The following is a 115,343-nucleotide window of genomic DNA, read 5'->3' on the forward strand; positions in this document are numbered from 1 at the left end:
CAACCTGGAAACCCAGACCAACCTGGAAACCCAGACCAACCTGGAAACCCAGACCAACCTGGAAACCCAAACCAACCTGGAAACCCAGACCAACCTGGAAACCCAAACCAACCTGGAACCCCAGACCAACCTGGGAACTCGAATCAACCGGGCACTCCTGATGCAAACAACAACACCACGAACCCCAACACTTCAGAAGAGCTGAATGAAACAGAAAATACGACCAAACCAAACGATTCGGGAGCTGCCAATAACTCCAACGTCTTGGAAACCAGCAACGAATCTCCATCAACAGGCAAAGTATTGCCGCAGACTGGAGAACAGGCTAACCCACTCCCTATCGTTGCGGGTATCGTTTCGATCTTGATCGGTATTTCGATCATGTATCGCAGAAGCAAAAAAGCGTAGCTCATCTAAAGGACCAAGCCCAGAGATCTCCCTGGCTTGGTCCTCTTTTTTCTCCCTACTCTAGCAATTGGCGGAGAAGCGGTTCACTTTTATATAAAATCTCCAGATGTGTCGCCTCTACGTAATAACGCTCACCTTCCAGCGCGAATACGCTCCTTGCCATGACATTCCCATCCCCAGCGTCACTATTGATCGAGCCCACTACTCTTCCATCGACCCATTTATCGGGAGACAGCGAAGGGACCGTTCGCAGGTAATGAATCGTTTCATGTCCGATGCCAGCTACCAGCGTGACGCGAATATTGCGGGCTGCGATAATCCCCATCGTTGCGTTCAAGTAGTCCATGTATTGATTTTTCACGACCATTTGCCCATAAGGTACGAAGGCTTCTACCCCCTGGTTTTTCTCCAGCAAATAATCACCGTATGCTGCTGACGGGGTAAGGTCAAGGAGACTGGGGAAGTGTCTGTGAATAGCTTGTATACGATGAAAAGGGATGCTTTGCTCCATATAGGCCAGATATACATTCATGTATAGTTCCACGACATTTCTTTTGGCAGAAACAGAGCGGGGCAGCTTCCCTCCTGCCCAATAGCTGTAGGCGACAGGCGATCCTGCGTTGGGAGTCGCAAAAATGAGCAACTGATCCACATCGTTTTGATAAAATTCGCTCTGGACATACGCTCTAGCAACAAGGCCCCCCATGCTATGGCAAATGAGATTAACACAAGGGGAGCCTGTCGTTTGCTTCGCTCGCTCGATAACAGGCAGCAAAAAGCGCTCGGCGGAAATATCGATCTGCCTTCGCCAATCATAAAAGGCTACAAACAATTGTTCATTGAGGGGGTAACCCATTTTTCCAAGCAAACGGATAAATGGCTCATAAGCCGTTCGGGCAAACCCGAAGCCCCAGTCACCAGTACCCGGAATAATTCGCTCACTCATCGACCCAAACAGCCCCGGAACAAAAACAATCGGTGCCTTCTGCGCAAGAAATGAACTCATGCTTGCACTCCTCTCCCTCACTTTTGTCCCATGACTCGAAGGAAAACAACATATGCTTTTGCCTATGTCAGATAAGCTTGGGAGGTTCCCTTTCTTCATCAGTTCCGTCATTTTTTGCCACAATGGGGCGAATCGTTACAATAATCTTCCCACTTGAGCGTAACAAAGCGATATAATAAAGCGTCTAACGAATTGGCTAATGTATTAAGCAAATCTATACTTGTCGGAGGATTGGCAAAAATGAAGGTACGCAAGTGGTTTATGCTTTTGCTAATGTTCGTACTATGTATTCCAACGATGGGGATATCCGTGCAGGCCGCGCAGACACCCTCTGGCATCAGCATCTATTTGGACGGGCAACAAATCAAAAGTGACGTCGCTCCGTACATTGTTCCAAAAGCAGACGTAACGATGGTCCCAATGCGGGTGATCGGTGAAAATCTGGGAGCCGAAGTAAATTGGGAGCCAAAGTCTCAAACCGCAACGATCAGTAAGCAAGATACCTTGTTGTCGCTGACGGTTAATCAAAAGAACGCTCTCGTGAACAACAATAGCGTCCCACTCGATGCTTCTGTTCAGAACAAACAAGGAAGAATTATGGTTCCGCTGCGTTTTGTCTCTGAGCAGTTGGGCCTTACGGTAAAATGGGAAGACAAAACAAGAACCATTCGCCTGCAAAGCGGAAACGTCGCTACCATGACGCCGCCGCCACAGGATGTATTGAGTGAGACTGGCGGTATGGAACCAGGCACACCTGTGGTGACAAACGGAGATTTGCGCGGGGTATGGATATCTACGGTCTACAACTTGGACTGGCCTTCTTCTGGTTCTTACGGAAACCCAGCAAAGCAACAACAAGAATACATACAGCTGCTCGATGAGCTACAAGCGATGGGAATGAACGCTGCTTTCGTGCAAGTTCGCCCATCTGGAGATGCTTTGTATCCTTCTACGCTCACACCATGGTCGAGATTCTTGACGGGAACTCCAGGGAAAGATCCTGGATACGACCCCCTTGCTTTTATGGTAGAAGAAACGCATAGACGCGGGATGCAATTCCATGCTTGGTTCAACCCGTTCCGTGCCACTACAGATGCAAAAACAGACCAATTGCCAGCGAATCACGTGATCAAGCAGCACCCTGACTGGATTGTGAATGCCAACAAAAAGCTGTACATCAATCCGGGTGTTCCGGCGGCACGTCAGCAAATTATCAATGAAGTAATGGAAGTCGTGCAGCGCTACGACATCGATGGTGTCCATCTGGATGATTATTTCTATCCTTCCAATGTCGCCTTTGCAGACGATGCAGCATTCAAGGCTTTTAACAGCAAAAAAATCGTGTCCAAAGCAGACTGGCGCCGCGATAATATCAATCAGTTTGTTCAACAATTGAATCAGTCCATCAAGAGCGTCAAGCCTCACGTTCAGTTCGGGATCAGTCCATTCGGTGTATGGCGCAACAGCAACGTCGATCCGACTGGCTCGGATACAAAAGCTGGCGTTACTGCTTATGACCACATGTTTGCCGATGTGCGTACGTGGATTCAACAAGGATGGATTGATTATGTGACTCCGCAAATTTATTGGAGCTTTTCCTTCGCCCCTGCCCAATACGACAAGCTCGTCACTTGGTGGGCAAACGAAGTACAAGGCACGAACGTCAAGCTCTACATCGGTCACTCCCCTTACAAGCTGGGAACGGCTGAGGCTGGCTGGCAAAGTGCCCAAGAGATTATCAACCAGTTGAATTACAACGCGATGGTTCCTCAGGTTCAAGGCAGCATTTTCTTTAGTGCCAAGGACTTGCGAAAAAATCCATTAGGTCTGCTCCCAGCTCTTAGCAGTTATTACAACCGCTAAATAAATAGCAAAACCCCCGAATACTCGTAGCAGAGCATAGTTGCTACATGTGTTTCGGGGGTTTTTGCTTCTACGTTAGTTTTTCTACTATGAACTCGAGTTGCGCTTCCAGGGAGATCGGGTCATTAAAATAGGAGCCTTTCTGATCAATCTGAAAAACCTTGTTATTTTTTACTGCCGACAAGCCCTTCCAAACGTTTGTACTATAGACATCCTCCGGATTGGCGTCATCTCTGGACCATGCACTGGTAAAAATGTAGTCTCCTGCAAAGTCCGGCAGTGTTTCAAGCGAGACCCCCGCCCAGCCAGTATTGCTATCAATGGCTTCTTTTTGTATAGCATTTGGAGCCTTCAACTGGAACTCCCCGTAAATGATGTCTCCACCCCTTCCGAAGTTGTGCCCAAACGCATAAATCCCCTTGGCGTATGGCTGCAGAATCGAAACGGTTTTATCTCCTACCGCTGCTTGCACCTTAGGTTTTGCCTCACCTATTTTCTTGTCCCATTTAGCAATCCACTCATTTGCCTTGTCTTCTCTTCCTGTCATTTTGCCAAACTCCCGCAGTTCTTCGCGGATTGGCTTCTTACCGTATTGAATCACTACCGTTGGAGCTATTTTGGTGAACTGCTCGATATTTTTATCCCCTTCAAACACAATTAGTAAATCAGGATTTATCGTCAGTACTTTTTCTACCGATGTTCCGTCGCCCACGCTTTCGATACCGCCCAGCTTCCCTTTAAAATACCGGTTTCCCATAGCATGGTCCGTGATACCGATAGGCTTGATCCCCAGCGTCAGAAAATGTCCAACATAGCTGTCCGCAAGTATCACAGCCCGTTTTGGGTCCTTAGGAATTCTCACTGTGCCATTAAACGCCTCGTAGGTGATATATTCATTGTTATTCTCGTTACCTGACTTTTCTTGCGCAGGTTGAGCAGTTGGATTGGCTGGTGTCTGTCCGCAGGCCGATAACATGCTGATCATGACCATAATAAGGGCATAAAGAGCTTGCTAATGCCCATCTTTTTCGTTCTTCGAGATACCCTTTTTACAATCCATCAAAAAAATGCCGCGAAGCAGTTCGCGACATTGGTAGCTATGTTTATTTTTTGGGGGAGAGGGCCCTTATATTTACATAAGGGGAGTTGAGACTTTGAATGGTGAGTTGTGCCGCAGTTACCTTACCGACTTATTTGGTTACTTTGTGGAGACCGAACAGCATGAGGACATCATTATCGCTAGTCTCATACTCTTTCACTTCACCTTTAAAGGAAGTTTCTTTGACAATAATCTTGCTGCCTGTCGCATTTGGTTTCATTTCAATGATATGTGAAGATAGATTAAGATCGTCTGCCTTGATACCTAACTTCTCGGAGAGATCCTTAACCGTAGCCTTGAAATCACCTAATTTACTGTCTTTAATGGTTACTCCCTGGCCATCCTCAGAAAAAACGAATGAAATTCTGAGGTCTAGGTTACTTTTTTCCTCTACGTTTGCTTTTGCATCTGCCGTTGTGGTTGCATACGGTATAACAGTCCCAATCACCCCAGTAAGTAACAAAGCTGATGCAGTCGTCATCCATTTCTTTTTCATTGGTCTCGCTCCTTTTTATTTCCTTTTTTGTTTGCAAGTAAATCTCTTACTCTCTTACTTGCTAAATCTAGGGTAAGAGGAAATGTTAAAAAAAATTGTGGGGTAAAGCTAAAATTTTCCTTAATTCATCGTGCATCACTCGTTCTCCGAGATACCATTTACAACCCGTCACAAAAAAATGCCGCGAAGCATGTTCGCGACATTGATAGCTTTATTTTTTCGGCATCATGGCATTTACAAACTCGCTGATGTTTCCTTTGGTCAATACATCCCCAGTAGCGACTACTTCGTACTGCATCTTCTTGCCAGCGTACTCCATCACCCAAACGATGTTCTTTTCAACCCCGTCTTTACTAGCTTCTTCTGTATACAGCACTTCGATTTGTCCTACTTTAACTACCTCTTTTTGCTGTTCATCCTGATTTATCACATAAGTGGTACTGTCTTCTACATCTTCATAATTGGAGATGTTCAAATTTAAATAGCTTTTCCCAGACCTATATGTCGCATATAGCGTATCTAGCTCATTTGTCCATTCCAATGGCTGAATAACATATTCTTTCTTCTCTTGCTCTGCCTTTTTGTACAAAGCTTCCTTGTCATACTCTCTCTTGATGTCAAATGTGAGGTTGGCATCTTCAAAGGAATAACCCCCTGGCAATGTCTCAGGCACAAATATATGATCTCCCACTTTCTTGCGTAGATCGGCCAAATTGGCAAATTCAAATGCTTTATAGAGTGTTGCAACCGCTTTTTTGGGATTGTGGTCGGCGATATAAACGGCTGCAGCAGTTCCAGGCTCCATGCTTCTAGTAATTTCTGAACGTTTATCTTGATATTTCTTTGTTTCAGGGTCTAATTCTTTTACAATTTTCGGTTCCCCCGGGATTTGGGAGATATCTTTCTGCTGATAAATAACTTCGCCTTTTTCATCCTTCAACTGATAGAACTGGACAGCAGCATAACCCGATGAAATACTTGCGATCAAACCAATGGCAACTAATATGCTCACCTTGTACTTCACAAAAAATCTCTCCTTCTCTCGTTTGATTTTTGCCATTACTTGATGGCTAATATCAATCTCCCGCGGGATACGCGGGTCGTTGAACAGGTCCTTAATACTCTCGTGCGATTTGTTTCGACTCATCGTGAGCTGACCCTCCCTTCCCTAAAGGAGAATAAGCGGATCGGAACTTCGATGCCGTACGCTCGAATTTTTTGCGCAGACTCGCAGCGTTTTTGTTCATGATCAAGGAAATTTCCTCGTACGTCTTTTCTTCCACGCCTCGCAGCAAGAGAAGCGTTCTTTCCTCTACCGAGAGTGTCTGCATGGCAAGAAATACATCCTCACTAAAATAAACATTTTCAATATGCAGCTCGATGTCTGATTGAGACTCTTTGTCCTGCATCAAAAATGGCAACAACTTTGTCCATTTCCTTTTTCTGATGAGATCGATGCAGTGGTGATAGGCAATTTTATAAAGCCAAGCTGCGAACGGCATAATTGGACTGTATTTTTTCAAATTGCGATAAGCCTTGAAGAAGACCTCCTGTGCGGCATCTTCCGCTTCGCATCGATTCCCCAAGATGTGATAGCAGTAGTGAAATATCGGGGTTTGGTAGCTTTTCATAATGATAGCGTAGCGGTCATCCGCTCCCTGAATGATCTCATCCACGAGTTCTTCTATCTGTTTCGTGTCCACTCTCTCCCTCCTTTCAACTGGTATAACGCACCATAACACCCTGTATGTGACATCGCACGCAAAAAAATGCCGCGAAGCATGTTCGCGACATTGGAAGACCTTATTTTTTGCCGAGCTCCGGCTTGTCTTGGTAAAAGAAATTCGGCGTATGGACTGTGTTGTCGTACAGACTGTGAAAAATGTGTGTAGCTGTTCCGGAGATCGGTGGAACCAGCCATGTCCAGTCACCAGTAACGGCTCGACCACATTTCTCTTCTCTTTCCTCAAATCGCTTGAATTGCTGGCTCGCTGTATGGTGATCGACAATCGATACTCCTTTTTCCTTGAAGGAATGCAGGACGGCTACGTTCAGCTCGATAAGCGCTTTGTCTCTCCACAGCGTCACTTCCCTACTCGTATCAAGCCCCATGACCTCTGCGACCTTTGGCAGCATGTTATATCGCTCTTGATCGGCAAAATTGCGCGCACCGATCTCCGTACCCATGTACCAGCCGTTAAAAGGCGCGGCCAAATAGTCGATACCGCCAATCTCCATGCGCATATTCGAAACAATAGGAACCCCGTACCATTGCAATTCCAAGTCAGCAAAGCCCGGCAAATCGGGATGCACGATCGGCACCTCCAAGACCAGCTCCTGAGGAATCTCAAAAAACTGCGGCGTCCGATCTCCAATTTGCACGACAAGCGGCAAAACGTCGTAGTTTGTGCCTTTCCCTTGCCATCCCAAGCTCTCACATAGCTTCGTCAGCGAAAGCGAAACTGGATCACCCAATACGCCGTACTCTGTCTCGTATCCCGCGTAGCGAATCAGTTGGTCATTCCAGATGCGCATGGGGAGTCTGCCTGCTACAGCAGGTGCAAATACCGTAATGGTCGGGCGAATTTTCCCTCCATTGGTGGCAAAGTCGATGTGGCGGAGCATGGCCTGCGCCATCTCTTCTTCTGTTTCGACATGCCGCTCATCTATCACCACTAACGATTCCCAAAAGAATCGCCCAATACATCGATTGCTATTGCGCCAGGCCATTTTTGCTCCATGACGAAGCTCCTCGGCCGTATGCTCATAGTATCCCTGCTGATGAATCAGCTGTCGTACTTCTTGCAGTCGTTGCTCGGTTTCGTCCGTTGTCTTGTCCAGTTCACGATAGCATGTCCGGATAAATTGCTCTGCCGCTTCCATCAATTGAATTGGTTCCATATTACCCTCTTTTCACGCTGAAGGGTGTCACTTCGCTGTTATTTTCTTCATCGTAGAATTTTGTTACCTACATTATAAAATTACTCATGCTTGATTACCAATCATGTAGGCATATGGACACATATCTGTAAGAAACACTTACGGAAAAGCTCTCCTAGTTCAAAAGTTGTAACGTCACGGTCTTTTCGCCGATGAATAAATAAAGATTACCCAAAGTAGGTAAAGAAAGGCAGGAAGGGATATGAAACGCCTCATCCTCTTATTAGCACTTATTATTGGACTAACGACCTTTCAGCAACCTGCAGCACTGGCTGCACCAGCATTTAAAGATGTCGATCCCAAGCAATATGGCTGGGCAATGGACGCTATCTCCTTCATGGTAGACAAGGGGGTCGTCAGCGGCTATCCCGATGGAAGCTTTCAGCCGGGAAGATGGGTGGACAAAGCTGAAATGACGGTGATGATCTATCGCCTGTTTGATCGCTACAGACCTTTCGATCCGAATGGTTACTTTTACGTTTCGGATTATTATCATATTACGCACTTTGCTGATGTACCAAAAAACCACTGGGCCTATCAGGAGATTAGTTCAATTGTGACGAGGAATTGGCGGAATGTAGTTTTTCCTTCACCGGAAGGTTACACCTTCTATCCAGACTCCAAATTGAATCGCATCGGTACAGTTAACGTCCTCCCTGTTTTATGGCTTGAAGCGCTTGACGAAACAGACGACACCTCTATCTTTGGGATCACTTCTACCTTGCGAGATATTCCAGTCATCATTACCTCCGATACGGATTTATCATCCATAGATGATTTTCTCTCAGATGGTCGCTCCTATGAAGATGGGAAAAACCAGACTAACACACTCTTTCCCCTTCTTGTCTTGAAAAAAGGAGACGAACACCGCTTCTATGACATCTACAGTGGAGAAACAGCTTACAAAATCGCCCTCTTGCAACAAAAAGGGGTCATGACTGCATGGAATGGAGAGTTTGAGCCTAACGAAATGCTAACCCGCGCAGAAGCAGTAACGATTTTGTACAGAATGTATATGAGCATGAAGGAATCAGGCTATGTAGACCTATACTCGAGCAAATAGAAGAACAAACTTGTTACTCCCATAAAAACACCTACTCAGCCCCCTCCAGTACATCAACTGGCATGGAGGTGTTTTTATGCAGATGAAAAAAAGACAGGTGCTTCCACACCTGCCCATTCTCCTAAACCGTCATATGATTCCACATCTCCGACTTACTCAATGAAACAGCATCTGCTCCACCCTTCAACGCTTCATTGACCTGCTCCATATTCCAAATCAGCCCGCCCAAAATAATCGGCTGCGACAAATGCTCCTTGATATACGAAATAATAGACGGCGCTATCCCCGGCATGATTTCAATCGCATCCGGCTGGTTTTCCAAGACGTTTTTGATCGTCGTCGTGAGAGAGGTCGAATCGATCAAAAAGACTCGCTGGATCGTCAGCATCCCTTCCTTTTTGGCCGCGCGAATCATCGGTCCTTTGGTAGTGACAATGCCTGTTGGTTGGATATAGGTGGACAAGAAACGAAAAGCCTCTTTGTCATTGGACAAGCCATTCATGAGGTCTGTGTGCAAAAAAATCGGCTTGCTCGACTGACGGATGGTTTCAGCTTCCTCCATCAGCTTGGTCAGCTTTCCGTACATCAACAGGATCGCACAAGCTCTGGACGCCATCGCCTCTCCCAAGCGATCCTGTTCGGTTGCCGCAATAACCGGATTCGTTTTCAAAATCGTTTGCATGTCCATGTTATTTGCCTCCTACCCTCAGTAGCCGTTCCACACTTGCCTCAGCGCAGGCAAGCTGCTTGGTCTCTACAACCCAATGACCCGCAAATCCGTTGTCTTTTAAAAGTGACAGGATAGGCTCGAACGGGATCGTTCCTTCCCCCACTGCCAAATGATCGTCGAGCTTGCCAAAGTTATCACTCAGGTGCAGAGCGGATAAATAAGGGAGCACCTTTTGCAATGCATCGATCGCATATCCCGGACGAATCAAATGGGCATGGCCTACGTCATACACGATCCGCACACGAGACGAATCGACATGCTGGCATATACGCACGAGATCCTCAACGTTCCACCCCAGCACTTTTGGGTAAGGGGGAACATTCTCGACCGTCAGTATGGTTCTGCTCTCTGCGGACAGCTCAGAGGTCAACACGTGGATTGCCTGACTCACATTTTCCACACCTCTAGCACGCTCTGATTCCGCGAGTCGATCTTCTACTTCCCCCGCATGCATCACGACGTGGGTGCAGTCGAGAAAGCTGGCAATCTCCAGGCAGCGCTTCATCGTGTCCAACGTTTGATCCCGGGTTGGTCCTGAGCCCGCCGCCAGATTGCAGCCGCTAATCGGCGCATGAATCGACCAAGCAATCTCTCTCTCGTTTCCCTGCTGCTTCAACTCTTTCAACTGCTCCCAGGACCAGTCTAAGAGGTCGGCATGATTCTCTTCACACATAATCTCGATGCCCTTCCAGTCTTTTTGCAAAAGCTGAACAATCGCATCACGCAAGGACAGATCAAATAAGGCATAGGTGGATACGGAAAACGAGCCCTTGTCTCTCATGATTCATGACCCTCCCTCTTATTTCACGCCGGAGTGGATGAAGCTGTTGATAAACTGCCGCTGGAACAACAAAAATGCCAGCAACAACGGAAAAATCACCATGACTGTCGCTGCACTTACCTCGGCCCATTGCGCCCCCGTCTCAAACGATTGGGCAAAAATCGCCAGACCGACCGTCAACGGACGATTTTCCACGGAATTCGTAATAATCAGCGGCCACATGAAGTTGTTCCAATGGTAGCTGACCGAGACCAAACCAAACGCAATGTAGGTCGGCTTCGCTAGCGGAACATACACCCGCCACAAAATCTGGAACCAGGAGCAGCCTTCCATCCGTGCCGCCTCCTCCAGCTCGTGCGGGATTGTCTTGAAGGTCTGTCGCAACAGAAAGACCCCGAAGGCCGAAGCGAAATACGGCAGCATAATGCCGATTTTGGTATCCAGCAAAGACAAGTCACGCAGGACGTTGTAGTTGGGGAAAATCAAAATATCCGCCGGGACCATCAGTTGGACCAGGAACAGGACAAACAACACATCCTTTCCCCAAAATTGCAGCTTCGCAAAGGCATAGGCCGCCAGTGTAGCCGTGATCATTTGCGCCACCAAAATACCGGTCACGATCAAAAAGGTATTGATGTAGTACTGGTCAAAGGGTGCTGCGTCCCACACCTTCGCAAAGTTATCGAGTGTAAAATCTGCACTGAGCGACCACGAAGTCGCCAGCTCCCTCGGGCGAAAGGAAGTCCAGACCGCCCAGAGCAAAGGAAACAACCAGAGAACGGCCAAGCCGTACATTCCAACCGTTGTGATTTTGCGAAGCATCTGCCATCCCCCTTAGTTGTAGTGAATCTTTTTATCCATACCAAAAAACTGAAAAGCAGCAACTAACAAGAGCAGCACGACCATGACAATCGTCAATGCCGAGGCCATTCCTTGATCCCAGAAGGAAAACGCCGTCTCGTATATGTAGTAAAGCAAGAGATTGCTGGCATTATCCGGCCCGCCTTTGGTCATGATCACCAAATGGTCTACCAGCTTGAAAGAGTTGGTGAAGGCGATAATACTGACAAACATCGTCGTTGGCATAAGCAACGGAAAGGTGATGCGGCGAAAAACCGTCCACGATGATGCCCCTTCCATGGAGGCGGATTCGTATAGCTCCTGTGAAATGTTTTGCAGCCCTGCCAAATAGAAGATCATGAAATAGCCCGCTTCCTTCCAAATGACCATGAAGATCATCGCCCACATCACATTTTTCTGATCGCCGAGCCAGTTCATGTCGCCTTTTCCGAACCACTCCATCACATGACTAAGCGCACCGTACTCCGGTGTGTAAATAAACAGCCAGATGTTCGCCACGGCAATCATTGGAACAACTGTCGGGTAAAAATAAGCCGTGCGGATAAAGCTCTTCCCTCGTAATGCCTTGTTGGCGAACAGAGCCATACCCAGCGCGAGAGCCACACTCGTCGGCACCGTTCCGATAGCAAACCAGATATTATTGGTCAGCACCTTCCAAAACACTTCATCTTCCACCATTTGTTTATAATTATCTATCCCGTTAAAAAACGGCTCTGGAGAACCCAGATCCGCTTGATGAAAACTGAGTATGAACGTTTGTATAACCGGATAGAAGGTAAACAACAGCAGGAAGATGAGGGAGGGAAGGAGCAAGAGCCAGGCGTACATGTTCACTTTCCATTTTGCGCGTAGTTCCCCCATTGTCGCTCCCCCATTGCCTTGCTTGATTTATTTGTTGAACGGCGCCAGCATCTTGTCCGCTTCTTCCTGCGCTTTTTTCAATGCTTCCGCAGGCTCGGATTGACCCGTGATCACGGATTGCAGCGTGTCGTTCAAGAGCTTTGTCACTTTGCCGTTATTGTGTGTAGACAGCTCAGCATGTCCGTATTCCAGCTGGTCGCGAGCCACTGCTGCTGCAGGGAAGTCTTTGACGTATTGCTTCATCGTCTCTTCCTCGTAAGCAGATTTGCGTGTCGCAACATAACCCGTATCGACACTCCACTGAGCAGCGCGCTTAGGCTCGGTCATAAAGCGAATAAACTTCCATGCTGCTTCCTGTTTCTTTTCATCGGTTCCTTTGAACATGTAGAAGTTACCGCCACCTGTCGGGCTGCCGTAGTTCTTTTTTGCTGGCAAAAACGCTACGCCAAAATCAAACTTCGCGCTTTTCTTCACGTTCGTCAGGTTCCCTGTCGTATGGAACATCATCGCCGTTTTGCCTTCCAGGAAATCAGAAGGCACAGTCGCCCACTCGTTGACGCCTTCAGGCATGACTTGATGCTTTTTGGACAAATCTACCCAAAATTGCAGAGCTTCTACATTTTCTGGCGTATCCAAGAACACTTTTTTCCCATCTTCGGACATCAAGTTCTTGCCGTTTTGCAGGGCCAGCGCTTGGAACATCCAATACGTGAAGCTCGAGGAAGGAATCTCTACGCCGTAGCGTCCGTCCTTTTTCAATTTGGTAGCGTACGAAACCAGCTCATCCCAGGATGTTGGCGGTTTTTCCGGATCGAGGCCGACTTCCTTGAACGCGTCCTTGTTGTAATAGAGCACGATGGTGCTGCGTTGGAATGGAATGCTGTAAGTCTTGCCGTCTACCTGGGAATTCGCCAAGAAGCCCGGGAAGAAATCATTTACGTATTCGCTACCGCCATCCTTGGCAATGAAGTCGTCCAACGGCAGGATTGCGTCCATGTCCATCATCGTATGTAGCTCAGTGGAGAGCATCACCGCTACGTCGGGAGGAGTTTTGCCTTGTACAGCCGCCTGTACTTTTGTCGTTGTATCCTGATAGCTCCCCGTATAGACTGGCTTGACTGTGATATCCGGGTTTTCTTTGTTAAATTCCTCTGCCATGCCGTCCACGATCTTGGTCAAAGGACCGCCAACCGCAACCGGATAATAGAAGGACAGCTCTGTTTTGCCTGACGAATTGGCTCCTTGCGCCGCGTTGTTCGTGGACGAAGAATTGCCACTGGAGCAACCCGTGATCAGACTCATACTCATGACGACCGCAAACAAGCTTTTGACAACTTTACGCATCGCAGTACCTCTCCCTTTTCTTTTCTCAATTGGTCGTAACCGCTAGATTTTTTCCGGTTTCTGCATCAAACACGTTCATCTGGGCTGGATCAAAACGAACATGCATGGTTTCGCCTCTTTTGCAGTGCCATTGCCCGTTCCATTTGGCCTTCCACAGCTTGTCTCCCACGGTGAATTCCACAATGGTCTCAGAACCGAGTATCTCTACTCCCTGTACAGTGACAGGGAACTGGCAGGAAACATCGACAGATTGCCCTTCAAGGGCGGGCTGCAATGACTCTGGACGCAGACCGAGAACGACCGGGGTCTGGTCCTTGATACCGTGAAACATTGGAAGCGGCAAAAAATGCTGACCTTCCAACTCAATCCCTGCCTGATCTCCTGCCCGCCAAATGGTAGGTACCGTATTCATCGGGGGTGCCCCCGTAAACTCCGCCACGAATAAATTCGCTGGATGGTTGTACACGTCGAGCGGTTTTCCAACTTGCTGAACCTCTCCGTCGCGCAGGACCATCATGCGGTCTGCCATCGTCATCGCTTCCACCTGATCGTGTGTAACGTAAATCATCGTGATACCCAGCTCTTGCTGCAAGCGACGGATTTCCGTACGCATGTGCCCGCGCAGCTTGGCATCCAGATTGGATAACGGCTCGTCCATCAGGCAGATAGGGTGCTGACTGACGATAGCCCGTCCGAGTGCAACGCGCTGTCGTTGTCCCCCGGATAATTCCTTCGGCTTGCGTTGCAAAAGATGCGCGATGCCCAGCATCTCTGCTACACGCTCCAACCGCTTGCTCTGCTCCGCTTTGTCTACCTTTCGAACCTGCAAACCAAACAAAATATTATCCTTTACCGTCAAATGCGGATAAAGTGCGTAATTTTGAAACACCATGGAGATGTTTCGCCCGCTCGGAGGGACTTGGTTCATCGGCTTGCCGCCAATCAACAGCTCTCCCGTGCTGATCTCCTCCAGCCCGGCAATCATGCGCAGTGTGGTTGATTTCCCACAACCAGAAGGTCCTACCAGCACGAAAAATTCTCCTGGCAGAATACGAGCGCTCACTTCATTGACTACCTTCTGGCCCCCATACATCTTGGAAATGCGCCGCAATTCCACTTCAGCCACGACTTTCCCCCCTGAATTTCTCGCTGTTTTTTTACGTATCCCTCGACTATACCAATTGCTTACTGAGGTAATATTTGGGTATTGTAAAGTTTTTGTGCGTAGTCGGTAATAATCCCGCCGACTCCCGCCTCGGTTGCCCGCTTCATATCTGCTTCCTCGTTAACGGTATACACGGTCAGAATGATTCCCCGATGCTTGGCGAAACGGATCAGCTCTGGCGTGACAATCTGATGGTTGATAAAGTATTGGGCATTCAGTTGTACCGCGTCTGTTATCTGCTTTTCGGCATACTGTTCCAGCTGTTCCTTTGGCTTGGTCCCGCTCAAGGTAAAGCCCAGTCCCAATTCTGGATTGAGCTTGGCGAAACGCTCCAACACTTCTGAGCTAAAGCTGCTGACAATCACATCTTCCACCATGTCGTGCTCCTTGATGACCTTCGCCATTTCCTTTTCGTACCCGATCCCCTTTGCTTCCAAAATGACCACCGCTTTGCCCTTGGCCGCTTCCAACAATTCATCCATGGTAGGAATGACAGCATCGGTAATCTCAGGCTGATACCAGGAAGGATTTGCCGGGTCGAGCTTGTTCGCGTTCAATTCGCGCAGTTCCTTTAGCGTGAAATCCTTTACCTTCCCTGTCCCGTTAGTGGTACGCTCCAGATCAAAATCGTGGATCAGGACAAGGTGGCCATCCTTTGTTTTGTGGACGTCTGTCTCAATGATTTCTACACCCAGCTCCATTGCTTCTTCAAAGGCGTACATCGTGTTTTCCGGCTTTAAGGAAGGGATACCTCGATGCGCCATGACCATCGGAGGCTGCGTGATACTTTTCTCTGGGTACGCAGCGAGCAGCTCATGTACCTCCTTTGGATCGTGTGAGACAACTCCCGCCACCCCCATCTCGATCATTTCGCTCGCTTGGCTCTTGTTCGCCCGATCAATTCCCCACACGGACAACCCGCGATTGCGGAAGTAGCGAATGACCTCCTCCGTCATCGCAGTTTGCGAGAGAACGATCACATTGGAACGACTGCTTCTGGCCGAGCGTACGAGCTCTTTTTGTTTCTTTTCGTTCAGCTTGCCGTCGACATACACGAGGGCACCACGGTATTCATTGTTTTTTTCTCGCATCTCTTGAACGATTTCCGGTCGGGAAGACACAATGTGCACATCAGTGAGGTTCTCTTCCTGGAGCAGGCGATCGACCTCCGCTACCAGTTTCTTGTCCTCGATATGAATCACCGGAATCGCTTTGCCCTTGATCTCGTTCAGCACCTCGTCCAGAGGAGTGCCGTCTTGTGTGACGACTCCGTTCTTCCCGGATTTTTTCACCGGAATAAAAACGGAAGACACCTCTGCTTCCAGAATCGCATCGATCTCGGACTTCTTGTCGTACATGGCAATCACCGTCGGCGGAAGCACAATTCCCGTCTTAGGCTCAGGGACAATCAGTACGTCGTCTTTCAGATCAGAGACCGGAATCTTGTCTTTTTGTGCATTCGGACCAAACAACAGCTCACCAGGGGTCGGCTTGGGCTGATCGACAAAATCTTTGGATGCATCATTTGTATCCTTTTCCGTCAGGCGTTCCATTGAATGCCCCCCAGCGACTCCCGGATGAGAGGTGACTCCCGGAACCTTCGCATCCATATAAGCCATTGAATCCACCACATTGTACTCAGGGTCCATCAGAATGACGTGGTCGCCGCCATTGGCTAAATAAATGCTGCCTGTCGCCCAATCTGTCGGCAACAGTTCAGGGACGTCCTCCATGGAATCGAACAATTCAAAATCGGGCGTGACGCCATGGCGTTCCACGATCCCGTCGGCATAGCGGGAAATAACAATCGTCTGGTAAGGCTCAATCATGGTGCCTTCCGGAAACGCATGCATCCCTTCATTTCCTCCACGCTTTTCCTCATCGCCGATCATATATCCACTCAAATCAATCGGGTCGTTGGAGATATTGGTGATTTCGATAAATTCGCCTGTGCTTTCATCAAAAAGGGGATCATTGACAACTTCGGTGATGAGCAAGGTTTTGCTCACCGCGCTTTGCGCCATCACAGGCGCAATACTGCCTGTCACCAGACTTGCTGCCATTAGTGACCACAACCACTTTTTGCTGCTCTTTCCCAACTCCATCTCCCATGCCTCCTCGTTTTCCTACTCGACTTGCACCATGGCTTCCATCGTCGGAAGGATGTAATCTGGCTGAATCTCTGTGGCTTCCAGCTCGCGACTGGTCGTCACACCTGTCATGACCAGCGCCGTTTTCATGCCGCTGTTTTTCCCCAATAAAATGTCTGTTTCCAAACGGTCACCCACCATGACGCATTTTTCGGGCTGTACTTGAAGCTGTTGAAAAACCTGCTCGGCGTAGTACCGGGACGGCTTGCCAGTCATCGCCCAGACAGAGGCCCCACCAGCCGTTTCAATCGCTCTCGCCAACGCCCACGTATCAGGAATGGCACCCCCTGGCACCGGACACACCGGATCGGGGTTCGCTACGATCAGGTGCGCTCCCTTTCGCACAGCGTCAGCAGCCTGTTGCAGCTTTTCATACGTAAATCCACGGTCCATTCCAACCAATACATGCGTAGCTTCCTCCGCATCTTGCACCTGCTTTATATGAAAGCTCGCAATCTCTTCCTCCAAGGCGGGCTCCCCAACGATCAGGACACGCGCTTGCTCCGCAAATTCTTGAAGATACAATCCCGCTGCATAGGCAGCCGTCATGATTTCTTCCTGCCGGGCAGTCAATCCGAGATTCTGGAGGCGAGTTTGACAAGCTGTTCTTGTCTGTACCGTCGTATTGGTCAAAAACATGATTTTTTTCTGCTTCTCCCGCAGCTCGGCAAGTGTCTTTTCCACTCCAGGAAGCAGTTCATTCCCGAGAAAAATCGTTCCATCCAAATCAAAAAAATACGCATCGTACCTATCTGTATCTAGCAAATCCCTTACTCGCTCCTTTCATTCGAAAACACAAAAAGCCCTCATACACGGCAATAGCACAAAGAAACAAACCGATCGAACGGTCTTCTTCAAATCTATTGCTGTATGAGGGCTTTCTCCACGTCTCGACCCACTTACAGACGTTATTCATTTGGGTGATAGCTCGATCATAACAGGTCATTGTTAAGGGATTGTTGAGCTACTTTTGGTTTTATGTGAACAACTCCAAAACTAACCAAGTGATTGTTGCCAAAAAAAGATTGCAAACTGTCTAAGAAAGAGTAAAATTCTTTGTGGATGATAATGATATTCATTATCGAAATATAATCATATAATTATACACTCATATCATATGAAGGGATGTCTTTTCATGATTCAAAAATGGAGTTATCCACTCGCCGCAGTTGTTCTCGGCTCATCCTTACTCGCTGCTTGCGGAAACGCACAAACACAAACTGAAGAGAAAAAACCGGAAGCTACGCAGCCTGACAAGCCTGCCGCTGCTGATCAGTCCGCGACAGCGAGCACTGCTCCTGCTACTTCTCCTGAGCTGCAAGCCTCTATTGATCAATACCGAAAATGGGTCGTTGACCAAACTGACCAATTCGTAAAGGCAACAGAAGGCTTCACCACCGCTGTCAAAGCAGGCGATATGGAGAAAGCGAAAAAGGAATATGCTCCAGCCCGTGCTTACTTTGAGAAAATCGAGCCTATCGCTGAATCTCTCGGAGACTTTGATCCGTGGATCGATGCCCGCGAAGGCGATGTGCCTGATAACGAATGGCGCGGCTATCACAAATTGGAGAAAGCACTCTGGGAAACCAAATCGGTTGCTGACCAAGGAAAAGTGGCAGATCAACTGCTGCAAGATGTGAAGCAGCTCCGCGTGAAGGTTGAGAGCGTCGAAATTGATGTACCTATGCTAGTAACGGGTGCGGTTGAACTCTTGAACGAGGTATCGACGAGCAAGGTGACTGGTGAGGAAGAACGCTATTCCCACACGGATTTGTATGACTTTGCTGCAAACGTGGAAGGCGCTCACGAAATTTATAAAGTATTGAAGCCTGCTGTTACGGCAAAAGACTCTGCTCTTGCAAGTGAAATTGAAACTCGCTTTGCTGATTTGGACAAAGCCCTCGCACCGTACCGCAAAGGCGACGGCTATGTGCTGTACACCGAATTGAAAGAAGACCAAGTGAAAAAGCTGAGTCAGTCCCTCGATGCATTGGCTGAGCCATTGTCCAAAATGGGTAAGATCGTAGGAGGCTAACAAGATGAATGACAAGCATCTCGCAAACACCACAGCGAACAAAATCACACGTCGAGAGGCTCTGAAGTTGGCTGGGGTCGGAGGGATTGGACTGCTGTTGGGGGCGACTGGGGTCAATACCCTTTTACCCTCCTCTCCCAAAAATGAACAGACAAGTACCACTCCGACCCGTGCAGATGAGGTCATTCCCTTTTATGGCAAGCATCAGTCCGGGATCATTACACCTATGCAGGATTTTATCTGCATGGGTGCTTTTGATTTGACGACGACCTCGCTAGGGGATGTCCGCAGCTTGTTTCAAAGCTGGACGCAGGCAGCAGCACGCATGACTGCCGGCAAAAACGTCGATGAGGAGAGCGATCACGCCCTTCTTCCTCCTGTCGACACGGGAGAAGCCATGGGCCTGCGCCCAATGAAATTGACGATCACATTTGGGCTTGGCGCTTCTTTCTTCGATGAGCGCTTTGGTCTTGCATCCAAACGCCCAGCTCCATTGGTCGATTTACCTCGCTTCAACAGCGATGAAATGCGAAAGGAATGGTCGGGTGGCGATATTGTCGTGCAGGTCTGTGCCAACGATCCACAGGTCGCCTTCCATGCCCTCCGGAACTTGGCTCGGATCGCTCGAGGAAAAGCTGTCCTCCACTGGCTGCAGGAAGGCTTCCAGCGTACCAGTGCATCCGACCCGACTGGCTCCACGCCACGGAATCTGATGGGCTTCAAGGATGGCACGAACAATCCGCAGGTGAACGATCCCGCTATTGCAAATGAAGTCGTCTGGGCTAACACTGCTGAAAGTCCCGCGTGGATGGCAGGCGGAAGCTACATGGTCATGCGTCGAATCCGCATGCGGATCGAGGTCTGGGATCGCTCCTCCCTCACCGATCAGGAGAATACATTTGGTCGTCACCGTTTAACCGGGGCTCCTCTTGGCAAAGCAAATGAGTTTGACGAGCTGGAGCTGGATCGAAAGGATGCCAAGGGCAAACCCGTTATTCCTGTCGATTCCCATGTCGCCCTGGCCCATATGGACGGCAAGGTGAAAATATTGCGTCGCGGTTACTCTTATTCTAGTGGAATGGATCTCAAGACTGGTCAGCTCGATGCTGGGCTGTTGTTCATTTGCTTCAATCGTGATCCGCGCAAGCAATTCATACCGATGCAACAAAAGCTCGCATCTGTCGACCTGCTCAATGAATATATCACCCATGTTGGCAGTGGTTTGTACGCCTGTCTACCTGGTGCAAGTGAGGGCGGATACATCGGGGACACGCTATTTTAACCAACTACCTGGGATGGAGTGAACACCTTGAAACGCTATCTGTTTATCCTTTGTACATGCATGCTGCTATGGACATCTGCTCTGTCTGCCGCTGTAGCCGCGCCGTTGGTGCCAGAGCAGCTCAAGCAAATGATCGCCCTCTCCAGCGATGCCTTGATTAGCAGTGGAGATAACAACTGGGAAGAAGCAGCTAAAGCACTCAGCAGCATGAAGAGCATCTGGGAGGGCAATTCGGAAGAAACCTCTGCAGATGCCCAAGCGCTGACGCAAGCAATCGCGGAAGCAGAGCAAGCCCTTGCCCAAGCGAAGGCGAATCCTGACACCGCAAAAGCAGCTATCTCCAGTCTGGCAAAAGCGACGGATCGTTACGTCTCGTCCAAAGAAGAAGGCGGTCAGCCAAAAGAACGGGCACACAAGCAAATTGCGGCATTGCTACCGCTCTTGCAAAACAGCATGACAGCCATCACGGAAGGCGATCTGCCGAAAGCCAAGCAGTCGTACAACAGCTTCGTCACCGGCTGGTATAAGGCAGAGGGTCTTGTTCGAGCGGAAAATGCCGCCGTCTACGGGGATATGGAAATCAAAATCAGCGGTGCGCGCATTGCCCTAAACACAGAACCACCCGATCCTAAAAAGAGCGCAGAGAAGGTACAGGCACTCATTACTGCGGTAAACAATTATTTGTCAGGAAAGGCAGTCCAACAGGCCGCTGCGAATCCTTCTTCCGAGCAGCCCACCATCTCGTCTCTACTGGTACTCCTTGCATCGGTAGAAACAGATATCGCCAATCAGGATGCAACTGCTGCTTCGGACAAAATGGAGACCTTTATCATCTCTTGGCCCTCTGTAGAAGGCGTAGTCATGACCAAATCGCCTGCTACCTACAGCAGCATTGAAGCCAAGATGGTCGCCATCCCGACACTCATCCTGTCCAATCCCCCGCAATGGGAAAAGGCGGCGGCTCATCTTGCGGAAATGAAGACAGAGCTTTCGCCATTTGCGACAGCATCCTCGTACACCGCCTGGGATGCGGGACTCATCTTGTTCCGTGAAGGACTGGAGGCTATCTTGATCATCGTCTCCTTGCTTACTGTCCTGAACAAGTCAGGCAATGCCGACAAGCGCAAATGGATCTGGTCTGGGTCATTTGCCGGGATCGTGGTTTCCGCTATTCTTGCCGTCATCCTCAGTGTCGTTTTCTCCAACCTCTCCACAGGCAACTCGCGAGAAACGATTGAGGGAGTAACCGGACTGATTGCCGTCTTCTTTATGGTGACGATCGGTGCGTGGTTGCATAAGAAGTCCAATTTGCAGGCATGGAATCAGTTTGTCGAGAAATCTATCGGCTCTTCTTTGGCAAAAGGAGCTCTGTGGTCACTCTCATTCACCGCCTTTCTCGCTGTCGCCCGCGAAGGGGCAGAAACGATTATCTTTTATATGGGGATGGCCGCTACGATCTCCATGTCAGACCTGGCGATCGGCATTTTGAGCGCGCTTGTCGTCTTGGCCGTAATTGGCTTTGTCATCATCAAGCTCAGTGCACGCATACCCGTGCGTCCGTTCTTTTTTGTAGCCAGTCTATTGCTCTACTACATGGCATTTAAATTCGTCGGCGTCAGCATCCACGCTTTGCAGGTAACGGGAAGCTTATCTGCACACAGCAGCGATTACTTGTTGTACGCACCGACGCTTGGCATTTACGCGAGCTGGGAAACAACGATCCCGCAATTGATCATACTCGTGATCGTACTCTTCAATTTGTTCCTGTATTCTCGAAAAAAAGCTGCCACTCCGATTCCGCGGGTGAACTAAATAAAGAGATACCCTGAAAAACGCAGCTCCATCACGAGGGCTGCGTTTTCTTGTAACCCCCGATATTATTCTTGGCAATCATTCTTTCTCGCAAGTTCACATTTTTTCTGTTATCGTTAAATTTTTATGGGGGAAGTTGTGTTACCATATTACAGGTGTAACCTTCTTTTTACATTTTCCGTCATTAGAAGGTACGATTCGATAATAGGATAGGAGTTAGATATGGGGGCAACATCAAATTCTGTTAAAGTTGACGTCAAAACAACGCCACGCGTTCGACAAAATATGGTCTACCTATTAGTGAAGCAGCTTCGTCCACATCAATGGACGAAAAACTTGCTCGTCTTTGCTGCCTTGCTATTTTCCTTGCACAAAGTAAGTCCGGATGTCATTGGAAAGTCAGTGCTGGCCTTCCTACTGTTTTGTTTTGTATCCGGCTGTGTCTACATCCTCAATGATTTTGTCGATATCAAAAATGACCGAAATCACCCGGAAAAACAGTTCCGGCCCATGGCTTCTGGGGCATTGCCACCAGCACTCGCATTAGCATTTGGTGTGTTTTTGCTTCTGGGTTCCCTGTTTAGTGCTTATTACTTTGACCGATTATTCGCGCTCGTGCTGCTGGTCTACTTTGTACTCAACGTCGCTTACTCGCTGAAGCTGAAGCATGTGGTCATTCTGGACGTCATGATTATCTCAGCCGGCTTTGTTTTGCGTGCCATCGGCGGAAGTCTGATGATCCAAACGCCGTTCACGCCGTGGTTTTTACTCTGTACGATGCTGCTCGCGCTGTTTTTGGCCATCAGCAAACGTCGCCACGAGCTGATTTTGTTACAGCAGGATAAAGGAACGCATCGCAAAGTGCTCGACAGTTATTCGTCCGAGTTATTGAATCAGTTGAATACGATTGTGACGACCATGACAATCATCAGCTATTCCTTGTTCACTTTTACCTCAGGACGCACGATTCACTTGATGTGGACCATTCCGCTCGTGATCTTTGGTATTTTCCGTTACCTGTATTTGATCACCGTCGCAGGCCAGGGCGGCAGTCCGGAAAAAGTTTTGTTGCAGGACAAGCCGATTCTCATTACGGTGTCCCTGTATGTCATCATGGTAGCCGGGATTATTTACATGTTTGAATTTAAATAAGGAAGTTACTTGCACAGATAGGTTGTGGATCAGACTATGCCATCAATTGTTCTCATCATCGTTTCCGTGATCCTCAGTGCGTGTGGACAAGTCGCGATGAAGATGGGCGCATCCTCGCTCACCAGCAACAATGACATGCTGCTACTGAAGTTCCTGCACTATTTCACGAACCTGCCGATTATGGTGGGACTTGCGCTTTACGGACTTTCTGCGTTTATCTGGATTGCTGCGCTGGAAAAGGTGCAGCTTTCCTATGCTTATCCCATGGCAGCACTTGGATACGTGTTGGTAGCTGTGCTATCCTTCTTGATCTTCAACGAACCGTTGTCCCTTACACGCATTGCCGGTCTGGCGATTATCGTCGTGGGCGTCGTCGTCATATCTCAGTCGTAATCATCACGTAGAGGAGTTTTCTCATGTTATATGCAGCAGCGCCGTTTATCGGCTGGCTCGTGTCTGGAATAACCAAATTTTTGATCAATTACCTCCGTTTTGGGTCTCGTGCCAAAGAAATGGTCGGGAACGGCGGGTTTCCCAGCACGCACACAACCGTTATGGTGACCACTGTGTTTCTGATTGGTTTGCAGGAGGGCTTTACTCATCCGGCATTCGGGCTGGGCGTGGCTGTGACGTTTATTGTGATCATCGATGCGACTGGATTGCGCAGAGCGGTAGGAAAACATGCAGAGGCACTCAACAAGCTCGCAAAGGAACATCCGGACGTGTTTCCCACCAAGCCTTTGCGCGAAAGCATGGGACATACCAGATGGGAAATTGCCGGGGGTCTGGTACTCGGGGTACTGCTTGCTACCGTATTGCATCTGCTGGCAGCGAACCTCCCTAACCTCATTGGCTAGTAGATTCGTAGACAGGAGATTATGTTCATGAATAACCGTACAGCTACGTACTCGTTCCTGCTCGGGACGGCTTTGCTATTGTTTATGGCTACGATTGTGCTTAGCACATCGGTTTTATTTTTGTTCGGCGTATCCGTGAGTGCCGCCAGCTTTTGGATTGGCCTCGTTGCCGCTTTGGCTGCATTGGGAGGAATGGTGTCGGTCTTCGTAAGTTCACGTCGCCGGGCCTGGTTTTTCTCCCTGTTGGCTGGACTGGTGATTGTTTCAGGCATCAGCTACTTCATCAGCGCCAATACGTTTGATCTCTCTTTTGACGGACAAACGTATCATCAAGAAGCAATCGTGAAGATAACCAACGGCTGGAACCCAGTTCATGACCAGCCCATCCTCAAGCCTCCTGGTTCAAAAGAAGTGGAGGAGATGGACAATAAAGAGATTCTCTCGGCCTTTCACCTGTGGATCAATCATTACGCCAAAGGTCCTTGGATGCTTGATGCGGTCATGTATAAACTTACTGGTCAGATTGAGGTTAGCAAAATATTTAACCTGTTGTTGATTGCATCGTCCTTTTTCCTGACCCTCGCTGCCATCCGAACCGCTTTCCCAGAGAGAAAAGGGGCGGCGATTGCCTTCGCGCTGCTCGCAGCGTTCAATCCTACTGTGATTACGCAATCGACTTCCTTCTATATTGACGGACAGCTTGGCTCACTCGTGCTTATCATCTGCGCTCTTGGCTATTTGCTGTATAAGCGATACCATGCCTGGACGCTACTGGCACTATGCGCAGCGCTCATGCTGCTGGCCCAGATCAAATTCACGGCATTGGGGTATGCCGGACTGCTCGGCTTGGCTATTCTCGTGCTCTTCTTTTTCTACGATCGCCGTCAGCACTTCAAAAGCATGCTCGTGTGGCTTTCAATTAGTCTGGTTATCACCGTAGGGGTTGTCGGGTACAATCCGTATGTCACCAACACGCTAACGAAGGGACATCCGTTTTATCCGTTGGCGGGCAAAGGCGCCGTTGATATCATGACCTCGAATAGCCCGCATGGCTTCAAAGACAATTCCAGCATAGAAAATCTGGCTATCTCCTTATTTTCCAAATCGGAGAACATCGCAACACCCCATAGCCCTACATGGAAAGTGCCATTTACAGTCACATGGAAAGAGCTCGCCGTGTTCTACTCTCCTGACGTGCGTGTAGCCGGATTCGGAACGCTTTTCGGAGGAGCTGTGATTGTCACATGCCTGATTCTCGTCGCCTTGCTTTTGGGGACTCATCGTAAAAAGGCGGCACCTTTCTTGTGGATCAGTCTGGTGCTCTTCGTGACCGTGCTGATTAATCCGGAAAGCTGGTGGGCGCGCTATGTTCCGCAACTTTGGCTGATTCCACTCTTGATTGCGCTGGCAGTCTGGGATATTCAGAAGGGCTTTTTCCGCTATGCGGGCAGGGTTCTGGTCGTCATTTTACTCGCCAATATGGTAATGGTAAATGCTTCTCATATCATTGGACAGTCTGGCGCCAATGCATTAGTGAAAAAGCAGCTAGAAGAAATCAAAGCAAGCAACAAAACGCTGGTCGTAGACTTCCACCATTTCAATGCGGTGAAAGTACGTCTGCAAGAAGCTGGCATTCCTTTCGTCGAGCAAAAGCTGGATAAAGGCGAAGATGTCAAAGGCTTTATGACTACGCGTGCGGTTTATCTTTTGAAATAAAAGATAGAAGGGGCGTCTCTCAGTCGGGAAATCGACTTTTGGGACAGCCCCTTTTTATTATTAGCTGTGTGCAGTGAACGAGACACCCGTTTGCATAAATGCAGAAATTTTCTCAATGGTTATTGGAAAACTATGGTAGAGTTTACTTGTATTGATTATCCAGAAGGGAGTGTGCATCATGCCTGTTGAAACGTTCAAAGCAACTGCACATCTACAAAAGGGAATGGTTGTGAAGGCCAGTTCGAGAAATTTCGAGATAACCATCGATGAACCGAAAAGCTTGGGAGGTACGGATACCGGCATGAACCCGGTTGAACTGGTACTCTCCGCATTAGGAGCCTGCCAATCTATCGTTGCCAGAGTATATGCCAGGAAGTTTAACGTTCAACTCGACGATTTTTGGGTGGAGGTTGAAGGCGATCTCGATACGGATGGCTTCATGAACAAATCTGATGTCCGACGCGGGTATTCCGAGATTCGATACACCTTTCATATCAAAACCGATGCTCCTAGAGAGCAGGTAGAGTCTTTTGTGGAGTTTTTGGAACAAACATGCCCCGTTGGAGATACGATCGCGAATCCTGTTACGCTTAAGTTAAACGGAATTATTATTGAAAAACCGAGTGAGATAAAGGCGAATGATTAAAATAAGGCTCCCAACTGGGAGCCTTTGTCGTCTTTTTAATTTTTACATAAATACAAAGTAAATGACCGCTGCCAGCACCAGACGGTAAATCGCAAAAGGCGTCAGCTTGATGCGGTTGATCAGCTTCAAGAAGAAACGAATCGACAGGAGCGCAAACACAAACGCGCTAATAAAACCGATGACGAAAAACGGAATGCTGTCCATTGTAATCGCATCCCAACGCTTCAACAGCGACAAAAAGCTCGCGCCCGCCATGATCGGCACCGCCATAATAAACGTGAAGTCTGCCGCCGCCCGATGGCTCATGCCCAACAGTACGCCCCCTGAGATCGTGGAACCTGAACGGGAAAAGCCAGGCCACAGGGAGAAGCATTGAATAAGTCCGACCAGAAATGCCTGCTTGTAGGTAATCTGATCAACTGACTCGATCTTTGGACGTCTTGGTCGGAACCAATCCGCAGCAAGCATGAGAAGAGCGCCTAGCACGAGTCCGATTACCACAGTCTTCGTCGAAAACAAATACTCATCGATGTAGTCGTCAAACAGAACACCCAGAATCCCCGCAGGAATCAAACCGACAATGACCGTAGCCAAATTCAGCCGAGGTCCTGCCTGAACCTCACGCTTACCAGCCAGTCTGTTGAGGCCGAGCAAGCTCATGAACCGATCCCACATCAAAACCACGACAGCCAAAATCGAGCCGAGCTGAATGACAATTTTGAAGGTGTTGGCCACTTCAGGTGAAAACAAATCTTTCGTTTGGAACAAAAAGTCATCCACGATGATCATGTGACCCGTAGAGGAAACCGGAGCAAACTCAGTCAAACCTTCTACTAGCCCCAGCACAATCGCAACAAAAGCTTCCCAGAGACCCAAAAATTCCACGCTCCTATGAATGAAGTCCAAAATCAATATGTAGCAGCCGCCCTGTAAAAGAGCAGACTACCGCTTCTAGCATTATAACGTTCATCTCCGGTACAAAGTTACATCGTGATCGAAAAACATTCTAGTAAATTCCGGATGGATGGGATGTCCCCACAGTGATAGCCATCTTGCTTTTCTTGATTTATATCAACTCTGCAAGATGTGAATCAAGAGCTGCGTAGGCCGAAGCGTAGACTGGAAATTCGCTTCTTCCCTCCACCACAGCCCCTCATCGATTCACATATTGCAACGTCCCTTCCCCCATGTCACCGAGTCGCCAAAGCGCGATTCTCTCAATACCCGCTTTCTTTGCGACCGCAACCCATTGAGACAGTGTCTCTTCATCCGCATACCAAACCGTGTGCTTTTGACCGTCCTCACCCATATAGTCGAAGTACAAACTGCCGCTCGCTTTATCTCGCTTGGGTGGCTCGATACTTGACACAGCAAGGTCATCTGCCTGCTTTTCTGTCACTGCCGTCACTTTTCCATCACTAGCCCAGTCAAACCCGCCTACAGATAGGGCCATGACCTTGTCACCCGTCACTTTTTGCATGCGATGGGCAAGCTCCTCGATAAATGCATGATCAGCTTTGGGCCCTGGCTCTGTATTCGTACCGTACAAATTATAAGCCATCATGACGTAAGTAGGGCCCTTTGGCAATGCCAACTCTTCAATCGGCGCGCGCGGCTCCAATACGATGCGAAGCGACTTTCCCTCCTTCTCCAAATGCTGATACAAGGTATGGATAAAAGTAAGGAAGTTGTCCCAGTCTTTCTCGTCAATTCTCTCATAATCGATTTCTAAACCATGAAAGCCATTCTGGATCACGGCATTCTTGATCTCCATAATATGCTTGGTACGGCTTGCATCTGTCGCCATGAGCCTGCTGACAATCGACGGGTCCTTTTGAACCTGCGTACCATCACTGTTAAGGCGATCATTCACAATGGTCAAATCTAGGTCGACATAGCTACCCTGCTTCGATGCTTCCTTGATCTCAGGCATCGCCTTGATCATGCGGTCAGTAAAATGCAGCTTGTCATTTTCATCAAAATACGCCGCGAAAACCTGCAAACTGGACAAGCCATCCGTCATCCTGCGGAAATCCTCCAAACCGGATTCCCACTGCCAGTCTACCACCCAAGCGGACAATTCCGTCGTGTTGTTAGCTGCATCTACACTCTCCAAGCTTTCGGTATCGTTCCATTTCATCATGTACCATACGAGGATGACACACACTACTATCAGAAGAGCAGTCAAAATGATCGATCGTTTCTTGATGTTTGACACCTTGCACGGAGCCCCCTTGTTTCGGATTTAAAAGGTGTCGATGACCCAGTCCATTGCGACAGAAATAGCTTTCTTGATCGAACTGACGACTCCTGCAAGTCCTGTCTGCACATTGCTGAACAGCATCTGCTGCTCATCATTTGGTTGCTCTAAGGACGCAATCTGTACGTCCGCAAACACCCCGTCATAAATGTCATCCTTTTTGTTCGCTTCACTATAGGCCGCTTCCAATGCAACTCCACCGTTGCTAACGCTTGGGTCGATCTGTTGCTTGTCCAAGAGCGTTGTCTTGTCCACGGAAACACTGAGACGGTCCCCTTGAACAGTCATTTCGAATGAACGCGTATTTTTAATGTTGATCGGGTATTTTTCCAGCTCGGGAGCACCAGACTTACCTTGTTCTCTCGTATAAACAGAGGCACGGTCGAAGGTCAAATCCTCAGGATTCCAAATCACTTGGCTCAATTCCGTCTTGAAAAGCTCCTGTACCTCGCCTTTTTCCTTCTTCTGCTCGACGCGCAGCTCATTATCATGCAGGACGACCCGTACATAGCTGTCTTTTTCCCGATCATAGCGCAAATAAATAGATTGCTTACCGATTACATTCCCTTCCAGCTTGGCAGAAAGCTTGATATCCTTCTGGCTGTCGCTGTTTTTTAAATATAACATGCCAGAGCCAGCAGCTGGAGAGGTCAAGACGATCTGATCCTCCATAAATTGCGCAGCGCCACCGAGACGATCCCACTCTTTCGCTTGCTCTTCATCACCGCGAACGAAGCGAATCTTTTCGTCAGTGTCTTTTTGGATGCGCATCAACAAATGATTCGTGTACCAATAAGGCTCTGGCTGCACGCGAGTCAGGTTGTACAGATTGCTCTTGTTGTCGTTGTAGGCGGTTCCTTCCCGGTTAAAGTGCATCGTAAAATACTTTTTGATATTCGCGTCGTTCGCATCCGCTACCAAGCGATTCATCCCGCCATACAGGGTGTTCGCATGCATGATCATATAGGCACCCGGGACAAAGCCCAATTGATCCATATATGTATCATTCATCAGCTTGTAGTCTTCGTTGATTCTCGCTTCCATCTTGCTTCTGTCTTCCATCGGGATCATATTGCTGTCACGTATAAAGTCCATCAAGTAATGATTATAGTAGCCTACCTTTGTTTTATTCGATAATTCACTCTCATCCTTCACCCCGATGAAATTGCCCTGATCATCAAATACATTGATATACGTCAGTCGATAACCGTTGGAACCGAGCTCCCAGTAGCCGTTTTCCATCATTTTTTTCATGTCTTCCGGCTGCAGGAATTTGTTCTCGCTGTTTCCCATCTTATTGCCGTATGACAATGCCGTTGCTTTGAAGTTGTACTTCTCCAAAAGCGGCTGGGCAAACAAGCTCGAATCGTTGCGGCCATCTTCAAAGGCTAGAAACAGGGCCTTGTCAGGAAGTGGCTTCTTTTTTTTGTAAAAATCCAAGATATCTTGTTGCGAGATCGTTTGATAGCCTTGGTCATACAACGCCTGCAGCTGCTCGTCCAATTGCTTCTTGGCTACTAATTTCGGTGTCCCCGTACGACCTACGCCAAAATAGGAGATGGCGATAAAGCCTTTGTCATTCGTCCAGCTCGCTTTATTCGGCTCCTCGTACTTCTTCCAATCAAAGGCGGCATTATATAACATGACACCCAGGACGACCAAGATAGCGACCTGGATCAGCGTTTTGATGAATTTATTGCGATCTTTTTTCCGATAGTCCAAGACATCGCTCGTCGTTTTTCCCATAAATCCTGACACCCTCACTCCCTTTGTCTTTCCCTCTTAAAATGGCAGCCCAAAGCCTTTTTTGTTCTTCTTTCGGGCTTCTTTTTTCAATCTCGCTTCGACGTCCTGCGGTGTTTCTCGCGTACCCCAAGTAGATTTCCAGAATGTCACCCAAGCCACAGGCATCTGCCACAACAGCACCAGCTCATAAAACACACAAAAGACAATCCCGAAAACCCATAGCTTGCTTCTACGGAAAAATAGATGGGCCAAACTCATTAAGAGCGCCATCAACAGCAAGCCCATTAAAAACGTGCCCGGGAAAATGTGATGAACGAGCGGGACGTATACGAGGTTGTACAGGACGATGACAGGAGCAGCGATAGGAACAATCAGACCAATGTAAAAGAAGATCGCCATAAAAGGCTCCTTGCGCCAAATAAAGCCGCTGGCACGCAAAGATTCCCTCAACCACGAACGCTTCCAGCGCATCTGCTGCTTCAAAAATACGTTCATATCTGACGGCACAATCGTCGAGCAAATCGCAGAATCCTGATAGCCCGTCCGATGTGTTCGCAAAATAAAGTTGGTCATGCTTCGGTCATCGCCAAAAGTGGCTGGCTGCCCGAGAAACTTCTGATTCAGCCATGCTTCAGAATGCTGCAAAATCAATTCCTTACGATAGCAAGACAACGGCCCAGACAAGCAAGTGACACTGTCAAACCAGGACTCAGCCGCTTTCATGATGCGAAAGGCAATGTAGTAACGAACGGTTTGCAGCTTGGTGATTGAGTTGGTGAACTTGTTTTCCACATCCGTACGCCCTGCGACACCACCCATTTTCGGGTCTTGGAAAGGCTGTACGAGGTTGCGAATCGCAGTCGGTTCCAAAAAGCTGTCTGAATCAACGAAGACAACCAAATCGTGCTTGGCCATTTCCACACCTTTTACCAAAGCGACCCGTTTCCCGCCGTTTTCCGGAAGAATGTGCATCCTCACGCGCTCGCGGGTCATATAGCGCTCGGCCTCGTTATGAATCATATCGATGACCTTTTGAATCTCTTCTGCGGATCGGTCTGTCGAGCGGTCGTCTACCACGATGACCTCCAGCTTATCAATCGGGTAGTTCTGATTGACACAACTCAAAATCGTCCGGTGAATCCACTGCTCTTCATTAAAACACGGGATAATAATGCTCACGCCCGGTGTATAGTCCGGATTGACGGGAACCCCCCGATAAAGAGCACCGAATAAATACCGTGTCAGCAAAAAGGCAGCGGCAATCAAGCTGTACAAATACAAGTACATGTTGTATTTGAAATAAATCACACTCTCCGCGCGCATGAGCACGATAAACGCCGCAGCGAAAAACAAGAAAGTACTTGCAATATAAATGGCGTATCCCCAGCGTTTTTTGCGTAAATAGTCAGTCAGCGGTTTGGAAAACTCGAAGGCGAGCATGAACTTCTGACGCCCGTCCTCCTCCTGGGTAAACGAGCGAACAACCGTTGCATCCAGCTTCACCGTTGACTCATAGCCTTCTGGCATTGTACCTGGCGGGATTGTGCAATGGATCATAAACACTTGTCCCACCTGGATGTCTACCATCTCCGAATCTAGTTCCACTAATAGACCAGTCGAAGAAATATCGACGGCTCTTGCCTTGATTCCATCCTTGATCCGCTGTTTCTTGGTCAATAGCGTCACCGGGAAATCCGCCATATAGCGCAGACTTAGCATCCGAATGCGATTCAGGTATTCCGGGTCTTCCAGATTTCCTGGCTCATTCGTATCTTTAGCACCGCGGCGATCCACTTGGACACGAATTTTCTCCGGGTCTGGCACATTCGATAATACGCGCCTCTCTGTTTTGGAAACCGTCAGTACTTCTTCGATTTTCTCTTTCTTTTTCGGCTTTATTTTCTCTACCAACCGTTTCATCACTGCCGCTCTCTCCCCTCCACTGCCTACAAGCTCCAGTAATGAAATCCACTGTTTACAAAGTCAGCTTTGGAATAAATCTCTTTTATATCGATCATGATTTTTGCTTCATTCTTACCGTACATTGCGGCAAAATCAGCGACTTCCATCTGGGCAAAGGGAGCATGCGGTACCGCTACAACCACTATGTCCAAGTCGTGGAGAGCCCCCATCTCTGACAGCTCGATGCCGTATTCCTCGTATGCCTCCCGAGGATTCACCATCGGGTCTACGACCAACGGATTTATGCCGTATTCTTTCAATTCCTCAATAATATCCGTCACCTTGGTATTTCTGATATCTGCGCAGTCTTCTTTGTATGACAGACCTAATATACCGATCCTTACATTTTGAAGATCGAGCTTTGAGCGAACAGCCATCTTAATGATTTGTTGGGCGACATATTTCCCCATGCCATCATTGATGTGTCTAGCTGCCAAAATAATGCGGGAGCGATAGCCGCTGTCTTCTGCTTTGTACGTTAAATAGTACGGGTCGATACCGATGCAATGCCCGCCAACCAAGCCCGGTGAAAAAGGGAGGAAGTTCCACTTGGTTCCTGCCGCTTTCAATACTGCTTTCGTCGGAATATCCATCTGGTTGAACAGCATCGCCAGCTCATTCATAAACGCAATATTGACATCCCGCTGAGCATTTTCAATGACTTTTGCCGCTTCCGCTACCTTGATGCTTTCTGCTCGATAAACGCCTGCCTTGATCACGAGCTCGTAGACGCTTGCTACGATTCCCAGTGTTTCTTCATCCATCCCCGATACGATCTTGACGATGTTTTCCAGACGATTTACCTTGTCTCCCGGGTTGATGCGTTCAGGTGAATAGCCGATCTTGAAGTCTATACCACAACGCAAGCCCGATTCCGCCTCCAGAATCGGCAAGCAAACATCTTCGGTTGCCCCAGGATAAACAGTCGATTCAAATACGACGATTGCCCCTTTTCTCAACTGTCTGCCCACCATGCGGGACGCGCTTTCTACAAATTTCAGGTCTGGAACATTGCCGCTTTTGACCGGAGTAGGCACGGCCACGATAAAAAATCGCGCTTCCTGCAATCTATTTTCATCTGAAGTGAATTCAATAGCAGAGTCACTCGTCAGCTCCTGTTCCACGTCCACATCATGAAAGTTTCCCTTTTGATAGGCTGCTACTTTCTCTTTGTTTACATCGAATCCAATCACAGAAGAACGTTTTGACAGTGCCATCGCAATCGGCAAGCCTACGTACCCAAGACCGACGACAGCAATTTTTTCCTTCCTCTCCACAATCCCTTCGTACAAATTCATAAGCTGGTCCCTCTCCCTGTTCTGTTTTGGGCTTTATTGGCCAAACATCTCTGTCATGGGTACAAGCGTGTATCCTTTGCTTCTAAGCTGGTCAATTACGATTGGTAGCGCCTCTACTGTGTGAATATCATCGAGCATGTGCAGCAGGATCACGCTTCCGCTCCGCGTCTGCTCCATAATGGTTTTGACGATATCGTCCGCACTCCGTTTCTTGTCGTAATCGGACGGCGTCACATCATAAATCGTAATATCCTCGTAGCCCGTTGCTGCAATCGCCTTGAGTGTCTGATCGTCGAACGCCCCAGTTGGCGGTCTGAAATACATCGTCGGCTTCTGCTGAATTGCTTCGGTAATGATCTGATGGGCTTTGACAATCTCTTTTTGCAATTCTTCCGGCGCAATTTTGGTATTCACCGGGTGAGAATAGGTGTGATTGGCTACGTCGTGTCCCGCTTCCGCAATCGCTCTCGCCAAGTTTGGATTTCGCTCTACACCATCTGCGCGAAGGAAAAACGAAGCCTTTACTCCCTTTTTGTCCAGGATATCGAGAATCTTCGTAACTGTTTGATCCGTACCCCAATCATCGAAAGACAAGGCGACCATCTTCTTGTCCGTTTCTTTTCGATAGATGAGATTTGGTTTGGCCTCGTAATACGCCGCATTCATTTTTGCTGCATCAAAACCCGGAATATCTTGCAGCGGCTTTCGCTCCCCTCCTTGTGCAATCAACTCGTGCAAGGGGACGAATCTGTAACCGACATGAGTAGCTGCCTCTGCCAGTAGCCGGATGTTTTCTACGACAGACTTGTTCTCCTCTGTATCCATCGCGATGATGCCGCCGCGATTCATATATTTTCTTAGGTAATGAATTTTTTGCTCCTCCGTCTCTTTTTGCCAATTGTGCAGAAACAGACTGGCGGACACGACGGCTTCTTGTCCATTGTGAGCAGCTACCAATCGGAGATCGTCATTGTATTCACCCGACTTTGTTCTGATATACCGCGGTGTTTTGTCCGTTTCTCTATGAATGACCTCATTGGTCAACTCGATGTCTTTGTACATTTTCTCGTAAGGTTGGTTCTGCAAAGCAGAATTGTTCAACGTATTGTTTTCGATCTCGTGACCTCTGGCGACAATTTCTCGCGCAATGTCAGGCTCTTCAGCTACTCTCATTCCTGGCATGAAAAAAGCTGCCTTGATGTGGTACTTGTCCAACTCATCCAGCAATCTTTTCATCTTGTCTTTATCTGCCATCCCATTAAAAGTAAGAGCAAGCTGTCTTTGCGTCGTGTAGACCATCGACACTGCCTTGCTCTTTTCCCCCTTGTAACGCTCGATTTTTTCAGGTTTGACTGACGCAGGTCCGTTATCTGCACCGTTTTCATTCCCCTGAAACGGTGAACAGCCTGCCAATAATGCCACGATCCCTACAAGGGAGATCCATTGAAATACTCGGAACCCACTGGCCCCTTTCCAATGACTAATCATGATTGTCCCCTTTTCATGTAAGAAATGCCCTTTTCGCATAAAAAAACGACTATTTCATCTGCGCAACAAGTCAAGTGTAATCAAACACTCTTCCGCAAAAATGAACATAGTCTGCCTCCACACGCTAGACTAACATAACCATCTAAATCAAACAACTTTATGAAGCGGTTTCATATGTGACAATTTATGGAAATGGGTAAAATCGCCATCAAGACGCTATTATCAAAAAAAGACGAGCCTCATCGGGCCCGTCATTCGCTGTTACAGTTTGATCGCGATTAATTTTAGTTCCGTTAATTCCTCGACCGCATACTTGATACCTTCGCGGCCAAAACCACTGTCTTTCACACCGCCATACGGCATGTTGTCCACGCGGAACGTCGGAATGTCGTTGATCATCACGCCTCCGACCTCCAGCTCTTCCGCTGCGCGCATAGCCGCGTGAATGTCACTCGTATAGATGCCTGCTTGCAAGCCGAATCGGGAGTCATTTACCGCTTCAATCGCTTCGTCCATCGTCTCAAACGGTGTAACGACTACGATTGGACCGAATACCTCCTGGCAGGAGACGGCAACATGAGCGCCGACATTGGTCAGAATCGTAGGGGCAAAGAGGTTGTCACTGACAGGCTTCCCGCCAGTAACTACGTGTGCCCCTGCTTCTACTGCTTCCTGTACCCATGCTCCCATGCGTTCATGATCCTTGGCGGAGATCACGGAGGACATGTCTGTCGCTTCGTTCAGCGGATCACCCAGCACGAGCTTTTCTGTGCCAGCCTTAAACTTTTCCAGGAACTCTTCGTACTTGCTCTGGTGAATATAGACGCGTTGCAGCGAGATGCACACTTGACCGCTAAAGGAGAAGGCACCCGTCACGCAACGATCAATCAATGCTTGCGTAATTTCCACGTTGTGGTCGATGATCACTGCGGAATTGGAGCCAAGCTCCAAGGTCACGCGTTTGAGTCCCGCTTTGTTTTTCATCGCGATTCCAACCGCAGGACTTCCGGTAAACGTGATCGCGGCAATTCGGCTGTCAGTGACCAGCTTTTCGCCTACGACTGCGCCTTTTCCAGGCAAAATATTGAGCGCTCCGGCAGGCAATCCCGCCTCTGCGAAAATATCGGCCAGGATCAGCGAGCTGAGCGGCGTCTGACTCGCTGGCTTCAGCACGACAGTATTTCCTGCGGCAATGGCAGGCCCGACCTTGTGCGCCACGAGATTGAATGGAAAGTTAAAAGGCGTGATCGCGCCAACTACGCCAATCGGCTTGCGTACGGTAAAAGCAAGACGTCCTTCACCGCCCGGTGCTGCATCGAGCGGCACCGTCTCTCCGTGGATACGCTTCGCTTCTTCTGCTGCAAACTTGTAGGTCTGGATCGTCCGAGCAATTTCTACACGACCCGTGCGAAGTGGCTTGGCGGCTTCCTGTGCGAGGATGATCGCCAGTTCTTCCTTGCGTGCCTCCATAATCGCAACGGCCTTCTCTAGTATCAAAGCTCGCTGACTAGCTGGCATTTTCGCCATGACTTTGGCAGCAGCTTTTGCCGCCTTGATTGCCTCGTCGACGTCATGATCGTCTGCCTGAGCGATTTCAGCCAGCAGCTCCCCAGAATACGGGGAGTGGAGCGGCGCGTATTCTTTTGCTTCTTTCCATTGTCCGTTGATGTAGAGATGCTTTTTCATGAGTATGGAGAACCCCCTCGGGCGTTTTTAGTTCGTCACGTATTGGCTTTTCAGAACATCCGTCATAATGTCCAGCGCTTCTTCCAGTTGCTCGTCTGTAATGACCAGCGGAGACAGGAAGCGCAGTACGTTGCTGTGGACGCCAGCAGAAAGCACGATGACACCAGACTCGTAGCAGCCTTTGGTCAAGCCAGCAACGAGCTCCTTCGCTGGTTGTTTGGTTGTTGGATCGATAAATTCTACGGCGCACATCGCACCTAGTCCGCGCACCTCCGCGATCACAGGGAACTCTTTTTGCAACGCGTGGAAATGCGCTTTGATCTTGTCCCCGATCGCCTGCGCGCGGCCAGCCAGGTCTTCGCGCTCCATTTTCTCAATGACTGCCAACGCCGCTACACAACCAAGCGGGCTTCCTCCATAGGTACCGCCGATCTCGCCCGGGTTTGGCGCGTCCATGATTTCTGCGCGTCCCGTAACCGCAGAGATGGGCAAGCCTGCCGCTATGGATTTGGACATGGTGATGATATCTGGCTCGATTCCGAAATGGGTGGAGGCAAACATGGCGCCCGTACGACCGAAGCCTGTTTGAATCTCATCGGAAATAAATAGGATTTGATGCTTTTTACAAATGTTATAGACGCCTTGAACGAAAGACACAGGCGGAACGATAAAGCCGCCTTCTCCTTGAATCGGTTCCATAATCACGGCAGCCACTTCTTCCGGTGCAACCTCAGTCAAAAGGAAGTCCTCGAACTGACGCACGCAGAATTGCGCGTACTCATCATCTGTCATGGATTCCGGCTTGTTCAGTGGATACGGGAACTGCGCTTTATACGTAGCTGGAGCAAATGGACCCATCTGGAATTTGTACGGCTTCACTTTGGAAGTCAGTGACATGCCCAAAAGCGTACGACCGTGGAAGCCGCGGCTAAAGGAAATGATGCCTGGGCGTCCTGTGTATTTGCGGGCGATTTTCACCGCGTTCTCTACCGCTTCTGCCCCGCTGTTTGCGAGCATCGTCTTCTTTTCAAAGCTGCCTGGCGTGATTTGCGTCAGTTTCTCAGCCAAGGCCACATATGGCTCATACATCCCTACATGGAAGCAAGGATGAATGTATTTGTCCAGCTGCGCTTTTAGTGCCTCAACAACTTCCGGCGGGCAGTGTCCGGCATTCAGTGTACCGATTGCTCCGGCAAAATCGATATACGTATTGCCATCTACATCCGTTACCAATGCGCCTGAAGCTGACTCTACAAAAACAGGGGTATTGTTGCCGACACCTTTTGGCACGAACTGCTTTCTTTTTTCAATCAGGGCTACTCCCTTGGGACCTGGCACACCAGCAGCTACGTTTACAAATTGACGTTGTTTGGACATATCGTTTCCTCTCCTCGTTCGAGATGGTATTGGTTGGATTGCTTGCTTGTAAACTCAACTACTATATGTAGCAATACCTATGCCAAACGCCAGAGTTTGATGAAATCGCGTTTTCCGTACTACGTTTACATCAAATTATTCAAAAGTGAATCAAAACACCCGAATGTTCGATTCGTTTTTGAATAAACGATTCATTTTTGAATCACCTGGAACGAATCCGATATTTTTGCAGCTTCCGCACGACAGATGGCTGGCTAATGCCGAGAAACTCCGCGATTTCTCCCGTGGTCCGGCAGTGCTCGGATGCGTAGCGCAGCCATTTTTCCTCTACCTGCTCCAGTGCTTCCCTTAGCGACATCTTGGAAGTTGCCAGACTCGGCTCCATGGCTGTCTGCTCTTCCCCTGCCAATCTGATTTCCACGGGCAGGTGCGAAGAAGTGATCACGTCTTCGTCCGCTGTGACCACCATTCTCTCCAAAACGTTCTCCAGCTCGCGCACATTGCCGGGCCATTCGTACTGCATCAAGGCATGTGTTACGGCAGGGTCCAGTCGCTTGTCCATTCCATATCGTTCATTGAGCGAGCGCACGGCGCGTTTCAGGAGAGCCGCGATATCCTCGGGCCGATTTCGTAACGGCGGGACGTGGATGGGGACAACATTCAGGCGAAAATACAGGTCCTGCCGAAACTTCCCTTCCTTCACCATCTTCTCCAAATCGCGATTGGTGGCGGCAATCAAACGAAAATCCACGTCGCGGTACTGTGTGCTCCCAACGCGTTGCAACCGTTTTTCTTGAATCACCTTCAACAGCTTGGCCTGCAAGGTCAGTGGCAGTTCCCCCAGCTCGTCCAAGAGGAGAGTCCCTTGGTTCGCCATCTCGATAATCCCTTGCTTGCCCTGCTTGGCGGCACCTGTAAACGAACCCGCCTCATAACCAAACAGCTCGGATTCCAGCAAGCCCTCCGGGATCGAGCCACAGTTGATCTCCACGAATTGCCCACCCGCACGGCGGCTATTGCGATGAATTTCTTTTGCGATCACATTTTTCCCGACACCCGATTCTCCGAGGATCAGGACAGTCGAATCGACAGCCGCGACTTTTTTGATGAGACGCTCAATGGCTTGCATCGGCTGGCTCACTGCCACGAAGCCCTCCTGATGCTTTTCTCGCAGCTCCTCAATCTCGGTTTCAAACTGCTTGAGCTGCTCTGTCAGACCTTCGTAGCGCCGTTTCAATTCCATAATTTCAGTCAGGTCATGCGAATAGCTGATAATCGAATGCATGCTGCCATCTTCGTTCCAGACGGGAAACGCCGTCACCATCAGCTTTCGGCCCCCGGGTATTTCCTGCATGATCGTCTGCGGCGTCTTGGCATCCATGACTTTTCGCGTGACAGATGGAGAAAAGACCTTCCTTTTTTCCAGCTCGATGACGTTCTTGCCCAAGAGCTCTTCCTTTCCGATGCCATACACTTCATAGGACGAATCGCCAACCAGCCGGATGTAGCCCTCAGGATCCGTGATTAACAAATGATCGCGCGACGTTTCAACAATGGCCTCCAATACGCGGCTCATCCACTTTTCCGTACTCTCTTCTCTCTTCATCTCTTCGCCGCCTTCCACACGCCGTAATGTCCGATCCGTGTTTATTTTTTCATTATAGAAAACAGCAAGAACAACGACAACACATGAAAAATATGTAAAAATAGCCATAATGACAAGCCTTGCGAGATGGAAAGGATGGTAGGAATGACGCCCACAGTCGGAGACATCTACTGTGTTTTTGTCGAGAAGCTGCAAAAGTACGCAGCTTGCCAGGTCACATCGATCAAAGAGCCTGGCACGAGTAAATCCAACCTCATCAGTATCCTCGAGCTGGACTGGAGCAGCGATACACTGCCTGATGAATCAGAGCTGTACCAGATGAAGCCCTTATATTGTGACTACTTCTTCTGGGACAATGTGCTCGAGCACAGCTATGTCGATAATGTGGTGCCTAAAGGCTACATAAAAGTAGGGAATTTACCCCCTCTCGTGACAGAAGAAACAAGAAGCTACGGCAGTTGGGATGTCGGAGGGAGCCTCTATCGTCAGCATAAATGGAATCAAATTCCCGAAGAGCGTCGCCAGCTATTTAAACAAGCCGCAAAAGATGACACGATGATTTCGTTAGGCGGGGTGGACTTGCGCCGATCAATCAACGTCCTTCATGCCGACATCCTGCAACGCCTGACGGACATCTCTGAATTGGAAAAGCTCCCTTGCCTGACAAGAATCTATGCAGAGGAGCCCACCGATTCCTTGCTTGCCTTTGTCAAAAGCAATCCGTTTTTACTGGAGCTTCACTTGGAAAAAGCCAATGGCTCCTCTCTTGATCTGACAGGAAGCCATCTCAGTAAATTCTCTCTCCAAAACGCGGACGGCCTGGAGTCACTGCATCTGAACGATTGTCTTAGGGAACTCATACTGGACAAGGGCATTTCATCCAACCTTTTCATAGAAGCCGAAGAGGACGGGTATTGGCTGACCGCCTCGTTCTCGGATTCGCTGCCGTTACACCGCGGACTTGACCTTTTAGGAGCACTTCGTCTGCGTAATGTGACGGAGCTGGACTTGCAGCCACTCGTCCAGCGGTATCCCTCTCTCCGGGACATCCGTCTATGGGGCAAGCCTGGTACCCTCAGCAATCTGGGTAGTATCATGCACTTGAAGGAGCTACTGACGTTTACGACCTATGATCTGTTTGGCTTCTCCGGGGACGAGTTCCCTTCGCCAGATCAATGTCCCAAGCTCTCCACGCTCTGGATGACGAGCCTCCCAGCAGAAGCGGCCAAGACCATTAAAGCCGCCTATAAAAAAGAAGTGAAAAATGGGCTGGATTTGTCCATCACCAAGCCGCGCAAACCCGAATGGCTGGCCAATAATTTAACCAATCCATTTCGCGATTGGGATGGCAGGGAGCACATCTCAAAGGCTCACGCCAACAAAGCCGCCAGTCTCTATAAAAAAATGAACACTGCGATTAGTGCGCTCGAAAAGCAAGGCAGCGAAGACGCGACAAATGCGGGAGAAATACGAACTGCTTTGCGTGCCTTGGTCAAAGAGTACACAGAGACTTTCAACAAGATGGATCGACGAACAGGCTTTATCGAAACGGTTGAGCGGGAAGAAATTTTCGTTGTGCTCGATGAGCTGCTTCAGTCGGCAAAACGGAATTTGGCTGCTGCAGGTGTGGAAGTAGATGTAGATGAGCTTTTTGCTACTTTTGATCAGACGCGTGATTTTTGAGTGAGAAAAAGAAGCCGCCTCTCCAACTGGAAAGCGGCTTCTTGTGCTTAATCATTCTTTTTGATTACCCACGTGCTCATGCAACGCTGTCCGGCTACGTTCACTGTTTTGATTGGCTCCAGGAACACACCTTGCAGTTTTTCCGTCATGCCCACCATCGTCCGTTCGTTTACGAGAAAACGGGTGCTTCCGTCCGGCAACAAATAACGTTCGTTCCCTAGTGGCTGTACAGCATCCTCAATCCCGATCGAGGATGCAAGACGCATAAATAGAATGCCTCCTGGCTTCAGTACCCGCCACAGCTCCTCTAGCATCTGGCGAAAATGCTCTTCGTTTTCAGCAAAATGTAGAACGGCATTACTGATGATGAAATCAAAGCTTTCGTTTTCAAAGCCCATGCTCTCAATCGGTTCCACACGAGCGCGCTCCGCTGACCAGTTCGGTGCCAGTTGCGATGCCATTCGCTGTACAGCTTCAATGGCTTTTGCCGATTGGTCAACCGCATACACCGAATAGCCATTTCGCAAAAAGTAGACCAAATTCCGCCCCGAACCGCAACCGGCATCAAGTACTTGCATTTCCTTCGTTACTCGCCCCTTTAACAACTGATCAAACAAATAAATATCCATATCGCCAAACTGCTCGGCCAGATTCATATCTATCACAGCCTTTATCCGATTTTTCTTCAGTGTACCAATTCGCTCGTCATCTTCCAACGACAGTCACATGGAACAGATTGACAAGAATGATAGTTGACACCTGATGACTACAAGTGTAATCTTTAAAACAGAATCAACGACTACAAATGTAGTCGAGGGAGGTTTCGTACTTGGACGAGCAACCGCGAATCTCGGATGCCGAGTGGGAGATTATGAAGGTCATCTGGGCAAAGTCACCCGCAACAGCAGCCGATGTCATCCACGCTCTGCGAGACAACAAGACGTGGAAAGACAACACAATCAAAACCTTGCTCAGCCGCCTGTTGCAAAAGGGCATTCTCACCTACGAGCAGGTCAATCGCGTCTACTATTACTCCCCTGTGCTCACAGAGGAAGATTGCAAGCACCAAGAGCGCCAATCCTTTTTGCAGCGCGTGTACGGCGGGGCCTTAAAGCCCATGCTAGTTCACTTTTTAAAAGAAGAAAAGCTCTCCTCCCAAGAGATTGACGAGCTGAAAAAAATCCTTTCCGAAAAGGAGAAATAAGCTGGTGGATTGGCAATGGCTCACACTCACCCTCAACCAAGCATTTACGTGGACACTGTATAACTCCATCGAGGCCAGTCTTCTTGTGCTCCTGATCCTGCTCTGCCAGCAGCTCGGCAAAAAGCATTTCCCCATCCGCTGGCACCACGCCGTATGGTTCCTGCTTCTCTGGAAGCTCGCGGTTCCCTGGTCGATAGACAGCACGATCAGTTTGTATAACTGGCTGCCTACTTCGTCCTGGACATCCGTGCAGGAAGCGTACCCGCCTACGGAACCGATCGTTCTCGCTACTGAGGCTTTGCAACCGCATGAATCTGCCCTCCAATCAGATGCCTCTCTAGCAAACGAAGCGAGCTTTTCCTGGATCAGCCTGCTTTCCCTCATCTGGTTCGGCGGCATCGCTATTTTCGCTATCACCATGACTCGCAGTACATACCGATTGCTCTCTCAGCTAAAAAAGGAAGTGTTCGTACAGGATGAAGTTGTTTTGCGCGTCTTTTTCCAATGCCAAAAACTGATGGGCATCACCAAATCCATTCCCCTGCGCATGAGTCATCAGATGACAAGTCCTGCCTTGATGGGAATCTGGCGACCGCAAATCTGGCTGCCAGCAAATCTGTTGGACAAACTCAACGAGCACGAGCTGCGCCACATCTTTTTGCATGAGCTGGCGCATTGGAAAAGACGAGATATTCCTGTGAACAGCATCATGAGCGTGCTGCTGATCCTCAACTGGTTCAACCCGCTGTTATGGTACGCCGCTTCCCGCATGCGTCAGGACCAGGAAATGGCTTGTGATGCCTTGGCTTTGACCTATTTGCAGGAGACGGAGGTACCTCGCTACGGATACACCATGATCAAAATGCTCGAGCTGTATGCCCAGCCCAAACAAATCCACTTCACTGCCGGGTTCTCCAGCTCCAAAAAACAGGTGAAAAGGAGAATAGAAATGATTCGTCACTTTCAAAAACGGGCGTATACGTGGACCCTATCTGGTATCGTGGTCGTCTTGGCTTTAGGCGTCTTCACTTTGACCGATGCAACAAAAGCACTTGGGAACGAGCAGGCCTTCGTCGTCCCCGCAGAAGGTACACTCCAAAGTCCTGTTGACCAAACAATGGGCTTGAGAATCGTAAACGACCTGAATACGCCCGTTCAGGCAGCCGCCGCAGGTAAGGTACTCAAAGCTGAGTACGATACAAAAACAGGGAAAGGCAACCAGGTCATTCTGGAGCATGAAGGAGGTTATCAAACCGTTTACTCTCATTTGGAAAAGCTGGAGGTCACCGCTGGCGCTACTGTGACCCAAGGCCAGCTCATTGGGCTGTTAGGAAGTACGGGACGCAGCACAGGACCGCATCTTGCTTTCCAGGTTCTCGAAAATGGTATACCCGTTGATCCGATGAAGCTGCTTGTGAATACGAAAACACAGCAGTAACCCCATTATAAAACCCATCAGGTTAAGAACATCTGATGGGTTTTCATCGTTTTTAATCGCTTCTGCTTTTTTCTTATAACCCAAAATGCTGCTTCGCCAGCTTTTTAGATCGTTCCTCATCAATCGTCTCTTTCGTCATAACACCATCCACCCATTGCGTAAAAGAACTATTCGTCAACGTGACATTGCCTCTCTCTGTAAGCTGCGTAAGCAATGGGCTTTTGTTGAAGGGAGACTGTTCATGTTCAGCGATGATCGTCTGAATCTCGTTTAACTCCGTTTCATCCGTCACCAGCTTCTGCGAATCAAACGTATAGCCGATCCTCCAGTCCGTATCCTTGTGCCGCAGCTTCATTTCGAATACATAATCGCCATATTCCGTCTGCTCTTTCTTGATCCGAAATTCACCATTGCGCGAAGAGATGGTCTCCCCTGTTAACGGAACAGGCTTTAACGGCAGGTTCGAGCCGAAGCCCGTGTCGAGCAAATACGTTTGTCCCTCATATGTAAGCAAAATCGTGGCATGCGTTCGGCCTATCGTGTAATACTCGCCAACGTCATGCCTGTAAACAACTCCACGAATCAGATGAGCGTCAAAGCCATTTTCCAACAAGAAGTAATACAGTATGGGATTGAGCTCGTAGCAAAGACCGCCTTCGTTTTTGACCAAAATCTTCTCCATGATGGACTGTCTGGAGATTACGCTCGTTCGCTCTTCCACAATGCACAGGTTTTCAAAAGGAATCGCCAATGCTGTCAGATCAAGGAGGCGATCCAATGTATCGAAGGTAATCGTTTCATTTTCAGGCATACCGATTCTTTTCCGAAATAAAACATTCAGCTCACTCATGCTTCTTCCTCCCCTATCGTTTCTCCCACAAGTTTACACCAAGCTCCTGCCGAATTCTTAAATACCGAGCAGCTTTAGCTTCCGATACAAGGTGCGGAGCCCGATCCCGAGTTCTTCTGCCACTCGCTGCTTCCCTTTCAAATCACTGCCGTGCTTTTGCAACGAAGCGCGAATGGCGTCCGCTTGTGCATCGGCGACTCTCGCTTTGATAGCTGGACCTGAATGCGAAGGAGCCACTGAAGTACGTGCACGAAGGCGCGGAGGCAAGCTGTCAGCAGTCAAAACCGTGTCTTGCTCCATGTTCATGGCGTACTCGATGGCGTTCTCCAGCTCCCGCACATTGCCCGGCCAGTGATAGTTCTTGAGCAGGTTGATCGCCTCTCGTGCTATTCCGAAGAAGGTGCGTCCAGCTTGCTCTCCGTGCTTTTCCATAAATGAAACGGCCAGGAGCTCGATATCTTCCTTGCGCTCTGCGAGTGACGGGACGTGTATCGGAATGACGTTCAACCGATAGTACAGATCGGCACGAAACACTTTTTTCTCCACGAGCTCCTCCAGGTTCTGGTTCGTCGCCGCGATGATTCGTACATTGATGGGAAATGATCGCGTGCCGCCGATGCGTTCCACGACCTTTTCCTGCAAGACACGCAGTAGCTTTGCCTGTAACGATAGCGGCATATCGCCTATTTCATCGAGAAAAAGCGTACCTCCCTCTGCCATTTCGAACCGTCCTGGCTTTCCTCCCTTTTTAGCTCCAGTAAACGCGCCGTCCTCATAACCGAACAATTCGCTTTCGAACAGATTTTCCGGAATGCTGGCGCAATTGATGGCGACAAACGGGTAGTAAGCGCGCGTGCTTGCCTCGTGAATCGCTTTTGCCAGATGCCCTTTGCCTGTCCCTGTTTCGCCGGTAATCAGTACCGTGGAGCTGCTGTTACCGATTTTCATCGCCATTTCTTTGACCTGCTTGATGGCTGGGCTGTTTCCTACGATTTGAGCAAGGCTATCCGCTTTGCCGGGCTTACCGCTCCCTTGATGATCCATCAGACGCGGAACGGTTAGCGATCCCCTCTGCACGCGAAGCACGCCGCCGATGAGCTGATTGTTAACGATGATCGGCGTGGCCTCGGTCGGAGCATCCAGCTTGTCAACGAGACAATTGGGGATCGGCAAGGAATGTGTGGTCATCCCGGATAATGACGGTAGCAGCATCCGTGAAACCTCCGCTGGCAGCAGCTCATGCTGGGACAGCAGTCTGCGCGCGCTGGCATTCGTGTGAATGACATTGCCACTTCGGTCAAAGGTGAAATACGCATCGGCGACGGTATCCAGTGCCCCCTCCAATAGCCGAATGGTGTCATTAGACGATTCGATCTGTCTCGTCTCATGGGACTGTACTATCGCTGTAATCATCTCGCTGACTTCTGTCAGGATTTGCTGGTATCTCTCGGTATGCCTGGAGAGCCGATTTTGTCCCTCTTTCGTAAAGGATGTGAGAGAAACGACCCCGATTGCATGGTTGGCTACCTTAATGGAAGAGAGCAGCTCGACTTTGGCAGGGCAGCTGTCGAGAAAACGGCACCCTTTGCACATTTCCATGGAGCCGGGTTTGTCTACGACATACTGTCCTTTTGCCAACACGAATTCAATCGAGGGCACATGCACATTTTCGCCTTTTTGTTTCAAGTAGCGCTCCGTACTCACAACCAAGAGACCGCGCTCGTTAATCACCGCAGCATCCACGTTCAATATATCTGAAATGCTTGTAATGACCTTTTCGATGGCTGGTTTGCACAGATCCAACGAAACCATGGATATCCTCCCTGCTTATTGTCCTCGCTCTCCATTTTACGAAATATTTAGATAGTTCACAAACATTTTGCCACTGATGTTTGCCAATCATGACAACTCATTGCCACTTTTGTCACTGTCATAACGATACGAAACACAGTCGGAACCTCGTTTTTTGCGGTCCAGTAAGGAGCATGTTGCCCAGCGGGATTCACTTCTCACTTGGCACAGTGTTTGCATTATAAACTTTTCATCTAGGGGGAGTGATCAACCATGGTAAACACGAACGAGGTATTCAATCTGCAAGGAAAGGTAGCCTTGGTGACAGGTGCTGCTTCCGGTATCGGACTTGCAACAGCGAAACGACTGGCCCAATTCGGAGTAAACGTTATGCTGCTTGATATCAACGAGGAGCTAGGGGAAAAGGCGGCACAAGAAATCGTAGCAGAGGGCGGATCAGCCCGTTATTTTACATGCAATGTAGTTTCCCAACAGGATTGTCGTGAAGTAACGCAAGCGATCGAGGAAGCGTACGGTCGCATCGATATTTTGTTCAACAACGCAGGCGTGATCAGAAGAAAGACGGTCGTCGAGCTGGAAGAAGACGATTGGGATCTGGTCGTCGATGTCTCCTTGAAGGGCGCTTACAACCTATCCAAATTCGTCATTCCGGTCATGGCGAAAACAGGCGGAGGCAGCATCATCAACACAGGCTCTGGCTGGGGAATCAAGGGCGGTGACAAGGCTGCGGCCTACTGCGCGGCAAAAGCAGGCGTCGTCAACCTGACGCGGGCAATGGCGATTGACCACGGTCCGGAAAACATCCGTGTGAATTGCGTGTCACCTGGCGATACCGACACACCTCTGTTGCGTGAAGAAGCGCGCCAGCTGGAAAAGGAAGAAGGAGCATTCCTCGTCTCCTCCGCCCAAGGGCGTCCGCTGGAGCGTCTCGGTTCTCCGCAAGATATTGCCAATGCTGTCCTGTTCTTTGCCAGCGATCTGTCATCCTGGGTGACGGGTTCCGTACTGGTCGTCGATGGCGGCGGTTTGGCTTAATTTTCCATTATTACGACTGAATATTCCAACGAAGAGATGGAGGAACCTGAGATGAGCGTACAGCGTTATGCCCACCCGTATATTCCGAATTCTGCACCTGCAGTCAAAGAGAAAATGCTTGCCGAAATCGGCTTTTCCAGCATCGAGGATATCTATGCGGACATTCCCGAGGAGCTGCGCCTAAAAGAAAAAATGAACATCCCGAAAGCTTTGACCGAATACGAACTGGAACGCCACGTCAACCAGCTCATGAACAAAAACAAAACAACGAAAGAAAATATCAGCTTCCTCGGCGCAGGCTGCTGGCCCCATTTTGTTCCGGCTGTCTGTGATGAAATCAACTCCCGCGCAGAGTTTGTAACGGCGTATGCTGGTGAGCCTTATGAAGACAAAGGGCGCTTTCAGGCGTTGTTCGAGTACCAAAGCCTCGTAGCTGAGCTTGTCGATATGGATGTTGTGAACGTTCCGACCTTTGACTGGGCACAGGCTGCTTCTACTGCTCTGCGCATGGCAGCACGTATCACCAAACGCACAGAGCTACTCGTCTCGAAAAATATCCATCCCGACAAGCTTTTGATCATCAAAAACTATACGTCTCCTGATCTTACCGTCACCTTGATCGACTTTGAGAACGAAACAGGCAGACTCGACCTCAATGATCTAAAAGGAAAGCTCAGTGTAGATACAGCAGCGGTTTATTTCGAAAACCCGACCTTCCTCGGCTCCGTGGAAGTAAACGGACAGATGATTGCGGACTTGGCTCATGCAGCCGGTGCCATTTGCGTAGTCGGCGTCGATCCCATCTCTCTCGGCGTGATGGAAGCTCCGGCGAATTACGGCGCGGACATCGTGTGCGGAGATTTGCAGCCGCTTGGCGTACACATGCATTACGGCGGCGGACAATCCGGCTTTATCGCGACGCATGACGACCCGACCTACGTCATGGAATATCCGTCCCGCCTGTTCGGAATCGCTCCGACAGAGGTCGAAGGCGAATACGGCTTCGGAGATGTCGCGTACGACCGCACCTCTTTTGCCAAACGTGAAAAAGGCAAGGAGTCCGTCGGAACGCAAACCGCGCTATGGGGCATCACCGCAGGCGTGTACTTGGCGACGATGGGACCAGTGGGCATGGAAGAAGTCGGGCAAGGCATCATGCAGCGCTCCCAATACGCCGCCAAGCAGCTCTCTTCCATTCCCGGGGTCGAGGCCAAATTCGCCGCTCCTTTCTTCAAGGAGTTCGTGATCGACTTCTCGCAAACAGGCAAAACCGTCAAAGACATCAACGCTGCGCTTCTCGCCAAAGGCATTTTCGGCGGAGTTGATTTGACTGAACACTACCCGGAATTGGGTCAATGTGCACTCTACTGCGTCACGGAGGTTCATACCCAGGAGGATATTGATACGCTCGTTACTGCCATGAAAAGCATTTTGTAAAAACGAAAAAGGAGGAAACCGCCCATGAAAACATCCGAAGGAACCATCGACAAAATGAAACGGATTCCGAGAGACCATAAGGTACGCCGCTTCCACCAAGCAAAGTGGGATGAGCCTGTCATTTTCGAGCTGAGCCAGCCCGGTGAGCGTGGCGTCGAGGTACCACCCGTCGAGCCACAAATCGTAGAGACAGTAGGCGATGGCATCTCTCAGTTGCCAGACAGCCTGCGCCGGAAAAAACGGCCGAATCTTCCCGAGATCAGTCAGTATCGCGTGATCCGTCACTACTCCCGCATCTCTCAGGAGGTTCTGGGGTCGGATTTCAACGTAGAGATCGGGCAAGGCACCTGCACGATGAAATACTCCCCGAAAATCAATGAACGCTTCGTGCGCTCGCCGAAAATGGCGGAGCTGCATCCGCTGCAAGACGAGTCCACTGTCCAAGGGATGCTGGAGATGACGTACCAGCTCGATTTATATCTTCGCGAGATTTCGGGAATGGACAAATTTTCGTTCCAACCGGGCAGCGGCACACAGGCGTTGTTTACCCAAGCCTCTATCGTGCGCAAATACCACAAATCTCGCGGCGAAGGAGAGCAGCGCAACGAGTTTATTACCACCCATTTTTCCCATCCGTCCCAAGCCGCGACGGCCGCAGTCAAAGGCTTCAAAATCATTTATGTACCTGCCGATGAAAACGGCTACCCTGATCTGGAAGCGCTAAAGGGCCTCGTCTCGGAGCGAACCGCTGCCTTTGCCGTAGCGAATCCAGAGGATACAGGCATTTACAACTCCCGCATCAAGGAGTTCACAGACGTCGTCCACGCCGCAGGGGGACTGTGCTGCTACGATCAGGCAAACGCCAATGGTTTGCTCGGCATTACCCGCGCACTGGAAGCAGGCTTCGACATGTGCTTCTTCAACCTGCACAAAACCTTTTCCGTGCCACACGCTTGCGGCGGACCTGCAACAGGCGCTATCGGGGTCACTGCCGAGCTTGCGCCATTCCTGCCGGGACCGATCGTAGACTTCGACGGAGAGCGTTACTTTTATAAGCGTGACTTGAAAAACAGCATCGGAAAAGTCCGCAGCTTTTATGGGGTACCACCTGCTGTCCTGCGCTCCTACGCTTGGGTCCGTGCACTTGGAGCTGACGGCTTGAGGGAAGTCGCCGAAATTGCTTGCCTCAACAACAACTATCTCTATCACAAAATCCTGCAAATCCGTGGTGCGAGTGCTCCGTATATACAAGGCAGACGTCTGGAGCAGGTTCGCTATAGCTGGCAGCAGCTAAAAGAAGACACAGGCGTCACGACATACGATGTTCAGCGCCGCATGGTCGACTTTGCCCACCATTACTGGACCAGTCACCACCCGTACGTCGTGCCGGAGCCGTTTACACTGGAACCGACGGAGTCCTACTCCATGGCAGAGCTGGACGAATACATCGCGGCACTGACCCATATTTCACAGGAAGCCTATGAGAATCCGGAAATTGTCAAAACAGCGCCGCACAATAGTACAGGTCACCGTGTATTAGAGTCCGTGCTCGATGATCCTGATCAATGGTGCATCACATGGAGAGCTTATTTGAAAAAGACGGCACAAGGATAAAAAGAAAGAAACGCCAGCACGGATTACGATAAGTGCTGGCGTTCATTTCGTTAGAGAAGTTTCTTTTAGAACTGATTCGGGAACTGCTTAATGATGCCTGCTGTCAGTACATCCGCCAATGAAATGATGTGATCCTCACCTTGATCAAAAGCAGCAATATCCGCTTCCCAATCTTTTCTCAATCTCGCCTGGAGATTATCAGTGAGCAGCTTCAGATGCACGTACATCATCTCTTTTAGTTCTTTCTCGTTCCAATTGGGGTTGGCACTACTCAAGAACTTGGCGATCTCATCCGCATTCCGGTGCCAGTCCTTATCCAGTTTTGCCACAGTAGCCTGATCGCCTTTTTTGGCTGCGTCAATGATTTTGCCGCCAATGGTAATATGAGCCGTCAGCAATTCGGTAAGCTTTTTACCTGCTTCTTCTCCGTAATACGGCTTGATTGCGTTCCCGATATCCACCTGGTTTTTCAAGAGTCGTGCCTGTACGGCGTCTTTGTCTTCCAGCCCTGCCAAGGCGCTTACCATATAGGTGTGATCCCACAGCAAATGATCAATCCAGAGCCTGCGCATATCGCCCTGTAGTTTTACTTCTTTCGGCTTTATACATTCTGCCTGCTTTACATTTCCTTGCGATTCCTTGGCTGCTGCCATACCCGGCACACCAAGCAATGCCACGCAAATCATCAACAATGTTACTTTCTTGAGCATTGGAGTCATCTATTCCTTCTCCTTTTTGATAAGTATTAAATCCCGCTGTTATTTTGAGCAAATTTGGCTTTTTCATGCGTCCAACATATCATCCCTGCAAATTGACACTTTTCGGAAGCATCCTTATAGTTGTCTTATCAACAGTTGCCCTGACTGCCTAACCGAGGAGGTTTCGCAATGAAATTGGATGAGTATATTGGCGTCATCGTGAAACGAACGGATTTAAAACTGAACAACTATTATCAAAAAGTATGCAATCCGTATAACATCACCATCGATCAGTGGATGATTTTTGTCGTGTTATGGGAAGAAGAAGGTCTGACCCAGAACGAATTGGCAGATCGTACCTACAAGGACAAAACAAATATCGCACGGATGCTCTTTCTCATGGAAGAAAGAGGATTCATTCATCGCGAAACAGATAAAAAGGATCGTCGCTCCCTACGTGTCTATCTGACGGAAAAAGGGCGACTTTTAAAAGACGAGGTCCTTCCTCCCTCCATTGAAGCGTACGAGAAAACCATTGCAGGATTGACCGAAGAAGAAGTGAACCAATTTCGAAGAACACTCAATATCATTTATGAGAACGTAAAAAACTTGTAAAAACAAAAACCATTGCAGGCTGTCATTTTTTGTATATAATTAGTTGTTGTAGCAACAGTGTTTATAACAACTTTCAAGGCGAAATATATACAAAAAAGGAGTGAAAATGATGAGCACAGAAGGGATCTGGAGCACGCATTACCGGGCGTTGACGATTGGTATTATTATTGTGGTGACTGCTACAGCATTTGAAGGCTTGGCTGTCACGACAATCGCCCCCGGTCTTTCCCGAGAGCTACAGGGTGAGGATCTTTATGGATGGGTATTCAGCGCTTATTTGTTGGCTCAGCTGATTGGAACTGTAGTCACAGGTCAATTCGTCGATAGAAAAGGGCCTGCCCAGCCTTTTATTGTCACGATCGTGCTCTTTGCCCTTGGCATTGTAGTTGCTGCAATTGCGCCTGATATGCTTACTTTACTGCTTGGGCGAGTGATGCAGGGATTCGGAGCCGGTGCCTTGGTCAATTGTGTGTATACCATGATTACTTTGCGCTACCCTGATTCTCTTCGCCCTCAGATTCTTGCTGTCTTCTCCAGCGCTTATATCCTTCCAGGACTGTTCGGACCGTATGTCGCCGGGATTATTGCTGAACAGTTGTCATGGAGATATGTCTTCTGGTTGATCCTTCCCTTTATCTTTCTGTCTGCACTCTTAACCACCCCCTCTTTCCGAGGCTTACAACCGCCTAAAGCAAGCGCTGCAAACAATCGTAGTCTTCTCCTGCCCTTTTTCTTGGCCATTGGGACTGGTGCCTTGCTATTTGGACTCGGCAAAATTCCCTCGATCTACGGTTTCCTGCTATCCATCGCGGGTTTGCTCGCCCTCAGTGTGCCCTTATACAAGCTGATGCCTAAAGGAACGCTCCTCGCACGCTCAGGCTTACCTGCTGTCATCGCGTCTCGGGGTCTATTTGTCGCTGCCTATTACGGCACACAAACGTTTCTCGTCCTTGGACTCACTTCGATTTTAGGATTAACCGCCGACAAAGCTGGTTTAGCTGTTGCCTCCGCAGCAATTAGTTGGTCGCTGGCAGCCAATGTACAGGCAAAGCTGGACAAAAGAGATCAGGGGGCTGGTCGCAAAAAGCGAATTATCATCGGTCTCGTCATTATGCTCATCGGAGTCGCTTGCACCGTACCGCTGACGTTGATTCAACAAGACCTTTTGGGTATCGTGACCGCGATTGTTAGCCAGATCATTATGGGCTTCGGAATCGGTTTGGCTCACCCGACAAGCGGTGCTATTGCGTTTTCTCTGGCAAAATCCGGTGAAGAAGGAAAAGTATCTGCTGAACTATCTATCGCTGATACATTTACGCCTGCGATTGTTATTGGGGTGGGAGGCGCCATCCTATCTGTGATGACTGCCTTTGCGTTTTCACTTTCTGTTGGAATTACGGTTTCCCTGCTCCTTCAGACGTTCATCGTCATACTGGGACTGGTATCTGCTGCCCGACTGGCGACACGATCCGTACCTGTTCAAGAAAAAAGGACACCTTGAAAAAAGGTATCCAATACTTTTTTAGCTATGCCTCCGATGCCTATTTTTCAGGAGGCATAGCTTTCTTTTTTTGTCTAGAAATATACTGCTCGCCGACTTCAATCATCTGCTCCAAGATGGGCGCTACGCTCTTACCAAAGTCTGTAAGTGAGTATTCCACTTTTGGTGGCACAGTCGGGTACACTTGTCGTACTACGATTTCGCTGTTCTCCAGTTCTCGCAGCTGCACAGTTAGCACATGTCGAGATACTTCCGGGATCAGCCGTTGTAATTCTCCAAATCTTCTCGTGTCTTTGAGCAATTCATAAATGATTCGAGGCTTCCATTTTCCACTGATCAGCTGGAGCCCCACCTCGACAGGACATCCAAACTCGCCATCTTGATACGGCATCTCAGCCTCCCAACAGTCAGCTTTTTATGACTTAGTCATTATAATGTGCGTACTTTTCGCTTACATCGTCTCGAGCTATGCTTAACACGCAACTCAACGATACCAAAAAGGAGAGTTCCCATGCCATTCTCTCATCGCAATCAACCTGTCAAAAACCCGGAAGATATGAACCCCGCCTTCGCAGAAGCATTCAACACTGGCGACATCAACAATCTTCTTGCTCTTTATGAACCGCAGGCTATCCTCATAACCCAAGACAACGAGCAGAGCCACGGAGTTGAATCCATCCGCGCAACACTGGAGCAATTACTCCAAGTGCAAGGTACGATGGTTTCCGAGAATGTATTTTGTATTCCGTTTGAAAATATCGCTTTATTGCGGGCTCACTTTATCATTCATACCACAGATGACGCAGGCAACGCCATGAAAATAGAAGGCCATACATCTGAAATCGTGCGGAAGCAGCCAGATGGCAGTTGGCTGTATGTCATAGATCATCCATTTGGCGCGAATCCGCCTGTCATTCATTCTCCTGCTTAGACACGCAGTCCTTGAAAAAAGGGTGCCCCTCCCGTAGTGATACCTACGTGGGGACACCCTGCTCTATTCCATCGTGTAACCCTTACCCAATAATCTTGGTCTTCTTCGCATTCTCCATCGACTTTTCAATGATTCCGCTCAACGGACGCTTCAGCGCGAGTGCCACAAACAGGCTGATACCGATAAAGCCAAATAGTACGAATATATCCCGAATCGCCGTTTCCCAGAGAATGCCACCCACCCCTTCACGCAACAGGCTGATCGCATACGTGAAAGGCATGTATGGGTTCAGCGCTTGGAAAAACGGCGCGGTCATGCTGATCGGGAACGTACCGCCCGAGCTGGAGAATTGGAATACCATGAAAATAATCGCTATGCCTTTGCCCACGTTGCCGAAGACGGACACCAGCGTGTACGTAATCGTGACGAACACCAGGCTGACCAGCATACCAAATAACACAAACGGAGCTTTATCCGCTACATAGGCCCCGAGGATGTAAATATCACCAAGTGTGACGAACAACGCTTGAAATAACCCGATTGTCACAAATGTCCCCAAGCGACCGAGGTACAACTGATACGGCTTGTATACGCCGCCTGGATTTTCCGCATTCGGCTTCAGCAAGGAAATCAACAAGGTCGCGCCTACCCAGAGAGACAGCACACCGTAAAACGGCGACATGGCCGAACCATAATTCGGAATCGGGTATAGGCGGTTTTCCTTGATCTGCACGGGACTTGAGAGGAATTCGCTCTCTTTTTTAATGTCGCCGCGCAATAGCTTGGCAAGATCGGCGAAGTTGTTGTTCGCCTCGACTTCTCTCAGCTTGTCAGCCGCATGCCCAATGGCACTCTCCAGCTTAGGCAGATCGTCTCTAACCAATGCAGCAACTCTATGGACTCCTGTCTCCACTTCCGGGAGCTTGTAGCGCACAAAATCAGCCAGCTTGGTCAAATCTGCCTCCGCTTTGGGCAAATCGTTCTGGACAAATGCTGCCGCCTCGTTGAGCTTTTTCCCGATGGCAGGAAGATTGCTCTTCAGGAATGGCGCTGCTACGCGAATCGCATTTGCAAAAGCATCCGACTTGCTTCTGAGCGTTTGCGCGAGCTCGTGGACGTGCGCCCGTATTTGCGGCATCTCCTGATGGATTCGTTTCAATTCTGCCAATCCCAGCTCCAAGCCCGTCTTTGTCTCTTGGAGAATCGCTTCGATATCCGGAAGTTTTTCTTGGGCCTTATGCAGTAGATCGGCAGATTCTCCTGTGATCACCTTTAGCCTGTCAATGCCCTCGGATATTTTCGGGACGATTTCGCTATCGTAACGGGACAGGATGTCTCCCAATTCCGCGCTAGTGTTTTTCGAGAGCTGATTCAGGCTCTCTACCAAATCTTTCGCAGGCTGTTTGCCGTTTTCCAGCGCGCTTGCAATCATGCCGAGAATCTCGATTTGCCGGTTCATTCTGTTCTCAATCGTACGCAGCCGCTCTGCGAAATGACTCAGTGGCTGTCCTGGAATATAACTGTTTACTTTCTCTACAATCGATGCGGTATGCCCCAAAACATTCGCAGCCCTGGATAACCTGTCTTTCACGGCATTTACCTCACTGGCAGTAGGCAGGCGATCCGGATTGATTTGCAGCAGCCTGTCCGTAAGCTGTGTGAGGGCATCCGCGGCTTGCTGGGCTAAGATGAGATTTTGCTTGATCAGCGGTGCAATCGTTTCAAAGGCACCGTCATGCTTCGCAAAAAAGTCATTGAGCTGATCGGCAACAGACGCGCCCTTATCAGTCAGATCAGCGATACGCGGCAACGCATCTTGAGCAGCCGAAACGATCTCAATGGCCTGACTCGCTTTTTCTGTGGCTGTAGTCACTGCGTTTGCCACTTTATCAAAATTTCGATCCAGCTCTTCAATTCGTCCAACGGCTTGCTCAATCACCGGCAGCTTGTCTTCCATCCCGATAATGACAGACGCGGCCTCATTGATTTTCGGCCAGTTTTGCTGAATTTTGAGGACGGCCTGCCCTGCTTGATTGATCTCGGGGATTCTTTTTTCCACTTCCAGAATGATCTGCGCTTTCTCGTGAATCTTGGGAAGTTTCTTCTCAATCTCCAGTACTTTTTGCCCTGCGGCATGAATCTCAGGCAGGCTTTTTTCCAATTGGAAAACGCCACTCTCGATTTTGCGGATGGTCGGCAATTGCTCTTCAATTTTAATGCCGATCTCTGTAAGCTTCGTGAGCAAGGCTTCACTGACGCTTTCCGTAAAACTCTCGTTGATCTGCTTGGCAATCGCCGAAACACCTGATGAGGTGATTTTGGGTGCGACGGCGTTCACTTTTTCATTGACCGTATAGATCACTTCGGGCTTGGTCAGGTTGCCATGAACAATTCCCGTGATTCTTGTGGAAAAGTCAGCTGGGATCAGGATGCTGGCATAATAATCGCCCCGCTCCACGCCTCGTCTGGCCTCTTCTTTGTCCACGAAGGTCCATCCTAGTTTCTGGTTGTTATGCAAGCTCTTTATGAGCTCGTCTCCGATGTTGACCTTTTTATCGTCAACCATAGCTCCCTGATCCTCGCTCGTCACTGCCACCTTGACCCCTTGCGTATTGGCGTAAGGGTCCCATACTGATTTGATGTTGATCCAATCGTATAAACAAGGAATGAGAATGATGGCGATGATCAGAAAAATCCCGGTCGGGACCTTGAAAATGTTAATCCAGTCCGTTTTGTAAATCTTCCATATAGACCGCATGTATGTACCACCTAGTAGGAAAGAATGAGTGAAGCATGACACTTACATGACAGTTTACCATGAAAGGAAATGGTCGGGAATGAGTCTGCCACTAGTAGCATGAGCCGCTGTACGCTAAATTATGATGAAAAAAGCCCAACCATCACTGGTCAGACTCTTCCTAGTAAATCGGTCTTTCTATTTTCTCACTTTCAATGTGTACTCGCTTGTATGACCATCGTTTTCGGCGACAATCGTCACTTCAGTTTTGTCCGGTGTATCTTCATGGACGGTTACCAAGCCATCCTCGCTGATCTCAGCATATTCGGCTTCCACGACAGTGTAAGTGGTTCCTGTGCTTTCTTTGGTCATGTCTCGTTTGCTGCGGTCCGTCATGGTAGCCGATACGCTCATTTGAACCGTACTACCAGGCTTTACTGTACTCTTTTTGGCGGACAGGCTGATACTCTTGACCTCTGCAATCGTGAACGTCACTTTGGTCGATTTTTCTCCGTTGCTCACCTTGATGGTAACTTTTTTGCCAGTTCGCGCATCCTCGGAAACCTCGATCAAGCCGTTTTCATCAACCGTGACGCCACTGTTGTCAGATTCATAGACGGTACCGCTCTCTCCATCAGTCAAATCCTGCTCGGTGCGGTTCGAAAACCATCCGGTTACCTCGAGCTGGAGACTCTCACCCGGCAACAGGGATGCCCGGCTTGGTGTCACGTTCACTCTTTGCAGACCCGTATTTGCTACCATATAGATACCCGGCTTCTCGATTTCGAAGCTTGCCCGGTCACCCGTTTTGATCACATCTACTGTTTTGCCTTTGGAGGTCTTGAGGACGTTCCATACTCGCTTCGATTCATCATAGTACTGAGGCGTCAAATATTTTTCCTTGTGCTCGTACGGCAGAATCATGCGGACAGTCTCGCTGTCAAAGCGCTTGAATTCCTTGTTGTCTGCTTCCAGACGAACCTCGTACATATCGCTGGCATTGCCTGATTTCGAAGGCTTTTTGATGTTTTCCGGCTTCGAGAGCTCGACGCGGATATCCGCACCGTCATTCTCTTTAAGAAGCTCTGTGGACAGCCACACACCTGCGTCTTCCTTGTTCACTAGGGCCACATTGATTTGCTTTTGTCCCAAAGCATCTACCAGATCACCACTTAGTGTCATGGAGGATTTTTCTTCTTCCTCCGATTTTTTCGCTGCACGAACTTCATGGCGAGCGCGATCCATGCGAATCTCGATTGTCTTCTCCAAGCCAAACAGCGATGCTTGCTTGTCCAATGCTGTCTCGATGTCCTCTACCGCTTGGGCAAAACGTTCGATCTGAGCGACTATCTCCTCTGTGTTTTCGGTATCGTCTGCTTCAATTGTGCTGACCTGTGCCAAAAGTTCAGTGATGGGTTCTTTCAGCTTTTTCACCCATTTTTCAGAGAGATCGTCTTTATCCAGCTTGGCAAGCGTCGTCTCTGCTACATGAGCCATGACTTTGACTGCTTGCTCCCATTGTTCTTGATCGTTTTTCTCGATCTCATCTACAACTGGCAAGAAAGCGTCCTTCAACAGCGAGTAGGTCTGTTCTAACACTTGATCCTCATCGACGATATCCTCTTTCCACTTGGAAACCATCGCTGCCAAGACAGTATCTGTTGAATCGGAAACCAATGCAAGATGCGTAGAATCACTGAGCTGGTCGTCCTTGATCAGCTTGGACAATTGCTTGATCGCATTCTCTGCTTGCTCCTCTACTACATCCTCATCTGTCGCGTTCTTCATCACCTCTGCAGCAGCACGATTCGCTTGGCGCAACTGCTCATCTGGCGTGAGTACAGGCGGATCTACCGGTGGTGTGACTGGTGGTACTTCGGTAAACGCATCCTTCAATGCTGTTTGGGCAAAGTCCGCTGACTCTGTGTCCTTTTGCTTGGAAAAAGCGAGAATTTTCGTCGCGCCATTCGGGATCGCCGTACCATTCGGGATCGCATAGATGACCTTTTCGCCTGTCTTGGCTACAGATGCGATTGCAGATTGCCCGGACAGCTTGCCTTCTTCGTTCCCCCAGTAGAGTACATACTCGTCTATGTTCGCTTCATTTGCCGCAGGAGTGATCGTGACGTCCCCGCCAATCACACCTTTATTCTTGTCCGCATCGGTAAAGGATACTGCCTGTGGTCCTTGCGCCTGCGTCTCATCGACAATCGTAAAGGTAACTCGACCGAGTTCAATATTGTCGTTATCTGAGCGATATTCAGCTTCCCCGACATAAATCGCATCGTATTTGCCCGGAGCGAGCTTCAAATCCTTGAATGAGACCGTTCCATTCGGTTGCTTCACGCCGCTCGTCTTTTGCTGCGCGATTGCTTTTATATTTTTGCCCAACTTCGTGCCTGTAGGGAAAATTCCAATCCAGTCTTCTCTTACCGAGTTCGTGTAACCCACCTCAATCGCTTCTGACGACAGGTACTTCTCTTTCGCCATCTGAACCGTAGGATTACTCAGGGTCAAATCTGGATCGGAAGAAGGGTCTACCACTGGAATTTTCTCGAATAGATCGATTTCATATTGGGCGTTGGCGATCCATGTGTCGTTTTTAAAATCTCTGCCTTTTACCCGGACTTTATCTCCGTAAACTTCCACGAAAAAGCCTTGGCTTCCGTCCTTGCCTGTATTGGCGTCTGTCCACAAATAAGAGGTAGCGCCCGCATTAAACATCGTGGCGTATTTGGCGTTGTACATCGTATCCTTCGCACCCAACTCCCAGTGTGTATGTCCACTGAACAGGAAAGCGCCAGGATGCTTCGCCAGGATCGTTTTCAATTCCGTATCTTGTCTGACACCGTACCAGTAATTGCTTTTGAGATAGCCATCATTGGCACCGGCTACCGTGTTCTTCAACGGCTGGTGATGGAAAATGAACGTGGGCTTGCCTTGGGAATCAGCCAGCTTCTCGTCGAGCCATTTCAACTGCGTTTCCGACAGGTAGGAGAAGTCCTTCAGCCCTTTTTCTGTCCCAAGGAAAATGAATTGGTAGCCGTTAATCCACACATTGTAGTAGCTAGACTTCATGTTGGTGTACTTGTGGAACAGCTCCGAAAATTGTGTCCAGTCCCCCCAGCGAACATCGTGGTTCCCTTGGACAAAATACGTTTCTGGGAGTTGGTCCTTGTACATGTTAAAAATCCGGGCCAGCTCCATATATTGCGCTTCGGTTCCGTTCTCGGTATTGTCCCCGATGGTCATGAGTCCGTCACTTTCCGGATTCAGCGCAATCATATCTTTGAAGGCATCTTCAAGGTTTTTATTATGAACGTGATCCTTGCTGGTTTGCACATGCATGTCTGTGATGACTTCAAAACTGACCAATGGCTTCTCTTTCACCATTCCAGGGATTGTAATCTCAGCGCTCGCAGTCGTTTCACCCGCAGTTGAATCCGAGTAAGCAAGGAGCTTCGTCGCGCCCTTCGGAATGACCGTGTTCGCTGGGATTGTATAGGTCGCATACGTTTCACTTGGCGTAGTTGGAGGCTCCACTTGTGCGATGATTTGCTCTCCTGGCAGCTTTCCTACATCATTTCCCCAGTACAGATTGTAGTGAGTCACATTCGCAGGATCGGCAGGAATTTTGATTTTCACATCGCCCGCGATCTGGTCTGTATCGTCATCTGTATCGACAAAAGTAATGCCCGCAGGAGGATTCAAGGTAATGATCGAAAAAGGCGCACGCTGAAAAATGTTGTAGCCATCATTTTGCATATACAACGCTTCGTACTCACCTGCTGGCAATGACTTCGTAAAGTTCATCGTACCGTTTGGCTGACCGGCTGCACTCGTGTATTGCCAAGTAAGGGAAGGGTTGCTGCCCTGTGGAATGGCACCAGCATTATACAGTCCGATCCAATCCTTTAGAGAAGCTCCTGTATACGACAAGGAAATCGGTTGACCATACAAATAGGCTTGCTTGTCCATCGTGACGGTTTGCGCTCCTGCTGCCTGAACGCCCTGGATCAAAAAAGGTTGAGTCATTCCCATAAAGGCAACCGTAACACCCAGTACCATCGACATCGTTTTGTTTATCACTTTCATAATAAAAGCGCACCTCATTTCGATCAGATTGATAGAGTCCGACTGATGATTTTTACACGACCTTGCTGCTGACTTTCAGACCATTGACACCAATCACAATGAGTGACTTCCCTCATTCATGCCGTGATGCCTCTACCTTCAGCTGCGCGTAGGAGGAAATCACCGCTTCTGCTTCCTCCAGGATTTGTATCCGGTCAGAAGAGTCTTCCTTGCTTACAATGCCAATGGTCACAAAGACCCCTGCACTTTTCCCCATGCGTATGTCGCCGCTCGTATCACCGATGACAGCGACTTCTCTCGGCTTCAAGCCCAGTTGAGTACAGGCTTTTACCACCATGTCCGGATAAGGCTTGCCACGCTCTACCTGATCATTCCCGATAATGACCGGAAAATAAGAGCGAATGCCCATCCATTCCATGTGCTTGATCGCTTCCTCTGTTTCATCTGCGGTTACAATCCCCATAAACATTCCGTGGCTGCGACATTGTTCGAGAAACGGGATCAGCCCCGGAATCGGATAGGCAGGACGAGTCTGGTCCATATCCTGATAGGCTCGTTCCTTGCACTTTCGGGCAAGTTGTATTGATTCTCCCCACGATAGTCCCTGGCGATATCCCTGCCATGCCAGGATCGCAAGCAAATCACCTGTCGAGCCCATCGCTAACGGACCATTGATGTTGTAGTCGCATACGTGCCCATCTTCGTCGTTTACAGTCCCCCACAGTTCTGCAAGAGGGGCGATCTCGGTCGGCCGTGGAAGCTGGTTGGCAAAATGACGATAGACGGATTCACTCCAGTACCCCCAGAGCCTCACAAACTCCAGCAAAGTACCATCCTTATCGAACAAAATCGCTTTGACCGTATATCTCTTGTTGTTAACAAGCAAGTCGGGCATCTTATCCACCTGCATTCCATTTATCATCGGATATGGCTTTACTCTTTCGTCCTGACGAGAAGCGCATCCGTTCTTTTCTGAATCTTGCCTGAAACCCACATGATCGCGGTACGTACCAACAGATTCGCCACGATGATTAACGTAGACATCGCAGCAGCTTGCGCGATATCGCCCGAGTCCTCCTTGTTCACTATCGCAACCGCAGCCGGTTTCAGGTCCGGTGCATACAAGAAAATAATGGCCGAGACCGTCACCATGCTGTTGATGAAATAGTAGAGGAACACTTCCAAAATCGTCGTCAATGACAGCGGAACTGTGACCCGCAGCAATGTCCGATACCAAGGCACATTCATTGATTCCGATGCAGCCTCGAACTCACGATCCAGCTTCTTGAGACCGGACGTCATCGTCAGGAAGGAAACCGAGTAGAAGTGAACGATGTTGCACAAAATGACGATCCAAATCGTGCCGTAAATGCCGTGCAGCGGTTGATTCGGATTGTTGAAAAAGAATACGTAGATCAAACCGAGCACGAGTCCTGGCAGCGCGAGCGGCAGCATAGACAGAAAATACGCTGACTGACGCAGCAAACGATGCCCGCGTGACTTCTCGATGAGATACGCGAACAAAAAAGTAGCGACTGTGCCGATCAAAGCCGTAGCCGAGGCAATAAGCAAGCTCGTCACAAACGGTCCTTCTCCATCCAAAAAGTCTTCATAGTGCGCAAAGGAAATGGATAGATTGTACGGCCACACTTTTACAAGAGAGCCGTAAACAGCAACCAGGATGATTCCGATGATCACAGCGGAAACGGCGGAGCAAAGCGTGTAGAACAACCCATCCCGCAGTTTGTTGCGTTCAATTCGGTAAGGGGTAGACTTCGCACTCAACCAGCCGCTCTGTTTGCGCTGGGAGATGCGATCGATCACAAATGAAATGACGGCTGGTATCAACAGCAGCACCCCAACGGCCGCACCCATTTGCATGTTTTGTTGCCCGATCACCTGCTTGTACAAATCTGTCGCTAGCACGTTGTACTGCCCTCCGACCACTTTGGGAGCCCCGAAGTCGGTAAAGGTCAAAACGAAGCAGACAAAAATGGCACTGATCAGCGCAAACCTCGTACCCGGTACCGTGACCGTCCAAAATCTGCACCACTTGGACGCTCCAAGCGTCTCTGCTGCTTCATACATCCGGTAATCAGCACTTGCGAGTGCCACTGACAGCATCAGAAACGCCTGTGGAAACGTATAGAGCACTTCCGCCATTACAATCCCGATAGGCCCGTAGAGCTCAATGCGGAATTCCGGCAATAGCCCAAAAAATCCGGTAGAAATCAGCCCTTGATTGCCAAACAGGTAGGTCAGCGCCAAGCCGTGCAGCATAGAGGGCGCGAATAGCGGCAAGAGCGCAACAGATCGATAAAACCATTTGCCGCGGATCGCACTTCTCTCCAGTGCGTAAGCAAATCCGAAGCCTAACGTAACGGAGATGATCGTCGTGACCGTCGACACCTTGATGGAATTCCACAATGACATCACGAGGGCCGGCGTCGAGAAGTAATTCGCAAAGTGCATGAACCCGATGAAGTTTCCGTTTTGATCGGTAACTGCCTTGATCACCAGCTCACCAAGCGGCAACAGGATGGCGAACAACAGCGCAATGGTCATACAGATGATAATTGCGTTTTGGCTCCATTGGTTGGCGTCCGGTCGTATTCGTTTTAACCAGGTGTCCATATTCTGTGCGCTCCTTAGCCAACAGCCAGGTCTGCCGTATCATCAAAACGGATGACATGCTCTGGCGGCAGGGTGAAGGCAATTTTTTGATCGGGCCAAACATGATGAGACACCATTGCATGTGCCGGGACATCAATCGTGACAAACTGTTGCAACAAAGTACCTTGTGAGCCGATCAACTCTGCCACAATGCGGTAATGCGTACCGCGATATTCCAGCTCGCGCACGATTCCTTGTCTGCCTTTTTCATGACCGTCACGCAGCAGCTGAACATGCTCCGGACGGATGGCGAGCATAGCCTGATCCGAGTGCTTATCCGACTGGATAAAACTAATGGCTCCGATAAAATCAGCGACAAATGGTGTTTTGGGACGCTCGTACACTTCTTTTGGCGTACCGACCTGAATGATGCGCGACTGGTTCATAACCACGATGCGATCCGCCATCGTCAACGCTTCCTCCTGATCGTGCGTCACCATGATCGTCGTCATCCCGAATTGATGATGGAGCCGACGAATCTCGTTCCTGAGTTTGGCACGAACCTTGGCGTCCAGCGCAGATAATGGCTCGTCCAAGAGCAAGCAGTCCGGCGAAAAGGCCAAGGCCCTCGCCAGTGCTACCCGCTGCTGCTGCCCTCCTGATAATTGAGCCGGGACTTTGTTGCGATGTTCTCCCAGCTCCACCAGATGAAGCATTTCCTCTACCCGATCAGCAATTTGTGCCTTGGAGAAGCGATTACGCAATCCGTAAGCAATGTTTTCACTGACCGTCAAATTCGGAAACAAAGCGTATGATTGAAACATCATGCCAAAATTCCGTTTCCCTGCTGGCAACGAGGTAATGTCTTTCCCGGCAATGACGACGCTCCCTTGATCCGTTTTTTCCAGTCCTGCAAGGATGCGCAACAACGTTGTTTTACCGCAGCCGCTCGGTCCGAGCAGACAGATGAATTCATTCTTGGCAATGTCCAGTTGAATTTCCTGAAGCGCCGTGTGCTTTCCAAATCGCTTGGCGAGATTGCGTAATGACAAATAGCCTTGCTCCATCACAAATGCCCCTTTATTCTTTACTTTTTCGGTTCAGCCTTGGAGCCGTACTTCTGCTCCCACTCTTTCAAAATGCCTTCGCGGTCTCTTGCTGCTTGGTACAAGTCCAGCTTGGTCAGCTGCGATACAGGATCTTGTTTGTAGCCTTCCGGAATTTGACTTCCTTCTTGCTTGATGCTCAAAATCGCGTAGTTTTTGTTGTATTCCTTCATCGGCTCATCGCTGATCGCCCAGTCGAGGAACAATTTTGCTTCCGGCTTGATGTCTTTTTTATTTACGAGCGCGCTTGCTTCCATATCCCAGCCCGAGCCTTCTTTCGGGAACACGACTTCGACTGGCGCTCCTTTTTTCTGTTCGTTAATGCCGCTGTATCCATAAGAGATACCGATTGGCGCTTCACCAGAGGACGCCATCTTCGCCGGCTTGGAGCCAGAGTGCGTGTATACCATCATGTTTTCATGCAGCTTGTCCATGTATGCCCAAGCCTTGTCCTTGCCGTACAACTGATGCAGGGCGTTGACGGTCAAGTAGCCCGTTCCAGAAGAAGCAGGGTGAGGCATGGCGATCAAGCCTTTGTATTCTGGTTTGACCAAATCTTCGTACGACTGTGGGATCGCCAGATTGCGTTTTTCCATCTCTGCTTTGTTGACAATAATGGCTGTCTCCCAAATATCCATGCCTACCCATTTTGGCGGGTTGGCCTTGTCTTTGAATTCAGGCAGTACACGATCTACGCCTTTGGGAGCATATGGCGCAAGCATTTGCCTATCATCCATCACCAAGAGACTCGTGGCAGCCAGTCCCCAGATCACATCAGCCTGCGGGTTGTCCTTCTCGGCAATCAGCTTGGCTGTCATAATGCCAGTGGAGTCACGAACGATGTTTACTTTGATATCCGGATACTGCTCTTTAAAAGAAGTCAGGTACGTCTTGATCTGTTCATCTTCAATTGCCGTGTACACATTGATTTCTCCAGATGCGTTAGACACAGCAGCCTCCGAACCGGTTTGCCCACTGCTCGATGCTGTTCCCTCTGTCTTCGGTGCTCCGCAGCCTGCCAACAAACTCGTAACGACCAACGTTGTTGCCATCACATTCCACTTGATTTTCACGATGATTCTCCTCTTCTGAAAGAAAGTATCGGATAAAAACATCCTGCGTTCAAAAATTATTGTACATTCGCATTGTGTTCCGCCCATGAAACCACTGTTAATTGAGCATTAAGATTACGTAAATACTCCTAACAATAGCTTTATCACTGTGTAGGAAAACTTTTTGCTATAATAGAAGCAACATACAAAAAGAATTGAACGAAAATGATGATGACGGTGGCACGAGAGGGAAGTGAATATTGCATGTCTTTGAACGAGGAAAATGTACTTGAAGAAAAACGCCTTCATATTCGTAAACAAATGATCGAAGCCATTGCAGAAACAATGGACTTGTATGGGGCTACTCATTCTTCGGGTCAGCTGTACGGTGTCATGTTCTTCGAGAATCGTCCGATGACGCTCGACGAGATGAAAACACAGATGAACATGAGCAAAAGCAATATGAGTTATGCGGTGAGATCCTTAATGGAATCCCGTATGGTCAAAAAGCTCGAGGAAAAGCAGGAACGAAAAGAGCTGTATGCGGCGGAGACCAATTTCTTCACAGCGTTCCAAAACTTTTTCACATATAAGCTGCAACGAGAAGTCGATGTGATGACCGGTGCCATCGATCAGGCACTACCTGAATTAACCGAGCTGATCCTTCAGGAAAGTATCTCTGATGAGGAACGAAAGCTCGCTCTCCAAGATTTGCATAAGCTCAGACATGCAAAAAAGTATTACGAGTGGTTGCAAAATTTTGTGTATGCCTTGGAACAAGGTGCTTTTTTCGAAGAGGAGCCCGAATAAAAAAATGCCATCTTTCTCTCCAAAAGCTAGAGGAAAAGATGGCTTTTCTTTTTACTTTCTCTTCTCTTGACGCACCAAATACAAGAAGTACGGAACACCGATGACCGCAGTCACGATACCCGCGGGAATCTCGAGCGGAGGATTCAGTCCCCTCCCCAATGCATCTGCAATGACGAGAATCAACGCGCCCAAAACCGCCGCACCCGGCAACAGATAACGATGCTGATGACCGAACAGCTTTCTCGCCATATGTGGCGCAATTAATCCCACAAAGCCAATCGAGCCAATTGCCGCTACACATGCGCCTGCCAAGGCAACCGCGAGTAACAAGAGCATATAGCGTGTTCGCACGACATTCAATCCGAGCCCCGTAGAGCTTCCTTCATCCAGACTGATAATGTCCAGCTTACGATGCAGGGCAAAGCTAATCGGAATGAATACGAGCAGCCACGGCAGCAAAGCGTAAATTTCATCCCAGCCTTTCCCCCACAAGCTCCCTGCCAGCCAGACAAGAGAATCATTGGCTTGCATCGGATACTTCACCATAATGAATTCCGTCAACGCTTGGCAGATTGCCCCTACTCCCATGCCGACCAAGGCAAACGTAGTTGGCTGTGCACCGCTTTTCCGAGCGAAATAGATGAGGGCAATCGCTACCGCTAATGCTCCCAAAAACGCGACAATCGGGAGAAGAAGTGGCGAAGCCAGCGGAAACAAAATGATGACCACAACCGCGAATAAGCCCGCCCCTTTGGTTACCCCTACGACATCCGGAGATGCCAACGGATTGCGGATCATTCCTTGCAAAATCACACCAGCGATCGCGAAGCCCGCTCCGGCAAGAATCGCGAGCAGCGCCCGCGGCAATCGATAGTTTTCAATCATAAATGTAAGCGACGAAGGTTCGCCCATGATCACTCGGATCATTTGATCAGGGCCGATAAAAATCGGGCCGATCCCCATGCTAAGCAACGCTGCCACTATGACCAGGGCCCCGAGGCCAACCAGAAGCAGGGTGTTTTTTCGCGAACTCATACCATTTCCCTCCCCTTTTTTCTCGCCAAGTAAAGGAAGAACGGGGTTCCCAGGAGAGCCGTTACAATTCCTACAGGAGACTCAAACGGATAGGAAATCAATCGAGCCAGTACATCGGAGATTGTCACCAGGACAGCACCACCAAGCGCAGACACAGGGATAACGACCCGATAGTCCGAACCCACGAGCCTCCTTGCGATATGCGGAACCATTAATCCGACGAAACCAACAGCTCCGGCGACAGCAACAGAGGCGCCTGCCAAAATAACGACCACAACATAAGACAGCAGTCGGACGCGGGCGATTTTTTGTCCCAACCCCATCGCGACTTCCTCCCCCAGTCGAAACACTGACAATGAGCCGGACAGCCAGATCGCCAGCAGGAGTCCCGCTATCGACCATGGCAAAATCAATTGCACATCCGTCCAAGCCACTCCGCTAATAGAGCCAGACAACCAGTACAATACATTCGAGATGTGTTCGTTAAAAATGATAATTCCCTTCGTAATGGAGGTGAGCAGCAGGTGGATCGCCATTCCTACCAAAGCAATCTTGAGATTGGTCATCCCGCGGGAAGCTGCGAATCCAAAGACAACAAGTCCCCCGACTATCGCTCCAGCAAAGGCAAAATAGATGAGATTGGCTTTCCCGATATCCGGTAAAAACACAATCGCGAGTACAACCACCAAACAAGCCCCCGCATTCACGCCAAATACTTGCGGGGATGCCAGTGGATTGCGGGTAACGGCCTGCATCACGGCTCCTGCCACAGCCAAATTCGCCCCAATGATAGCTCCCAGCACAGCTCTCGGAACGCGGATGGTCTGGAAAATCAAGAGCTCTTTGGAGTATTCACCCGGTAACCAATGCGTCACTAATGATCGAATTTGCAGCGAAGCTACTCCGGTAAACAAGCTCAGCAACAAACCAATGAACAAGAGGATTGCCAAGCCGATCGCAATGAGGACGAAAGTACTTTTTCGTTGTCGTGTCGTTGTTTTCTGCAATACAAGCCACCTCGATCAACTACGACGTGCAGGAACACGGAAAAGACCAGATCAGCGATCGGTCTCTTCCAGGATTTGCATCGTATGTTATTTTTCTTTGCTATATAAGAGATTCACTGCCTCTTCTACAATGCGTTCCGCAGATTTCAGCCCACGATAGCGCGTCCAGAGGTCACGATTTACTTTGTGTACTTCTTGATTTTTGACAGCGGTGATATTGTTCCAGAGCGGATTTTGCTTCCATTCGTTCAACAGCGCGTCGTCGGCTTCCGCCAGGAAAATCACATCTGGATCCCACTGCACCATTTGCTCCAGGCTGATTTTTACTGTTGGTTCTGGCGCATCTTGAATGGCATTTTTGATTCCAATCATTTCGAGCAACTCACCATCAAACGATTTCGCCCCATGTGCAGACAGCGAATCTGCGCGGAATACTCCCAGCATGACTTTGCGGGAATCCTCAGCCGGTACCTTCTTTTTAAACTCTGCGATGATCTCCTTGTGCTTGATCAGGCGCTGTTCTGCTTCTTTTTGCTTGTTCAACGCTTCTCCAATCGTGGCAAACGAGCTCAAGTTTTCCTGATACGTCGAGTTGCGGCTTTTCAAAATGATCGTCGGTGCGATTTTTTGCAAATCCTTGTAAATGTCCTTGTGGCGATTCAAATCACCGATAATCAAATCAGGCTGCAACGAGCTGATGACTTCCAGACTCGGCTGCTGGCGTGTCCCCACAGGGGTATACTCGATTTTTTTGCCGATCAATCCTTCTACGTCCTTATCCTTTTCCTGCGCGATTCCTACAGGCGTCACTCCCAGCTCCCATAACCCGTCTACAAAGGAGTACTCCAACGCGACGACTCTTTTCGGGTCTCCGGTAATTTCCGTTTCGCCCAACTCGTGTTTCACGATGCGCTTTTGTGCGGTTTGCGCACTATCTTGACCTGCTGCTGGCTGTTTTTGCTCTGCGCTGCCACACCCGGTCAGTAATACCGTACCTGCCAGTGCAAGCGTCCAAAACATATAGCCGAGACGCTTCATTCCGTTTGTTTGCTTCATTTTTGTCCCTCACTTGATGTAATTGATAATGATTATTATTACCGATAAATTGCGTTTTTTATTGTAACAATCCGCTGCCGCAAATGAAACATTATGCTTATTAAACCTTTTACCGCAATAAAAGTGATTAACGTCATTTTGTTCACGCTCTGCCATTACGAAAAAAAGCCGTTACGCCTGAACCATCGACGTAAACGGCTTTTCGCCACGATGCTATTTGTTGTTTAGCGTATGACTTACTTCCGTCTTCAAGCTCAGCTTCTCTAATGCTTCCTTGGCAGGCGCATGATTCTCCGCCATAGCCAGCGCCATCCGATAAGCAGCCATAGCCTCTTCCACTTGACCCAATCCTTCGTAGCAAAGCCCTTTGTAATACCAGGCGTGAAAACTTCCCGATCCCTTCAAGGTCAGATGCCGAATGTTGCTCTCACCTAGCTCCAGGCAGTGATCGAACGTCATCAATGCTCGTTTGTAGTCCTTTTTCAAATATTGAATGATCCCTTTGTACAAATGTAAATCAACGTAGTCAGGATAAATCTCGATTGCCTTTTCAATTCCTGGCCACGCTCCCTCAGCACTGCCCATCGAGATCAATGTAGAGTATTTGAGCTTATAAAGGAGCGAAGGAGGCATCATATGGTTTTCGAGAAACCCGATAATAGACAGATTCACGAACTTGAACGTCTTCTCATGCTCCTGGATACGTGAGAATTCACTGGCAAGATGATACTCAATCCATGGAGAGTGGCCTTCTTTTTCCAATTCCTTCATGAGTAGTTGAATATTGCGCTCGAATTTGTTCTTTCTGCCAGTACATTCATTCAGGTAGCCGTAATGGTATATCCGTACAGGCAAGATTGGAATGTGGAAATCCTCGGTCAGATTGGGAAGAACCTCTTCTACGTTGAGCGTTTCGTGGATCGGAAAATGGAAGCGAAAACCGATGCCATTGCGAAACAAACGTGAGTGAGCGATATGAAAAGCATCGTCTTCATTTATTTCATCTCCAATGTAATTGATTAGATGGATATAAAAAAGAGAATCTTCTTGACCGCGAAGCAGCTCCTTTAAGTTCTTGCTGTCTTCCTGATTCATTTCCTCATCGGCATCCATCCACAAGATCCAGTCGCCTGTTGCTTTTTCCAGTCCAAAGTTTCGCGCTTCTGCGAAGTTATCCTGCCACTCATACAAGTGCACGACCGCTCCGAATGACTTGCCTATCTCTACCGTTTTGTCGGTACTCCCCGTGTCTACGATAATCATTTCATCCACAAGATCTTTCACGCTTTCCAAGCACTTGTGAAGGCACTTTTCTTCGTTTTTTACAATCATACATAAGGAAATTTTGGGCGCCTCAGACATGATGCTCATCTCCTTTTACACACATCACTGAGATCGTAGTCTATCCCCCCTTTACTCTATGAGTGGACTGCTTTTTTCAGAACGGTGCCATTTCCTTGGCTTTCGAACCTTTTCCTGGAGCAGCGCATAGGTAGTTGTAGGCAGATATCACAAAGAAAGCAGGGATCGTATCCATGCATGACTCATGTCCTTTGTGCAACAGTACTCAGGTGGCGCTTTTCCACCAGTACTCTACCTTCTCACTCCTAACGTGCAAAGATTGTGATCTCGTTTTTCAACCTCACCTCGACCAAGTCAACGTGACACAGCTGGTTGCAGACATTTATGACGCGAGTTGGGTCTCCATGCGGGATCAATACGCCAAGAATACATTTACGGAACACGCGATCTTCCATACATTGCTGCTCGATATGTGGTTTGCGGAAAAAGGGAAGCTGCTCGAAATTGGTCCAGGAACAGGAGAGTTGTTATTCCTTGCTCGTGAGGCTGGGTGGGAGGTTGTTGGGGTAGAACCGTCACAACAATCATGCGCATACGCCCAAGACAGGTATGGGTTACAACTGGTTCATTCGTTGTGGAACTCCGCCGTGCTCGCCCCCGAACACATTGGTACATTTGATGCCATCGTTTTTTGTCACGTCTTTGAGCATATTTCGCATCCGAAGCAATACCTTGAAGAATTGAAAGGGTTTCTTAAACCAGGAGGAAAAATCATTTTTAGCGTGCCGAACAAAAACTCGTTCACCAATAAATTGTTTGGAGTGTATTCCCCGCTGTATACCGAGAACGACCACCTCTTTCATTACTCCCGTGACAATCTAATCTCACTCCTTCATCAGGGTGGCTGGGAGGTTCTCTCCATCTTTTCTCGAGAAGAAACGAACCGATTGGAAAACCATCTGCGCAAGACCACGCAAACAACTTTGCCGATTCAGGACATCATGAAGCTAGCCGTGAATCTTCAGTCGAACTTCCAGGGCCATGAAATCTTCTGCATTGCAACACGACAAGCGCAGGAGGTGCAGCACATAGATGACCAGAGCCAAACTAACTCTTTCCATGATTGTGAAAAATGAAGGCAATCGCTATTTGAGACGAGCACTGGAAGCACATAAAGACTTTATTGACGCAGCCGTCATCATCGACGATGGCAGTATGGATCATACCGTGGATCTCTGTAGAGAGGTTCTCAAGGGCATTCCTCTTCATCTGGTTCAAAACGCTACCTCTCAGTTTTCCAACGAGGTCGCCTTGCGCAAACAACAATGGCAAGAAACGATTCAGACTGATCCGGGATGGATCTTGAATCTGGACGCCGATGAACTCATGGATAGCTCCTTCCCCTCGAAAGTCTCCGAGATTTTGGAACAGCAGACATACGAGGTGATCTACTTTCGTTTGTACGATATGTGGAGTGACACGCATTATCGCGAAGATGAGTATTGGAAAGCCCATCATTACTATCGTCCTTTTATGGTCAAGTACCGCCCTGACTTCCCATATTTATGGAGGGAAACCCCTCAGCATTGCGGCAGATTCCCTCTCTCGATCCACCAGTTCCCTTACCTGTGCCATCCGTCACGCGTGAAACATTTTGGCTGGGCCCGACTCGAAGACAGACAAAGCAAATACAACCGTTATCAACTCCTCGACCCCGACGCCAGATATGGCTGGAAGGAACAGTATGAATCCATCTTGGATCAACATCCCAATCTGCTGGAATGGGTGGAATGAAGATGATGATTCGCGAGATCGAAAAGGCTTTGCAGCAGTCCAATTGTAATCAATGGCGATACAACTCTCTCTCGTTGAGCAAACAGGCCCTCGTACATGTATGCCGTCATATCAACAAAGAACGTGAGGAGTGTCAGGTGCTTCAGTTGGGTGGAGGTGACTCCGCTCTGTTTTGGAAATCACTTGGCGATCTTGAACTGCTCCGGGTCCAAGCAACCATTGTGGAACATCATCCGATTCGTGCAAAGGAAATCAAGGAGAGTCTAGGGGATGTACCGCATGTCGATTTGGTGACCAGCTCTTTGAAGCAACTATCCGAAGAGGAATGGAACAAGGTCTTCGACAATCCAGCAGAGAGTAAGAGCTTGTGGCCTGCCATCGGACAGAATGTTCCCGAGAATCAATTTGATCATTTTTCTATACAAAATACCTTTTACGCCGATTTGGACCAACTACTGCTTTCGCTATCCGGCCATTCGGTAGATGTCATGGTTGTGGACGGTCCGCATGGCAACGGTCGCTCTCTTGCCTACCCACTATTTGTTGACACACTCAAACCCGATGCACTTATTCTCGTAGATGATTTTGATCACTATCCCTTTCTGGCATATCTCGGAAAAATCTATCACTACGAAGAGCTTTTTCGAGAGATAGCCGGAAATCGTCGCTGGGTCTTGGTAAGGCTCCAGGGAACCAAAAATTAAGTCCATGAGGTGATGAGTATGTCTCAAGCAACCATTCCAAATATTACACTGTTAGCATTATCCCGAGCACCTCTACCTCGTTATCCAATCAATACGATTAAGTTGTCATATTAAGATCGCGGATACATAACATGTACTGCGAGGAAGTTTCCATTTCTTCACTATCAATCACGCGATCCTATGACGATCCTATCGTTTTTGTTGCAAGAAACTTGGCCGAAGGCGTTCTGTGCAAATAAAGGGAAGCAGATCGCCTTCTTCATTGGGCCAGTCTTATTTTGTAGGTATACAAAGCCATACAAACAAAGGATGTGGATAACGATGTCAATGCCCACGGTCCCCAATATAACACCGGAAATCATATTGAAACGAAACGAAGTATTAAATCTGCTTCTCACCTCCATTGCGCTGGAGGAAATCGGACTTTCTCACATTATTAATACAGAGGGGGAAAAGATTCAAAGGATCGTGAAGGAGCAATCGCTCTCGCTCAATGATGCGCTTGCCTTAAACAACAGCGTAGAACGAATGCTGCGCAATGTCATCAAGACCGAGATGCTCCTACAATTCAGGCTGGAGGATATTATCAAGCTGGAGCAGATGCATAATCATGAGCATCATCACGATGACTTGCCTGACGCCCCTAACATCCCCGACCTTTCTTGCTTCAAAGAATAACCCTTACTACTTACACTGCTTTTCATGGGATCCTAATTTTACTGAAGAGGGATGATGATGACCTTACAAGATAAAGTTCCTTCATATGATGTGCCTACGCGCGAAGAAGCTCTGAGTCATTTGCTGCAATCGATTGCCCTAGAGGAAGAAGCCTTGTCCAGATTGCTAAACGCCGAAGCTGACAAAGCCCTTGCTTTCGTTGGCAAAAATCTGGACTTCCCTAACAACCCCTCCAATGATGAAATCATCACCTTTAATCGTACAGTCATTTCGATTCTGGATTCGGTGCTGATGGCTGAGTGGCTTTTGTTAAAAAAGTTGGATGCAGCCATTCACATGTACCCTGTGGCGCTTAAATCAAATTTTGAGATGGAAGCATCCAATTTCGGGGATGAATTGGATGACGACTTCACCATCGACTATTAACGATTGATCATTTCAGGAATTCGAGGTCAATTGCCATGAAGAACAAAGGTATCGATGACCAAACCGTTCTAAAGCTGACCTATTCCATCGTCCAGTTGGTCAAAGGATTGGAATCTCGCTTTCATCATGCCAAAGATTATGAGCTCATGCTGTTTGGCTACCAAATATCGACGATGATCAATCTGCTCGTCAGACTGCATACCCACATACATAATAAGCAGATTGCTCACAGCTTCCTTTTTGAATCGCATCCCACTAGTGAAATGCACACTCCTGTCCTTGCTGCGATAGCTCAGTTATCGGAATTGGTAAAGACATGGAGGTTTCCACATAAGCAAACCACCACCTTGATAGAAAATCATTTCCGGCAATTACAAGCTTTCTACTCGATAGAAATAGAACCAGAAGAGGATTCCCCCTGCGACGAACCGATGCAATTGGAGCTGGAAGGAGATATTCCAGATCACGAACCTGTACAGCTAGATCCAGGTGAGCAACCGAAAACCACTGACGTCCCACCTATGCCTGCCCCAACCCCTCCATTGCTCGCAAACAACGCACGCATCGATACAGCCAACAACCGGAAATCAGTACGTCCAAAACCCCCATTATTAGCACAGGCTGCCTCCGTCCCTACTCCCGATAAAAACAAACGCAAATCCAAGCGTCCCAAGCCTGTAACAAACATGGTAAAAGTGCGTGGCCAGAAAAAAATGCTCGCAAAGCAAGAGTCTGCACCTAAAAAACCTCCCTTTGTACCCAACTCCGTAAAGGTACGTATCGGCAATGTCACCAAGGTCATCCACATATGAACCTGAATTTAATGAAGGAGTAAGGGATATGGATCGTTTGGAATTGATCGAAGTGGCCGGCAACAGTTATGTGGTCTCCGGTAAATACGGGATCGGAGTATATTTGGATAGATCCAGCAAAACTGCTGTTTTCATGGATAGCGGACCGAATGCCACGGTCATCGAGAAAGTATGCACGAGAATCAGCGAACGAGGGTATCAAATCCTTGCCGTTGTTCATACACATGGTCACGCTGTTAACCACGGTGGCAATCCCTATTTGAAAAAAAGGTTCCCCAACCTCCGCATCTATGCGACACATCTGGCATCCTATCTCATTGAAAATCCACATCTCGAGCCTTTGGCTTTCGACGCAGGTGGAGATTCTGATACGAAGCCTGATGAAAACAATGAGAATACTCGTGCACTCGTAACGGATTATCTGCCATCCACCGATGGTATCTTTCACGTCCATACCATTCCATTTAAAATCGTCTCCTTGCCTGGGCATTCGCCGGGAATGGTCGGCATTATTACCCCTGATCATGTCCTGTACTGCGGCGATGCCTTGTTTGGCGCCAAAACATTGAACAAGCAGGAGCTCCTTTTTTTTAACGATCTGAGGGCTGCCAGAAGAAGCTTCAAGAAGCTCTCGATGATGAAATTGAACGCTTATGTGCTGTACCATGGCGGACCCTATAAGACAGTCACGGGGTTAATTAACAAGCATCTCACCCTACTAAAAGACACCTCTGCTTTTCTTGAAGCATGGATTCATGAGCAGCCAAGCACTCTTGAACAAGTAGTCCAAAAAGTCATGCAAAAGTATGGGTTTGAAGATGACTTGCACCGCTACGGTTTGACTACCTCGATTATCCGCTCTTATTTAAAAGAACTACAGCAAGAGAAGCGAATTGTCGCAAAAGTGGACAATGGTTTACTGCTATTCAGCAAACCTGCGGCAACCACTTGAACAAAGGCTATGTATGGGGGTGTACCATGGGTAAAAAACGTATTTTAATCGGTAGTCCCATCCAGCAATTCCCGATCATTTTGGAGGAATTCCTTCTATCCCTCACGGAGCTGACTACCAAAAACGAACTGGTTCATTACATGTTCATTGACGATAACAAAGACCCACTATCCAGTACACTCTTGGCCGATTTCGAGAACGAGAACAAACGAACCGTCATCCTCAAAAACACAGACGATGATACGTATGTCCGAAATGAAATGACCCATTACTGGACGGAACGAAATATTTGGAAAGTAGCGCAAATGAAAGATACGATTATCTCCTATGCGCTCAAAGAGGGTTTCGATTACCTGTTTTTGATCGATTCCGATCTCGTTTTACACCCTCACACCCTGCAACAATTGCTGCAAGCCAATAAAGATATTATCTCCAACATTTACTGGACACGCTGGCAGCCTGATTCGATTGAGCTTCCTCAAGTTTGGCTGATGGATCAATACACGCTGACACGCGAAGGCGCGTCCGAATCAGCGGAGAACCAAAACTTTTTAGAGATGCTGCGTAAGCCGGGGGTGTATGAGGTAGGAGGCCTCGGTGCATGCACGTTAATCCATCGAAAGGTCTTGGAGGCAGGCGTCAATTTTAAACGAATAGCGAACTTGTCTTTCTGGGGAGAAGATCGACATTTTTGCGTTCGGGCTGTAGCTATGGGCTTTTCTTTGCATGTGGATACACACCTTCCTGGGTACCACATCTACCGTCAGTCGGATCTGGCAGGAGTGAGCGCGTATCGCAAAAAAAATGGCATGACAGCGGGGAAAGCAAATCAGATTTCTATCAGCTTATGCATGATCGTTAAAAATGAAGAAGACGCTCTGGAGCGTTGCCTCTCCACCGTTGCGGATCTCGTCGATGAAATCATTATCGTCGACACGGGTTCAACCGACCGCACGAAAGAAATCGCGTCTAACTATGGCTGCACCATTTATGATTTCGAGTGGATTGATGATTTTTCAGCTGCACGCAACTATACATTCAGCAAGGCAACATGCCCTTATATTTTGTGGCTGGATGCAGACGATATCCTTCTGGAAAAAGACCGCCAGCTCTTCCTCGAGTTGAAGTTTACATTGAATTACAGCATCGACAGTGTGACGATGAACTACAACCTTTCTGTAGACAGCAATGGGAATGTGGCATACAGCATTCGCCGCAATCGCCTCGTAAAACGGGACCGCGGTTTTCGCTGGATCGGACCCGTCCATGAGTATTTGGAAGTGAGCGGAAACATCATCAACAGTGACATATCCATCACGCATAACAAGCAAAAGGAATACACGGACCGCAATCTGCAAATCTATCGACGCAGGGATGCCAAGGGGGAAGAATTCTCTCCACGGGACTTGTACTATTATGCGAATGAATTACGCGACAATCAGTATTATGAAGAGGCCATTACTTTTTATACGAAGTTCCTAAACACCCAACAAGGCTGGGTAGAGGACAACATTAACGCTTGCTTGAAGTTGGCGAGTTGCTATTCCCACCTCTACGAGAGACAAAATGTTCTGTCGTCGCTATATCGTACGTTCAACTACGATCGCCCACGGGCGGAAGCGTGCTGCCAGATTGGAGCCATTCATGTCGAAGATAAAAATTGGCTACTGGCCATTTTTTGGTATGATCTTGCAACGAAAGTAGAGCGACCTGCTGAAAAGCTCGCACACATCGATCACGTTGCCTGGACCTGGCTACCTCATCTGCAACTCTGCTTATGCTATTCTCAAATCGGGGAAAACGAGAAATCACGTCACCACAATGATATTGCCTACTCCTACAACCCCACTCACCCTAGCATTCTCTACAACAAAAGGTATTTTGAGTCTCTGACCTGATTCCCCTCGTGATCATGAAAAAGTTACCCACCCTGTGGGTGAATGTATACATGCCAGAAGCAATGGTGGTCTATTTTTTGATGAGCACGGTGCTTACCAGTAAACACAAAGGTCAATCTGGAAATCAGATTGGCTTTTTTCTGTTTCCATACAGCCAGGCACGCGCACAGATAAAGCCTCATAGCATAGTAATAAGTTTTTGAATGTAACAGGAAGGATGAATGCCATGTCTCAAGCCAATATTCCTAATATTACTCCCACCATTACTGTAACGAGAGACGATGCTATCAATCTCCTCCTTACTTCCATCGCCATCGAAGAGCTCAGCCTCGGGCATATACTGAATGCAGAAGCAGAAAAATTGGAATATGCCATTGGTACACTACCAGGCTTGACTGTTCCTGCTTCGGTAAGCGATCTCCTTCTGGTGAATGCAAGCGTTCGCCAAACCTTGCAAGACGTTGCAAAAAAAGAAATGCTCTTGCAATCGAAACTGGAAAACATCCTGTCTGTTCCATCCAGCAGCACAGGTGGCATAACGGGAGCTACGGGCGCGACAGGAGCCACGGGCGTTGGTATTACTGGAGCTACGGGCACGACAGGAGCCACGGGCATTAGTGTGACGGGTGTCACCGGGGCGACAGGTACGACGGGGAATACTGGACCTACGGGTGCCACTGGAGAAACGGGCGCGACTGGGGCCACGGGCGCGACTGGGGCCACGGGCGCGACTGGACCTGCTTTCACCACTGAAAACTTCTCAGCCTTCTTATCAACTGTGACCCTTAACGAATCTTCTCAATTAGTTGACTGGTCAACAGCCAGCCCCTATTATGGCAGTCCAAGTTTCAATCCGCTAACTGGGACTTATACAGTACCAGCGACTGGAACTTACGCCATAAAAGCAACCATTAATTATGAAACGACCGCGACCATTACCGATAATTTAGGCCCAGAAATCACCCCTGCATTTGAAGTACAGAGAATCACCCCTACTGCAACAAGTCTCATTATCGGTGATTTCCCAATTCTCAACGTAAACATTGCTCTCGTACTCACATTGAGAGCTATTCTGGGTGCTGGGACCATCACACTCGTAGGTGACGTTCAACTCAATTCAGGTGATACACTCGGTTTGTTCTATGTTGCCAATGGATTGACCATCGACCTCAACTTAGGTGGAGACGGCCAGGGCATCGTCTGGTCCATTCATCGTCTCACCTAACAAGACCTTGCCTTTATGCAAAAAGCTGACTGCAATCTACCATGCAGTCAGCTTTTTCCTATCCGTTACATTCTCGGCTTACACCTTTTTCACAAATTCCGATTTCAATTTCATTGGACCAAAACCATCGATTTTGCAGTCGATATCATGGTCTCCCTCAACCAAACGAATATTTTTAACTTTTGTCCCGATCTTCACGACCAATGAAGTCCCTTTAACCTTGAGGTCTTTAATGACGGTTACGGTGTCGCCATCGTTCAAGACGTTCCCATTCGCATCCTTGATGACCTTGTTATCTTCACCGTTGTCGCTTTCTGCTTGCAAAGTCCACTCATGGCTGCATTCCGGGCATACCAAGGAGCTTCCATCCTCGTACGTGTATTCTGACTGGCATTTTGGGCAATTTGGCAATTGACTCATCTTTGATATAACCTCCATTCGATACTGTCCATTCTACCATAACTAGCCTGAAAATCTGGCCATCTAACCAGTAAGCCCTTCGTCCCGTGTTTTTTTAACGGCCTCTTCGCGATTTTTTACACCCAGTTTTGCATAAATCACTGTGGTGCAATTGCGTACCGTTCCTTCAGAAAGAAAGATTTTCTCCGCGATTGTTTTCATGCGAAGCCCCTCTACTAACGAGGCCAGTATGCCCCTTTCCCGTTCGGTCAACCCATAGGGACACTCGCGTCCTTGCTTTTGGCGAAGTCCAATCAGCTCTTCTTGCTGCAAGCGCATTTCTTTGAAAAGGACATCCGCAATCTTATGGTTAATCAACGCTTCACCCTGATGAACAACTCGTATCGCCTCTACGAGCTCGACCGGACTAACCGATTTTAACAAGTAGCCATTAGCGCCTCTCCCTAGCGTTTCTGCTGCAAGGGCTGTTTCTTCGAAGGTCGTCAACATAATGACACGCATATCCGGCCACCGTTCACGTATCGCTTGTAGTGTCTTCGCCCCGTCCATAACAGGCATTTGAACGTCCAAAAGTACGACGTCGGGCTTTTCCTTTGGAATAATGTCCAGTGCCATCAAGCCGTTCTCTGCGATCCCGACCACCTGCAAATCTTGCTGATTCTGTAAAACGAGCTGCAAGCTTTCCCTCACAATGGGCTGATCATCGACGATCAGGATACGTATGCCTACACTTTGTACAGCCTGCTTAGCTGGCAGACTACAAATGACCGTCACACCTCCTTCGTCCATACAATGGATCGATAATCGTCCCTGAAGAGCTTCCAGCCTTTCCTTCATCGATTGCAAACCAAATCCGAATTCGATCGCCCCATTTCCTTCTCCATTATCTTCGACCTGCAATCGGATCTGGGCTTCTTCAAAGTAAAGTCCCACTTGAATTTGTGATGCTTTTCCGTGTCGCACAGCATTGGTCAGCGTCTCTTGCAAGCAGCGGTACAAAGTCAGCTTCATGGACCGGCTCAATGCATACTCAGCGCCGTACATACGCAGCTTGACGGACACCCCTGTAGCCACTTGAAATTGCTCGATCAGTTCAACGAAGGCGGACTCCATGGTTGTAGTAGATTCATAGCCATTCTGAGCCCACTTGTGGAAAATCCCTCTGGACTCGTCCAAACCTTGTCGGGCCATCTGCAAAAGCATGTCCAGCCGACTAGCCTCCGTATCTGGTATTTTAGACCGAAGCATCTCCATCCCCATAATGAGTGATGTCATCGTGTGTCCGATCGTATCATGCAGCTCTCTGGACATTTTGTTCCGTTCTTCCAGCAGCGTGATTTCCTCCACTTGGGAGGTGTATTGCTCCAAGATTTGGTTCTGGTGTTGAATAATCAGGCCTTGCTTGTGCATACGGCTAAGCAATTGAAAGGCAAAGCCAAGCGCATATGCCGCGAAATGGTACACAATTAGATCGCTTACGGCTATAGGTTCGAAATCAAACCCAATTGCCTCGCCCACAAGAAACGGAATCGCCAAAATCGCTAATGGTCCCGTCCAGCGATAAGATCGTTCCACACTGTGATATCCGATGAGAAAAGCGATGGGGATGAACTGCCATCTTACTCCTTCAAAAAAGAAGTTCAAGGCAATACACAAGCTTCCACTCAATATCATCTCAGCGAACAAATATAGGTTACGAGAGTATCGACGCAAACAACTGGGGACGACAAGCACGAAGAACAAAACGATCAATGTCATCACTATCGGATAGGGCAATTGATCGTGATGGCGGACAAAGCCGAGAATAATCGTCAATCCCCACATAAAGTGGATGATGAAGATCATCCAGTCGACCCATAACCATCGTTTAACAAATGCAAGCAATTGGCACACCTCATCTACACCCAAACTTTCTCTCCATTATATTCTCAGATGACGCCCAGCTACTATCACGATAAACAATGACATTCCGTTACTTCTCACCGTGACACTCATCGCCCTATACTCATCCCTGTCGCTGGCTTACAACAATTGACGGACGCAAAACGCGAAAGGTGATGAACATGACATTATTAGCTCTACGAAATTGGTTTGCCGTTCTGCTCGTATCCTGCCTCATGCTGATACAGCCCCTATCTGTGGTCAACGCTCGCTCGCCGCTTACTGCTCCTTCCATCGAGCAAGTTGTTGATCCTCTCATGAAAAATGAAATGAACGACTTGCATATCCCGGGCGCAGCCATTGTCATTACCCAGGGAGATCGCATCATTTTTAAAAAAGGCTATGGTTTTGCCGACGTGGAACAGCAAATCCCGGTTGATCCTGAGCGTACGGTGTTTCGAATCGGTTCCGTGACCAAGTCGTTTACTGCTACTGCAGCGATGCAGCTCGTGGAAAAAGGCAAGCTTTCCTTGCGCAAAGATTTGAATACCGTCCTAAAAGACTACAAAATTACCAATAATCGTTACGGCCCGATCACACTCCACCACCTGCTCACACATACAGCTGGCATAGATGAAAAGATTTATAAAAGAGATAACCGCCAGAGTGTGATACCGGAATTCTCGACCGAAACCGTAAATGAAACGCTTCAGATGCAAGAGACGATTTTCACGCCAGGCAGCAAATTTCAATACAGCAATGCGGGCACCGGATTGTTAGGAAGTGTAGTCGAACAAGCTTCCGGTCAATCTTTGCATGACTATATGCGGGAGAATATCTTCCGCCCGCTAGGTATGGATTCCGCCGAATTGTATCTCCCAGAGGACAGGAGCAACTTGGCTAAAAGCTATTATTACGACGGAAACGGCTATCAAACGATTCCTTACTCAGGGATTATTTTCCCAGGGAGTGGTGCCGCTAACATGACACCAGTCGACTTCGCCCCCTATATGATCGCCCATCTTTCTGGCGGCAGCTATAATGGCACATCTCTGCTCAAACCAGAAACTATCCAGCTTATGCATGCCCAGCAATTCGCCGCCCATAAGCGCATGTACGGAATCGGCTACGGCTTTTTTAAAGGAGAGACGAAAAACGGCATTCCTACCCTATGGGCAAACGGTGGGATTGATGGCTTTATCTCAAAAATGGTGCTGCTTCCCTCAGAATCAATCGGCATCTTCGTTACGGTGAACGCCACGCATCCGGGCTTGGAGCTGCACAGCAATATCGTGAACGCGTTTACCGACAAGCTACTGACAGAGCAAGTCCGCAAGCCCCTAACTCCTATTGATGGAACCATAGACGAAATGAAAAAGCTGGAAGGTCAATATCTGCTTACCCTGACGCCCGAGAATGGCTGGGGCAAAGGGCTTCGTCTGCTCAGTAGCTACCCGTACACAGTGAAGGCATTGGATGGGCAGACGATATCCGTGACTGGTTTATTCCAGAATGAAGGACAGCAATCCCTTGAGAAAAAGTTTGCGCAGGTAGACGAGCATTTCTTTCAAGAGATCGACGGTGAGGAGCAGCTATATTTTCATGAGGAACAAGGGAAATTTTATATGACAGGACCGATGAACTTTTCGCTCCCTCGTATCTCCTTCATCGAAAGTCCGCCTGTTCTCTTGGCTCTGTATGTGATTCCCGGAATCGTGTTCATCCTTCTTTCGCTCGTCTGGATCGCTCGTTTCGGGCTACGCAAATGGCGCAAACAATCGCACGCTATTTCGAAAATCGTTCCGATTATGGCTCTGCTTCATAGCTTGTTTTTTATCATCCAATTCACCTATGCAAACGCAGAGCTTGTCTATGGCTACCCGGCCTTCTACCAAGTCGTTGTCGCATCCCTGCCGATTGTTTCGTTGGCCGCCGCTGCTTATTTGCTCCTGCGAATCGGAACAGCCAAGGAACGGGATCGCTGGAAGGTAGCGAATAGCGCAGCAGCGTTACTCTCCATCCTGTATACTGGTTATTTATTTTACTGGAACTTTCTTTCGATTCATTACTCATAGGACTCCGAGGCCGCAACTGATTTTTACAGTTGGGGCCTTTTTTGAAGCATAATGTTTGATCCAAGGAACTACCATTAAACTAAGCCGCATAAGGAGGAACGAACCATGAGTACTTCTAGCTTAACAATCGGGATTATTCTGGGCAGCTCTCGCCCAGGCCGAGTCAGTCCCCAAGTAAGTGCGTGGCTCAAAGGAGTTGCCGATCAACGAGGAGATGCAGCGTATGAAATCGTTGATATTGCGGACTTTCACTTACCGTTCTTTGGCGATCCGAGTGGTGAGCAACAAGTAGCCGCATGGGCGGCAAAGCTATCCAGCCTGGATGGATTTGTATTCGTTACCGCCGAATACAACCACAGCATCACAGGGGTATTAAAAAACGCACTCGACCTCGCCCGCAAGGAATGGTACAACAAGGCGGCTGGTATCGTCAGCTACGGTTCATCAGGCGGAACTCGTGCAGCTGAGCACTTACGGGGAATCCTGGGGGAATTGCAGGTTGCCGACGTCCGTACACAACCTGCCTTCAATCTTTTTACGGATTTTGAAAATTACACTGTTTTTAAACCATCCGAATTGCACACCCCACATGTAAACGACATGTTAAATCAAGTGATTAGTTGGTCAACGGCATTAAAATCGGTTCGGGACTAATAAAAAAATGACTAGCTGCGATTTCTGCTAGTCATTTCTTTTTCGTTCCTCACTCATATCGCAACGCGTCAATCGGATTGAGCCTCGCCGCCTTATGAGCCGGATAGAGCCCAAAGAAAATACCGATGGCACTGGAAAACCCAAAAGCGATTACGATACTTTCCCACGATAATAACGGCGGCACATCGACATATTGCGAGGCAAACATGGCTGTCCCGATGCCGAGCAGCACGCCAATCGTTCCACCAATCAGGCAGACGATCATCGACTCGATCAAAAACTGCAGCATAATATCTCCGTAACGCGCCCCTAACGCTTTGCGAATGCCGATTTCCCGCGTCCGCTCCGTGACGGATACGAGCATGATGTTCATGACGCCAATCCCACCGACAAACAGCGCAATCCCGGCTGCGACACTAAAAATCGTGGTGAGCGTACCGGAAAAGGAATCCATCTCCCCCAGTGCGTTCTCGATACTATCGATTTGGTAATAGTTTTCGCGATCGTGCCTGCGGTTTAAGTATTTCTCTGTCTGCCTCTTGGCTGCTTCCATTGTTTCCTTCGACTTGGCTTTTACGGTTATCGTTTGAACGTATTTGAGCCCGTCCATATTGTGCAGAAAGGTAATCGGCACATAGGCACCCTCGGATCGACCAGCGTCAATCATCAGCTTGGCTTCCCTTACCACGCCAATAACGATGACTGATGCTGTTTGGTAAGTCAAACGCTTGCCAATCGGGTCTTCACGTCCGAAAAGCCCTGCCGCTAGCTTTTCGGTTAAAACGATAACCGGCTTCCCCTCTCTTACTTCCTTCGCAGTAAAATATCTGCCTGCAACAATTTTCAAGTTGGGTTGAACCTTTAACAGATCCTCATTTGTTCCTTGTATATATGCGTCCTTCCCCTTTTTTGGGCCTCGAATCGTTCCAAAAAGATCTAAGAACGGCACGGCCGCTTCAATGTAGGGCGATTGTTGGGGAAGTGCATAAGCATCCTCCACTGTCAAATCAGTAATCTTGCTTCCTTGGCCCCACCAAATAGTAACGTTGAAATTAGTAGCACCCAGCTTCTCCAACTGATCGGTATAGGCCTGCTGACTGCCGTTTCCTAGTGTAAATACAGCAATAACAGACATGATTCCGATGATGATCCCAGACATCGTCAAGGTAGCTCGGAGCTTATTTGTCCCAATCCCTTCCAGAGCCGTACGAAAGCTTTCGAGTAAATTCACGTGAGGATCACCTCCTCGGACGGAGTAGCAAACAAACGATTCTCCACTCGCTCATCTCGGATGATATGACCATCTCGAAACGTAATGACGCGCTCGGCATGCTGAGCGATATCCGCCTCGTGCGTGACGAGCAGAATCGTTACCCCTTGCGCATGCAACTCCTGAAAAATCGCCATGATCTCAATGCTGGAGTGACTGTCCAGATTCCCTGTCGGCTCGTCAGCAAGTAAAATCGCAGGCTGGTTGACCAAAGCTCTGGCAATGGCTACCCGCTGTCTTTGACCACCGGACAGCTGCGTTGGTTTATGATCCATCCGCTGGGCAAGTCCGACACGCTGCAACGCCGCTTTCGCTCTTTTTTTGCGCTCTGTCATGCCGACGCCCGCATACATCATCGGCAACTCTACGTTTCGCAGCGAAGTAGCACGTGGCAACAGATGAAACGATTGAAAGACAAAACCGATTTTTTGATTGCGTACCTGCGCCAGCCCACTATCCTTCAACTTCGTAACATCAATCCCATCCAAGACATACGTGCCCGTGGTTGGCCGATCCAGACAACCCAGCATGTTCATAAACGTCGATTTTCCGGAACCAGAAGGTCCCACGATCGCCACGAATTCACCTTGAGCCACGTGGATATTGATATTTTGCAAAGCGAACAGCTCCAGCTCATCCGTCTTGTACCGTTTGGTTAACCCCTCAATGTTCAGCATATGTATCCTCCTTTACTCCGCAAACTCTTCGGGAGATGCTTGGAAGATCACTTCATTTTCTTGCAAGGTTTCCGGTGGATTCGCTACCAATTCTTCACTGCCATCCAATCCGCTTTCAATTTGGATAAACAATTCACTTTCAATTCCAGTCGTCACTTTTTTCTTCTTGGCCTTGCCATTTTCCGCTACCCAGACAAAAGAAGATCCATCTTGATCCGTCACGACTGCCTCAATGGGGACTTGCATGGCGTTTGCTGCTTTTTGCAGGACGATGTTCACATCGACGTGAAAACCTGGCTTCAAATACTCCCTCGTCTCATTTAGATGGACAGCGACCGGCACTCCCGTACTCTCTCCACCCGGCTCTTTGCTGGTTACAGCCATAGGGGATATGCGCGACACCTTACCTTGCAACTGTTCTCCGCCTAAGGAAATGCCTGAGACCACCGCATCCTGTCCGATTTTGATTTTACGCAAGTCAGTTTCTCCGACTGCTGCTTCGACCATAACATCATTGGTATCTCCAACCGTGAGAATTTCCTCGCCTTTACTTAGGTACTTCCCTTGTTTCACCTTCATGGAGAGCACCGTCCCGTCAATCGGAGACACGATACTGCTTTGCACACGTTGCTTTTCATATTTTGCTTTTTCCAAATTCAGCTTTTGAATTTGTGCCTCGTAGGAGCGAATCTCTGCCTTGTCTGGCCCTTTTTGCTTCAAAAGTAAGTCTTGCTTCGCGACCTTTACTCTTGATTCCGCGGTCTGTAGCTTTTGCTTCGCCTCCTCTACAGCCTGTTGGGTAGACACGCCTGCGGTAAACAGCGATTGCGTTCGCTGGTAATCTTTTAATGCCGTTTGGTATTCCCGTTCATGCTGGGAAAGCTGCTCCTGCATTTTCGTGACTTCCTCGGGTTCCACACCTTTGGAGAGCCTTGCGATATTCGCTTCCTGAATGGTGATTTGCGCCTCGATATCCATGATTTCATTGCTGACATCGGACATGTCGATATTGCCGATCACCTGTCCTTTCGTTACTTTGTCTCCCTCCTTGATGGAGAAATTCCGCAGTTCGCCTGCATAGTTGGCGAACAATGTATGTTCATTTCGTACTTTGACCATTCCCGACGTCAAAATCGTACTTTCCAAGTCGGCCGTTACCACCGTTGATAACGTGACAGGAACGCCACTCTTCTTTTCGCCCGAAGAAGCCGCATAGCCGCCAAGCCCAGCGGCAAGTACGCCTACCCCCAGCCAGATCCACAAACGTTTTTTCATATTCCTTACCTCCCCAAAAACTTTAAACCCCGACCATTCTTAGCCAATCAAAAAACCCCACTTTTTCTATTAGGTTCCACCCTGGCTCGTCACCCGATCAGGATAAGGAAAACTTTTAAAAGAAAAAGTGGGGTAATCCTTAAATTTTTTTAAAGTGAGGGAGTCTGTTCGTAAGGTAAGCGTATTTCAAAAACGGTGCGGATCAAATTGCTCTGCGCAGAAATCGTCCCTTCGTGGCGCTCGACGATATTTTTGGCGATAAATAGCCCGAGACCTGTACTTCCGTTTTGATGGCTTCGGGCCTTGTCACCTGTATAAAACACCTCGAAAAGATGCGGCAGATCTTCCGGGGGAATCTCGTGACCATAATTGATAATCTGCACAACGACCTCGTCACCCGCAAGAAAACCGTTGATATCAACAAATTGACCATCGTGCCCGTAACGGATGGCATTCGTCATGATGTTCTCGAAAACGCGTGCCAAGAGCTCGCCATCCCCGCAAACCGTCAATCGTGAGGCCACATTCATTCTCGTTTCCAACTGATTTTTCTCCAAGGAAGGATATAGCTCTTCGTTTAACTGCATGAGCAGTTCACTCAGGTCTATCAGGTTCTGTTGGATGGTGAGCATGCCGTAGTTCATTCTCGTAATTTCGAAGAGCTCATCAATCAGCTTTTCCAAACGCTGCGACTTGGTAAAAGCAATATTCGTGTAATGTCGGGCTTGTTCCACCGTTAACTGCTCGTTCCGCAAAATGATGTCCAAATACCCTAAAACAGAAGTCAGTGGCGTCCGCAGGTCATGCGCCAGGTTTAAAACCAACTGATCCTTGCTGCTTTCAGCAAAATCTCCTCTTTGTACGGCTTCCTGCAATTTTTCACCCGCCAGATTGATGTCCTTGGCAATATCTCCAAACTCATCGTTTGACGGTATTTGAACATGATGGGTAAAGTCGCCGTTTGCAAGATGATGAATTCCTCTGGAAATCTCCTGAAAGTAGACGGCATACCGTTTGGTTAGCAAGAAGAAAAACAGTATGGCGAGTGGAACAAAAATAATTAGAAAGAAGTAAATGTCCCCTATTTCTCGCATAAAATGACGAATCGGCGCTAAAATACTTTCCATTTTCACCTGTGATCGATAGTAAAATTGTAGCGCTTTAAAGATCACATAGGTAACCGAACCAGATAGAAGCAGACTTAGGCCCAATAGCTTGACCATTTGGAACCGAAAGCTTCGTATCATGTTATCCATGGAATGAATACCCGACGCCCCAGACCGTTTTGATCCACTTGTTTTTGGTTTTTTCTTCTCCCAGCTTCTTTCGCAAGGTGCGAATGTGCACCATGACTGTATTGCAGCCTTCATAGTACGCTTCGCCCCACACCTGCTGGAAAATATTGTCCGCGCTAAACACCTTCTTTGGATAGCTGGCCAGCAGGTAGAGAATATCAAACTCTTTTGGCGTTAACTCAATCGTTTCTCCGTACAGGCTCACGGTTCGCTGCTCTGGATAAATGATAAGTCCACCTGCCTCTACCACCTTGTTACTCGCTACTGCTACTGCCGGTTGGTTCAGCTGCTTAAAGCGTCGCAGCTGGGCATTCACACGAGCGACCAATTCCATTGGGTTGAATGGCTTGGTCATATAATCATCTGCGCCCATCACCAATCCCGAAATTTTATCCAGATCAGACGTCTTGGCACTCAAAAAGATAATCGGCATATTGTGTTGTTCGCGAATGAGACGGGTGACCTCATAGCCATCCAGCCCAGGCATCATAATATCGAGAATCGCCAAATCAATCGAATGCGTCTGCACAGCTTGGAGGGCTTCCTTTCCATCCGCTGCAATAATTGTGTGGTAACCTTCTTTTTTCACATGCAAGGCAACGAGCTCCGCAATCTCCGCTTCATCGTCGGCGATCAATATGGTGACATGCTTCATCGTTTTTCCCATCCCTTGTATACATTTCCTACCATTATAGCAGGTATAAAAAGTCTTTTCTGTTATCTAACCATGATATCATTCATACAATTATGGATAATAATTACTTTCGGTTTGTTTTGACTTTGCAGACTTTTCTATATTAATATATTCATGTCCATATCATATCTAATATAAATATACTTGGGGGTAATTTATGAGAAAACTAATGCTTGCTGTGGTTTCTGGTTTGTTGGCACTTACGGTAAGTGCGTGTGGCACTGGCACAGATCAGGCTGCCTCAACATCTGGGCAATCCGGTGCAAAAAAGTACGTGTTTGGTACAGATGCAACATACCCTCCCTTTGAATTTGAAAAAGACGGAAAATACGTGGGAATTGACATCGATCTGATCAATGCGATCGCTAAAGAAGAAGGCTTTGAGGTAGAAATTAAGCCGATGGACTTCAAAGGAATCATTCCAGCTGTTCAAGCGAAGCAATTGGACGGTGCCATTGCGGGGATCAGCATCAATGATAAGCGCAAAGAAATTTTGGATTTCTCTGAACCTTACTATCAAGCAGGTCTTTCCCTGGTCGTACGTGAGGACAACACAACGATCAATGGAGAGGCAGATTTGGCTGGCAAAACGATTGCGATCAAAAAAGGCACGACTGGCGCGACCTTTGCTGATGAGCTCGGTAAAAAGTACGGAGCGACTGTCAAATACTTCGACGATAGCCCTTCCATGTTCCAAGAGGTTCAAAACGGCAACGCAGATGTAACCATCGAGGACTATCCGGTCATCTCTTATAAAATTACGGTAGACCCTGCTTCCAAGCTGAAAATTGTAGGTGATCGTCTCAATGGTGACCACTACGGCATCGCGGTTTTAAAAGGGAACAAAGAGCTGCAGGACAAACTCAACTCCGGTCTGAAGAAGCTGAAAGAGAACGGGAAATACGACGAAATCATCAACACATACTTGAGCACGAAAAAGTAAAAGGCGCAAGACGCGCCTTTTTTTCAACTTAGAAAGAATGGAGTTGTCCAAATGAGCAGTAGTTGGGATGTCATTGTCGATGCTCTTCCTGTCTTGGCCCAAGGCTCTGTGGTCACGTTAAAAATAACGGTCATTTCCCTGTTTTTCGCTCTCTTAATCGGATTGCTTTTTGGGTTAATGAGCACCAGCCGCTCCAAAATACTCCGCGGTATTGCAACCGCTTACGTTGACTTTCTCCGCGGCACACCGCTGTTGGTTCAAATCTTCTTTATTTATTTTGGTTTGCCGCCTGTCCTTGATATCAAAATTCCAGAGACGACCGCAGGTATTCTTGCGCTCAGCCTCAATGCCGGAGCGTACCTGGCTGAAATTTTTCGCGGAGGGATTCTCTCCATCGATAAAGGACAGATGGAAGCTGCTCGTTCCCTGGGACTCTCGCACGGAAAAGCCATGCGCCTGGTTATCTTGCCACAGGCTGTTCGCCGTATGATTCCTGCTTTCGTCAACCAATTCATCGTGACGCTAAAAGACACCTCGCTCTTAACGGTCATCGGTATCCGAGAGCTGATGAACAGTGGTGAGATTATCATTTCTAGCAACTTTCGCTCATTCGAAATTTGGGCTGTAGTAGCGGTCTTCTATTTCCTGATGATTTACATCCTCAGTCTGCTGTCCCGTTCCCTTGAGAGGAGGTACGCGAAATGATTCATGTAGAGAATTTGAAAAAGAGCTTTGGCCCGTTGGAGGTCTTAAAAGACATCTCAACTACTATTCAAGAGCGTGAAGTTGTCTGTGTCATTGGTCCCTCCGGCTCGGGAAAAAGTACGTTTCTGCGCTGTCTGAACCAGTTGGAAGAAGTAACGTCTGGCAAAATCACCATTGAGGGCATGGAGGTTACTTCACCCAAAGTGGACATTAACAAGCTGCGAGAGCGTGTCGGCATGGTGTTTCAGCGGTTCAATCTCTTCCCGCATCTCACTGTTTTGGAAAACATCATGCTAGCGCCCAAGCATGTCAAAAATTCAGAGCGCCAGCAAAATGAACAAAAGGCGCTGCAACTCCTCAAAAAAGTAGATTTGGCGGACAAGCGAGACGTGTACCCCGATCGGTTGTCTGGTGGTCAACAGCAACGCGTAGCCATTACTCGTGCGCTCGCCATGGACCCCCACATCATGCTGTTCGACGAGCCTACCTCTGCACTCGACCCGGAAATGGTCGGAGAGGTTCTTCAGGTGATGAAGGATTTGGCCAAAGAAGGAATGACGATGGTCGTGGTTACGCATGAGATGGGCTTTGCCCGTGAAGTAGCTGATCGCGTGATTTTCATGGATGGCGGATATATCGTCGAAGAAGGCACACCAGCCGAGCTTTTTGACAATCCCCAGCATGAGAGAACCAAGGCATTTCTCAGTAAAGTGCTGTAGACAAGCAACGGGCATGATGCGATTTTTCATCCATCATGCCCGCTTGTTTTTTCCTATGAAACTACTTTACACATACTCATGCGCCAACATCAAAAACACACTGGACGTCCACGTAAAGGCCCGGTCCCTCAATCCATCACCTGTCAGCGCATCGAAGTTTTCCGCCATGCCACTGCGTGCTGCCATTCGGCAAAAACGTCTGGCAATCTCCTGAGAAAATTCTGCTTCACCTGCTCGCCGCAATCCATCGACCAAAAGCATCGTCACTGGCGCCCAGATCGGGCCTAGCCAGTAGCCATCAGCGCGGTAGAAGGAGCTGGTTGGACTCTCCGTAGCCAGTCCATTCTCGGTCAAAAACCGCTCCTGCAAATCGGCAATCAGCTTGGCCCGGATGTCCTGCGGCAGCTTTTCGCCAAGCACGAGAGGCATATAGCGAATCAAGCTGTCCCCTCGGGTAGGCTGGTCGCTGCCGGAGTGGGTCGCGAAGAAGTTTTCGCCATTCCAGTGCTTCTCCAGCAGTCGTTGCAGTGTCATTTCGGCCTTTTCCTGCCACTTCGCCGCCTCTTCCGAACGCCCCATCCTCTTCGCCAAATCCGCCAGCAAATCCGTTTGCAGAATCAAATACGCAGGCAAATCCGGGCTTTCAATCGGCGCCCCATCGAGGAAAATCGTGCTGTTGTCCCAACCGCAGTCATAACCGTGATTGTACTGCGGAATCCCGTCCTGATCATCATCGCGGTAACGGAACCACCAATCGGTCCATCGACAAAGCGGCTCGTACACCTCTTCCAGCATCTCGTTTGTAATTGCGTCGTTCCGATTCAGCATCCAGCGCAGCGTCCAGCCGTGAATCGGAGGCTTGCAGCAATTCCACAACGCATACCGATCATTGATAAAATCGGGGAAAACACCACTCTCATCCTGCCTGTCGATAAATATCATGAGCTGATCCCACGCCAGCGGCAAGTTTGCTCGCGTCAGTGCCATCGCATTGAAGCAATGATCCCAGCTCCAGATATTCGTCATCCAGTTTTTGGACATGTACATCGCGGACCGTGGCAGATAGCCTTCAGGTCTCACCACACAAGACCAGGTGATGTAGGCCGCGAGTTCTCTTGCTTCGTTCAAGCCTTCGCCATGCTCCTCAGATACAGAGAGTGTCCGTTCCAGCCACTCGTCGTACTCTTTTTTTACCTGCTCCCATCCATCGGCAAAGGCAGGATAGCTGCGCTCCTTCCATACCGTATGGAACTCCTCCCATACGCCTTCCAATACACCCGTTTCCTCGTCGGGAAGAAAGGTTACGACGACTTGCTGTTCCCGCGATGCCTTCGTAGGGCTTACCACGAGCTCTCCAGCAAGCGGAGTCAATCGCAAGCGAATTTCTGTGGAAAAGTGATTGATTTCCCAGCATCCGGCTCCAGCTTGAATCGCATAATCTGCCGCTGTCGATTCGAGCACCAGGCGCAAACCAACGCCTTGACCACGTACCTGCACCAGCTGCGGCTCGCTCATGCACAGCTTCACTTCGCCTTTATCCCCGTAAAGACGCAGCAAGGTTGGCGTAGCCTCCGTCTCAAATGGAATCGCCACATCATCGGCTACCATTTCGATTCGAAAAATCGCGCCATCGTGGTTGTCTCCTCCACGAATATTGCGCAAATATAGTCCTTCTTTTCGCTTGGTGTTACCCAGACGCGAGAGTACGAGAAACGACCCGTATCGGCTAAAAGGAACGATTCCCAAATCAAACTGCATATGTCTCACCTCGAGGTTGCTTCGTCGATCGTGTACGATCGCGCTTTTCCAGCAGACGACTCATTTTGGCGTTCATCCACCAGACGGGCAGGCTCGCTCCCAACAAGATCGGCAAAACGGGAATCGCTAGCAAAAGAATCAAGAGAAGGAGCAAGCCTCCCATCGTGACGAGCGAATGCAACGGAAAGGCCGCGACTAGCCAAAACGATTGCTTGAGCGTCCGCTTCACGTCTGCATCCTCCCGAACAAGCAGGGAAAAAGCATGGCAAGAAGTAGCCGCATGCAAGAATCCAATCCCCGCAAAAACGGCCGCAATCGAGAGCCCCCACAGGGTGCCCATGCGAAGAAAAAACACCACATCGCCCCACAGGATTACCCCCGATAGCACCGTCCCTGCACCAAGCCATTGGCTCCTCCAGAAGTAGCGGCGAAAAGCATGCCAGAAAGCGGAAAAAAGCCCACGGTCATTCCACTTGCCGCTAAGTACGTCGTGTAGAGCAGCTGTCGCTGGGAAGATTCCAAAGACGATGCCTCCCAAGAGCGTGCATACCACCCACATGAGATGCGCTGCCGCCATCCGCAACAATCGCTCACCAAATTGATGAAATGACCATGCCCAGTCTTCCCACTTCGCCCGATTCCCCACTGTAGCTCCCTCCTTACCTGATAACTTCTTACTTAATGGCAACGCCAGCTGAATTGTCTACGATATATCGTTGTGCGAGGAAAAAGAGGAGTAACGGCGGAAGCGAAATCAGGAACGTTACCGCCATCAGCCCGGTAGCCTCTACTTCATACATCCCTTTAAATTGCGCCAGTCCCAGCGTCAGCGTGTACTGACTTTGGTCATTCAAGAAAATGAGTGGACCCAAATAGTCGTTCCATGTGCCCAAGATGTTGAATACACTCACCAAAATCAGAGCAGGCATCATCAACGGCATAATAATCCGGGCGTAAATCTGAAACGAACCAGCACCATCAATACGCGCCGCTTCATCCAGCTCACGCGGAATGGTCAAAATAAACTGTCGCATGAGGAAAATATAAAACGCTGACCCAAAGAACGAAGGTACAATCAACGGCTTGAGCGTGTTGATCCAGCCCAGATAGTTGAACTCCATGTACAGTGGGATCATCGTCACTTCCCACGGAATCATCATCGTAGCCAGAACGACCATGAACAGGAAGTCCCTTCCTTTAAACGTAAACCGGGCAAAGCCGTACGCGACCAGCGAAGACGAAATCAACTGGCCAATCGTGGTCAGGATCGTCACCGTCAACGAGTTTTCCAAATACAGATGAAACGGCTGCGACATCCACGCATTCCCGAAGTTCTCCCAATGCAGCACATCCGGAATCCATTTGGGTGGATACTGCAAAATCTCATCATCCGACTTGAGCGCAGTAGAGATCATCCAGTAAAACGGTGCGAGAAACAGGAAAGAGAAAAAGATCAAGCTCGAATAAGCGATCGTTTTGCGTATCAAGCTTCTTCCCCCCCCCTTCGGTTGTCGCCCTCGTAGTACACCCATTTGCCGGACGTTTTAAATACCAGGAAGGTCAATACCAGAATGATCACAAACATAAACCAGGAGTTCGCCGAAGCATACCCCATCTTGAAGTATTTGAAGGCGTTGTCATACGCGTACATGGCATAGAAATACGTAGACTGCAACGGTCCGCCTCCTGTGAGCAAGAGTGCTAGACTCAGCTGCTGGAACGCACTAATGATCGTCATAATCAGGTTGAACAAAATCGTTGGGCTGACCATCGGCAGTGTAATGCGGAAAAACTTTTGCACCGCCCCTGCCCCATCAATCGAAGCCGCTTCATACAAGCTCTCCGGGATACTTTTGAGCCCCGCCAGGAAAATCAATACCATGGAGCCCTGCCCCCACAGACTCGCAATCACCATGGCAACGAGCGCCCACGACGTATCGTTTAGCCAATCTGGACCTGTAATTCCAACCAGACTGAGCAAATAGTTGAAAATGCCGTATTCCCCGTCGTATACCCACGCCCAAATCATCGCCAGCGCCACACCGGAAATCACGCTCGGCAAGTAAAACACTGTGCGGAAAAAGCCGCTGCCTTTTACCTTCTGATTCAGCATCATGGCCAAAAACAACGCGATGAACAAATTCAACGGGACAAACAACAGCGCAAATTTAATCGTGACCCAGAGCGATTGCCAAAACAATGGATCATCCGTAAACATATTGACGTAGTTGTCCACGCCGACAAACGTAACCTCACCAACGACAGGCCAATCAAAAAAGCTCATGACGAGTGAAAACAGCATCGGTCCCAGTGTAAAAGCGAGAAAGCCGAGAATCCAAGGCAAGATAAAAAGATAGGGCGTAAGAAACGCCCTTCCCCCCAGTTTTTTCGGTTGAACGGTCATGGCAGGCTGTTTATGTGTCACAACACTCTCTGTATTCAATTTCCTGACCCCTTCCCGTTATTTCAAGAATTTCTGGGAGTCTTTGACTGCCTTGTTCAGTAATTCCTCGGCATTTTGTCCCATCATGATCGCATTGACCGCTGCGGAAAGGTTCCGGTTGATTTCGTTCCAATGCGGATTCAACAGGAAGGCAGGCGTGTCAGTCGATTGCTCCAATGTCTTGTAGAACGGCGCGTAGAGCGGGTCCTGATCGAGCTTCTTCTCTTGTACGACACTAATACGGACAGGCAAATCAGATGTACGCATCTTGATCGCATCGCTGGAAACGAAGAACTTCAAAAACTCCCAAGCAAGCTCTTTGTTTTTGGAATCCTTGGCGATCGATACAGAGGAGGTTGCAATGACACCCTTACCAGGCTTGCCAGGGAATTGCGGCATCACGACCGTACCAAAGTCGACATTCGCCTTCTTGTACGACTCGAGCGACCATACGCCGTTGTCATACATCGCGAGCTTGCCCGCTTTGAACAAGTCATTCCCGCTCTGCTGGTTTTTGCCACCAACGAGCAAAGCGCTCTTGTCTTTCGTCAAATCACTGAAAATTTGCAGGGCTTCTGCCGTTTCCTTGCTGTTCATGTAGCCTTCGATTGTTTTTCCATCAGGACTGATGAAGCTGCTGCCGTTACTCCACACGAACTGCTGCAAATCGTACGTATCCGGCTCTGAACGAACCGCGAAGCCGTACTGCTTCTTGTCGCGAACGGTTAGCTGTTTGGCTGCCGATTTGAAATCCTCCCACGTCCAGTCGTCTGTTGGAAGTGGTACATTTGCTTCGTTAAACAGCTTTTTGTTGTAGAAGATGACCCGCGTCGAGAACCCCGCTGGGAGACCAAACAATTTTCCATCGAAGCGATTATAGTTTAGGAGGCCTTGGTAAAAGTCGTCGATTGCCACGGATGGGTCCTTCTTTACGTACTCATCCAATGGCTCGAGTGAGGCGTGGTACGTGGGGAAATCCCACATGTACATGACATCCGGCGGGTTTTTCGCTCCGAATGCCGCTACCAGCTTCTGATCAAAACCATCTGCATATGCCTCTACTTGTACCTTCACACCCGGATTTTTCTGTTCGAATTGTTTCGCGATATCTTGTTGGATCTTCAGCATTTGGTCCGTGTCCCATGTCGCGAAACGCAATGTAACCGTTTCCTTTTTATCAGACGACGCTGGCGTTGTCGTACCTGTGTTGCTAGACGTGCCGTCTGATCCTGCTGGCTGGGCTTGTGAACAACCAGCTACGACGGCCAATAGAAGTGCCATGCCAGCTGCCATCCATTTTGACGCAACCTTTTTCATCTGTGATCCCCCCTAGATTTACCCCTCATTTTTCTTTATTTTAATGAAGGGAAAAAAACGGTGAAACCGCCAACTGTTCGCAATAGTGTGTGAATTTGTTTCCTTTTTTTCGCTTCGTTCAGGTTTGCGCGGTGGAGTGGACGATTGTTCGACTGGACTCCTCCTTTTGTTTGAAACGGTAGTGGCTCGGGGTCATCCCTGTATATTTTTTGAACCACTTGCTGAAGTATTTCGCGTCAGGAAGACCGACTCGCTCTGCTACCTCCTGAATGGACAGAGCTGTTTCATCCAGCATCGCTCGGGCCATTTTTACCCGGCGTTTGTCGAGGAACTCCCCAAAGCTCTCGCCCACTCCCTTTTTAAACATCACACTAAAATGACTGCGGCTCAGTCCCACCTGTGAAGCTACCTCACTGACCGTCAATGGGGTATCGAGACGATCGAGTGCGTAATGAACAGCCCGCTTGATCGGTTCCTGCCACGGGTCTTGAATGACGCCGTACTTGCGCGCCCGCTCCTTGCGCTGGTAGAGCATCCGTACTGTCTGCATCCACGGTTCGAGTCCAGCAAACGGGCTTGTTGTCTCCCAGCTCGTCACTTTTCCTGCCAGCTTCCACTCCACGAGCAAGGATTCTACCTGCCTGCCAGTACCTGCGGGGGTCAGCAAAAACCGGATATCGCCACATGCAATCCATTCCCATTCGCCTTCCAGCTCACTTGCTACCCATGCGCGCTCCTGCTCCTCCCGGTTCGCACTGCCCATCCCTTCCAAGAGCCATACACGCATGGAATCGTTCATCCACGACCAGTGTGATTGCAGGAGGGAGGCCAAGCTTTGCTCGAAATCCCGGCTCAAGCCAGTCAACCACGCACCGAATTCCCGCTTCCATTCATCAGGGCGTTCACGAATCTGCTCGGGTCGCGCACTCTCGCCTGCCAGCTCATTCCGCAGCTTTTCCAACAACGTACCCCATTCCTCATCCTGGAATTCGGTCTTCAACAAATATCCCGACACCCCGAGAGAGATTCCCTGCTGGGCAAAAGAAAAATCGCGGTGACAACTGAGCAGAAGCACCTTTGTTTGTGGTGCGTGCTCCTTCACCCGCCTGCACAGCTCCAATCCATCCATTTCCGGCATAACGATGTCCGTAATCACCAGCTCGGGCTGTATTTGCAGGAATGCCTCCCAGCCTTTCCGACCATTCGGTGCATCCGCTACCACTTCCATCCCATAGCGACTCCATGGCACCATTGCCTTCAGTCCTCTTCGCACCAGCACTTCGTCATCCACAATCATTACCTTGATGCTCATCAGGAAGTTCCTCCCTTTTCGGCCATGTGATTTGAATTGTGGTTCCTTCTCCTCTGACAGATGAAATCTTCATGCCGTGCTCCATACGGAAATGAAGCTTGAACTTCTGATCGACGTTGTACACGCCGAGTCCCCGTTTGCTAGAACGCTCCAGATCAGGATCGAGAAGTTTGGCCAATCGCTCCGGTACAATTCCTGCGCCGTCATCTTGCAACAGCAGCGTCACAAGCCCTTCTTTTTCACTGACACTGATCCGAATCGTTCCCTGCCCGTCTTCGAATGCGTGGAAAAAGATATTTTCCAAAAGCGGCTGAAGAGTCATTCGCGGGATCAAATAGCGACGGCAAGCCTCTACTCCAGTCTGTTCAAATTGAAAAACAGGCCCGTACCGCAGCTCTTGGATTTGCAGAAAATGCTCGACGGTTTGCAGTTCCTTTTCCAATGGGACGAGCTCCTGCGTGATGTCGAGATTGCCCTCCAGCACCTTGATGAGATGATAGAGCATATTGCCGATTTCATTGGCACCAGATAATCTTGCTTTCCACTGGATGGAATTGAGTGTATTGAACAACAGATGCGGATTGATTTGGTAGTGAACAGCTCGCAGCTCTGCTTCCTTTTTCAACTGCTCGGTGCGACTCACCTCGGCGATTAGCGTCTGAATCCGCCTCACCATTTGGTTAAAGCTCACCCCTAACCGCCCCAGCTCGTCTTCCGTGTCGACCTCTGCGCGCGTCTGCAGCTCGCCCGTTCCTACCAGCCGCATCGTTTCTTGAAGCCGTTTGATTTTGCCTGTAATTCTTCTGGAAAATAAAAACGCCAAAAGGAGTGCCAGCACTGCCGAAAGTATCAGCGCCGCGATAAAGAAGGATTGAATCACCTCCGCAGAGCGATTCATTTGCTCGTAAGGCAAACGCACTTGAATCATCCAGTTGTTGGACTCCAGCGGTTTGTTCCAGACGATATCGCTCTCTTGCTGGACGAACGTACCCGCAGTCTGGTAAATCAGCTCGCCACTTTTGGCTGTAATCGTCACATGCGCACTCATGTCCTTTTCCAGCTGGGAAAACAATTGAAACAGCTTGCCCGCTTTCATCTCGATCAAAATCCGGCTGTCCTTCAACACGCCATAACCGCTGAGAACGGGAACGACCAGACCAAGCACCTTCTCCTGATTGCGCAGTTCCGCCTCATCCTGAAACCCGACATAATGCCGTGGTGTGTAAAAGCCGATCCATCGCTCCTCATCCAGCTTGGCGGGCAGTGCCTTCCACCACGATTCCCGCATCAGATCCTGTCCATTGATGACATTTTCCCCGAAAAAATAGCCCGAGGGCGTCACGATAAAAATGCCTTTTGTATCAAGGTTGCGGTGCGCCCCCAGGTATCGCTCGAAGTTTTTTTGTTCCAGGAAGCCCGTGTAGGTCTTCGGCTGTTCCTCCCGCATGACGACCAATGTCGGGTCTGACACGTACGTATTGATGTCATAGGCCATGTATCTCATTTGACTCAGGTAGTTATCGATCTGGATTTGCAGCTGTGTCGCAATATACTCGCCTGACTTGCTAAATTGCTCGCGAACGACCATCGACGATTTCCAATACGCCATACTCCCCAGAGTAATCAGCGGAATAATAGCTGCAATCAGCATAAAAGCGAGCAACTTGGCATGAATGCTTCTGCGCGGGAAGAGCGACCATGACTTCATGTGACAAACCACCACCGTATTCCGATTAGTTGCACTATTCAATCTTTAACTAGATTGTACAACGTTTCGGCGATGCCTTCGAGAATAACATCGTTAGTCACACAAATTCCGCTTATACAGCTGAACCGGAGAAATCGTATCCTTCGAAAAAGGCGTCAACCTCATCTGGAACTGGAACTCCTCTGGACGCAGGGCATGCTGCTCGGATTGCTTGGGTCCGCAGCTATTGCTACCCAGCCCGTTTTGTCGATAATCGAGATGCAGTGTGACATACTCCCGTTTTACGAGATCTGTCGTGTGCTTTGCTTGCTCCAGATCATCCGTATCATAGCGAAGTGCGCTAAATTCCAAGGTCGGTTGACCCATCGCGAAAAGTCCAATGCCTCGCTGATCCGTGATCGACATCCATTTGACGTCCGTGCGATTGCCATTTTCCTGCGGGAACACGTACGGCGTGTACAGCTCATCCACACTCGCGTGATACACCCCGATGCGATTGGCTTCCTTGCTGTCGATATACGCCTCTCCCGGGCCGCGACCATACCACGAGACGCGCTCCATATCTTTGGCAACCAATAGCTTCAAACCGATTCGCGGCAGCATCGCTGGCGGGGTACCTTTGGGTGTGCCTTGAACATCTACCTGCACTTCGCCATTTCCGAACACGGTATACGTGTAGCGACATGCAAAACCCCAGTCGTATACTGGTGGAGCAATGCGCACATCGCAGGTAATGACCACACGATCTTCTCGATCCTGCTGGATGCTTACATGCTCCACCCGGTTTTGCAAACGATCGAGGTATACCTTGCGCCACTCTTCCACTACGTACATGTCATTGTCAATCGGAGCACGCCAAAACGTGAGACGAGGTCCTGCCACCAACAGCTCCTTACCCGCAAACACCCAGCTCGTCGGCACACCGCTCACTTTGTCAAAAACGAACTGAAAATCTGCTCCGGTAAGGGTCACGTCTGTTTTCGTTTCTTTTCCATCCACTCTGCCTAACACAGATTGGTACGGAGCGACCGTAACCTGTTGCGCAGCAGTCATTGGCAAGGCAAATTGCGCCCAAGCCAGCTCATGTCCAGCCTGTACCCAGCTCTCATCTTGATCCAGCACAAAGGAGAGCGTCAGCCAGTAGTCGGTTCGAGCCGGCACCTGTGCAGGCAAGGTATACGGAACAGCTACAATCGTGCGACTTCCTGCTTCTGTATGCGGCAGCGACAGCGTTCCGCTCTGCATCACTTGTTCGTCTGCTGTCACACTCCAGACCATTTTCACGTGCGCAAGCGTGCGGAAATCATAACGATTCGTAATGGTGACGAGCCCGCTTTCCAAATCAGTCGCTTCTACGACGATCGGCTCTATCACTTTTTTGTATTCGAGCAGCCCTGGGGATGGGGTGCGATCTGGACGAATCAGTCCATCGATGACGAAGTTGCCATTCGTCGGGTAGTCCCCGAAGTCGCCTCCGTAGGCATAATACTCTCGCCCATCCGGCGTATATTGGCGCAAGCCGTGATCAATCCATTCCCACACAAAGCCGCCCTGCAAGCGTTGATATTTGTCAAACAAATTGGCGTAGTCGCGCAAGCCACCGGGTCCATTTCCCATGGCATGAGCATATTCGCACATGATATGCGGCTTTTGCAGATGTTCATTTTCACCATGCTGAATCATTTTTTCAACCGAGGAGTACATGGTGGAAAATACGTCGCACACTTCTGCTTCGCGATCCTCCTCGTAGTGGATGAGACGAGTCGGGTCCGCTTGTCGGCACCAAGCGGCCATTGCCCGGAAGTTGCAGCCGAAGCCGGATTCGTTGCCAAGCGACCACATGATGATCGACGGATGGTTTTTGTCGCGCTCCACCATGCGCTCCATACGCTCCACGTACGTCTGCTCCCACTCTGGATCATCGCTCAGTTGACTAATGTTGCCCGTCAACTGGAAGCCATGTGTCTCCAAATCGGTTTCGTCCATGACATACAATCCGTATTGGTCGCACAAATCGTAAAAACGCGGATCGTTCGGATAATGGGCGGTACGAACAGCGTTGATGTTGTGACGCTTCATCATGAGCACATCTTCGCGCATCGTTTCATACGGGACTGCTCGCCCAAGATCGGGATGATGATCATGGCGGTTCACACCGTTTAGGCGAATCGCTACACCGTTTACGAAGAAGTTGTTTCCTTTTACTTCGATCCGTCGGAAGCCCACGCGGATCGGGATGACTTCTGTCTTTTCGCCCGACTCCTGCTCAATCGCAAGCAGCAGGTGATACAGGTTCGGCTCCTCCGCCGACCATTTTTTCGGCTCCTGCACCGGAAGCTCCAAGGTCACGACCTTTTCCTGTCCGGCTGCCAGTTCGCCTGCTTCGGTGTCGGTTAGCGAAGCGATAGGCGTGTAGGATTGATCCAGCAGCTTTGCGGTCACGCTCACCCCGTCATAGGCAGCAGCGGAACTGTTTTCTACATGGACACGTACGCGAAGCACACCATGGCGAAATTCATCATCCAGATCAGCCACGACTGCCAGATCACGTACATGCAACTTCGGTCTGGCAATCAGGGAAACATCCCGAAAAATCCCGCTCAAGTACCACATATCCTGATCCTCAACATACGTGCCGTCCGACCATTGGTACACTTGAACAGCCAAGCGGTTCCTGCCTTCCTGCAACAGCTCCGTCACATCAAACTCAGATGGCAAGCGGCTTCCTTGGCTATAGCCGACTTCCTTCCCGTTCAGCCACACATGAAAAGCGCTGTCGACCCCTTCAAACCGCAGGATCACCTGCTGATTTTGCCACGCAGACGCTACCGTAAACTCTCGCAAATAGCAGCCTGTCGGGTTATCTGACGGGACATGCGGCGGATCGACTGGAAACGGATAGTACAAGTCCGTGTAATGCGGTTTTCCGTACCCTTGGAGCTGCCAATGCCCCGGTACCTGAATCCGGGCCCACTCGGTCGCATCATAATCGGTAGCAAAAAAGTTTTCCGGCACACGCAGTGGTGATTCTGCGTATGCAAACTGCCAATGCCCATTCAACAACTGAAACCACGGTGTCGCTCCTCTTTCATACGTCAGTGCTCCCGACTCTTCCGGGTAAGACAAAAAGTAAGCCCGCGCCGCCAAGCGATTTCGCTCTAGCAGCTGATGATTTGCCCAGTCATACCGTTGCTGCATCGATGTACACTCCTCTTTTTACATTTTCACGGTTCCTTGTTCCCTGTTCATGCCTTGCAGGGCCAAGGCGCCAGCACCGAGCATGCCTGCATCCGCACCGAGCTCGGCCAAAACGATTTTTGTCTGTTGATGAACGACTTCCATGGCGTACCGTTGTACACTTGCTTGTACGGGGGCCAGCAATAGCTCTCCAGCCCGGCAGACGCCACCGCCGATCACTACGAGTTGCGGGTTGCACACGTTCACCAACACAGACAAGGCCCAGCCAGTTACTTCACACGCTTCGTTCCATGCGCAGGTCGCCACCGCATCACCTTGTTCCACTGCCGTAGCCACCTGCTCAGCCGTAATCCGCTCGATCTGTCCATCGCATAGAGTAAACAGAGGAGAGGCTTTTGCTTGCTGCGGATTTGCATCGAGCTCCTGGTCCAAGCGCTCACGAGCCAATCTGGCAATACCTGTGGCAGATGCGACCGTCTCCACACAACCGAGCTTGCCGCAATTGCATGGAGCGGTAAGCCCTGGATAACGCACATGACCAATCTCTCCCGCGAATCCGTGACTGCCCCGAACGAGCTTGCCTTCGTTTACAATCCCTGCCCCCACCCCTGTACCAAGCGGCACAAAAATGAGGTGGCTTACCTTCCTGCCCGCACCGAATATGGCTTCTCCGAGCGCAGCCGTCCGTAAATCGTTTTCAAAAAAAAGCGGCAGCTCCACCAGCTTCGCGAGTGGTGTCCGCAAGTCTGCCTGATGCAATTGAAAGTTGGGCGAGTGAACCGATATCCCATTTTCCGCATCAAAAGGACCAGGAAATCCGATCCCTACTGCCTCTATTGGAACGGGTGATTGAACCCGCAGCTCTTTAATCAAGGCAGCCATTCGCTCAATCAAGATGGGCAAGTTGTTATGGACTTTTGTCTCCTTGGCAGCCCGGAGGAGAATTTGCCCATTCTCGTCTATGACCGCCCCTTTCATTGTCGTACCACCGACATCGAGGCCAATTACATGACGCATGCTACTCCTCCCTTCTGAACCAGCTATTCTACTCGACTCGCTCCACATGCATCGGCTGACTCCTCAACTGCTGCACATCATCGAGCTCGATCATGCCCGCTCCAAACGACCGTGTATTCGCCGCGCCGCATGCCATCCCCAACCAAATCGAATCTGGCCAAGCCAAGCCCCGCAGCTTTCCGACAAGGACACCCGCAAGCATGGAATCACCGCAGCCCACTGTATTTTTCACTTCGGCATCCGCCAACGGGATCGCGGAAATACGCCACGTCTCCTGGCCATCACCAAACCACGCGCCCTCCTCCCCTAACGAGAGAAGGACTCGCTGCGCACCGCGCTCACGCAGCTCGCGTATCGCTCTGCAACGTGCCTCGTCGCTATCCAGCGAAAATCCAAGAATCGCTTCCGCTTCCGGTCGATTGGGCTTGATGAGCGAGGGCGTTGCCTTTATTCCTTCTAACAGTGCCTGACCGCTCGTATCCAGCACGCATGCGGTTCCTGTTCCTTTCCCGGCGACACCCCGGACGAGTGCAGCGTATGTTTCTGTTGGAACGCCACCTGGCAAGCTTCCGGAAAAAACCATGTACTGTGCCTGATCCGCCAGCTCGATCAAACGCGTTTGCAAGCGACTGATCTCTTCTTCACTGGGCGAGAGACCCTGCTCTAGCACTTCTGTCACCGTTTTTTCCTGTTCGTCGAGAAAAGCGAGACACAGTCGGGATTCTCCGCGCGTTTCGATAAACGAGGACGTGATCCCCTCACGTTCGCAGCCTTCCGCGATGAACCTCCCGTTATGACCGGCGACAAAACCGCTTGCGACTACATCCTGCCCCAATGCTTTCGCTACACGCGCTACATTTATCCCTTTTCCGCCGGGCAAGCTCAGTACATCCCCCGTGCGGTGCAGCTCTCCAGAACGAAAATGCGAGAGTCGATACGTCTTATCGATGGCCGCGTTCAGCGTTACCGTTACCAGCATGCTATCTCACCTGCACAGTAACGAGCGGCTGCCCCATTTTTTGTTTGAACAAATTGATCACTTCTACCGGGGTTGGATCGACGCCGCGAATCAGAGCAGCGTACAGCGACACGAAGTCAGCCAAGTACACGATAGAAAACAAACGAACCATTCGGGACACACCGTGGGAATGAACCACCCTTACCCCACCAGCGCGCTCACGCAAAATGTCAGCGCTGATCTCTACACGTTGGATCGTCTTCTCGCTGTCCTCCAGATCGCGAATGAGTGTAAAATGAACACCCTTCAGCAGAGCAGACGGCGAATCCCAACCCACAGCCTCGTCGTGGTGCAGGCTCGGTATGGCGTTCCAAAATGCCATCAGCTTGCTGTTTTCCCCAAGCTGGTTTTTCCAACGCCATGCAGGGGCATCGAAAAACGGAAGCGTTCCATACACGACAGGTATCAGCCCATCCATCTCGATAGCGATTTGTTTGGCTTCATTTTTCGCGATCGGAGAATCCGTTCCGTAGATGTGCTTCCACTCCTCGAACAGGGCAATCGTCTCCTCGACCTCCGCACGCTTGTCGGAAATCAGCCCGAGCTTCGTCAGGATGGCGAGAATCGGCAAGAAAATATAGCCGAGTACGATCCGCGGCATCATTCCGCCCGGCACGAGCAAACACGCATGATTGTGTTCACGGGTCATCTCCAATACTTTTCCGCCCGCCGTAATGACAGCGATTTGTGCTCCTTTGGCGATAGCTGCTTCGTAGCCGCTGACGACTTCTTCTGTATTGCCGGAATGGCTAACGACGATGACGAGCGTCTTCGCATCCACAAAAGCCGGGATGGTATACCCTTGATTTAACTGAAGCGGCACTTGCAGCTCGTCAAACAAATACGACTTGATCAAATTGACGCTCGCAGCCGAACCGCCCCCAGTGCCAAGCACCACAATATTTTCAATTTTAACAGAAATATTAGACACATCTAAACTATCAGATAATTTTAAACCTGTTTTAAACTGTTCATCGTAGCTTTCCGTATCTTGCAGGGCAGAAATCGTGTCCAGTTCGCGCAACGCTTTCGCATCATCGAGGTTTATACGCATGTAAAATCGTCCCTTCCTGTCTTTTTGGATTAACGTACATTCGCTTTTCCGATACAACCGCACATCTCCATTTTGGCGAGTGCGACTTCTTTAACCGCCTGCTTGGCCTGCTTCATATAGGTGCGCGGGTCGTTTTCCTGCGGGTTGTTGTCAAAAACGCCCTTGATCGCTTGCGAAAACGCGATACGCAGCTCTGTCGCTACGTTCATCTTTGCCATGCCGAGCTGAACCGCCCGCTTCACCTGCTCCTCGGGAATTCCCGAGCCGCCGTGCAACACAAGTGGCACAGAAACACGACGGGCAATCTCCTCGATGCGAGCAAAATCAATGCGCGGCTCCCCCTTGTAAATCCCGTGAGCCGTACCAATCGCCGGTGCCAACGTATCCACGCCAGTCAACTCGATAAACCTCTCGCACTCAATCGGGTCAGCCAGTGCAGCATCTGCATCATCGACGACAAGATCGTCCTCCACGCCCCCAACCTTGCCGAGCTCTGCCTCCACATTGACACCGCGCTCCCGAGCCAGCTCCACTACACGCCGCGTCATCTCCGCATTTTCTGCAAAAGGATGCATCGACGCGTCGATCATGACTGATGTATAACCCGCTTCGATACATCGCATGATCAGTTCCTGTTCATGACAGTGATCCAAATGCAGGGCAATCGGCACCCGGGCCTCTTCTGAGGCTACCCGGGCGATTGCTGCTACATACTCCGATCCAAGATGCCGGACCGTTCCGACTGTGGTCTGTAAAATGAGCGGTGCGTTTGCTTCGCAAGCCGCCTCCACTACTGCTTGGAGCATTTCCATCGTGTGTACGTTGAAGGCGCCTACACAATATCCTTGCTCCCTTGCTGTGCGCAGCATCTGTGTCGATGATACCAACGCCATATCGATCCCTCCGTTTCTCTCTGATCTGGTAGTTTACCTAGTTACGCCCTGCAAGCTCGCCAGCTCCAGGTTGATGCCCAGCTCCGCATACTTACTGACAAGATGCTGTGCCGCCGCATCCGTAATAATCCGATCGACATCGGACACCCCAGCGAACTTCGCCAAATGCGTCTCTCCGAACTTGCTATGGTCAGCGAGCACATAGACTTTTCTGGCGCGTTCCATCATGACTTGGTTAATTTGCGCTTCGGCCAGATTGAGCGTCGTCAGTCCATTTTCCGGATGAACCCCATCTGCCCCGATAAAGCATTTGAAAACAGAAAGTCCTCGCAAATTGTCCGATGCGACAGAACCAACGAGCGCAAATGACTTGTGGCGCATCTCTCCCCCGATCAAGATGACGTGATGCTTGCCTTGACTGTTCAGCTCCATCGCGATATTGACCGCATTCGTCACGACCGTCAGATCATTCAAGCCGCGCAGCAGCTTGGCGAGCTCCATCATCGTGGTCCCTGCCCCGAGAATAACCGTGTCCCCCGGCTGTATGTGCGACAGCGCTTGATGAGCAATCGCTTGCTTCTCTTCGCTTCTCTCTTCCAGCTTCTCTGTGAAACTGCGCTCCAATGGCAAGAAATTCGTAATCGTCGCGCCCCCGTGAATGCGCGTCAGCAGACCATCATTTTCGAGTTTGATCAAATCTTTTCGGATCGTTACTTCAGACACATCCAGCGCCAGACTTAATTGGCTGACGGTTACGCTCTGTTCTGCCTTCAATTGTTCGAGGATCTTGCTATGCCGTTCGGCTGCCAGCATATTGCTTCACTTCCTTACGATCATAAATTGTATGGTTTCGTTTTGTTTCTTTTTATCTTTCGTTTAATTTCACTTCGATCTTAGCATTGTAGAAAAACGAATGTCAAACAAGTTATGAAATTTTCCGAAAATAAAACCAGCCTGCTCTGGTTCTCGACCAAAACAGACTGGCTGTTTACCTCTTTACCCGATATCCCGACTTTCCAGCATGAAATCAATAAACTTCTTATGCGCCCGTGAAAGCCATTTGTTTTTATGGTAGGCAATTTGCGCATAGAACAACAGCTCTTCCTCGCACGCTATCATTTTCACTTTTTGCTCATTCAACAAGGCTTCGACGCTAATATACGGCATCAAGCTCACGCCTAGCCCGTTCGCCACGCTCTGCTTGATCGCTTCCATACTGGAGAACTCCAGGTGATGCTTCGGCTTGATCTCCCTTTTTTCCAAGAAGCGTAGGAAAAACCGCCGCAGAGCACAATGCTCTCCACTGAAAATCATACATTCCTCGCCAGCATCCTCTATTTTTTCAAACGAATGATCCCGCCCACCGATAAAAACCAGTCTCTCGGTAGAGAACGGCTCCACGACCAGATTCGGATCATCGAGCTTTGGCTCCAGCGTGATCACGATATCCAATAGACCATCATGCAGCTTTTCCCGCAGGCGAATGCAGTCGTCCATTACAAATGAAATATTCACGCCCGAATAGCACGCTCTGTACCTGGACAAAATGTCACCCAGCCGATAGATCGTGATCGTCTCCGAGGCCCCGATGCGTAACTCGCCTTGCAGTGATTGCTCATTTGCCGATATATCCTTGATCTTCGCATACGAAACCAGCAGCTCCTCGACGTACGTATACAGCTCACGGCCATAAGCAGTTAACTGAATTTTCTTCCCCAGTCGATCAAACAGCGGGACACCCATTCCTTCTTCCAGCTGCTGAATATGGGATGTAATCGTCGCCTGTGAATATTGCAGTGCCTGTGCGGCCTTCGTAAAGCTGTTGAAATCGACGACTGCCTTAAAGGTTTGAAATTGGCGAATCTCCATCCCCGCTCCCCCCTGCCCGATGTTTATTATTAGAAATCCTGAAGATCATCTTCAGAACTTTCATTTTTACTAATAATTAATGATAGCATATGATTCTTGATAAGTACCGGTACGGCTTGATCGATTCGAACAGAGGAGCTGATTTTCGATGAAAAAAGTGTGCTTGTTATTACCGAATGGCTTTGAGGCAGTAGAGGCTAGCGTATTTACAGATGTAATCGGCTGGAACAAGGAAGAGGGCGACGGGACAACGGAGCTGGTGACGGTGGGAACGCGCAAGGAGTTGAAATGCACGTGGAATTTTACTGTGATTCCCGAGATGGTGATCGACGATGCGGATGTAAATGACTTCGATGCACTGGCACTGCCTGGCGGTTTTGAGCATGCAGGCTTTTATGAAGATGCTTATCGCGAGGACGTTCTTGCTTTCATACGTGAATTTGAAAAGCAAGGCAAAATGATTGCCTCCATCTGCGTGGGTGCTCTGCCCCTCGGGAAAAGCGGGATTTTGCAAGGACGAAACGCAACGACCTACAACCTGAATAACCAACTGAGACAAAAGCAGCTGGCAGCGATGGGTGCCACTGTTATCCCTGACCAATCCATCGTCATCGACAACAATATCATCACCTCGTACAACCCTTCGACCGCTTTTGATGTGGCATTCACCTTGCTAGAGTCACTGACATCCCGCGAAAACACCGACCATGTGAAGCGCTTGATGGGGTTTCTTGTATAATAAAACCGGCATTTTTCCCAATGCTCTTGGGTAAATGCCGGTTTCTTTCTGCTATTTAACGAACAAGCTCGCCAGCGCTCACTGTGTCTAAATGAATGAGAATATCAAATGCTTGCCCAAGCGAAGTTGTTATAGAGTTTGGTTTGCTTGGATCAGCAGAACCGAATCCAATCAAAAACGGCCGTTCTTCCTCTAACCATTTTTGGGTGAGACCTGTAGCATTCCGTAAATCAACAAAGTATTGATCCTTTGAGACTTGATCCAGAGTATGATTGAATGTTTTTGGATCATTCGATTCAATGGTAGCTGGAACAATTTTATTTTCAATGTTAAACGCGTTATAATCGCCTTTCCCGAATGAAGTTCCAATCGTTACATATTCCTTTCCATAATGCTCCAGTAAATACTGACCGGCGAGCTTCGGGTATACCTCTTGCAACATATTGTTCTTTGCGATGTGCCCATTGTGACCCCATACGATTGTTTTTCCTAGCTGTTCATGAGCCCACTTCGCATTCTCAAACATCGCGATATCATGCTTCAAAAATAAATCAGATGGATTCTCCGAGAAGTTGAAATACATGCCAGTAAATTGCTCAATGACCTTGGCGTGTTGCTTAATCCTTGCGAACTCCTTGGATTGGCCGTTCAGACTGCTTTTGTTTTGTTCCAATATTTCCGTGATTTCTTTCGCTTGCTCCTGATGTTTTTTCTGAATGGCCTGTGGCAAAGCTGAATAGGTTTCCAGGTCCTTCGTAACTTCGGCAAGTTCCTTCATTTTATTATTCACACGGGGCAGCAGGTCAGGCTTATATTTTTTTATATACTGTCTGATCTCATCGTATACATTTTCGCTGACATTTTGTACATCCATTCCGACCACCCGCAGTTTCGTTTCGTTCTCGGGATCGGCATTGTACTCACGCATCCATTCCAGCATGTCTACGATTTCTTTTGTTTGAAATATAGGCATTAGGAATTTACTCGGATTCCCTTCTCCTGTGAGAACGTAATGATCAAGTTTCAATGCGTTGCCCCAGTTTTCTTCTAATACAAGGGTGGTAAAGCCCATTTCCATGACGAGAAATTCAACAAACCGGTGTTTCATCGTATAAATTTCACGACTTCCATGATTTGCCTCACCTAAACCTACGATTGAAGCAGAACCGATCATTTGGCGCAGCGGTTCAATATCTTTAAGATCAGTCCCAGGCTCAGCGCTATTCAATTGAAAAGAGTTCAGCTCTAACCATTCTTTTGGACTTAGATTTTCTGCCTTCTTCCCTTGTTGTTGTTCGCTGTCCGTCTCGGTTAATGGAGCTGTATTCGTGCATCCTGTTATGAGTAAACCAAAAATCGATACCGCGACGATGCTACTTCTGTAAAAGGCCGTCAAGTTCATTTCTCTTTCCTCCAAACAACTTTGTATGCTCAAAGTATGGCCCGGGCACTGCCTGTACAACAAGTAACGTTTTGTCATAAGGTTCAGACGCCCCGTTACCAACGGTTTCTCCCTACCCCATATGACAATTTGTCATCAAAAAAAGCACCGATCTTGAAGATCGGTACTTTTGAAATAGCATTTCCAATGTCATATGCTGCAATCGGGGATAAGAATAAGCCATCCATCACACCCTACTGGCAAAAGGAGTGGTGAATCATGGAGAAAAAGCGAGGTTCTGCCGAGCACGAGCCCACAGTAGCGCCAAGCATGTACGGTCATGATCCTTTGGAAGAAAAGGCGACGGAAAAAGAAGTGGAAAAAGGGGATTACACAAAGGTAACGCGGCTGTTCCTCGACCGAACGCCGGAAGAGTAAAGACGGGATTTCTCCCGTCTTTTTGTCATCTATAGGATACTCTCGGTTCGCGCCAGTTCAATTGCTTCTTCCCGGTTGCTGACACCGAGCTTCGAGTAAAGAGTGGAACAGTAATTCCGTACCGTTCCCTCCGATAAATATAGCTTGGTGGCAATTGATTTGTAGCGAAGCCCATCCGTTAAAAGCTGTAAAATCTCCCTTTCCCGTTTCGTCAATCCATACGGATCATTCGGGCTGTACTTCTCTAATTGCTCACGTTGGCGCTTCATCTCTTCGAAAACGCGTGTGGCGATTGACTGATCAAGCCACGTTCCCCCGCTATAGATGAGCTTCATCGCTTCCATCATCTCTTTTGGACGAGTAGACTTCAGCATATATCCTTCCGCCCCATGCTCCAATGCTGTTGCTGCCTGTACCGAATCCTCAAACGTTGTCATGACCACAACCTTCATGTTCGGCCAGCGTTCTTTCATTTGAAGGAAGGTCTCCAGTCCGTTCATCCCTTGCATATGCACGTCCATTAACACGATATCCGGCTGGTGTCGCTCACACTGTTCCAATGCTTCTCGCCCATCACTAGCTGTACCCACAACGATAAAGTTGTCCTGCTGGCTTAAAATTTGCTGTAAGCTGTCGGCAATCATCACCTGATCATCAACAATAAGCAGGCGGATACTTCCCTGTCCAGCTTCTGCCTGTATGGGAACATTACAAATGACAACGGTCCCTTGCCCGGATTGTGAATGAACGGACAGCGTACCTTGCTGTTGCTCAAGCCGTTCTTTTATTCCCTTTAGTTCTAAGCCGAATTCGATGGACTCTAGTCCGTTTCCATTATCTTCAATTTGTAAACGGAGTTGCTGACTTTCGAAATACAGATCAACAGCTATCACACTTGCTTGGCCGTGACGAACCGCATTTGTAAGCAATTCTTGCAGGCAACGATATAAAGAAATGCTCATTTTTTGCATAACGAGCGTCTCACTGCCGATCACACGGAAGTTGACCGTTACACCTGTTGACTTCATAAATTCTTCCGTCAGTTCCAGGAGTGACTCACTTAACGACTGGTTGAACCGAGCATGAGCATGAGAGAGCTGATGCAAATGCTTTCTGATATCATCCAGGCTGCCCTGTGCTATGGAGACAAGTTTATCAACTCGTTCGACCTGTGAATCAGGAACCGAGGATCGGAGCGACTCAACGCCAACAATCAGAGAGGTTAGCGAATGGCCAATCGTGTCATGTAACTCATGTGACAACCGATTACGTTCCTCGATCAGTGTCAGCTCCTCGATTTGCTTAATATGCTGCTCCAATAATTGCTTCTGTTCTTGAATGATACGGCCTTGCTTATGAGACTCAATTAATATGCTAAATGCCATCCCCATCGCAAAACCAAAGCTGCAACTAAACATGAACTCGTACGGGAGACGATTGGTAATCAACCCGTTTAAAACCGGAAAAATAATCCCGCTAGAGATTCCCGTCCACATATACGTTCTGCGACTACTGGCCACACCAATAATGATTACTAGTAAAACGAAAGGCCAAGTCCATCCAGGTGCTACAAAGGCCACAAATAGATAAAAAAAGCCTGTCATTACGACTTCGACTGCTAGATACCAATCTTTTTTTCTATATTGAACGATCAATGGAATGGCATAAACCAAAAAAGCAATTAGGATGATGACTCCGAACGGAACGGCTATCATTGCCGGATACATAATATCTGCGATGACGAAGATACCTAGCCAAATCGTTCGCAAGGCAAAAATCACCCAATTGTACCAGAACCATTTTTTTATCATAGATAACATTTGTCATGTACTCCTGCTCGTTTGAATGGTAAGGAATTTCCCGAATGTTTCTGACTCATCATGCCTCACCAATTCCCGATTCGTCAAGCAAAATGCGCCGTGTCATATAGCCTTTATGACATTCTATCATGCCGTAAATATGATCGGTTAGCACGATGTCATACATAGATCGAACGGTATTGTCACTATGTGATTTTACAGCCCTGAGAATAAGGTGGATGTGTAAAGACAACACAAATCAACTTACAGGAGCGATGAGAAATGAAACCATTCCCTATGCAAAAAGGAGCGTCCCTTACGTTATCTGCACTATTAATAGGGACACTGATACTTCCTACTTACGGTTGTGCGGAAGCAAGTGTGGACCAAGCAATCACGCAACAAAAGAAAACGGATCATGCCAAAATAAAAGAAGCGATTGATAAAGCTGCTGCCAGCGAAAACATTCCAGGTATCCTCTTTGCAGTAAAGAAGGGAAATGATTTCTGGTCGTATGCTTCCGGCGAAGCGAATATAGAAAGTAAGAAACCGATGGAAGCCGACTTTTCATTTCGAATCGGGAGTATAACGAAATCGTTCGTCGGTGTAGTGACCCTGCAACTAGCTGAGGAAAAGAAGCTAAGCCTCGATGACTCGTTGGAAAAATGGCTGCCAGGTGTCGTCCAAGGAAACGGATATGATGGTAACAAAATTACGATTCGTCAGTTATTAAATCATTCGAGTGGAGTGGCAGACTACTTAGATGATGAACTCAAGGAAAGTATAATCCAGAACTCCACTCAAACGTTTACAGCAGAACAACTCATTTCTCGCGCATTAAAGCAAACACCGACCACAGGTGGCTATTCGAATACGAATACAGTGCTGATGAAACTCATTATCCAAAAGGTCACAGGAGAAACGGTTGCCGAACAAATCAAGAAACGAGTGATTGAGCCGCTTCAACTAACAGAAACGTTT

General features: G+C 48.9%; 99 protein-coding genes (1 of these 99 running past the window's edge). 38 read left to right on the plus strand and 61 right to left on the minus strand.

What is annotated here, in order from left to right:
- A partial coding sequence (locus tag KB186_RS11650; RefSeq protein WP_232773650.1) for an LPXTG cell wall anchor domain-containing protein occupies positions 1 to 408 on the plus strand: 408 nt, incomplete at its 5' end.
- Between the two features lie 55 nt (positions 409 to 463).
- On the opposite strand, the gene KB186_RS11655 is transcribed toward KB186_RS11650, so the two are convergent.
- Positions 464 to 1,414, minus strand: a complete 951-nt coding sequence (locus tag KB186_RS11655; protein ID WP_221868741.1) for a lipase/acyltransferase domain-containing protein — start codon at positions 1,412 to 1,414, stop codon at positions 464 to 466.
- Positions 1,415 to 1,654: 240 nt separating this feature from the next.
- Here KB186_RS11655 and KB186_RS11660 point away from each other — a divergent pair, with 240 nt between their 5' ends.
- Positions 1,655 to 3,277 (plus strand): family 10 glycosylhydrolase, encoded by a 1,623-nt coding sequence (locus tag KB186_RS11660; protein ID WP_232773651.1) that lies wholly within the window; start codon positions 1,655 to 1,657, stop codon positions 3,275 to 3,277.
- 70 nt (positions 3,278 to 3,347) lie between these two features.
- On the opposite strand, the gene KB186_RS11665 is transcribed toward KB186_RS11660, so the two are convergent.
- The 5 genes from KB186_RS11665 to KB186_RS11685 form a co-directional block, all read right to left on the minus strand.
- Positions 3,348 to 4,268 carry an iron-hydroxamate ABC transporter substrate-binding protein gene (locus KB186_RS11665; protein WP_232773652.1) on the minus strand — a complete coding sequence of 307 codons (921 nt, stop codon included), beginning with the start codon at positions 4,266 to 4,268 and terminating at the stop codon, positions 3,348 to 3,350.
- 199 nt (positions 4,269 to 4,467) lie between these two features.
- A complete protein-coding gene (locus tag KB186_RS11670) occupies positions 4,468 to 4,872 on the minus strand; it encodes a hypothetical protein (RefSeq protein WP_232773653.1) in 405 nt (134 codons plus the stop codon).
- 211 nt (positions 4,873 to 5,083) lie between these two features.
- Positions 5,084 to 6,019 carry a hypothetical protein gene (locus KB186_RS11675; RefSeq protein WP_232773654.1) on the minus strand — a complete coding sequence of 312 codons (936 nt, stop codon included), beginning with the start codon at positions 6,017 to 6,019 and terminating at the stop codon, positions 5,084 to 5,086.
- A complete protein-coding gene (locus KB186_RS11680; protein WP_173611789.1) occupies positions 5,988 to 6,575 on the minus strand; it encodes an RNA polymerase sigma factor in 588 nt (195 codons plus the stop codon). Before KB186_RS11680 ends, KB186_RS11675 begins: the two co-directional genes overlap by 32 nt.
- A 100-nt stretch (positions 6,576 to 6,675) precedes the next feature.
- Positions 6,676 to 7,773, minus strand: a complete 1,098-nt coding sequence (locus tag KB186_RS11685; protein ID WP_173611788.1) for a nitric oxide synthase oxygenase — start codon at positions 7,771 to 7,773, stop codon at positions 6,676 to 6,678.
- 241 nt (positions 7,774 to 8,014) lie between these two features.
- Between KB186_RS11685 and KB186_RS11690 the strand changes: the two genes are divergently transcribed.
- Positions 8,015 to 8,875, plus strand: coding sequence for an S-layer homology domain-containing protein (locus tag KB186_RS11690; protein ID WP_232773655.1), 861 nt, complete (start codon positions 8,015 to 8,017; stop codon positions 8,873 to 8,875).
- A 121-nt stretch (positions 8,876 to 8,996) separates the two neighbouring features.
- Here the strand turns inward: KB186_RS11690 and KB186_RS11695 are convergent, their stop codons facing one another.
- Genes KB186_RS11695 through KB186_RS11730 form a run of 8 tightly spaced genes read right to left on the minus strand, consistent with a single transcriptional unit; the run spans position 8,997 to position 17,532 of the window.
- Positions 8,997 to 9,563, minus strand: coding sequence for a glycerol-3-phosphate responsive antiterminator (locus tag KB186_RS11695; protein ID WP_173626393.1), 567 nt, complete (start codon positions 9,561 to 9,563; stop codon positions 8,997 to 8,999).
- Position 9,564: 1 nt separating this feature from the next.
- Positions 9,565 to 10,386, minus strand: coding sequence for a sugar phosphate isomerase/epimerase family protein (locus KB186_RS11700; RefSeq protein WP_232773656.1), 822 nt, complete (start codon positions 10,384 to 10,386; stop codon positions 9,565 to 9,567).
- 18 nt (positions 10,387 to 10,404) lie between these two features.
- A complete protein-coding gene (locus KB186_RS11705) occupies positions 10,405 to 11,208 on the minus strand; it encodes a carbohydrate ABC transporter permease (RefSeq protein ID WP_047070123.1) in 804 nt (267 codons plus the stop codon).
- Positions 11,209 to 11,220: 12 nt separating this feature from the next.
- The gene (locus KB186_RS11710; protein ID WP_047070124.1) at positions 11,221 to 12,108 is read right to left on the minus strand and encodes a carbohydrate ABC transporter permease; all 888 of its coding nucleotides are present in this window, start codon (positions 12,106 to 12,108) and stop codon (positions 11,221 to 11,223) included.
- Positions 12,109 to 12,135: 27 nt separating this feature from the next.
- Positions 12,136 to 13,452 (minus strand): ABC transporter substrate-binding protein, encoded by a 1,317-nt coding sequence (locus tag KB186_RS11715; RefSeq protein WP_173611784.1) that lies wholly within the window; start codon positions 13,450 to 13,452, stop codon positions 12,136 to 12,138.
- Positions 13,453 to 13,477: 25 nt separating this feature from the next.
- Positions 13,478 to 14,578 (minus strand): ABC transporter ATP-binding protein, encoded by a 1,101-nt coding sequence (locus KB186_RS11720; RefSeq protein ID WP_232773657.1) that lies wholly within the window; start codon positions 14,576 to 14,578, stop codon positions 13,478 to 13,480.
- A gap of 59 nt (positions 14,579 to 14,637) precedes the next feature.
- Complete coding sequence (locus KB186_RS11725; protein WP_232773658.1) at positions 14,638 to 16,722, minus strand: glycerophosphodiester phosphodiesterase family protein; 2,085 nt, start codon at positions 16,720 to 16,722, stop codon at positions 14,638 to 14,640.
- A gap of 21 nt (positions 16,723 to 16,743) precedes the next feature.
- Positions 16,744 to 17,532: an HAD-IIA family hydrolase gene (locus KB186_RS11730; RefSeq protein WP_221868735.1), complete on the minus strand. Its 789-nt coding sequence runs from the start codon at positions 17,530 to 17,532 to the stop codon at positions 16,744 to 16,746.
- A 370-nt stretch (positions 17,533 to 17,902) separates the two neighbouring features.
- On the opposite strand from KB186_RS11730, the gene efeO reads away from it, so the two are divergent.
- The 8 genes from efeO (at position 17,903) to KB186_RS11770 (ending at position 26,267) form a co-directional block, all read left to right on the plus strand.
- Positions 17,903 to 18,802 (plus strand): iron uptake system protein EfeO, encoded by a 900-nt coding sequence (gene efeO / locus KB186_RS11735; RefSeq protein WP_173611780.1) that lies wholly within the window; start codon positions 17,903 to 17,905, stop codon positions 18,800 to 18,802.
- A 4-nt stretch (positions 18,803 to 18,806) separates the two neighbouring features.
- Entirely contained in the window at positions 18,807 to 20,084 is a 1,278-nt protein-coding gene (gene efeB, locus KB186_RS11740) for an iron uptake transporter deferrochelatase/peroxidase subunit (protein ID WP_173611779.1), read from the plus strand.
- Positions 20,085 to 20,111: 27 nt separating this feature from the next.
- On the plus strand, positions 20,112 to 21,896 hold the full coding sequence (locus tag KB186_RS11745; RefSeq protein ID WP_173611778.1) for an FTR1 family iron permease: 1,785 nt from the start codon (positions 20,112 to 20,114) through the stop codon (positions 21,894 to 21,896).
- A 222-nt stretch (positions 21,897 to 22,118) separates the two neighbouring features.
- Positions 22,119 to 23,048 carry a decaprenyl-phosphate phosphoribosyltransferase gene (locus KB186_RS11750; protein WP_232773659.1) on the plus strand — a complete coding sequence of 310 codons (930 nt, stop codon included), beginning with the start codon at positions 22,119 to 22,121 and terminating at the stop codon, positions 23,046 to 23,048.
- 36 nt (positions 23,049 to 23,084) lie between these two features.
- Positions 23,085 to 23,441 (plus strand): SMR family transporter, encoded by a 357-nt coding sequence (locus tag KB186_RS11755; protein WP_173611776.1) that lies wholly within the window; start codon positions 23,085 to 23,087, stop codon positions 23,439 to 23,441.
- A gap of 23 nt (positions 23,442 to 23,464) precedes the next feature.
- The gene (locus tag KB186_RS11760) at positions 23,465 to 23,905 is read left to right on the plus strand and encodes a divergent PAP2 family protein (RefSeq protein ID WP_173611775.1); all 441 of its coding nucleotides are present in this window, start codon (positions 23,465 to 23,467) and stop codon (positions 23,903 to 23,905) included.
- 27 nt (positions 23,906 to 23,932) lie between these two features.
- Positions 23,933 to 25,621 (plus strand): hypothetical protein, encoded by a 1,689-nt coding sequence (locus tag KB186_RS11765; RefSeq protein ID WP_232773660.1) that lies wholly within the window; start codon positions 23,933 to 23,935, stop codon positions 25,619 to 25,621.
- A 178-nt stretch (positions 25,622 to 25,799) separates the two neighbouring features.
- Complete coding sequence (locus KB186_RS11770) at positions 25,800 to 26,267, plus strand: OsmC family protein (protein ID WP_232773661.1); 468 nt, start codon at positions 25,800 to 25,802, stop codon at positions 26,265 to 26,267.
- Positions 26,268 to 26,309: 42 nt separating this feature from the next.
- On the opposite strand, the gene KB186_RS11775 is transcribed toward KB186_RS11770, so the two are convergent.
- The 9 genes from KB186_RS11775 to KB186_RS11815 form a co-directional block, all read right to left on the minus strand.
- Entirely contained in the window at positions 26,310 to 27,143 is an 834-nt protein-coding gene (locus tag KB186_RS11775) for an undecaprenyl-diphosphate phosphatase (RefSeq protein ID WP_232773662.1), read from the minus strand.
- A 277-nt stretch (positions 27,144 to 27,420) separates the two neighbouring features.
- Complete coding sequence (locus KB186_RS11780) at positions 27,421 to 28,485, minus strand: glycosyl hydrolase family 18 protein (RefSeq protein ID WP_232773663.1); 1,065 nt, start codon at positions 28,483 to 28,485, stop codon at positions 27,421 to 27,423.
- 27 nt (positions 28,486 to 28,512) lie between these two features.
- Positions 28,513 to 30,273, minus strand: coding sequence for a polysaccharide deacetylase family protein (locus tag KB186_RS11785; RefSeq protein ID WP_232773664.1), 1,761 nt, complete (start codon positions 30,271 to 30,273; stop codon positions 28,513 to 28,515).
- Between the two features lie 36 nt (positions 30,274 to 30,309).
- Positions 30,310 to 32,193 (minus strand): glycosyltransferase, encoded by a 1,884-nt coding sequence (locus KB186_RS11790; protein WP_232773743.1) that lies wholly within the window; start codon positions 32,191 to 32,193, stop codon positions 30,310 to 30,312.
- Positions 32,194 to 32,219: 26 nt separating this feature from the next.
- A complete protein-coding gene (locus tag KB186_RS11795) occupies positions 32,220 to 33,533 on the minus strand; it encodes a nucleotide sugar dehydrogenase (protein WP_221868726.1) in 1,314 nt (437 codons plus the stop codon).
- Positions 33,534 to 33,566: 33 nt separating this feature from the next.
- Positions 33,567 to 35,021, minus strand: a complete 1,455-nt coding sequence (locus KB186_RS11800; RefSeq protein WP_221868725.1) for a polysaccharide deacetylase family protein — start codon at positions 35,019 to 35,021, stop codon at positions 33,567 to 33,569.
- 261 nt (positions 35,022 to 35,282) lie between these two features.
- On the minus strand, positions 35,283 to 36,707 hold the full coding sequence (locus KB186_RS11805; RefSeq protein WP_173611764.1) for an aldehyde dehydrogenase family protein: 1,425 nt from the start codon (positions 36,705 to 36,707) through the stop codon (positions 35,283 to 35,285).
- A 27-nt stretch (positions 36,708 to 36,734) separates the two neighbouring features.
- On the minus strand, positions 36,735 to 38,084 hold the full coding sequence (gene gabT, locus KB186_RS11810; protein WP_221868724.1) for a 4-aminobutyrate--2-oxoglutarate transaminase: 1,350 nt from the start codon (positions 38,082 to 38,084) through the stop codon (positions 36,735 to 36,737).
- Positions 38,085 to 38,286: 202 nt separating this feature from the next.
- A complete protein-coding gene (locus tag KB186_RS11815) occupies positions 38,287 to 39,690 on the minus strand; it encodes a sigma-54 interaction domain-containing protein (RefSeq protein WP_173611801.1) in 1,404 nt (467 codons plus the stop codon).
- A 144-nt stretch (positions 39,691 to 39,834) separates the two neighbouring features.
- Between KB186_RS11815 and KB186_RS11820 the strand changes: the two genes are divergently transcribed.
- The gene (locus tag KB186_RS11820) at positions 39,835 to 41,373 is read left to right on the plus strand and encodes a hypothetical protein (RefSeq protein ID WP_232773665.1); all 1,539 of its coding nucleotides are present in this window, start codon (positions 39,835 to 39,837) and stop codon (positions 41,371 to 41,373) included.
- A gap of 47 nt (positions 41,374 to 41,420) precedes the next feature.
- Here the strand turns inward: KB186_RS11820 and KB186_RS11825 are convergent, their stop codons facing one another.
- On the minus strand, positions 41,421 to 42,089 hold the full coding sequence (locus KB186_RS11825; protein ID WP_221868722.1) for a class I SAM-dependent methyltransferase: 669 nt from the start codon (positions 42,087 to 42,089) through the stop codon (positions 41,421 to 41,423).
- Positions 42,090 to 42,202: 113 nt separating this feature from the next.
- Here KB186_RS11825 and KB186_RS11830 point away from each other — a divergent pair, with 113 nt between their 5' ends.
- Both KB186_RS11830 and KB186_RS11835 read left to right on the plus strand, forming a co-directional pair.
- Positions 42,203 to 42,577 (plus strand): BlaI/MecI/CopY family transcriptional regulator, encoded by a 375-nt coding sequence (locus KB186_RS11830; protein ID WP_221868721.1) that lies wholly within the window; start codon positions 42,203 to 42,205, stop codon positions 42,575 to 42,577.
- 4 nt (positions 42,578 to 42,581) lie between these two features.
- Positions 42,582 to 44,015: a M56 family metallopeptidase gene (locus KB186_RS11835; protein ID WP_221868720.1), complete on the plus strand. Its 1,434-nt coding sequence runs from the start codon at positions 42,582 to 42,584 to the stop codon at positions 44,013 to 44,015.
- Positions 44,016 to 44,088: 73 nt separating this feature from the next.
- On the opposite strand, the gene KB186_RS11840 is transcribed toward KB186_RS11835, so the two are convergent.
- Both KB186_RS11840 and KB186_RS11845 read right to left on the minus strand, forming a co-directional pair.
- The gene (locus tag KB186_RS11840) at positions 44,089 to 44,865 is read right to left on the minus strand and encodes an arylamine N-acetyltransferase family protein (protein ID WP_221868719.1); all 777 of its coding nucleotides are present in this window, start codon (positions 44,863 to 44,865) and stop codon (positions 44,089 to 44,091) included.
- Between the two features lie 57 nt (positions 44,866 to 44,922).
- Complete coding sequence (locus KB186_RS11845; protein ID WP_221868718.1) at positions 44,923 to 46,677, minus strand: sigma-54 interaction domain-containing protein; 1,755 nt, start codon at positions 46,675 to 46,677, stop codon at positions 44,923 to 44,925.
- Positions 46,678 to 46,929: 252 nt separating this feature from the next.
- Between KB186_RS11845 and KB186_RS11850 the strand changes: the two genes are divergently transcribed.
- The 3 genes from KB186_RS11850 to gcvPB are packed head-to-tail and all read left to right on the plus strand — an operon-like array spanning position 46,930 to position 50,763.
- Positions 46,930 to 47,712, plus strand: a complete 783-nt coding sequence (locus KB186_RS11850) for an SDR family NAD(P)-dependent oxidoreductase (RefSeq protein WP_173611757.1) — start codon at positions 46,930 to 46,932, stop codon at positions 47,710 to 47,712.
- Positions 47,713 to 47,763: 51 nt separating this feature from the next.
- Entirely contained in the window at positions 47,764 to 49,149 is a 1,386-nt protein-coding gene (gene gcvPA, locus KB186_RS11855) for an aminomethyl-transferring glycine dehydrogenase subunit GcvPA (RefSeq protein ID WP_232773666.1), read from the plus strand.
- A 24-nt stretch (positions 49,150 to 49,173) separates the two neighbouring features.
- Entirely contained in the window at positions 49,174 to 50,763 is a 1,590-nt protein-coding gene (gene gcvPB / locus KB186_RS11860; protein WP_221868716.1) for an aminomethyl-transferring glycine dehydrogenase subunit GcvPB, read from the plus strand.
- A gap of 65 nt (positions 50,764 to 50,828) precedes the next feature.
- On the opposite strand, the gene KB186_RS11865 is transcribed toward gcvPB, so the two are convergent.
- Positions 50,829 to 51,482 carry a glycosyltransferase gene (locus KB186_RS11865; RefSeq protein WP_173611754.1) on the minus strand — a complete coding sequence of 218 codons (654 nt, stop codon included), beginning with the start codon at positions 51,480 to 51,482 and terminating at the stop codon, positions 50,829 to 50,831.
- 168 nt (positions 51,483 to 51,650) lie between these two features.
- Here KB186_RS11865 and KB186_RS11870 point away from each other — a divergent pair, with 168 nt between their 5' ends.
- Positions 51,651 to 52,076, plus strand: a complete 426-nt coding sequence (locus KB186_RS11870; RefSeq protein WP_048035355.1) for a MarR family winged helix-turn-helix transcriptional regulator — start codon at positions 51,651 to 51,653, stop codon at positions 52,074 to 52,076.
- Between the two features lie 109 nt (positions 52,077 to 52,185).
- Complete coding sequence (locus KB186_RS11875) at positions 52,186 to 53,577, plus strand: MFS transporter (protein WP_173611799.1); 1,392 nt, start codon at positions 52,186 to 52,188, stop codon at positions 53,575 to 53,577.
- A gap of 40 nt (positions 53,578 to 53,617) precedes the next feature.
- On the opposite strand, the gene KB186_RS11880 is transcribed toward KB186_RS11875, so the two are convergent.
- The gene (locus KB186_RS11880) at positions 53,618 to 53,968 is read right to left on the minus strand and encodes a winged helix-turn-helix transcriptional regulator (RefSeq protein WP_173611753.1); all 351 of its coding nucleotides are present in this window, start codon (positions 53,966 to 53,968) and stop codon (positions 53,618 to 53,620) included.
- Between the two features lie 120 nt (positions 53,969 to 54,088).
- Between KB186_RS11880 and KB186_RS11885 the strand changes: the two genes are divergently transcribed.
- On the plus strand, positions 54,089 to 54,508 hold the full coding sequence (locus tag KB186_RS11885; RefSeq protein ID WP_173611752.1) for a YybH family protein: 420 nt from the start codon (positions 54,089 to 54,091) through the stop codon (positions 54,506 to 54,508).
- Between the two features lie 82 nt (positions 54,509 to 54,590).
- Here the strand turns inward: KB186_RS11885 and KB186_RS11890 are convergent, their stop codons facing one another.
- From KB186_RS11890 to KB186_RS11915, 6 genes are all read right to left on the minus strand, one after another.
- Positions 54,591 to 57,266 (minus strand): YhgE/Pip domain-containing protein, encoded by a 2,676-nt coding sequence (locus KB186_RS11890; protein ID WP_232773667.1) that lies wholly within the window; start codon positions 57,264 to 57,266, stop codon positions 54,591 to 54,593.
- Positions 57,267 to 57,443: 177 nt separating this feature from the next.
- Complete coding sequence (locus tag KB186_RS11895; protein WP_232773668.1) at positions 57,444 to 61,340, minus strand: metallophosphoesterase; 3,897 nt, start codon at positions 61,338 to 61,340, stop codon at positions 57,444 to 57,446.
- 112 nt (positions 61,341 to 61,452) lie between these two features.
- On the minus strand, positions 61,453 to 62,235 hold the full coding sequence (locus KB186_RS11900; RefSeq protein ID WP_232773669.1) for an HAD family hydrolase: 783 nt from the start codon (positions 62,233 to 62,235) through the stop codon (positions 61,453 to 61,455).
- 38 nt (positions 62,236 to 62,273) lie between these two features.
- Positions 62,274 to 63,974 carry a putative 2-aminoethylphosphonate ABC transporter permease subunit gene (locus KB186_RS11905; protein WP_221868712.1) on the minus strand — a complete coding sequence of 567 codons (1,701 nt, stop codon included), beginning with the start codon at positions 63,972 to 63,974 and terminating at the stop codon, positions 62,274 to 62,276.
- A gap of 14 nt (positions 63,975 to 63,988) precedes the next feature.
- Complete coding sequence (locus KB186_RS11910; protein WP_232773670.1) at positions 63,989 to 65,020, minus strand: ABC transporter ATP-binding protein; 1,032 nt, start codon at positions 65,018 to 65,020, stop codon at positions 63,989 to 63,991.
- A 20-nt stretch (positions 65,021 to 65,040) separates the two neighbouring features.
- Positions 65,041 to 66,132, minus strand: a complete 1,092-nt coding sequence (locus KB186_RS11915; RefSeq protein WP_232773671.1) for a putative 2-aminoethylphosphonate ABC transporter substrate-binding protein — start codon at positions 66,130 to 66,132, stop codon at positions 65,041 to 65,043.
- Positions 66,133 to 66,375: 243 nt separating this feature from the next.
- Here KB186_RS11915 and KB186_RS11920 point away from each other — a divergent pair, with 243 nt between their 5' ends.
- On the plus strand, positions 66,376 to 66,921 hold the full coding sequence (locus tag KB186_RS11920; protein ID WP_173611745.1) for a GbsR/MarR family transcriptional regulator: 546 nt from the start codon (positions 66,376 to 66,378) through the stop codon (positions 66,919 to 66,921).
- Between the two features lie 51 nt (positions 66,922 to 66,972).
- On the opposite strand, the gene KB186_RS11925 is transcribed toward KB186_RS11920, so the two are convergent.
- The 4 genes from KB186_RS11925 to KB186_RS11940 form a co-directional block, all read right to left on the minus strand.
- Positions 66,973 to 67,956 (minus strand): FecCD family ABC transporter permease, encoded by a 984-nt coding sequence (locus tag KB186_RS11925; protein ID WP_232773672.1) that lies wholly within the window; start codon positions 67,954 to 67,956, stop codon positions 66,973 to 66,975.
- Positions 67,953 to 68,963 carry a FecCD family ABC transporter permease gene (locus KB186_RS11930; RefSeq protein WP_232773673.1) on the minus strand — a complete coding sequence of 337 codons (1,011 nt, stop codon included), beginning with the start codon at positions 68,961 to 68,963 and terminating at the stop codon, positions 67,953 to 67,955. Before KB186_RS11930 ends, KB186_RS11925 begins: the two co-directional genes overlap by 4 nt.
- A gap of 87 nt (positions 68,964 to 69,050) precedes the next feature.
- Positions 69,051 to 70,019 carry an ABC transporter substrate-binding protein gene (locus KB186_RS11935; protein WP_173611742.1) on the minus strand — a complete coding sequence of 323 codons (969 nt, stop codon included), beginning with the start codon at positions 70,017 to 70,019 and terminating at the stop codon, positions 69,051 to 69,053.
- 213 nt (positions 70,020 to 70,232) lie between these two features.
- Positions 70,233 to 71,381 carry a glycosyltransferase family 2 protein gene (locus KB186_RS11940; protein ID WP_232773674.1) on the minus strand — a complete coding sequence of 383 codons (1,149 nt, stop codon included), beginning with the start codon at positions 71,379 to 71,381 and terminating at the stop codon, positions 70,233 to 70,235.
- Positions 71,382 to 71,554: 173 nt separating this feature from the next.
- Between KB186_RS11940 and KB186_RS11945 the strand changes: the two genes are divergently transcribed.
- The 9 genes from KB186_RS11945 to KB186_RS11985 all read left to right on the plus strand — a co-directional run bounded on the left by KB186_RS11945 (position 71,555) and on the right by KB186_RS11985 (position 79,810).
- Positions 71,555 to 72,457 carry a class I SAM-dependent methyltransferase gene (locus KB186_RS11945; RefSeq protein ID WP_173611740.1) on the plus strand — a complete coding sequence of 301 codons (903 nt, stop codon included), beginning with the start codon at positions 71,555 to 71,557 and terminating at the stop codon, positions 72,455 to 72,457.
- Positions 72,414 to 73,115, plus strand: coding sequence for a glycosyltransferase (locus KB186_RS11950; protein WP_173611739.1), 702 nt, complete (start codon positions 72,414 to 72,416; stop codon positions 73,113 to 73,115). Before KB186_RS11945 ends, KB186_RS11950 begins: the two co-directional genes overlap by 44 nt.
- A gap of 2 nt (positions 73,116 to 73,117) precedes the next feature.
- Positions 73,118 to 73,819 (plus strand): hypothetical protein, encoded by a 702-nt coding sequence (locus tag KB186_RS11955; protein ID WP_232773675.1) that lies wholly within the window; start codon positions 73,118 to 73,120, stop codon positions 73,817 to 73,819.
- A gap of 321 nt (positions 73,820 to 74,140) precedes the next feature.
- Entirely contained in the window at positions 74,141 to 74,497 is a 357-nt protein-coding gene (locus KB186_RS11960) for an alpha-helical endospore appendage domain-containing protein (protein ID WP_173611737.1), read from the plus strand.
- A 57-nt stretch (positions 74,498 to 74,554) separates the two neighbouring features.
- Positions 74,555 to 74,923 carry an alpha-helical endospore appendage domain-containing protein gene (locus KB186_RS11965; RefSeq protein ID WP_232773676.1) on the plus strand — a complete coding sequence of 123 codons (369 nt, stop codon included), beginning with the start codon at positions 74,555 to 74,557 and terminating at the stop codon, positions 74,921 to 74,923.
- A 35-nt stretch (positions 74,924 to 74,958) separates the two neighbouring features.
- On the plus strand, positions 74,959 to 75,735 hold the full coding sequence (locus KB186_RS11970; RefSeq protein ID WP_232773677.1) for a hypothetical protein: 777 nt from the start codon (positions 74,959 to 74,961) through the stop codon (positions 75,733 to 75,735).
- A gap of 28 nt (positions 75,736 to 75,763) precedes the next feature.
- Entirely contained in the window at positions 75,764 to 76,687 is a 924-nt protein-coding gene (locus tag KB186_RS11975) for an MBL fold metallo-hydrolase (RefSeq protein ID WP_232773678.1), read from the plus strand.
- Between the two features lie 26 nt (positions 76,688 to 76,713).
- The gene (locus KB186_RS11980) at positions 76,714 to 78,585 is read left to right on the plus strand and encodes a glycosyltransferase (RefSeq protein WP_232773679.1); all 1,872 of its coding nucleotides are present in this window, start codon (positions 76,714 to 76,716) and stop codon (positions 78,583 to 78,585) included.
- 226 nt (positions 78,586 to 78,811) lie between these two features.
- Positions 78,812 to 79,810, plus strand: a complete 999-nt coding sequence (locus KB186_RS11985; RefSeq protein WP_232773680.1) for an alpha-helical endospore appendage domain-containing protein — start codon at positions 78,812 to 78,814, stop codon at positions 79,808 to 79,810.
- 78 nt (positions 79,811 to 79,888) lie between these two features.
- On the opposite strand, the gene KB186_RS11990 is transcribed toward KB186_RS11985, so the two are convergent.
- Both KB186_RS11990 and KB186_RS11995 read right to left on the minus strand, forming a co-directional pair.
- Positions 79,889 to 80,230, minus strand: a complete 342-nt coding sequence (locus tag KB186_RS11990; protein WP_221868698.1) for a zinc ribbon domain-containing protein YjdM — start codon at positions 80,228 to 80,230, stop codon at positions 79,889 to 79,891.
- Between the two features lie 63 nt (positions 80,231 to 80,293).
- Complete coding sequence (locus KB186_RS11995) at positions 80,294 to 82,138, minus strand: hybrid sensor histidine kinase/response regulator transcription factor (RefSeq protein WP_232773681.1); 1,845 nt, start codon at positions 82,136 to 82,138, stop codon at positions 80,294 to 80,296.
- 155 nt (positions 82,139 to 82,293) lie between these two features.
- On the opposite strand from KB186_RS11995, the gene KB186_RS12000 reads away from it, so the two are divergent.
- Together KB186_RS12000 and KB186_RS12005 are read left to right on the plus strand one after the other, a co-directional pair.
- A complete protein-coding gene (locus KB186_RS12000) occupies positions 82,294 to 84,186 on the plus strand; it encodes a serine hydrolase domain-containing protein (protein WP_232773682.1) in 1,893 nt (630 codons plus the stop codon).
- A gap of 105 nt (positions 84,187 to 84,291) precedes the next feature.
- The gene (locus tag KB186_RS12005) at positions 84,292 to 84,840 is read left to right on the plus strand and encodes an NADPH-dependent FMN reductase (protein ID WP_232773683.1); all 549 of its coding nucleotides are present in this window, start codon (positions 84,292 to 84,294) and stop codon (positions 84,838 to 84,840) included.
- Positions 84,841 to 84,889: 49 nt separating this feature from the next.
- On the opposite strand, the gene KB186_RS12010 is transcribed toward KB186_RS12005, so the two are convergent.
- The 5 genes from KB186_RS12010 to KB186_RS12030 form a co-directional block, all read right to left on the minus strand.
- The gene (locus KB186_RS12010) at positions 84,890 to 86,071 is read right to left on the minus strand and encodes an ABC transporter permease (RefSeq protein ID WP_232773684.1); all 1,182 of its coding nucleotides are present in this window, start codon (positions 86,069 to 86,071) and stop codon (positions 84,890 to 84,892) included.
- Positions 86,068 to 86,787, minus strand: coding sequence for an ABC transporter ATP-binding protein (locus KB186_RS12015; RefSeq protein ID WP_173611726.1), 720 nt, complete (start codon positions 86,785 to 86,787; stop codon positions 86,068 to 86,070). The genes KB186_RS12010 and KB186_RS12015 overlap by 4 nt, the downstream gene beginning before the upstream one ends.
- Positions 86,788 to 86,799: 12 nt before the next feature.
- Entirely contained in the window at positions 86,800 to 88,062 is a 1,263-nt protein-coding gene (locus tag KB186_RS12020; protein WP_173611725.1) for an efflux RND transporter periplasmic adaptor subunit, read from the minus strand.
- A gap of 149 nt (positions 88,063 to 88,211) precedes the next feature.
- On the minus strand, positions 88,212 to 89,318 hold the full coding sequence (locus tag KB186_RS12025) for a sensor histidine kinase (protein ID WP_173611724.1): 1,107 nt from the start codon (positions 89,316 to 89,318) through the stop codon (positions 88,212 to 88,214).
- Positions 89,311 to 90,012: a response regulator transcription factor gene (locus KB186_RS12030; RefSeq protein ID WP_173611723.1), complete on the minus strand. Its 702-nt coding sequence runs from the start codon at positions 90,010 to 90,012 to the stop codon at positions 89,311 to 89,313. The genes KB186_RS12025 and KB186_RS12030 overlap by 8 nt, the downstream gene beginning before the upstream one ends.
- Positions 90,013 to 90,208: 196 nt before the next feature.
- Between KB186_RS12030 and KB186_RS12035 the strand changes: the two genes are divergently transcribed.
- From KB186_RS12035 to KB186_RS12045, 3 genes are read left to right on the plus strand one after another with little or no spacing between them, the layout of a single operon-like run.
- Positions 90,209 to 90,994, plus strand: a complete 786-nt coding sequence (locus KB186_RS12035; protein ID WP_173611722.1) for a transporter substrate-binding domain-containing protein — start codon at positions 90,209 to 90,211, stop codon at positions 90,992 to 90,994.
- A 51-nt stretch (positions 90,995 to 91,045) separates the two neighbouring features.
- Entirely contained in the window at positions 91,046 to 91,699 is a 654-nt protein-coding gene (locus KB186_RS12040) for an amino acid ABC transporter permease (RefSeq protein ID WP_173611721.1), read from the plus strand.
- A complete protein-coding gene (locus KB186_RS12045) occupies positions 91,696 to 92,418 on the plus strand; it encodes an amino acid ABC transporter ATP-binding protein (RefSeq protein ID WP_232773685.1) in 723 nt (240 codons plus the stop codon). The genes KB186_RS12040 and KB186_RS12045 overlap by 4 nt, the downstream gene beginning before the upstream one ends.
- Positions 92,419 to 92,484: 66 nt before the next feature.
- Here KB186_RS12045 and KB186_RS12050 read toward each other — a convergent pair whose 3' ends face one another.
- From KB186_RS12050 to KB186_RS12115, 14 genes are all read right to left on the minus strand, one after another.
- A complete protein-coding gene (locus KB186_RS12050) occupies positions 92,485 to 94,176 on the minus strand; it encodes an amylo-alpha-1,6-glucosidase (RefSeq protein ID WP_232773686.1) in 1,692 nt (563 codons plus the stop codon).
- A complete protein-coding gene (locus tag KB186_RS12055) occupies positions 94,166 to 94,822 on the minus strand; it encodes a YesL family protein (protein ID WP_232773687.1) in 657 nt (218 codons plus the stop codon). Before KB186_RS12055 ends, KB186_RS12050 begins: the two co-directional genes overlap by 11 nt.
- A 28-nt stretch (positions 94,823 to 94,850) precedes the next feature.
- The gene (locus KB186_RS12060; RefSeq protein WP_370646674.1) at positions 94,851 to 95,663 is read right to left on the minus strand and encodes a carbohydrate ABC transporter permease; all 813 of its coding nucleotides are present in this window, start codon (positions 95,661 to 95,663) and stop codon (positions 94,851 to 94,853) included.
- On the minus strand, positions 95,660 to 96,580 hold the full coding sequence (locus KB186_RS12065) for a carbohydrate ABC transporter permease (protein WP_232773744.1): 921 nt from the start codon (positions 96,578 to 96,580) through the stop codon (positions 95,660 to 95,662). The genes KB186_RS12060 and KB186_RS12065 overlap by 4 nt, the downstream gene beginning before the upstream one ends.
- 57 nt (positions 96,581 to 96,637) lie before the next feature.
- Positions 96,638 to 97,936 carry an ABC transporter substrate-binding protein gene (locus tag KB186_RS12070; RefSeq protein WP_232773689.1) on the minus strand — a complete coding sequence of 433 codons (1,299 nt, stop codon included), beginning with the start codon at positions 97,934 to 97,936 and terminating at the stop codon, positions 96,638 to 96,640.
- 118 nt (positions 97,937 to 98,054) lie between these two features.
- A complete protein-coding gene (locus KB186_RS12075; protein ID WP_232773690.1) occupies positions 98,055 to 99,248 on the minus strand; it encodes a response regulator transcription factor in 1,194 nt (397 codons plus the stop codon).
- Positions 99,220 to 100,956, minus strand: coding sequence for a cache domain-containing sensor histidine kinase (locus tag KB186_RS12080; RefSeq protein WP_232773691.1), 1,737 nt, complete (start codon positions 100,954 to 100,956; stop codon positions 99,220 to 99,222). Before KB186_RS12080 ends, KB186_RS12075 begins: the two co-directional genes overlap by 29 nt.
- Positions 100,957 to 101,049: 93 nt before the next feature.
- Positions 101,050 to 104,154, minus strand: a complete 3,105-nt coding sequence (gene ebgA, locus KB186_RS12085) for a beta-galactosidase subunit alpha (protein ID WP_232773692.1) — start codon at positions 104,152 to 104,154, stop codon at positions 101,050 to 101,052.
- Positions 104,155 to 104,172: 18 nt separating this feature from the next.
- Positions 104,173 to 105,171 carry an ROK family protein gene (locus KB186_RS12090; RefSeq protein ID WP_173611712.1) on the minus strand — a complete coding sequence of 333 codons (999 nt, stop codon included), beginning with the start codon at positions 105,169 to 105,171 and terminating at the stop codon, positions 104,173 to 104,175.
- Between the two features lie 28 nt (positions 105,172 to 105,199).
- Positions 105,200 to 106,150, minus strand: coding sequence for a 1-phosphofructokinase family hexose kinase (locus tag KB186_RS12095; RefSeq protein ID WP_232773693.1), 951 nt, complete (start codon positions 106,148 to 106,150; stop codon positions 105,200 to 105,202).
- Position 106,151: 1 nt separating this feature from the next.
- Positions 106,152 to 107,243 (minus strand): bifunctional phosphoglucose/phosphomannose isomerase, encoded by a 1,092-nt coding sequence (locus KB186_RS12100; RefSeq protein ID WP_232773694.1) that lies wholly within the window; start codon positions 107,241 to 107,243, stop codon positions 106,152 to 106,154.
- Between the two features lie 29 nt (positions 107,244 to 107,272).
- Complete coding sequence (gene fba, locus KB186_RS12105) at positions 107,273 to 108,136, minus strand: class II fructose-1,6-bisphosphate aldolase (protein WP_232773695.1); 864 nt, start codon at positions 108,134 to 108,136, stop codon at positions 107,273 to 107,275.
- A gap of 33 nt (positions 108,137 to 108,169) precedes the next feature.
- Entirely contained in the window at positions 108,170 to 108,949 is a 780-nt protein-coding gene (locus tag KB186_RS12110) for a DeoR/GlpR family DNA-binding transcription regulator (protein ID WP_232773696.1), read from the minus strand.
- 183 nt (positions 108,950 to 109,132) lie between these two features.
- On the minus strand, positions 109,133 to 110,005 hold the full coding sequence (locus tag KB186_RS12115) for a LysR family transcriptional regulator (RefSeq protein ID WP_173611707.1): 873 nt from the start codon (positions 110,003 to 110,005) through the stop codon (positions 109,133 to 109,135).
- 148 nt (positions 110,006 to 110,153) lie between these two features.
- On the opposite strand from KB186_RS12115, the gene KB186_RS12120 reads away from it, so the two are divergent.
- Positions 110,154 to 110,744: a DJ-1/PfpI family protein gene (locus KB186_RS12120; RefSeq protein ID WP_221868686.1), complete on the plus strand. Its 591-nt coding sequence runs from the start codon at positions 110,154 to 110,156 to the stop codon at positions 110,742 to 110,744.
- A gap of 55 nt (positions 110,745 to 110,799) precedes the next feature.
- On the opposite strand, the gene KB186_RS12125 is transcribed toward KB186_RS12120, so the two are convergent.
- Positions 110,800 to 112,146, minus strand: coding sequence for an erythromycin esterase family protein (locus KB186_RS12125; protein WP_232773697.1), 1,347 nt, complete (start codon positions 112,144 to 112,146; stop codon positions 110,800 to 110,802).
- Between the two features lie 258 nt (positions 112,147 to 112,404).
- On the opposite strand from KB186_RS12125, the gene KB186_RS12130 reads away from it, so the two are divergent.
- The gene (locus KB186_RS12130) at positions 112,405 to 112,563 is read left to right on the plus strand and encodes a hypothetical protein (RefSeq protein WP_172801873.1); all 159 of its coding nucleotides are present in this window, start codon (positions 112,405 to 112,407) and stop codon (positions 112,561 to 112,563) included.
- A gap of 29 nt (positions 112,564 to 112,592) precedes the next feature.
- Here KB186_RS12130 and KB186_RS12135 read toward each other — a convergent pair whose 3' ends face one another.
- A complete protein-coding gene (locus KB186_RS12135; protein WP_232773698.1) occupies positions 112,593 to 114,383 on the minus strand; it encodes a helix-turn-helix transcriptional regulator in 1,791 nt (596 codons plus the stop codon).
- 261 nt (positions 114,384 to 114,644) lie between these two features.
- Between KB186_RS12135 and KB186_RS12140 the strand changes: the two genes are divergently transcribed.
- Positions 114,645 to 115,343, plus strand: the beginning of a protein-coding gene (locus KB186_RS12140) for a serine hydrolase domain-containing protein (protein ID WP_232773699.1). It continues 1,476 nt past the right edge of the window; the window shows 699 of its 2,175 coding nt (coding positions 1-699); its start codon is at positions 114,645 to 114,647; its stop codon lies off the right edge, out of view.

This window comes from Brevibacillus sp. AF8, assembly GCF_021270385.1.
In the GTDB taxonomy this organism is placed as follows: domain Bacteria; phylum Bacillota; class Bacilli; order Brevibacillales; family Brevibacillaceae; genus Brevibacillus.

Coding starts and splice junctions, on each gene's coding strand:
- KB186_RS11655 (WP_221868741.1), bottom strand. CDS start 1,414: ATGAGTTCATTTCTTGCGCAGAAGGCACCGATTGTTTTTGTTCCGGGG.
- KB186_RS11660 (WP_232773651.1), top strand. CDS start 1,655: ATGAAGGTACGCAAGTGGTTTATGCTTTTGCTAATGTTCGTACTATGT.
- KB186_RS11665 (WP_232773652.1), bottom strand. CDS start 4,268: ATGGTCATGATCAGCATGTTATCGGCCTGCGGACAGACACCAGCCAAT.
- KB186_RS11670 (WP_232773653.1), bottom strand. CDS start 4,872: ATGAAAAAGAAATGGATGACGACTGCATCAGCTTTGTTACTTACTGGG.
- KB186_RS11675 (WP_232773654.1), bottom strand. CDS start 6,019: ATGAGTCGAAACAAATCGCACGAGAGTATTAAGGACCTGTTCAACGAC.
- KB186_RS11685 (WP_173611788.1), bottom strand. CDS start 7,773: ATGGAACCAATTCAATTGATGGAAGCGGCAGAGCAATTTATCCGGACA.
- KB186_RS11690 (WP_232773655.1), top strand. CDS start 8,015: ATGAAACGCCTCATCCTCTTATTAGCACTTATTATTGGACTAACGACC.
- KB186_RS11695 (WP_173626393.1), bottom strand. CDS start 9,563: ATGGACATGCAAACGATTTTGAAAACGAATCCGGTTATTGCGGCAACC.
- KB186_RS11700 (WP_232773656.1), bottom strand. CDS start 10,386: ATGAGAGACAAGGGCTCGTTTTCCGTATCCACCTATGCCTTATTTGAT.
- KB186_RS11705 (WP_047070123.1), bottom strand. CDS start 11,208: ATGCTTCGCAAAATCACAACGGTTGGAATGTACGGCTTGGCCGTTCTC.
- KB186_RS11710 (WP_047070124.1), bottom strand. CDS start 12,108: ATGGGGGAACTACGCGCAAAATGGAAAGTGAACATGTACGCCTGGCTC.
- KB186_RS11715 (WP_173611784.1), bottom strand. CDS start 13,452: ATGCGTAAAGTTGTCAAAAGCTTGTTTGCGGTCGTCATGAGTATGAGT.
- KB186_RS11725 (WP_232773658.1), bottom strand. CDS start 16,722: ATGGAGTTGGGAAAGAGCAGCAAAAAGTGGTTGTGGTCACTAATGGCA.
- efeO (WP_173611780.1), top strand. CDS start 17,903: ATGATTCAAAAATGGAGTTATCCACTCGCCGCAGTTGTTCTCGGCTCA.
- efeB (WP_173611779.1), top strand. CDS start 18,807: ATGAATGACAAGCATCTCGCAAACACCACAGCGAACAAAATCACACGT.
- KB186_RS11750 (WP_232773659.1), top strand. CDS start 22,119: ATGGGGGCAACATCAAATTCTGTTAAAGTTGACGTCAAAACAACGCCA.
- KB186_RS11755 (WP_173611776.1), top strand. CDS start 23,085: ATGCCATCAATTGTTCTCATCATCGTTTCCGTGATCCTCAGTGCGTGT.
- KB186_RS11760 (WP_173611775.1), top strand. CDS start 23,465: ATGTTATATGCAGCAGCGCCGTTTATCGGCTGGCTCGTGTCTGGAATA.
- KB186_RS11765 (WP_232773660.1), top strand. CDS start 23,933: ATGAATAACCGTACAGCTACGTACTCGTTCCTGCTCGGGACGGCTTTG.
- KB186_RS11770 (WP_232773661.1), top strand. CDS start 25,800: ATGCCTGTTGAAACGTTCAAAGCAACTGCACATCTACAAAAGGGAATG.
- KB186_RS11785 (WP_232773664.1), bottom strand. CDS start 30,273: ATGGGAAAAACGACGAGCGATGTCTTGGACTATCGGAAAAAAGATCGC.
- KB186_RS11790 (WP_232773743.1), bottom strand. CDS start 32,193: ATGAAACGGTTGGTAGAGAAAATAAAGCCGAAAAAGAAAGAGAAAATC.
- KB186_RS11795 (WP_221868726.1), bottom strand. CDS start 33,533: ATGAATTTGTACGAAGGGATTGTGGAGAGGAAGGAAAAAATTGCTGTC.
- KB186_RS11800 (WP_221868725.1), bottom strand. CDS start 35,021: ATGATTAGTCATTGGAAAGGGGCCAGTGGGTTCCGAGTATTTCAATGG.
- KB186_RS11805 (WP_173611764.1), bottom strand. CDS start 36,707: ATGAAAAAGCATCTCTACATCAACGGACAATGGAAAGAAGCAAAAGAA.
- gabT (WP_221868724.1), bottom strand. CDS start 38,084: ATGTCCAAACAACGTCAATTTGTAAACGTAGCTGCTGGTGTGCCAGGT.
- KB186_RS11815 (WP_173611801.1), bottom strand. CDS start 39,690: ATGAAGAGAGAAGAGAGTACGGAAAAGTGGATGAGCCGCGTATTGGAG.
- KB186_RS11820 (WP_232773665.1), top strand. CDS start 39,835: ATGACGCCCACAGTCGGAGACATCTACTGTGTTTTTGTCGAGAAGCTG.
- KB186_RS11840 (WP_221868719.1), bottom strand. CDS start 44,865: ATGAGTGAGCTGAATGTTTTATTTCGGAAAAGAATCGGTATGCCTGAA.
- KB186_RS11845 (WP_221868718.1), bottom strand. CDS start 46,677: ATGGTTTCGTTGGATCTGTGCAAACCAGCCATCGAAAAGGTCATTACA.
- KB186_RS11850 (WP_173611757.1), top strand. CDS start 46,930: ATGGTAAACACGAACGAGGTATTCAATCTGCAAGGAAAGGTAGCCTTG.
- gcvPA (WP_232773666.1), top strand. CDS start 47,764: ATGAGCGTACAGCGTTATGCCCACCCGTATATTCCGAATTCTGCACCT.
- gcvPB (WP_221868716.1), top strand. CDS start 49,174: ATGAAAACATCCGAAGGAACCATCGACAAAATGAAACGGATTCCGAGA.
- KB186_RS11865 (WP_173611754.1), bottom strand. CDS start 51,482: ATGACTCCAATGCTCAAGAAAGTAACATTGTTGATGATTTGCGTGGCA.
- KB186_RS11870 (WP_048035355.1), top strand. CDS start 51,651: ATGAAATTGGATGAGTATATTGGCGTCATCGTGAAACGAACGGATTTA.
- KB186_RS11875 (WP_173611799.1), top strand. CDS start 52,186: ATGAGCACAGAAGGGATCTGGAGCACGCATTACCGGGCGTTGACGATT.
- KB186_RS11880 (WP_173611753.1), bottom strand. CDS start 53,968: ATGCCGTATCAAGATGGCGAGTTTGGATGTCCTGTCGAGGTGGGGCTC.
- KB186_RS11885 (WP_173611752.1), top strand. CDS start 54,089: ATGCCATTCTCTCATCGCAATCAACCTGTCAAAAACCCGGAAGATATG.
- KB186_RS11890 (WP_232773667.1), bottom strand. CDS start 57,266: ATGCGGTCTATATGGAAGATTTACAAAACGGACTGGATTAACATTTTC.
- KB186_RS11895 (WP_232773668.1), bottom strand. CDS start 61,340: ATGAAAGTGATAAACAAAACGATGTCGATGGTACTGGGTGTTACGGTT.
- KB186_RS11900 (WP_232773669.1), bottom strand. CDS start 62,235: ATGCCCGACTTGCTTGTTAACAACAAGAGATATACGGTCAAAGCGATT.
- KB186_RS11905 (WP_221868712.1), bottom strand. CDS start 63,974: ATGGACACCTGGTTAAAACGAATACGACCGGACGCCAACCAATGGAGC.
- KB186_RS11910 (WP_232773670.1), bottom strand. CDS start 65,020: ATGGAGCAAGGCTATTTGTCATTACGCAATCTCGCCAAGCGATTTGGA.
- KB186_RS11920 (WP_173611745.1), top strand. CDS start 66,376: ATGTCTTTGAACGAGGAAAATGTACTTGAAGAAAAACGCCTTCATATT.
- KB186_RS11925 (WP_232773672.1), bottom strand. CDS start 67,956: ATGAGTTCGCGAAAAAACACCCTGCTTCTGGTTGGCCTCGGGGCCCTG.
- KB186_RS11935 (WP_173611742.1), bottom strand. CDS start 70,019: ATGAAGCAAACAAACGGAATGAAGCGTCTCGGCTATATGTTTTGGACG.
- KB186_RS11940 (WP_232773674.1), bottom strand. CDS start 71,381: ATGTCTGAGGCGCCCAAAATTTCCTTATGTATGATTGTAAAAAACGAA.
- KB186_RS11945 (WP_173611740.1), top strand. CDS start 71,555: ATGCATGACTCATGTCCTTTGTGCAACAGTACTCAGGTGGCGCTTTTC.
- KB186_RS11950 (WP_173611739.1), top strand. CDS start 72,414: ATGACCAGAGCCAAACTAACTCTTTCCATGATTGTGAAAAATGAAGGC.
- KB186_RS11955 (WP_232773675.1), top strand. CDS start 73,118: ATGATGATTCGCGAGATCGAAAAGGCTTTGCAGCAGTCCAATTGTAAT.
- KB186_RS11960 (WP_173611737.1), top strand. CDS start 74,141: ATGTCAATGCCCACGGTCCCCAATATAACACCGGAAATCATATTGAAA.
- KB186_RS11965 (WP_232773676.1), top strand. CDS start 74,555: ATGACCTTACAAGATAAAGTTCCTTCATATGATGTGCCTACGCGCGAA.
- KB186_RS11970 (WP_232773677.1), top strand. CDS start 74,959: ATGAAGAACAAAGGTATCGATGACCAAACCGTTCTAAAGCTGACCTAT.
- KB186_RS11975 (WP_232773678.1), top strand. CDS start 75,764: ATGGATCGTTTGGAATTGATCGAAGTGGCCGGCAACAGTTATGTGGTC.
- KB186_RS11980 (WP_232773679.1), top strand. CDS start 76,714: ATGGGTAAAAAACGTATTTTAATCGGTAGTCCCATCCAGCAATTCCCG.
- KB186_RS11985 (WP_232773680.1), top strand. CDS start 78,812: ATGTCTCAAGCCAATATTCCTAATATTACTCCCACCATTACTGTAACG.
- KB186_RS11990 (WP_221868698.1), bottom strand. CDS start 80,230: ATGAGTCAATTGCCAAATTGCCCAAAATGCCAGTCAGAATACACGTAC.
- KB186_RS12000 (WP_232773682.1), top strand. CDS start 82,294: ATGACATTATTAGCTCTACGAAATTGGTTTGCCGTTCTGCTCGTATCC.
- KB186_RS12005 (WP_232773683.1), top strand. CDS start 84,292: ATGAGTACTTCTAGCTTAACAATCGGGATTATTCTGGGCAGCTCTCGC.
- KB186_RS12015 (WP_173611726.1), bottom strand. CDS start 86,787: ATGCTGAACATTGAGGGGTTAACCAAACGGTACAAGACGGATGAGCTG.
- KB186_RS12020 (WP_173611725.1), bottom strand. CDS start 88,062: ATGAAAAAACGTTTGTGGATCTGGCTGGGGGTAGGCGTACTTGCCGCT.
- KB186_RS12025 (WP_173611724.1), bottom strand. CDS start 89,318: ATGGATAACATGATACGAAGCTTTCGGTTCCAAATGGTCAAGCTATTG.
- KB186_RS12030 (WP_173611723.1), bottom strand. CDS start 90,012: ATGAAGCATGTCACCATATTGATCGCCGACGATGAAGCGGAGATTGCG.
- KB186_RS12035 (WP_173611722.1), top strand. CDS start 90,209: ATGAGAAAACTAATGCTTGCTGTGGTTTCTGGTTTGTTGGCACTTACG.
- KB186_RS12040 (WP_173611721.1), top strand. CDS start 91,046: ATGAGCAGTAGTTGGGATGTCATTGTCGATGCTCTTCCTGTCTTGGCC.
- KB186_RS12045 (WP_232773685.1), top strand. CDS start 91,696: ATGATTCATGTAGAGAATTTGAAAAAGAGCTTTGGCCCGTTGGAGGTC.
- KB186_RS12050 (WP_232773686.1), bottom strand. CDS start 94,176: ATGCAGTTTGATTTGGGAATCGTTCCTTTTAGCCGATACGGGTCGTTT.
- KB186_RS12065 (WP_232773744.1), bottom strand. CDS start 96,580: ATGACCGTTCAACCGAAAAAACTGGGGGGAAGGGCGTTTCTTACGCCC.
- KB186_RS12070 (WP_232773689.1), bottom strand. CDS start 97,936: ATGAAAAAGGTTGCGTCAAAATGGATGGCAGCTGGCATGGCACTTCTA.
- KB186_RS12075 (WP_232773690.1), bottom strand. CDS start 99,248: ATGAGCATCAAGGTAATGATTGTGGATGACGAAGTGCTGGTGCGAAGA.
- KB186_RS12080 (WP_232773691.1), bottom strand. CDS start 100,956: ATGAAGTCATGGTCGCTCTTCCCGCGCAGAAGCATTCATGCCAAGTTG.
- ebgA (WP_232773692.1), bottom strand. CDS start 104,154: ATGCAGCAACGGTATGACTGGGCAAATCATCAGCTGCTAGAGCGAAAT.
- KB186_RS12090 (WP_173611712.1), bottom strand. CDS start 105,171: ATGCGTCATGTAATTGGCCTCGATGTCGGTGGTACGACAATGAAAGGG.
- KB186_RS12095 (WP_232773693.1), bottom strand. CDS start 106,150: ATGCTGGTAACGGTAACGCTGAACGCGGCCATCGATAAGACGTATCGA.
- KB186_RS12100 (WP_232773694.1), bottom strand. CDS start 107,243: ATGCGTATAAACCTCGATGATGCGAAAGCGTTGCGCGAACTGGACACG.
- fba (WP_232773695.1), bottom strand. CDS start 108,136: ATGGCGTTGGTATCATCGACACAGATGCTGCGCACAGCAAGGGAGCAA.
- KB186_RS12110 (WP_232773696.1), bottom strand. CDS start 108,949: ATGCTGGCAGCCGAACGGCATAGCAAGATCCTCGAACAATTGAAGGCA.
- KB186_RS12115 (WP_173611707.1), bottom strand. CDS start 110,005: ATGGAGATTCGCCAATTTCAAACCTTTAAGGCAGTCGTCGATTTCAAC.
- KB186_RS12120 (WP_221868686.1), top strand. CDS start 110,154: ATGAAAAAAGTGTGCTTGTTATTACCGAATGGCTTTGAGGCAGTAGAG.
- KB186_RS12125 (WP_232773697.1), bottom strand. CDS start 112,146: ATGAACTTGACGGCCTTTTACAGAAGTAGCATCGTCGCGGTATCGATT.
- KB186_RS12130 (WP_172801873.1), top strand. CDS start 112,405: ATGGAGAAAAAGCGAGGTTCTGCCGAGCACGAGCCCACAGTAGCGCCA.
- KB186_RS12135 (WP_232773698.1), bottom strand. CDS start 114,383: ATGTTATCTATGATAAAAAAATGGTTCTGGTACAATTGGGTGATTTTT.